A 112,563-nucleotide genomic window follows, 5' to 3' on the forward strand; every position below is an offset into this window, starting at 1 on the left:
AACACCCGGTCCCATCCCGAACCCGGAAGTTAAGCCCTTCAGCGCCGATGGTACTGCACGGGAGACTGTGTGGGAGAGTAGGACACCGCCGGACATATATTGGTCGAGGGCCGCCCCCGGTTCGTGGGGCGGCCCTCGATGCATGTCTTGGACCTGTCAAAATGGGATGCAGGTCCATGAGCCAACGAGAACAGTGACGGATCGTGATGAGCGCGGAAGAGGACGGCCGCAAGGACGAGCGCCGCGAGCGGCGGGGCGACGACGGGGGTCGCGGCAAGCCTTCCCAGCGTGATGGGAAGCCCCGCGGCGGACCTGGCGGACAGGGGCCCCGCAAGAGCGGCGGCCCGCGTGGAGGCGCGCCTAAGGGCGGTGCCCAGGGCTCGCGCGGCCGTGACCGTGATCGTGGAGAGTCCGGCCCGCGCGGCGGCTCGTGGAAGGGCCGACCCGGCGGCGGTCAGCGTGACGACCGTGGGAAGCCGGGGCGTCCTCCCTTCAAGCGTTCTGAGGACCGTCGTCCGGCCGGCGAGGAGGGCGGCCGGGACGAGTCCTCACGCGGACCGCGCTCCGGCGGCGGCCCCCGCGGCGAAGGCCGTTTCCAAGGACGCCCCAAGGACCGCCCGTTCCGCGGACAAGGCGGCGGTGGCGGACAGCAACGGCCTGGTGGATTCCGCAAGGACCGTGATGGGTTCCGCAAGGACCGTGATTCAGAGCGGCGGGGCGGACCTGGCGGTGAGCGTCGGTTCGACGACCGGCGTGGTCCGAAGCCCGGCGACCGTGACGACCGTCGGGGTTCTGGCCCGAAGCGCTCGTCCGGCGAGCGCGGCGGCTCACGTCCTTACGGCCAGCGCGACGATCGGGGCGCTCCGCGTCCCTATGGTCAGCGTGATGACCGTGGTGGTTCGCGTCCCTACGGTGGGCGGGACGACCGTGGTGGTTCGCGTCCGTATGGGCAGCGTGACGATCGGGGCGGTTCGCGTCCCTATGGTGAGCGTGACGATCGGCGGGGTCCGCGTCCTTCTGGTGAGCGCGATGACCGTGGTGGATCGCGGCCTCAAGGTGAGCGTGACGATCGGGGCGGTTCGCGTCCCTTTGGTCAGCGTGATGACCGTGGTGGTTCGCGTCCCTACGGTGGGCGTGACGATCGGGGTGGGTCGCGTTCGCAAGGTGGGCGTGATGACCGGGGCGGTTCGCGTTCTTACGGGGAGCGGGACGATCGGCGGGGTCCGCGTCCCTTCGGGGACCGTGGTGGCTCGCGGCCGGGTGGTCAGCGTGATGACCGGCGTGGCTCGCGGCCCGGGAAGCCCTTCGAGGACCGGCGCGGCGGCAAGCCGTTCGGCGATCGTGACCGTCCCCGTGGTCAAGGCGGACCACGCGACGACCGTCGTGGAGGCCGCCCGGGCAAGCCGTTCGGCGACCGTGACAGGGACCGTGGCGGTCCGCGTCGTGGCGGAGACCGCTCGTACGGTCCGCCGCGTGATCGCGGACCTCAGCCGGAACGGCGCGAGCGAGAGAACGAGACGCCGCAGCACGACGTTCCGCTGCTCCCTGACGATGTGACCGGTGAGGAGCTGGACGCCGACGCGCGTGCCGAGCTCCGCACGCTTCCGAAGGACCTGGCGAGCCGGGTCGCCCGGCGTCTCGTGATGGCGGGACGGCTGGCGGAGGAAGACCCCGAGGCCGCCTACAAGCACGCCCGGGAGGCACGCCGGCTGGCTTCGCGCGTCGGTCTGGTGCGTGAGGCCGCGGGCCTCGCCGCCTACCGCGCGGGGGAGTGGGCCGAGGCGCTCGCCGAGCTGCGGGCGGCGCGCCGCCTGAGCACGAGCGACGACTCGTACCTTCCGGTGATGGCCGACTGTGAACGTGGTCTGGGCCGTCCCGAGCGGGCACTCGACCTGGTCAAGTCGCCGGAGGCCAAGCGGCTCGACCCGATGGGCCGAGTCGAGCTTCGGATCGTGGAGTCCGGTGCGCGGCGTGACCTCGGGCAGGTCGAGGCCGCCGTGGTGACGTTGCAGATTCCCGAGCTCAAGGACCGGCGGCTCCGACCGTGGTCGGCCCGGCTCTTCTACGCGTACGCCGACGCCCTGGCCGAGGCCGGGCGCAAGGTGGAGGCGAGCGAGTGGTTCGCGCGCGCCGCCGCGGCGGACCGCGACGACGAGACCGATGCCGCCGAACGGTACGCCGAGCTGGAAGGCCTCGAGATCCTCGACACCGAGGACGGCGAGGACGAGGACGGCGCCGCGGCCATTGCCGACACGGCCGCAGAGACCGACGCTGACGGCGACTCCGGCGACGGCCGTGGCGTCGCGGTCGTCGCTTCTTCGGACGGCGTTGCTGAGGAGGCCGTCGCTCCCTCCAACGAGGTTGTCGAGGCTGCGGACACGCCCTCTGAGGGTGTCGCTGAGGAGGCGGACGCTTCCTCCGAGGACGTTCCTGAAGGAGCTGTCGCATCGTCCGCGAGCGATGTTGAAGGTGCTGCCGCTTCGTCCGCGGGCGATGTTGAAGGTGCTGCCGCTTCGTCCGCGGGCGATGCTGAAGGAGCTGCCGCTTCGTTCGACGGCGCTGACGAGGAGCTGGACGCCTCGTCCGGCGACGGCGCTGAGGAGGATGCCGCTACGTTCGGCGACGCTGCTGAGGAGGACGCTTCGTCCGACGATGGTGCGGCCGTTGCGGATGAGGTGACGTCGGAACGTTCGGACGAGCAGGGGGCGCCGGAGGGGCGGGTCGAGATCGGGGTGCTGGACGCGCCCGACCCGACCGCCATCGCGTTCCAGCCCGCTGAGGCGCCCCCCAGCGGCACGGCGGCCGCCAAGGACGAGGTTCGCGAGGACGAGGGACCCGGCGAGGAGGCTCCCGAGCACTCGGTGGTCTTCCTGGAGCCCAAGACGACCGATGACCCGGCCGGCCAGGAGCAGCGTCCCCCAGCCGAGTGATGACCCGACAACGCCTTGCCGCAGGTGGACCGGTGTCCCCTGCGGCAGGGGTTGACGCGTGGGTGCTCTTCACCGAATATTCGCAAGATCGTGCCAGTCGGGGGTCGCCGGAGTAATCCGGCGGTGATGGACTTCGCCGGTCGAGCGAAGCCTGTGAGGGAGCATCATGCCCATCGCCCTGAACCGACGTACGTTCCTGCGCACCACCGCGATCGCCGGTGGTACGACCGCCTTTTCGGGCGCGTTGTGGCAGCAGGCGTTCGCGGGCCCCGCGCAGCCCGGCCCCGGCCCGTACGGGCCGCTGCTCGCCGCCGACGGCAACGGCGTGCAGCTGCCCGCCGGTTTCACCAGCCGGGTGGTGGCGCGGTCGCTGCAGAGGGTCGAGGGAACGCGGTACACCTGGCACCCGGCGCCCGATGGCGGCGCGTGCTACCGCGACGGTGCCGGGTGGGTCTACGTGAGCAACTCCGAGGTGCCGGTCGTGGGCGGAGCGTCGGCGGTGAAGTTCGACGCCACCGGCAAGATCACCTCGGCGTACCGCATCCTCAACGGAACCACGCTCAACTGCGCGGGCGGCGCGACGCCCTGGAACACCTGGCTGTCGTGCGAGGAGCACGACTTCGGCCTGGTGTACGAGACCGACCCGTACGGTCAGAAGGCGGCCAAGGCGCACCCGGCGATGGGACGGTTCAAGCACGAGGCCGCCGCCTGCGACCCGGTGCGCAAGGTCGTCTACATGACCGAGGACGTCGGGAACGGGTGCTTCTACCGATTCCTGCCCACTACCTGGGGCGACCTGTCCAAGGGCACGCTTCAGGTGCTGATCGGCACCGGCCTGGGCGCGGTGCGCTGGGCGAACGTCCCCAACCCGCAGATGTGGCTGACTCCCACCCGTGACCAGGTGCAGGGCGCGATGCGCTTCTCGGGCGGCGAGGGCTGCTACTACGCGGGCGGCATCTGCTACTTCACCACCAAGGGCGACAATCGCGTGTGGGCGTACGACGCCAACGCCGAACGGCTCGACCTGGCGTACGACGACGACCTGGTCCCCGGCGGCGCCGCCCCGCTGCACGGCGTCGACAACATCACCGGCGCGGCCTCCGGCGACCTCTACATCGCCGAGGACGGCGACAACATGGAGATCAACCTCATCACGCCCGACGGTGTCGTGACGCCGTTCCTGCGCGTCGTCGGCCACGACGAGTCCGAGATCACCGGGCCCGCGTTCTCGCCCGACGGCTCCCGCCTGTACTTCTCGTCCCAGCGTGGCAAGAGCGGCTTCGTGGCGGGCACCGACGGCCACACGTTCGAGGTGACCGGCCCCTTCCGCCACTGACCGTCCGCGCCGGCCGTGGTCGACGCGCCCGGGTCACCTGTGACCCGGGCGCAGGCGCCAGGGGCGCGCCGACAACGTCCGCGCCTGTCACGTCCGCGCCTGTCACGTCCGCGCCTGTCACGTCCGCTTCCGAGCACGCCGACCGCGTCGGTCACATAGGTGGTGCTGGTCGCGTTCGTGTCAGGCGTGGCGGTCGAGGGCGTGCATGATCCCGGCGACGTTGCTCACCGCGCCGTTCAGGACCTCGTACTTCTCGATGGTCTCCGGGTCGGTGATCTCCTTGGTCATGCGGTAACGGTCCTGGGTGCGTTCCCGCACCATCGCCGCCGCATGGTCGAGGTCGAGTCCCTCGTCGCGGGCGTCCTTCACCGCGTCGACCCACACCCGCAGTTCCTCGGCCGACCGTTCGAGAACGTCGGTCACCTCGGACACCGGCCCGTAGTGCGCGAACAGCAGCCGTTCGGGCTGCAAGGCCTGGAACTTGGCCAGTGACCGCAGCGCCGTCTCCAGATCGAAGTCCGGAGGAGGCGTCGCGGGCCGCACGTCGGCGGTCTCCGGGATGTAGATGCCGGCGGCGTCGCCCACGTACAGGTCGCCCGTGAACGAGTCCATCAGGCCGACATGGTGCTTGGCGTGCCCGGGGGAGTAGTAGGACTCGAGCCGCCGCCCGCCCCCCAGGTCGATCGCGCCGGTCTCCTCCACGGCCCGGATCCGTGCCGCGTCGGTGGGCTTGAGTTCCCCGAAAAGCCGGTCGAGCGCGTCCCCGTACACCATCCGGGCGCTGCGCATCAGCCGTTCCGGGCCCACCAGGTGCCGTGCGCCCTTCTCGTGGACGACGACCTCGGCCTGCGGGTACATCTCGGCGATGTCCCCGACCCCGCCCGCGTGGTCGAGGTGGATGTGCGTCACGACCACGCTCGCCAGGTCCTGCGGGCCCACGCCCAGCTCGGTGAGCGCCCGCTGGACGACCGGTGCCGAACCCGCGGTCCCCGGCTCCACCAGACATGGCCGGTCGGACAGGATCAGGTAGCCGGCGGTGATGCCCGTGTACCCCGCCATCCGCGTGTCGATCTCGTAGACGTCACCGCCCAGCGGCGTGACCGTGGTCTCGGTGTCCATGGACAGATCATCGCCCCCCGGCGCCCCGGTTATCCACAGTTTCGGTCCGGGCTTCCGCTGCCGGGGTCCTGTCTTCCAGGATCGACTCCAGAGCGAAAGCATCTCTTCACCCTGAGGAGTCGACATGACCTGCCCGCATGTGAACGACGTCGTCCTGCTCGGCAGGCTGGCCGAGGACCCGCTGCGCCGCGACCTGCCCTCCGGACTGGTCGTCGCCTGGCGGTTGATCGTCGACCGGCCTCGATCCGAGCCCGGCCGGCGCCGCATGGTCGACACCCTCGCCTGCGCCAGCTGGGTGTCCGCCGTTGCCGACCAGAGCTCCACCTGGCGCCGCGGCGACCTCATCGAGGTCCGCGGCTCCCTCCGCCGCCGCTTCTGGAAGGGCGACGACCTCAGGATCGGCCGCTACGAGGTAGAGGTCTACGACGCCGCCCTCGTAGCCGTATCCCCAACCACCGAGCCCGAGGCCGCCGAGCCCGAGGCTGCCGTGTCCGAGGCCGCCGCGTCCGAGGCTGCCGTGTCCGCGTGCGGCGTGTCCGAGGTCGCCGTGTTCGAGGCCGCGGAGCCCGAAGGCGCTGTGGCCGAGGTCGCTGTGTCCGAGGCCGCGATGTCCGCGTCCGGCGTGTCCTCGGCCGCCGTGTCCGAGGCCGAGGTGTTCGAGGCTGACGTGTCTTCGGGTGGGGTGACTGCAACTGCCGCATCCCCAGATGCCGCGTCTGCGGATGCCGTGTGCCCCAAGGCTGGATCCCCTTAGCGCCGGGCTCCTCGGGGGTGGTTAGGGGTGAGGAGGCGGAGCACTAGGCCGGTGCGGGGTTTGGGGCCGAACGAGGTGGACTTGCGCGGGACGCGATCGCCGTCCGCCGCCACGGCCAGGACGTCCTCCACGCTGAGGGGGTTGAGGATGACGGCGGTGCCGCCGGTGCGGTGGGCTCGTTCGATCGCGGCGGCGGGGTCGTCGTGGACGACCTCGACGCTGCGCTCGTCCTCGGGGATCTTCCAGACGCCCTCGATCAGAAGGCGGTCGAGGATGGCGGTGTCGAGGCCGCGCCAGCGTTCGGAGTGGTCGGCAGGCATGGAGTCGGCCAGGCCGGTCGCGGTGAGCAGGTACAGGCTCTCGCCGCCACCGACGACGAACGCGGTGGCCTGCTCGGTGTGGCGCACGGAAGCCAGCGCGTCCAGGGCCGTGGGCAGGTCGGGCTGCTCGGTGACCTGGAAGATCCGCGCGGCGAGTGCGACCGCTTCGGCAGGAGGGAGATCTGGCAGCACACGGTGAATGGCGCCCAGATACGGGGGATAGCGGGTGGAGTCGACCAGGAGCGCCAGGCCGTGGTCCCACGGGCCAGGTCCGTCCCCGGCGGCGTGGTGCCGTGCCTGGAGGGCCCGGTACGTGGCGTAGCGGTGATGGCCGTCGGCGATCAGGGCCTGCCGGGGGCCCAGGTCGGCGGCGACGCGAGCATGGTGATCGGGGTCGCTGGTAAGCCACAGCCGGTGGGTCAGCCCGTCCCCGCCCTGAAACTCCACCAGGGGCGTCGTCGCGGCGATCTCATCGATGATCGTCGCCGCGTCGCCGCCGCCCTCGTAGATCAAGAAGATCGGCTCGGAATTGGCGTGGGTCGCGGCCATCAGCTCCAGGCGGTTGCGCACCGGACCGGGATAGACGTTCTCGTGGGGGAGGACCACGCCGCTGCTCTCGGCCCGCAGGCCCAGAGCGCCGATCAGGCCCCGCTGGACGGGGGTCTCGCCGGAGGCGGCCTCATAGACGTAGAGGGCCGGCTCGGGATCGGCGGCCAGGGCGCCGACGGTGAGCCAGCGGCGCAGCGTGTCGGCGCCCTCCGCGGCCGTCGGCGGCAGGATCAGCCGGACGATGTTGTGCCCGTCGCTGGCCAGCAGGCGGCCGAGGGCCTCTTCGTCGATCACGTCGTACGGCGGCGACGTGACGGCCGCCAGATCCCCCACGACCTCGGGCGCGAAGCGCACGCCGCAGAACGGCGCCAGCTCCAGCCCCGTCGCCGCGACCGGCTCGGCGGCCCCGAAGATCCACGCGCTGAAGGCCTCTGGGCCCAGCCCGGAAGGGAGATCGTCGTCCACTGTGGGCATGGTAACGATGGGCGGGGCGGCGCGGCCCGCCCGGGTACCGTCATGAGGGTCGAAGGAGAGGTCCACATGAGTGTTCAAGGGCCGGGACGATCGGAGGATTCCCCGGGCGAGGAACCAAGGCCCGCCGCTCCGGACGGCGGGGTGTACGAGTGGTACACGAGGGGCCTGGAGCTCCTCAGATCAGGCAGTCCCGCGGCCGCCGTGCAGCTGCTCACCCGGGCCGCCGCCGCCGAGCCGGCGTCCCGCAGCATTCGCGAGGCACTGGGCCGGGCGCAGTTCGGGGCCCGGCGCTTCGGTGAGGCGGCGGAGAGCTTCAGATCGATCGTGGAGGCCGATCCGGCCGAGGACTACGCCCTGTTCGGCCTCGGCCTCTCACTCAGCCGCATGGGCGAGTTCCAGGCCGCGGTCGAGCATCTGGCACTCGCCGCTGCGATGCGCCCGGACAACAAGGACTACTCCAACGCCCTCCGCCACGTCCGAGCCACCCTGGCCTCCCGCAGATGACCACTTCAGGCCACCCCGCCCACCCGGCGCGATCCGACCGCACCCCACGAACGGGCCGGAGCATGCGTTCGGACCGCGCCGGCCGGCGCGCCGCGGCCTGGTTGCCCGGTGCGGATGTCTGCGTGGTGCGGACGGTCTGTACGCCGCGTACGGGCCGGGGCATGCGTATGGACCGCGCCGGCCGCCGGCATGCCGCGGGCTGGTCGGCCGGTGCGGACGTCTGCGTGGTGCGAACCGGTTGTACGCAGCGTCTGGACTGGGGCATGCGTACGGGGCGTGCTTCGGCGGATGGACCGCGCGGCATGTACCGCGGGGATCGGCACGTACGGTGCGTACTCGCCGCGTCCCGGCGGCGTGGACGGGCTAGGTGTCTTGGGCGTACTGCGTCGGGGTGATCCCGGCGCACCTATCTGGAAGGGACTTCATGAAGAGCAGTGACCGGCCGCTGAGCGAGGCGTACGACGTGGCCTTGCTCGACCTCGACGGGGTCGTCTACGTGGGCCACCGTCCGGTGCCGGCCGCCGCCGAGTCCCTGGCGAAGGCGCGTGCCGCCGGGCAGCGGCTCGCGTTCGTGACCAACAACGCCTCCCGGACGCCCAACGCCGTCGCCGCGCTCCTCACCACCGTGGGCGTGCCGGCGTCGCCAGAGGACGTGGTGACCTCGTCGCAGGCCGCGGCCCGGCTCCTGTCCGAACGGCTGCCCGCCGGGTCCAAGGTCCTGGTCGTCGGCGGCATGGGGTTGCGCCAGGCCCTCTACGCCAGGGGCCTGCGTCCCGTCAGCACCGCGTCCGAACGCCCGGCCGCCGTCGTGCAGGGCTTCGACCCCAACCTCTCGTACGGGCTGATCGCCGAGGGCTCCAAGGCGGTCGCCGCGGGCGCGCTCTTCGTGGGCTCGAACGGCGATTTCACCATTCCCGGCGCCGACGGCGTGCCCAGGCCGGGCAACGGCTCCCTGCTCCAGGTGATCCGTACCGCGACGGGCGTCGCCCCCATCGTCACCGGCAAGCCCGAACGGCCTCTCCACCACGAGTCCATCATCCGTACCGGGGCCGAACGCCCCCTGGTCGTCGGCGACCGGCTCGACACCGACATCGAGGGCGCCCACAACGGCGGCGCCGACAGCCTGCTGGTCTTCACCGGGGTGACGGACCCGCTGGCGGCCCTCACCGCCGGGCCGAGCCACCGTCCCAGCTATCTGGCGGCCGACCTCGGCGGGCTCCTCGTTCCCCATCCGGAGGTACGGGAGGACGGCGGCGGTTACGCGTGCGTCGGCTGGACCGCCCGCTGGGACGGCGACCAGATCGTGCTCACCGGCGAGGGCGATCCTTACGACGGCCTGCGCGCCCTGGCGGCCGCCGCCTGGCGTGCCGACGCCCCTTCACCACCGGAGGCGGTGAAGGGCGCCTTGGAACGTCTCGGCCTCTAGAGCGGGCAGTGGCCGTGATGGGTCGGGCCGGTCGTGTAGAGGAGCCTCCGCGCCAGGACCTCCGAGCCGACGTTCCGGCCCATCGCCAGCCCGGACTGGTTGCTGAACTCGAAGTGCGCGCCGCCCACCACGCGCGACCGGCCCGCGTCGGCGGCCGCGTCGGAGAAGCCCGTGAACGTGCGTTCCATCGGCCGCCCGGTGGCCGGGTCGACGGGGGCCGAGTCGGTCACGTGCGTGAACCCGATCCGGTCGGCGCAGAAGAAGCCCGCGAGCACGGTGGCGGCGGTCGCGCTGAACGAGCTGTGCCCCGAGACGTACTCCGGCGTGCTGCCCGGCGAACCGGCCCGCGCCTTCCAGTTCGGGTCCTTCTCGGTGTGCGGGTTGCCGTCGGTGTCGGCCTGCTGGATCGCGGTCTCGGGCCGCCAGTGCCGATGAACGTACTTGGTCCGCACGGTCGGGATCGAGACGTCCGAGAGCGCCGCGCCGAGCAGGGCGAAGAGACGGGCCTTCGCCGCGAGCGGCACCGAGCGCCGCGCGGACACCTCAAGGGCGATCTTGAGCCATTCGCCCGGTGGCTGCGCCGAACCGGCCGGGAGCGACCAGTACTGGTAGAGGGCGACCTTGGCGGCGTCCGGGATCGCGGCGTCGCCGACCAGCTTGACCTCGGCGAACGCGGCGGCGTAGTCGAGGCCGGTGAGCGGAGCCGGGCCGGGCCCGACATAGGGCGCCGCGTCCGCGATGCCGAACGGGGTCATGGCGCGGTACTGCGTGCCCGACCAGGCCAGGGGGAAGATCCCCGGGCCGGTGCCGCCCGCCTGGCTCTCCACCGGGCGTGAGCCGTCCGTGGTGCGGAGCCGGACGACGTCCGCGCCGACCGTTCGTCCCCACGCGAGGCCCGCGGCGACCCGCGCGCCTCCGCCGAGCCGGGCGAGGTCGGCCTGGAGTTGCGCGTCGAAGCGGGCCGCCTGGTCGGGATAGAGGCGCACGAGCACGGCGTGGGCCGCCGCCGACGCTGCCGCGCGTTCGTCGGCGCGCTCCGGTGCCCCGGCGGGCGCCCTGAGCAGGTGCGCCCGCTTCCGCCGCGCGTGACGGCCCTCGATGCCGTTGACCGCGTCGTAGACGGCCGCGTTCACCATCGCGTACGAACGCGCCGCGTCGGCGTCGCTCGCCCGGACCAGACGCACCGACTCCAGCGCCAGCGAGTTCCAGCTCGCCACCGGATCGACCTCGACACCCCCACCCCCCGGCAGCGCGGCCCCATCTCCCGCCAGTAGAGCCCGGGCGCCCGCTTGCGCCGCTACGACAGCCGCCTCGGTGCCTGGCAGTGCGGGGGTAGGGGCCTGCGGTGCGGGAGCGGCGTCCGCGAGAAGGGGGACGGTCCGTTCTGGTGCGGGGCGGGCGTTCGCCGGCGCCGGGGAGGCGGTTGTGGCGAGTATGGCCAGCAGGGCCAGGGGCACGAGTCGCTTCATGGGTCACCTCATCTCGCCGCGCCGCGCGGCGCGCGGCAGGGCCGGTTCGATCTCGACCCGATCACCGGCCGGGCGGTCGCGCAATGACCTGGACCGGCATCGGCCTGGCCGAGATCGGCATCGTCGCGTCACCGCTCGTTCGTCCGGGAATCACCTGATGGCCGTACCCGTACCGGACCGTGTCCCGCACGACACGGAAGGGATGATCCATGACGAGATGGCGTCGCGCCGTAGTGGCGGCGGGGCTCGGGGGAGCGGTGGCCGTGAGCGCGGTCCAGCCCGCCGCCGCGGCCGGGCAGGGGCAGCGGCGGGCGTTCGACCTGCAGGCGCACCGCGGCGGGCTCGGGCTGGTGGCCGAGAGCACGCTCCCGGCGTTCGCCAACGCGCTCGAACTCGGGGTCAGCACGCTCGAGCTGGACGTGCAGATCACCGAGGACGGGCAGGCGGTCGTCACGCACGACCGGCGCGTCAACTCGCGCAAGTGCAAGGACACCGCGCCCGTCACGCCGGACGACCCGGAGTTCCCCTACGTGGGCAAGTACATCAACACGCTGACGCTGAAGCAGGTCCGCGCCATGGACTGCGGCTCGCAGACCCTGGCGGAGTTCCCGGGGCAGCGGGCGGCACCCGGCGCGAGGATGCCGCTGCTGCGCGAGGTGTTCGGCCTGATCCACCGCTACCGCGCGTACGGGGTCACGCTGAACGTGGAGACCAAGGTCGAGGCGGGCGCGCCGAGCGAGACCGCGCCGCGGGAGCAGTTCGTCCAGGTGACGGCACGGGAGGTCCGGCGGGCCGGGCTGCTGCGCCAGGTGACGATCCAGAGCTTCGACTGGGGCGCGCTGAAGCGGATGCGCCAGGTCGAGCGGCGGCTGCCGCTGGTGGCGCTCACCAACTACGACTTCTTGCAGGTCGGGCAGCCTGGCGCCTCGCCGTGGCTGGGCGGGATCGACATCGACGACTTCGGCGGCGACCCGCTGAAGGCGATCAAGTCGTTCGGCGTGACGGCGTTCTCGCCGGTGCACGGGTTCCCGCAGAACGGCACGGTCACCGATCCCGCCTACCGGCCGTACGTCACCAGGGCGATGGTCGACCAGGCGCACCGGATGGGCATCAAGGTGATCCCCTGGACGGTCGACGACACGGCCACCATGAGCAAGCTGATCGACGACGGCGTGGACGGCATCATCACCGACTACCCCGACCGGTTGCGCGCGCTGATGGCCGAACGCGGCTTCAAACTGCCGCGCCGCCATCACCGCTGACGGGCATCACCGTTCGAGGCCCTGCCGCCCCTCCGGGGTGGCAGGGCCTCTCGCCGTCAGAGCAGTTTGCGGAGCCGGAGGAGGTCGAAGATGCTCGCCTCGATCTTGAGCCGTCCGGCCGCCCAGGCCTTGGCGGGGTTGAGCGCGTCGTTGGCGAGCGCGACCAGGTCGTCGCTGCCCACGGTCAGGCGGACCTGAGCGGACCCGGGGTCGGCCGTCGGCTCGAACTTGTCCAGGCCGCCGGCGTGGAGCCGCGTCATGTACGCCACGTCCAGATCCGGGATCCGGCAGCTGATCGTGCGTTCGACGACATGCCGGGCGAGCTGGTCGGGGTCCACCTCGCCGAGCCGCTCCGCCACCCGGTCGAGGGCGATGCGGCAATCCTCCTCGTTCGCCATGGTCAGGCCGTTCCCCGTTCGGTCGACAACGATGTCGTGATGGGACGGTAGCGTTCTGACTGAGCCCGAAGCGACCCGCGGCACGCGGCCGGGGGTCTTCTTGGAGGTAAAACGTGATGTCTGGCGACGCCGCCGGGGACCAGGAGGCGGCGACCCCGCCCGCCCCCGGTGCTCCCGAGCCGGATCCGGCCGGTCCCGGGCCGGTGTGGAGCGTGCGCGTGAGCGCGGCCCCGCACCCGCAACCCCCGGGCACGGCCCAGCAGGGCCCGGCCGAGGCTCAGGAGGCGTCTGGCGCGCCTTCGCCGGCCCCGGCGGCTCCCGCCGGAGGGCAGGCGGCCCCGGCCCCCTACGTCGCGCCGCCGTTCCGGGCCGGGCCGCCGCCCGAGCCGACCGGCGACCCGCGCGTCGACGCCGCGCTCGCCCCGCTCGGCAGGCTGGGCGGTACGCAGGTCCCCGAGCACGTCGAGGTCTTCGAGGACGTCCACCAGCGCCTCCAGGAGCTCCTCGTCTCGGCCGACGACGACTCCGACGCCCCACCTCCACCAGCCCACCCCCGCTTCGGCCCGAGCGGTCCCGGCGCTCCCGCGCCCGGCCCGAACCCTGCCGCCCCGCGTCCTGGTGGCCCCGGGCCCGGTCCGGGCGGCTCCACGCCACGCCCAGGTGGCCCAGCACCCGCATCGGGCGGCCCCACGCCGCGCCCGGGCGGCCCCACGCCGCGCCCGGGTGGCCCCACGCCGCGCCCGGGTGGCCCGGTGCCCGGGCCTGGTGGTGCCGCTCAGCGCCCCGGTGGTCCGACGCCCGGTCAGGGTGGTGGGGTGCCTTGTCCTGACGTTCCTGGTGGGGTGGGTGGCGGTCGGCCGGGCGATGGTCGATGAGCCGACGGCGGTTGGACGCCGAGCTGGTGCGGCGGAAGCTGGCGCGGTCGCGGGAGCATGCGGGGCAGCTGATCGCGGACGGGCGGGTCAAGGTCGGCGGGCAGACGGCGGGCAAGGCGGCCACGCAGGTGGAGACCGGGGCGGCGATCGTGGTCGACACCGGCGACGCCGGGCCCGAGTACGTCTCGCGCGGCGGGCACAAGCTGGCCGGGGCGCTGGAGGCGTTCGCGGATCTGCGGCCCGAGGGGCGGGTGTGCCTGGACGCGGGCGCCTCGACCGGCGGGTTCACCGACGTGCTGTTGCGCGCCGGTGCGGCGAGGGTCTACGCGGTCGACGTGGGGTACGGGCAGATCGCCTGGTCGTTGCGGACCGATGAGCGGGTGACCGTGCTCGAACGTGTCAACGTCCGTGATCTCACCCCGGAGCAGCTCGGGCAGCCCGAGGCGGCGGCGCCGGACCTGGTGGTGGGCGACCTGTCGTTCATCTCGCTGAAGCTCGTGCTGGGGCCCGTCAAGGCGTGCGCCGCTCCCGGCGCCGACTACGCGCTCATGGTGAAACCGCAGTTCGAAGTGGGTAAGGAACGGGTCGGCGCGGGAGGTGTGGTGCGCGATCCCGAGTTGCGCGCGGAGGCGGTGCGGGACGTGGCCGCGCACGCGCGGACGCTCGGCCTGGGCGTGCGGGGCGTGACGGCCAGCCCGCTGCCCGGCCCGTCGGGCAACGTGGAGTACTTCCTGTGGCTGCGCGCCGACGCGCCGCCCCTGGACGAGGCCGGGTTGAAGAAGGCCATCACGGAGGGGCCCCAGTGAGCACAAGGTCGGTGCTGGTCGTCGCCCACACCGGGCGGCGTGAGGCGGTCCGCAGCGCGCAGCTGGTCATCGAGCGCCTCAGCGGGGCCGGCATCGGCGTGCGGGTGCTGGAGGGCGAGGCCGCCGACATCGGCTGCGCCGGCGTGGAGGTCATGCCGGGCACCCCGGCGGCGGCCGAGGGCGCCGAGGTGGTCATGGTGCTGGGCGGCGACGGCACGCTGCTGCGCGCCGCCGACCTGGCCAGGCCCGCGGGCACGCCGCTGCTCGGCGTCAACCTCGGGCACGTCGGGTTCCTGGCGGAGGCCGAGCGCGAGGACCTCACGGCCACCGTCGAACGGGTCGTCACGCGGCGTTACGACGTCGAGGAGCGCATGACCATCGACGTCATGGTGCGCCGCAACGGGACGGTCACCGGCACGACGTGGGCGCTCAACGAGGCGACCGTCGAGAAGGCCGAGCGCGAGCGCATGCTCGAGGTCGTCGCCGAGATCGACGGGCGGCCGCTGTCCAACTGGGGTTGCGACGGCGTGGTGTGCGCGACGCCGACGGGGTCGACCGCCTACGCGTTCTCGGCGGGCGGCCCGATCGTGTGGCCCGAGGTGGAGGCGATGCTGGTGGTCCCCATCAGCGCGCACGCGCTGTTCGCCCGGCCGATCGTCGTGTCGCCGCGTTCGACGCTGGCGATCGAGGTGCTGCCCGGCACGCCGCGCGCGGTGTTGTGGTGCGACGGCCGCCGCACGCTCGACCTGCCGCCGGGCGCGCGGGTCGAGGTGCGCCGGGGCGCCGATCCGGTACGGCTGGCCCGCCTGCACCTGACCCCGTTCACCGACCGGCTCGTCACCAAGTTCGGCCTGCCGGTGACCGGCTGGCGCGGCAGGGTCCGCCAGAACGCCGTATCGAACGAAGACACGCCACGCGTACCCGGCGGCGAGGTCACTCAGGGTGCGCCGGAGGGACGGGGCGAGGCCGGCCAGATGGCAGGGCCGGGTGCGTCCGGGCAGGTCAGCGGCGACGGAGCGGCCGGGGCGGTGGACGGCGCGGCGGCGGCGACGCCGGTGTGTGACGAAACCCCGCCCTCGGCGGGGGAGGCCGGACGTGGACAAGAGCGATAATCTCACCAGCGAAACCGCGAGACGGCGAGGCCCGGACACGGGTTCTGTTCACGAGGGGTTGACGCTGGTGCGTCCGATGGTCGATGAGGTGCGGATCCAGGGCCTCGGTGTGATCGACGAGGCCGTGCTGGACCTGTCGCCGGGGTTCAACGTCGTCACCGGCGAGACCGGCGCGGGCAAGACCATGGTGGTCACCAGCCTGGGCCTGATGTTCGGCGGCCGTGCCGACCCCCAGCGGGTCCGGCCGGGGGCCGAACGGGCCACCGTGGAGGGCCGGATCGTGATCGATCCGGGCGGCCGGGTGGTCGAACGGGTCGAGGAGGCCGGCGGCGAGCTCGACGAGGGCGCCCTGATCATCACCCGGTCGGTGTCCGCGGAGGGCCGCTCGCGCGCGTTCCTCGGCGGCCGGTCGGTGCCGGTCAGCCTGCTCATCAACCTCGCCGACGACCTGGTGGCCGTGCACGGCCAGTCCGACCAGCAGCGGCTGCTGCAGGCCGGGCGCCAGCGCGGCGCGCTCGACCGCTACGCGGGCGGCGCGCTGACCAAGCCGATGCGCGCCTACACCGCCGCCTACCAGCGGCACCGGCAGGTCACCGCGCTGCTGGAGGAGCTGACCACCCGGGCGCGCGAACGCGCCCAGGAGGCCGACATGCTCCGCTTCGGCCTGGAGGAGATCGAGAAGGCCGACCCCAAGCCGGGCGAGGACGTCGAGCTGGCCGCCGAGGAGGAGCGCCTGGGGCACGCCGACGCGCTGCGCAGCGCGTCGACCACGGCCCACGAGGCGCTGCTGGGCGACCCGGCGGCGGCGATCGAGGCGGCCAACGTGGTCGGCCTGCTCGGCTCGGCGCGCAACGCGCTCGACGCGGTGCGCGACCACGACCCGGCGCTCGCCGCGCTGGCCGACCGGCTCGCCGAGGCCGGATACCTGGTGTCGGACGCCGGCACCGAGCTCGCGTCCTACGCCGAGTCCGTCGAGGCCGACCCGGCGCGGCTGGCCGCCGTCCAGGAGCGGCGCGCCGAGCTGACCGGCCTGACCCGCAAGTACGGCGAGACCCTCGACGCGGTCCTGGAGTGGTCGGCCGCGTCCGCCGCGCGCCTCACCGAGCTGGAGGGCGACGACGAGCGCATCGAGGCGCTCCAGGCGGAGGAGGCCGAGCTCACCGAACGGCTCGCCGCCGAGGCCGCCGAGCTGACGGCGGTGCGCACCCGCGCCGCCGAACGTTTCTCCGCCGCCGTCACCGAGGAGCTCACCGCGCTGGCGATGCCGCACGCCCGCGTCGTGGTCTCGGTCACCCGGACGCCCGAGTACGGGCCGCACGGCGCCGACGAGGTCGAGGTGCGGCTCGCGCCCCACCCGGGCGCCACGCCGCTGCCGCTGCACAAGGGCGCCTCCGGCGGTGAGCTGTCGCGGGTGATGCTCGCCATCGAGGTGGTGTTCGCCGGCGCCGACCCCGTCCCGACGTTCGTCTTCGACGAGGTCGACGCGGGCGTCGGCGGCAAGGCGGCGGTCGAGATCGGCCGGCGGCTCGCCCGGCTGGCCCGCAACGCCCAGGTGATCGTCGTCACACATCTTCCGCAGGTGGCCGCGTTCGCCGACCAGCATCTGCTGGTGGAGAAGTCCAGCGACGGACTGGTCACCAGCAGCGGCGTGACCGCCCTCGACCGCGAGGGCAGGCTCCGCGAGCTGTCGCGCATGCTCGCCGGCCTGGAGGACTCCGAGCTGGGCCGCGCCCACGCCGAGGAGCTGCTGCAGCTGGCGGCCGAGGAGCACTGACCTGGAGGCCCACCGGGAGACGGGCCTGGCGGCGGTCGCGAAGCGCGCCAAAGCGACCGACAGTGCACGAACGAACACGCCCTGCCGTTCGTCGTTACAGGTGTCGTCTCCCGCGCTCTGGCAGGATGGCAACCGATGAACGACCCGTCTCCGACCACCGAGCGTCGCGCGCTGATCTCGCCGAGGCTCCAGCGCCGCGTGCGCGCCCTGGGCCGCGGCAAGGAGGACGGCCCGAACGGCGTCAACGCCGCGGCGCGGCTCGACCGGCGCACCAAGGACCTCACCAAGCGGCTGGAGCCCGGCGAGATCGCCGTGATCGACCACGTCGACATCGACCGGGTCAGCGCCGAGGCGCTGGTGTCCTGTCAGGTCGCCGCGGTGGTCAACGTCGCGCCCAGCATCTCCGGCCGCTATCCCAACCTGGGGCCGCAGATCCTGGTCGAGGCGGGCATCCCGCTCCTGGACGACGTCGGGCCGGAGATCTTCGCCAAGCTCAAGGAGGGCGACCTCGTCCGGATCGAGGACGAGACCGTCTACCGCGGCGACGAGGTCGTCGCCAAGGGCACCGTGCAGACGCCCGAGCGCGTCGAGGAGGCGCTGACCGAGGCCAAGGCGGGCCTGTCGCACCAGCTCGAGGCGTTCGTCGCCAACACGATGGAGTACGTCAAGCGCGAGCGCGACCTGCTCATCGACGGCGTCGGCGTGCCCGAGGTGACGACCCGCATCGACGGCCGGCACGTGCTGATCGTGGTGCGCGGTTACCACTACCGCGAGGACATCGCCGCGCTCCGCCCGTACATCCGCGAATACCGGCCGGTCCTGATCGGGGTCGACGGCGGCGCGGACGCGCTCATGGAGGCCGGCTACCGGCCCGACATGATCGTCGGGGACATGGACTCGGTCTCCGACGACGCGCTGACCTCGGGCGCCGAGATCGTCGTGCACGCGTACCGGGACGGCCGCGCGCCCGGCCTCAAGCGGGTGGAGGAGCTCGGCCGCGAGGCCGTCGTCTTCCCGGCGACCGCGACCAGCGAGGACATCGCCATGCTGCTCGCCGACGACAAGGGCGCCACGCTCATCGTCGCCGTCGGCACGCACGCCAACATGGTGGAGTTCCTCGACAAGGGCCGGGCCGGCATGGCGAGCACCTTCCTCACCCGGCTCCGGGTCGGCAGCAAGCTCGTCGACGCCAAGGGCGTGAGCCGCCTCTACCGCAGCCGCATCTCCACCTGGTCGCTGCTGTTCCTGGTGCTCGGCGCGTTCATCGCCATGACCACCGCCGTGATCATGTCGCCGGCCGGGGACGTGCTGCTCCCGCTGCTGGCCGACCGCTGGCACGCCTTCCTCTTCTGGCTGACCGGACTCTTCACGTGATCGATTTTCGATACCACCTCGTCTCCATCGTCGCGATCTTCCTCGCGCTGGCGCTCGGCATCATCCTGGGCTCCACCACGCTCTCCCAGTCGGTCGCCGACAGCCTGCGCAGCCAGGCCACGGCGGCCAAGGAGCGCGGCGACAGGCTGCGCGCCGAGAACACCACGCTGACCCAGCAGATCCGGGGCGAGGAACAGTTCGCCCAGGTCCTCGGCCCGCAGATCGTCACCGAGCGGCTGCGCGGCCAGTCGGTGGTCTTCGTCGAGACCCCCGGCGCGGCCAGCGAGGCGCTCGAGCAGGTCAGCGAGCTGGCCCAGCAGGCGGGAGCCACCGTCACCGGACGGGTGACGATCCAGAAGAAGTTCCTGAACGACGACCAGGAGCAGACCGTCGACATCCTCGCCGGGCAGCTCAAGCCGGAGGGCGTCACGTTCGCCTCCGACGCGAGCGCCTACGACAAGGCGGGCGCGGTGCTGGCCAGCGCGATCGTGACCAAGGACACGGCCAAGGCGGGCCGCGAGGACGCCTCCGGCGGCGCGGTCCTCGGCGGATTCAAGCAGGCGGGTTACGTGACCACCAGCGGGAAGCCCGGCCAGCATGCGACACTCGCCGTCGTGATGGCACCCTCGACCCCCTACACCGCGTCCGGCGGCGACACCGACAACAAGGCGCTGCTGTCGGTCACCACCGCGCTCGACGCCGCCGCCGGCGGCACCGTCCTCGGCGGGCCCAACACCGCGGCGCAGAAGGGCGGCCTGATCAGCGCCCTGCGCGGCTCGGACGTCGACAAGAACGTCTCGTCGGTCGACATGGCCGACAAGTCGTCCGGCCAGGTGGTCGTCATCCTGTCGCTCCAGGACGAGCTGGCGGGCAAGGCCGGCCAGTACGGGATCGGGCCCGACGCGAGCGGCTACCTGCCCTCGCCCGCGCCCGCCGCCGGAAAGGCCGGGTGACCCGCGATGCGGAGACTGCTCATCGGGACCGCGCTCGGCGCCGCCGCGGGCCGTGCCGCCTACGTCGCGCTGACGCGCCGCCCGCCCGGCCTCAACGGGCTGCCCGGCGACGAGGTGTGGGGCCGCACCAACCACCGCGGTGAGCCCGTCACCCTGCTGGAGGGCCCGGCGTTCGTCGCCGGCGCCGCCGCGGGCGGGCTGCTGACCCCGGGCCTCGGCGGCCGCATGCGCGCCGCCGCGCTGATCGCCGGCCTCGGTTCCGGCGTTCTCGGCGGGTACGACGACCTGGCCGGCACGACCTCCTCGCGCGGCTTCAAGGGGCACCTGACCGCGCTCGCCCGCGGCGAGGTCACCAGCGGAGCGGTCAAGATCCTCGGCATCGGCGCCACCGGCCTGGCGGCCGCCGCGATCGCCGGGTCCGGCGCGCCCACCCGTACCGGCCGCGCGTTCGACACGCTGCTCAACGGCGCGATCGTGGCGGGCTCGGCCAACCTGATGAACCTGTTCGACCTGCGCCCCGGACGCGCGATCAAGGTCGGGCTGATCACCGGTGCTCCGCTGGCGCTCACCTCGTCCGGCGCCGCCGTGGTCGCCGCGCCGCTGGGCGCCGCCGCCGCGCTGCTCCCCGAAGACCTGGGCGAGCGCGCGATGCTGGGCGACACCGGCTCCAACGCGCTGGGCGCCCTGCTCGGGCTGGCCGCCACCCGGCTCGGCCGCGGGCCGCGCCTGGCGGTGTTCGCCGGGCTCGTCGGTCTCAACGCGGCCAGCGAGTACGTCAGCTTCACCAAGGTGATCAAGCAGACGCCGGCGCTCGACTGGATCGACATGCTCGGCCGCCGCCCGGTCGCGGCCCCCGCTCCGGCGCCCGCGGAGAGCGCGGGCACGGACGTGACGGGCACGGACACCGCGGACACGGACACCGCGGACACGGACACCGCGGACACGGACACCGCGGGCCTGGACACCGCGGGCTCGGACGCCCATGAGGCGGTGCCCGAGCCCCGCTCGACCTCGACGCGCGCCGGAGACCCCACGGTCTGACGGTCCCGCCTTGTCACCTTCTCTCCGCCGTCTCACCCGCGGCCTCGCGGGCGCCGCGGTCGTCATCGGGGTCATCACGGTCCTGTCGCGGCTCGCGGGGTTCGGCCGCACCTACATCTTCTCGCAGACGGTCACCACGTCCTGCCTGAGCCAGGCGTACTTCACCGCCACGCAGTTCCCGGCCATCGTGTACGAGATCGTGGCGGGCGGCGCGCTGGCCAGCATGGTGGTGCCCGTTCTGGCCGGCCCGGCCGAACGCGGCGACAAGGAGGCGGTGCGCCGGATCAGCTCGGCGCTGCTGACGTGGATCGTCCTGCTGATGGTGCCGCTGTCGCTGCTCATGGCACTGCTGGCCGGTCCGATCATGAACCTGATGGTCGGCGGCGACCTGGGCGGCTGCTCGCGTTCGGGCATCGTCTCGGTCGGCACCGACATGCTCGTGATCATGGCGCCGCAGATGATCATGTACGGGCTGGCGGTGGTGTTGTACGGGGTGCTCCAGTCGCACCGCAGGTTCGTGGCGCCCGCGCTCGCGCCGCTGATGTCCAGCCTGGTGGTCATCGGCGCCTACCTGCTGTACGAGCCGCTCGGCCGCGGTTACGAGAACGACCTGGAGAACCTGCCGCTGGACGCCGAGCTGGTGCTGGCCATCGGCACCGCGATGGGCGGCGTGGCGATGGCGGTCACGGCCGGGTTCGCCGCCTGGCGGCTGCGGCTGGGCCTGCGGCCGACGCTGAGCTTCCCCGACGGGGTGGCACGGCGCGTGCGCCGGCTCGCCATCGCGGGCCTGGCCACGGTCGCCGCCCAGCAGCTCTCGGCGCTGCTGGTCGTCCGGCTCAGCTACGAGGGCGTCGGCGGCGCGCTGGCCAACTACCAGTACGCCTGGGCCATCTACCTGCTGCCCTGGGCGATCCTCGCGGTGCCCATCGCCACCAGCGCGTTCCCGATGTTGTCGGCGCGCGTCAGCGAGGGCGACACCGCGCGCTTCGACCGGATCACCGCCGCGACCACCCGCGCGGTCATCCTGGTGTCGTGCGCCGGCATCGCCGCCCTGGCCGCGGTCGCGCTGCCCATCGCGGTGTTGTTCAACCCCGGGCTGGAGCTCCAGCAGGAGGTGCTCACCCGGGCGGTCCTGGCGTTCGCGCCCGGCCTGCTGGGGTACGGGCTGGTCGCCCATCTCGGGCGGGTGCTGTTCGCGTGCCGCCGCGGCAAGATGGGGGCGCTCGCCGTCGTGGCGGGCTGGCTCGTGGTCATGGTGGCCGATCTGGTGCTGGTGTTCTCGGCCGAACGGGGCTGGATCGTCGCCGCGCTCGGCCTGGGCAACACCATCGGCATGACCGTGGCGGGGATACTGCTGCTGGCGACGCTGGTCCGGGCGCGCGGGAGGGCGGCCGTCGGCGGTGTGCCGCGGGCGCTGGCCGCCGGGCTCGCCGGCGCCGCCGCCGGAGGCGCGGCCGGTTACGCGACCGCCGCCGCGCTCGGCACCGGGGGACAGCTGATGAACGTGGGAGTCGCCGCGCTGGCGGGCGTGGTGGCGGCCCTGGTGTTCCTGGTGGTCGCGTTCATGATCGACGGCCGGGATCTGCGGGCCGTACTCAGCCGGAGGGTGACGCGCAATGTCTGACGCGGGGCGAAGGTCCGAGACGGAGCTGAACGGGATGCGGGTGGCCCTGGTGCTCGGCACCAGTGCCGGCGGGGTGGGGCGCCATGTGCGGTCCGTCGCCGCCGGGCTGGCCGAGGCGGGTGCCCGCGTCCTGGTCTGCGGGCCCGCGTCGACCGAGGAGCTGTTCGGCTTCGGCGGCTCGGGCGTGCGCTTCACCGAGGTCGACCTCGCCGACCGGCCGCGCCCGCTGAACGACGCGCGGGCGGTCCGCAGGCTCCGGACCCTGCTGCGCGACGCCGACGTCGTGCACGCCCACGGCCTGCGCGCCGGCGCCCTGGTGGTGACCGCGTGCGTCCGGGTGGCGCCGGGGCCGCTGCGGTTCGCCAAGGGCGGCCCGCCGGTGGTCGTGACGCTGCACAACGCGGTGATCGCGGGAGGACGGACGGCGGCGGTCTACGGCGCGCTCGAGCGGCTCGTCGCGCGCGGAGCGGACCGGGTGCTGGGCGTCTCGCCCGATCTGGAGGAGCGGATGCGCGAGCTGGGCGCCCGTTCGGTCGGCCACGCCCTCGTTCCCGCTCCGGCGCCCGGAGCGCAACCAGGACCCGCCGCGCGGGCCGACATCCGCGGCGAGCTGGGCGTGGGGGACCGGCCCCTGATCGTCACGGTGGGCCGGCTCGCCGCCCAGAAGGGCCTGCCGACGCTCCTGGACGCCGCCGAGGGCTGGGGCCGGCGCACCCCGCCGCCGCTGGTCGCGATCGTCGGCGACGGCCCGCTGGAGGACGAGCTCGGCGCCCGGATCGACCGCGAGGACCTGCCGGTGCGGCTGCTCGGCCGGCGTCCGGACGTCCCGGAGCTGCTCGCGGCGGCCGACGTCGCCGTCGTGCCGAGCGTGTGGGAGGGGCAGCCGCTCATCGTCCAGGAGATCCTGCGGGCGGGCCGGCCGCTCGTCGCCACCCGGGTCGGCGGGATCCCCATGATGGTCGGCGCCGCGCCCGCCGGGCCCGCCAAGCCCGGTGATCCGGTCCTGCACGGCCCGGAGAGCGACGCCGCGCTCCTGGTGCCGCCCGGCGACCCCGCGGCCCTGGAGCGGGCCGTCAGCCGCGTCCTGGACGATCCCGGCCTCGCCGTGCGGCTCGGTGCCGCGGGCGCCCAGCGGGCCACCTCGCTGCCCACCGAGGCCGATGCGGTCGACCAGCTGGCCGCCCTCTACCTGGAACTGCGCCCCCAGACCCGCTGAACGCCACGAAAGGCCCTTAGACGGACAAACCGTCGGGGGAGTTCGGGCTTTCCGTAAAAAGTCCCCGGAGTCGGGAACCAGGTGATCGCCGCGGGCGTTGGACCAGATCAGTGGAGGGGAGTATCCCTGCGCGGCGGTCTCGTCAGCACGGTCGATCCATATCGGCCCGGGGCCGTCGGTCCAGCCAGCCCGGGCGGGAGAGACCTCCGGCGCTCTGCCATGCCGCCGGAGGTGTCAATGAACGTATCGCCATGGGTGTGGGGCCTGACCCTGATCGGGATCCTCGCCGTCATCACGATCGACCTGTTCTTGATCAACAGGGACGAGAGCAAGGAGTTCACCACCCGCAGGGCGGCCTTCTGGTCGACGATCTACATCGGCCTGGCGGTGGTCTTCGGCCTCGGGGTGTGGGTGTTCTCCGGCGGCCGGTACGCGGCCGAGTTCTTCGGCGGGTTCGTCACCGAGAAGAGCCTCAGCGTCGACAACCTCTTCGTCTTCATGGTGATCCTGACCAGGTTCGCCGTGCCCAAGAACGCCCAGCACAAGGTGCTCATGGTCGGCATCGTGATCGCGCTGATCCTGCGGGGCGTCTTCATCGCCGTCGGCGCGGCGGCCATCTCCCAGTTCACCTGGGTCTTCTTCATCTTCGGCGGCATCCTGATCTGGACCGCCATCGGCCTGGTCCGCGGTGACGACGAGGACGAGGTCAAGGAGAACCGGATGTTGCGCCTGGCCAAGCGCTACATCCGCACCACCGACGACTACGAGGGCCACAAGGTCGTCACCAGGCGGAACGGCCGGCGGATGTTCACGCCGCTGCTCATCGTGATGATCGCCATCGGCTCCACCGACGTGCTCTTCGCGCTCGACTCGATCCCGGCGATCTTCGGCCTCACCACCGAGCCCTACCTGGTCTTCACCGCCAACGCGTTCGCCCTGATGGGCCTGGTCCAGCTGTACTTCCTGCTGGGCGGGCTGGCCGAGCGGCTGGTCTACCTCAGCCACGGCCTGGCGTTCATCCTCGGCTTCATCGGCGTCAAGCTGGTCTTCCACGCCATGCACGAGTACGGCGTCTCGTGGGCGCCGGAGATCCCGATCTGGCTCTCGCTGTCGGTCATCGGCGGCACCCTGGTGGCGGTCACCGTCGCCAGCCTCGCCTCGCCCAAGAGGCCCGCCAAGGCGGCCGCGCCGGGGCATGGCCCCGCCGGTGTCCAAGATGGCGCCCAGGGTGACGGAAGCGGCGCGGGGGACACCCCGGCCAAGCGTTCCGGAGAGCAGTCCCCGACACTGGAGTCAGATTCGGTGTGACGGTTCGGGGTGAGAGTAAGGTCACTGCCGCACGGAACCAGAATCCTGTTCTAGAATTCTCGTCAACAGCGTTCTGAGCGCAGTGCCGCAGAGCTCTGTCCCTGAACAAGCGGTCGTGGGAGAAGGTGACGAATGGCCATCGGGCTGACTGAGGAGCATGAGGCGCTCGCGGATTCGGTGCGCGGGTTCGCCGAGCGCAACATTCCGGCGACGGTCGTACGAGCCGCACTGGAGGCGGACGAGGAGACCAGGCCGGCGTTCTGGTCGGCCCTCGCGGAGCAGGGCCTGCTGGGCCTGCACCTGGACGAGGAGCAGGGCGGCCAGGGATACGGCCTGCTCGAGCTGGCCGTGGTCGTGGAGGAGCTGGGCAGGGCCGCCGCGCCCGGCCCGTTCCTGCCGACCGTGCTGGCGAGCGCCGTGGTGAACGGGTCCGGCAACGCCAAGGCGCGCGCCGGGCTGCTGCCGGCGCTCGCCGACGGGAGCACGACCGCCGCGGTCGCGCTCACCGGTGAGCTGACCGGCCGCCGCGACGGCGACGCGCTGGTCGTCGGCGGCACCGCCGCGACCGTGCTCGGCGCCGGCCTCGCCGACGTGATCCTGCTGCCGGTGGCGACCGACGACGGCGAGCGGTGGGTGGCAGTCGACGCCGCCGGCCTGACGATCACGCGGGTCGAGAGCCTCGACAAGGTGCGCCGCGTCGCGTCCGTCGAGGTGCCCGAGGTCTCCGTCGCCGCCGACCGGGTGCTCGACGGCGTCACCACCGAGCGGGTGCGCGACCTGGCCGCCGCGCTGTTCGGCGCCGAGGCGGCCGGGCTGTCCGGCTGGCTGGTGTCGACGGCGGCCGAGTACGCCAAGGTGCGCGAGCAGTTCGGCCGCCCGATCGGCCAGTTCCAGGGCGTCAAGCACAAGGCGGCCCGGATGCTGATCGCCTCCGAGCAGGCCCGCGCCGCCGCCTGGGACGCCGCGCGCGCCCTCGACGAGGGCACGGCCGAGGCCCACTTCGCCGCCGCCGTGGCCGCGGTCGTCGCGGCCGACGCGGGTGTGCAGACCGCGCGCGACGCCATCCAGATCCTCGGCGGCATCGGCTTCACCTGGGAGCACGACGCGCACGTCTACCTGCGCCGCGCGCTGACCCTGCGCGCCCTGCTGGGCGGCGCCAAGGGCTGGGCGGCCACGGTCGCCGAGCTGGCCCTGGCGGGCGACCGTCGCGAGGTCGAGCTGGAGCTGGACGACGACACCCAGCCGCTGCGCGAGCGCATTCGCGACCAGATCGCCGAGCTCGCCGCGATCGAGGACAAGACCGAGCGCAACCGCCGGATGGGCGACGACGGCTGGACCGTCCCGCACTTCCCCGAGCCGTGGGGCCGCGGCGCCGGCCCGATCGAGCAGATCCTCATCCAGCAGGAGCTGCGGGCCGCCAAGGTCAAGGCGCCCAACCTCGTGATCGGCGCCTGGCTGGTGCCGTCCCTGGTCCGCTACGGCAGCGAGGAGCAGAAGGAACGTTTCCTGCGCCCGACGCTGCGCGGCGAGATGGTGTGGTGCCAGCTGTTCAGCGAGCCCGGCGCGGGCTCCGACCTGGCCTCGCTGTCGATGAGGGCCGAACGGGTCGAGGGCGGCTGGAAGCTCACCGGCCAGAAGATCTGGACCTCGGTCGCGCAGTTCGCGCAGTGGGGCTTCTGCATCGCGCGCACCGACCCGGACGCCCCCAAGCACGAGGGCATCACCTACTTCCTGGTCGACATGAAGGCCGAGGGCGTCGACGTCCGGCCGCTCAAGGAGCTCACCGGCGAGGCCATCTTCAACGAGGTGTTCCTCGACGAGGTCTTCGTCCCGGACGAGTGCGTGGTCGGCGAGGTCAACAAGGGCTGGCAGGTCGCCCGCAACACGCTCAGCAACGAGCGCGTGTCGTTGTCGACCGGCGGCGGCATGGGCATGGGCGTGCCCGAGCTGCTCGACTTCTTCAAGGGCAAGGAGCTGGACGCGGTCGCCACCGCCGAGGTCGGCAGGCTCGTCGCCCAGGGGCAGTCGATCGACCTGCTGGGCCTGCGCACCACCCTCAAGCAGCTGAACGGCGTCGAGCCGGGCGCGGAGGCGAGCGTGCGCAAGCTGCTCGGCGTCCAGTTCAACCAGGACGTCGCCGACTACTGCTGGGCGGCGCAGGGCGCGGCGGCGACCACCGAGGTGCCGATGACCGAGAGCGGCATCGTCGCCCGCGCGATGTTGTTCAGCCGGGCCATGACGATCTACGGAGGCACCACCGAGGTGCAGCTCAACATCATCGGTGAGCGCCTGCTGGGCCTGCCCCGCGACCCGGAGCCCGGGAAGTAGGCACGCGTGACCCGTCCCCGGCGTGGCCGGGCGCGATCCGAGGCCGCCGCGCGGTGGCCCCGAGCCGTCGCACGACGGCCGGCGGCCGCCGCGGCGCGGCTAGCCGCGCCGGGGACGCAACGCGTGCGCGATGTTGATCGCGACGATCGCGGTGCACACGATGAGCAGTCCGGGGATGCCGGCGTTCACCACCGCGATGGCGGTCAGCGGGATGGCCGCCACCAGCGAGATGATCGCCAGCGCCAGGTCGGCGCCGGTGCCCGGAGCGCGCCGCACGGGCAGGGACGGCGCGTACGGGGCGCCGGGGGCCGGGGCCGGGCGCGTGCCCATCCGGGCGTCCAGCGTCTGCTCGATCCGGTCCACGACCGTCTCGAGGAAGGCGTCGTCGTAGTCGGGGCCGAGCTCGCGACGGGCGGCGAGCGCCGCGGTCAGGTCGTCGCGCGGCACGCGTGGAGTCGTCATCCTTCGGTTATAAGCCGCCGGTCTATACACGGGCCTCCCTCCAGGGAACGAAACGTCACGTACCCCCCAGGGATGAGGCATGTCAGGGCCGGCGGCGCCGGTAAACTGCCGAATCCTTCCCATACCCTCCCGGAGGTCCACGTGGGCGTGCGGACCAGATCGACCCTGTCCCCGGCCGTCGCGGCCGCCCTGGCCGCGCTCGCCCTCGCCGGATGCGGCGGCGGCGAATCCGGGCACGGGGGCCCGGCCGCGGCCGACAGCGCGCCCCCGACCACCCTGGCCCCGCTGCCCCGGGTCGCCCCCGCCGAGGTCAAGCCGCTGGTCGGCCGGTGGAACGGGACACACCAGGACTACTTCCAGTTCAAGGCCGACGGGTCCGGAGTCTGGATCAAGGACAGGCAGCGACTCTGGAGCGGCCAGGTGATCCCGGAGAGCAAGGTCAAGTTCCGGTTCTCGTGGGAGGGCGGCGACCCCAAGGGCGCCTCCTACTGGGGCGCCGAGGTCAGCGCCGACGGCACCAAGATGACGTTCGCCGGCACCAACCAGGTCTACACGAAAGCGAAGGCATGAGAGAGCCGGAGGGACGCGGCGTCGCCTGGACCGAAGAGCGAGGCACGAGTGATGAGGGAAGGCGGCGCCAGAAGGCGCCCCGGAGGCGAACGGACAACACTGCATGAGCCTGCATCCTGATGCGCTCTTCATCTCGCCGGCCGACGTCGAGCGGCAGCTGGCGCATGTCGGCTACCTGACCGACGAGTCGATCGCCACCACGGTCTTCCTGGCGCAGGCGCTCGGCAAGCCGCTGCTCGTCGAGGGCCCGGCCGGCGTGGGCAAGACCGAGCTCGCCAAGGCCGTGGCCAAGGCCAGCGACGCCGAGCTGATCCGGTTGCAGTGCTACGAGGGCCTGGACGAGGCGCGCGCGCTGTACGAGTGGAACTACAAGAAGCAGCTGCTGCGCATCCAGGCGGCCCCGACCGACCAGGCCTGGGACTCCACCCACGACGACATCTTCACCGACGAGTTCCTGCTCGAACGCCCGCTGCTGGCCGCCATCCGCCGCAGGGGCAGCACCGTGCTGCTCATCGACGAGACCGACAAGGCCGACGTCGAGGTGGAGGGGCTGCTGCTGGAGGTGCTGTCGGACTTCCAGGTGACCATCCCCGAGCTCGGCACGGTCGCGGCGGTCCGCCGTCCGTTCGTCGTGCTCACCTCGAACGCCGCGCGCGAGCTGTCGGAGGCGCTCAAGCGCCGCTGCCTCTACCTGCACCTGGACTACCCGAAGCCCGAACGCGAACGCGACATCGTGCTCGCCCAGGTGCCGGGCGTCGAGGCGGAGCTGGCCGAGCAGCTGGTCCGCACGGTCAACACGCTGCGCGCGCTGGAGATCAAGAAGGCGCCGTCGATCGCCGAGACCATCGACTGGGCGCGCACGCTGCTGGCCCTCGGCATGGACGAGCTGGACGAGTCCGCCGTGGCCCGCACGCTCGGCGTCGTGCTCAAGCACGCCTCCGACCAGGAGCGCGCCACCAAGGAACTCGGGCTCAAGGGCTGACGCGCATGGCCTCCCTCGTCGACCGGCACACCGCGTTCGTGGCGGCGCTGCGCCAGGCCGGGCTGCCGGTGTCGGTCGCCGAAGGGCTGGACGCGGTCCGCGCGATGCAGGTCATCGACCTGGTCGAGCGCGAGTCGCTGCGCGCCGCCTACGCGGCCACGCTGGTCAAGCGGCCCGCGCACCGCAGGACCTTCGACACGCTCTTCGACCTGTGGTTCCCGGCCGCGCTGGGTGACGGCGCGGCGGCGCCCGAACGGCATCTGCGCACGCGCGAGCCGGGGGAGCGCCGGGTGCCGCCCGCGCTCGACCCGGAGGTGCGGGCGCGGCGCGAGGAGCTGTTCGAGCTGCTGCTGTCGGGCGACGACCCCGGGTTGCGGCAGTTCGCCCGTACGGCGGTCGCCGAGTACGGGCAGACGCCCGGCCAGGAGTCGTGGTTCTCCTCCGGCGTGCTGCGCGCGATGTCGCCCGAGACGCTCATGGCGGGCCTGCTCAACGCCGTGCTGACCGGGCAGGAACGCGGCGGCATGGCCGAGCAGGTCGCGCGGCGCACGTTCCGCGACCGCATCGCGCGTTTCGAGGACCTGGTCGCCACCGAGGTGCGGCGCCGGATCGCCGAGGACACCGGCGTCGAGCGGACCGCCCGGCTGGCCGTCCGGCCGCCGCTGGAACGGCTGGACTTCGCCGCCGCGACCCGCACCGACCTGGCGGCGCTGCGCCGCGAGGTGTACCCGCTCGCCCGCCGCCTGGCCTCGCGGCTGACGCAGAAGCAGCGGCTCGGCCACCGGGGCCGCCTCGACTTCCGCCGGACCATGCGGGCCTCGCTGGCGACCGGGGGAGTGCCGCTCACCACCCACCACCGCCCGCGCCGCCCGCACAAGCCCGAGCTGGTCATCCTGTGCGACGCCAGCGACTCGGTCTCGGCGTTCGCGCACTTCACGCTGCTGCTGACGTTCGCGCTGCGGGAGCAGTTCAGCAAGGTCCGCGCGTTCGCGTTCATCGACGCCACCGACGAGATCACCAAGTACTTCGCCCCCGGCACCGACGTGGTCGACGCGATGACGCGGATGGCCAGGGAGGCGGACCTGGTCTGGATCACCGGCCGCAGCAACTACGGCCACGCCATCAAGGTCTTCGACGACAGGTACGCCGACGCGATCACCTCCAGGACGTCGCTGCTCGTCCTCGGCGACGCCCGCTCCAACTACGGCGAGCTGTCGCTGCCGATCCTGCGGCGCATGGCGGACGTGGCGCGGCACGCGTACTGGCTCAACCCCGAGCCGCGCAACCAGTGGGACACCGGCGACTCGGCGGCGTCCGCCTACGGCGAGCTCGTGCCGATGTACGAGTGCCGCAACCTCGCCCAGCTCGCCGCGTTCATCGAAGAGCTGGCCTGACCTCCCGCTCGCGGATGACCGCGGCCAGCGCGGCTCCGGCGAGGGCCAGGGCGGCCGAGACGAGCAGGGCCAGGTTGGTGCCGTGCGTGAGCGCCCGCGCGGTGTCGGCGGTGTGCGCGTGGACGCCGCTCGTCGCGATCGTCACCACGATCGCGACGCCGAACGAGGCGCCGATGTAGCGGGCCGTGCTGCCCGCGCCCGACCCCATGCTCGCCCGGTCCGCGGGAACGCTCTCGACCGCCAGCCGGGCGAGCATCGCGTTCGCCAGCCCGCTCCCGACGCCCGCCACGAAGAGGCCCGGCACGAGCCGCCACCAGTGCGCGTCCGGGCTGAGGCCGAGCATGGCGAGATCGCCGAGCGCGCTCAGCAGCAGGCCGGTCGCGAGCAGATGCCGGGACGAGAACCGGGCGGGCAGCCGGTGCGCCCGCAACGCGGCGACGAACGACGTCCCCGACCAGATCCCCAGCACCAGCGACGCGGTGAGCGGGGTCAGCCCGAGCGCCAGGTCCATGACCGTGGCCAGGTAGCTCATGATGCCGATCACCGCCAGGCCGGTCACCAGCGCGCCGACCGCCGACAGCAGGAAGAGCGGGCGGCGGAAGAGCGCGAGGTCGAGCATCGGCTCCCGGCCGCGTGCCTGCGCGAGCACGAACGCGGCCAGCAGCAGCGCCGAGACCGCGAACAGCACGACGACCGCGGGCCGGGTCCAGCCCGTCCGGCCCAGCGTGATCGCGCTGAGCAGGGCCGCGACGCCGGCCGTCATGGTCACCAGGCCCGCGAGGTCGAGACCGCGCCGCCGGTCGGCGCGCGACTCCTCCAGCCAGGCCGCGCCGGCCACGGCCAGCAGGGCAGACGCGGCGAGCGTCGCCCAGTACCAGAGCCGCCAGCCGCCCAGCTCGCCCAGCCCGGCCGCGATGATCGGGCCGAGCGCGATGCCGAGGCCCAGCATGGCGCCCCAGAGCCCGGTGGCGCGGGCGCGCTCGTGCCCGGTGGGGAACGAGTGGCCGATGATGCCGAGGCCGGTCGTCAGCAGGGCCGCGCTGGCGGCGCCCTGGACGACCCGTCCGGCGATGAACACGCCCGCGTTCGGCGCCGCCGCGCACGCCGCGCTCGACAGGGCCAGCAGCGCCGCTCCGATCACGAACAGCCGCCTGCGCCCGTGGTCGTCGGCCAGGCTCCCGGCGGCGAGCAGGGCGGCCGCCAGGCCCAGGCTGATCGAGCCCATCACCCAGATCTGCGCCGAGGCGCCGGCGTGCAGCCCGGCGAGCGTGTCGGTGAGGACCGCCAGCAGGGCGGAGTAGTTCATCAGAGCCAGCAGGGTGGCCGCGGCGGGCAGGACGAGCGCCGCGGCGTTCGTGCTCAGACCGGCACGAGGGGAGGCGAGGGTCACCACGATCCAGCTCCAAGTTCGGTGAACGAACCAACTGTCGATCGAGACGCTAACACAGGATGGTTCGTTGACCGAACCCGAGGCGGGGTAGTCTTGCGGGCATGGCTCTCGGCAAGGACTACACCTCCCAGGACTGCTCGCTGGCGCGCGCTCTGGAGGTCGTGGGGGAGCGCTGGACGCTCCTGATCGTCCGCGACGCGTTCTATGGCGTCCGCCGCTTCAGCGACTTCCGCGCCCATCTGGACGTGCCCAAGGCGGTGCTCTCGGACCGGCTGCAGAAGCTCGTCGACGCGGGCGTCCTCGACAAGGAGGGGCACGAGTACGTCATGACCCCCATGGGCGCGGACCTGTGGCCGGTCGTGCACACCCTCGGGCGCTGGGGCGAGCGGCTGCACGGCTCGCTCCCGTACCGCCTGTTCTTCCACACCTCCTGCGGCACCCGCATCGAGGCCGACGGACGCTGCCCCGCCTGCGGCGAGCTCGTCGCCCCCCGCGACATCGAGCTGCGGCCCGGGGCCGGTTCCGAGCGCCGCGACGACCCCGTCAGCAAGCGCCTCCGCGAGCCCCACCGCATGCTGGAGCCCCTCCGCCCCTGAGGGCGGGCCCTGTGGCCCGGGTGGTGCCGGGGGTGCTGGCGAGGGGCCAGCGTTCGCCTGTGATGTGCGGAACACGGCATATGTGCAGATAATCTGCTCGCTCATGGAGACCGATGAGGCGGAGAACGCGGCGGCGCTGCCGCGGCGCGGCCTCCTCGGGCCCCTGTGGCGGTTCATCGACGGCGCGCCCGGCGACTCCCGGGCCCAGGTGGTGCGGCGCGCCCGGCTGCTGGTGACGGTCTCCACCGGCCTGGCCAACCTGGTCGGCGCGCTGGTCGTGCTGCTGTTCACGGTGATCGTCCCCAACCCGGACGGGCCCGTGTCGGCCCGCCTCCAGCTGATCAACTTCGCGGTCTTCACCGCGTACGTGGTGCTGGCGGTGCCGGTCGGCCTGGTGCTCGGCGAACGGTTCTTCCGCCGGGCCCGGCGGCTGGTCGAGCTGGACCGGGCGCCCGACAAGCGCGAACGGCTCCTGCTGCTCTACGGGCCGCTGCGCCTGATGGCCCTGCACCTGACGTTGTGGGGGATCGGCACGGTCGGCTGGGTGGTGATCAACGCCCCGTTCGACGCGCTGCTGGCGGTCAAGCTGGGCCTGACCAGCCTGCTCGGCGGCCTGACCACCTGCACCGTCGTCTACCTGCTGACCGAGCGGCTGCTGCGCCGGGCGGTGACCACCGCGCTGCGCACCGGGATGCCGCAGCACACCGGCCTGCCGGGCGTGGTGGCCCGGTCGGTGCTGGCCTGGGCGCTGGGCACCGCGGTGCCCATCCTCGGCCTGATCACGCTGGCGGTCGGCTCGTTCCTGCTGGCCCGGGTGACCGTACGGGACTTCGCGCTGGCCGTGCTGGCCCTCGGCGGCATCGCCCTGATCGTCGGCCTGGGCGTGACCTACGGCGCGGCACGGGCCATCGCCGACCCGGTCGAGTCGGTGCGGCTCGGCCTCGCCCGGGTCGAGCGCGGCGACCTCGACGTGGAGGTGCCCGTCTACGACGCCAGCGAGGTCGGGCTGCTGCAGGCGGGGTTCAACCACATGGCGGCGGGGCTGCGCGAGCACGCCCGGCTCCAGGACCTGTTCGGCCGCCAGGTGGGGGAGGACGTCGCGCGGGTCGCCCTCGAACGCGGCATCGACCTCGGCGGCGAGCTGCGCGAGGTCGCGGTGATCTTCGTGGACATCATCGGCTCCACCCGGCTGGCCGCCGACCGGCCGCCCACCGAGGTGGTCAAGCTCCTCAACGACTTCTTCGCGGTCGTGGTCGAGGTGATCGGCGACCACGGCGGCTGGATCAACAAGTTCGAGGGGGACGCGGCGCTGGCGATCTTCGGGGCGCCGCTGGCGCTGGAGGGCTCGTCCACCAGGGCCCTGGCCGCCGCGCGCGAACTGGCAGGCCGGCTGCGCGACGAGGTGCCCGCGTTGGCGGCGGCCGTCGGCGTCTCGGCGGGCGAGGCGGTGGCCGGGCACATCGGGGCCGAGGAGCGGTTCGAGTACACCGTCATCGGCGACCCGGTGAACGAGGCGGCCCGGCTCACCGATCTCGCCAAGTCGACCGCGGACCGCGTGCTGGCGTCCGGCACGGTCGTGGAGTCCGCCGACCCCGGCGAGGCCGCGCGGTGGTGGATCGGCGAGGAGGTGACGTTGCGCGGCAGGACCGTGGCGACCCGCCTGGCCGAGCCTCGCAGGGAGCCCGCGGACGAATAAAGGTCCGCGGGTGCGGTTGGGGGCGGCTCGTGCGCCCCTGCCCGCTCCGTCCCCGCCCGCTCCGTCCCCGCCCGCTCCGGGTCAGCGGGTGTAGAGCGTGGCGCCGTGGAGCTCGGTGTAGAACGGCGACTTGGTGAAGCCGGGCCCGGTCTCCTCGCCGATGTAGACGTCGGCGTGGTGCTCGCCGCCCCACCCGGGCCGGAAGACGTCGGTGACCTTCCACTCCACCGAACGGAACCGCGCGCACGTGCTCGCGCTGATCCGGCGCCCGGCGTCGTTCGTTCCGCAGTCGGTGATCAGGAACGAGCGGCCCCGTTCGATCACGTCCCGGTCGGCCGCCGCGGTGCTCCACGGCCGCAGCGGCCTGCCCGACGAGTCGCGGGTGGTGTCGTCCAGCCACCAGCCGACGCTGGACGACCAGTTGAGGTACCGGCCCCGCTGCGGCCCCCTGGTCAGCCGGCCCGCACCTTCGATCTTGACCCGGTCGAGGAACTCGGAGGCGTACGACCCGAGCGGCTCCTTGCCCCACTTGCAATGGAACCTCAGGCAGCCGCGCACCGCCTTGGGCTTGCCGCCGTGGTACTGCTCGACCAGCGTGTAGTAGACGGTGACCCGCCAGCGTCTCGGTTTGCCGACGGGCTCGCTGCCCGGGCCGGGGAGCAGCGGGGTGCGCGCCGCCCGGGGGGCCTCGGCTGGCGCCGACGTCATCGGCGCGGAGGGCGTGTACGGCGTCGAGGGCGAGGTGGCGGCGGCCGGCGGGATGGCGACCGGCGGCCCTTCGGCGGAGGCGTCGGGGCCGTTGCCGCACCCGGCGGTGGCGGTGGTGGCGGCGAGTGCGCCGATGGCGAGCAGGGTCGGGAGTGGCCGTGCTCTGCCCCGCATCGTGCCTCCCGTCCCTTCGGCGGCCCCTCAGCACCGACTGTGGACTCTATCCCGCCGCCCCGTCCCAGGTGTCCGGTTCGGTGGTCTCCCTCGGCGTACCGGTCACTGCGTGAGCCGGCCGGTGCGATCCTCGCCGGCCCCGGTGCGGATCAGGGCTGACCCCGAGCGGAGGCCGAGCGGGCCGGCCGGGACGGGCTCGGGCCGGTCGGAACGGGCTCAGTGGCCGCGGGCGATCCATTCGTCCAGATGCGGCGCCTCGCCGCCGATCGTCGTGCTGTCGCCGTGGCCCGTGCGCACGACCGTCTCCGGCGGGAGCGTCAGCAGCCTTTCCCGGATCGAGTCGATGATCGTCGGGAAGTCGGAGTAGGACCGGCCGGTGGCGCCGGGCCCGCCCTGGAAGAGCGTGTCGCCGGAGAAGACCGTGCCCAGGTCCGGCGCGTACAGGCACACCGCCCCGGGGCTGTGGCCCGGGGTGTGCAGCACGGTCAGCTCGATCCCGGCGACGGACACGACCTGGCCGTCGGCCAGCCTGCCGTTCGGCTCGATGCCCGGATGCCTCTGCTTCCACAACATCAGGTCGTCGGGGTGCAGCAGGACCGGGGCGCCCGTCCTCGCGGAGAGCGCGGGCGCCGCGTCGACGTGGTCGTCGTGACCGTGCGTGGAGACGATCGCCAGCAGGGTGCGGTCGCCCACGGCGGCGGCGATCGCGTCCGCGTCGTGCGCGGCGTCGATGACGATCGCCTCGGTGTCGTCGCCGACGATCCAGACGTTGTTGTCGACGTCCCAGGTGCCCCCGTCCAGAGAGAACGTGCCGGAGGTGACCAGGTGGTCGATGCGGGCCGCCATCAGAGGACCACCACCGAACGCAGGACGTCGCCGTGGTGCATCTTGTCGAACGCGGCCTCGACGCCGTCCAGCGGGATCGTCTCGGACACGAACGCGTCCAGGTCGAGCCGGCCCTGGAGGTAGAGGTCGATCAGCAGCGGGAAGTCGCGGCTGGGCAGGCAGTCGCCGTACCAGGAGGACTTGAGCGAGCCGCCGCGCCCGAAGACGTCGAGCAGGGGCAGCTCCAGCTTCATCTCCGGGGTGGGCACGCCGACCAGGACGACCGTGCCGGCCAGGTCGCGGGCGTAGAAGGCCTGCTTGTAGGTCTCCGGCCGGCCCACCGCCTCGATGACGACGTCGGCGCCGTTGCCGCCGGTCAGCTCTTGGACGGCCTCGACCACGTCGGCGTCCTTGGCGTTGACGGTGTGCGTGGCGCCCAGGCCGGTGGCGGCGGCCAGCTTCCGCTCGTCCAGGTCGATCGCGATGATCTTCGCGGCGCCGGCGAGACGGGCGCCGAGCACCGCGGCCGAGCCCACGCCGCCGCAGCCGATGACGGCCACGCTGTCGCCGCGGCCGACGTCGCCGGTGTTGATCGCCGCGCCGATGCCCGCCATGACGCCGCAGCCCAGCAGTCCCGCGGCGGCGGGGGAGGCGGCCGGGTCGACCTTGGTGCACTGGCCGGCCGCGACGAGCGTCTTGTCGGCGAACGCGCCGATGCCGAGGGCGGGGGACAGCTCGGTGCCGTCCGCCAGCGTCATCTTCTGCTTGGCGTTGTGGGTGTTGAAGCAGTACCAGGGGCGTCCGCGCAGGCAGGCCCGGCACTGGCCGCAGACCGCGCGCCAGTTGAGGATGACGAAGTCGCCCGGCTCGACCTCGGTGACGCCGGCGCCGACCGACTCGACGATCCCGGCGGCCTCATGGCCCAGCAGGAACGGGAACTCGTCGTTGATGCCGCCCTCGCGGTAGTGCAGGTCGGTGTGACAGACCCCGCAGGCCTGGATCTGGACGACCGCCTCGCCCGGTCCCGGATCCGGGACCGTGATCGTCTCGATCCGCACCGGCTCGCCCTTGCCCGGCGCGATGACTCCACGTACCTGCTGCCCCATTTGCTGCCGCCTCTCGTCGGGTACACGCCCGGTCCCGACCCTACCGACCCGGACGTGTGGGAACGTTCCAGGGAGGGAAGATCACCGATCAGGCCCCCGATCCGATCGGGGGTGGCGCATGGACGGCGGCGGGCGGCGCTGGGCCGTGCTCGCGGTGTTGTCGGGCAGCCTGCTGATCATCGCGATGGACGCGACGATCCTGAACGTGGCGTTCCCCTCGCTCGTCGAGGACCTGCGCCCGAGCTCGGTCGAGCAGCTCTGGATCATCGACGCGTACGCGCTGGTGCTCTCCGGGCTGCTGATCACCGCGGGCGCGCTGGGCGACCGCTGGGGACGGCGCCGGCTGCTGGTCCTCGGCTTCGTGATCTTCGCGCTGGCCTCGCTGCTGGCCGTCGCGGCGCACGCGCCCTGGGTCGTGATCGTGGCCCGGGCGCTGCTCGGCGTCGGCGGCGCCGCGATCATGCCGGCCACGATCTCCATCCTGCGGGTGGTCTTCACCGACCCGCGCGAACGGGCCATCGCCTACAGCGTCTGGACGGCCGTCATCGGCGCCGGCATGGCCCTGGGCCCGCTGGTCGGCGGCCTGGTCGTGCAGATGTACTCCTGGGAGGCGGCCTTCCTGCTGAACGTGCCGGTCGCCGTCGTGTGCGTCGCGCTGACGCTCTGGCTGGTGCCCGAGTCGACCAGCCCGCGCGAGGGGCGCTGGGACTGGTGGGGCGTCGGCCAGTCCATGATCGGGATGTTCGCCCTGGCGGGCGGGATCAAGCTGGTCGGCGGGCATGACGTACCGCTGGGCCTGGGCCTGCTGCTGGTGGCGGCCGTCGCGCTGACCGTCTTCGTCCGGCGCCAGCTGCGGATCGCGAACCCGCTGCTCCAGGTGCGGATGTTCGGCAACCGGGTCTTCAGCGTCTCGGCGGTGTCGATCTTCCTGGGCATGATGGCGCTGGGCGCGGTGCTCTTCCTGCTCAGCCAGTGGTTCCAGTACGCGCAGGGCCTGTCGCCGTTCCAGGCCGGGCTGCGCCTGCTGCCCGCACCCGTCGCGCTGATCGTCGCGCCGCTGTTCACGCCGCGCCTGCTCGACCGGTTCCCGGTCGGCGCCGTGCTGGGGGCGGGCATGCTGCTGGCGGCCGTGGGCATGGCGGTGCCCTGGATCGCCGACGTGGCCGGGAACCTGCGCTACGTGGAGGTCGCGGTCGCGCTGGTCTGCCTCGGCGTCGGGTTCGGGATCGCCGCGACGGCCGCCTCGGTGTCGCTGCTGTCCTCGTCCCCGCAGGAGGAGGCGGGCGGGGCCGCCGCCGTCGAGGAGATCTCCTACGAGCTCGGCGGCGCGATGGGGGTCGCGGCGATCGGAAGCCTCGCCCACGTCCTCTACTACCGGGCGGTGCCCGCCCTGGGCCTGCCGGGCGGGCTCGACGCCAAGGTGCGCGACTCGATCGGCGAGGCGGCCGTCGTCGCCCACGAGATGGGCGGCGCGGCCGCCGCGCGGATCCTCGCGGTGTCCTCCCGGGCCTTCACCGAGTCGCTCGGCACGGCCTGCCTGGCGGCGGCCGTCCTGCTCGTCCTGTCGGGCCTGGTCGGCTGGCGCCTCATCCCGCGCGGCTTCCGCCCGACCGAGTCCGGGCACTGACCCCCGCGTTCGACACCCATCGGCCCTTCGCGAGTAACTCTGTTAGTTGTAGCATCGCGACCATGAACGTGTGGGTGCTGGGCGGCCATCAGACCGACTTCGCGCGCGACTGGGCGCGGGCGGGCCTGGAGTTCTCCGATCTCGTGGGGGAGGTGGTCGAGGGCACGCTGGCCGACGCGGGCGTGGGCCCCGAGGACGTCGAGGTCGTTCACGTGGGGAACGCCTTCGGGCAGCTCTTCACCGGGCAGGGACAGCTCGGGGGCATGCCCGCCACGGTGAACGAGGGGTTGTGGGGCGTCCCCTCGTCCCGGCACGAGGCGGCGTGCGCGTCGGGCGGGATCGCCGTTCTGGCGGCGATGGCCGACCTCGAGGCGGGGCGTTACGACTGCGCGCTGGTCGTGGGCGTGGAGCTGGAGAAGACGGTGCCCGGCGACGAGGCGGCGCGGCACCTGGGGGCGGCGGCGTGGATCGGGCACGAGGGGCAGGACGCCACGTTCATGTGGCCGTACATGTTCAACGAGCTGATCGGGGAGTACCAGCGGCGGTACGGGATCGACGACCGGCACCTCCAGGCGATCTCCGAGCTGAACATCCGCAACGCCAAGGCCAACGATGGACGTTGAGATCGTGGGCCGGGCCCTGTCGACCCTGCCGCAGGACGACGACCACCCGTACCGGACGGGCCCGTGGCGGCCGCAGACCACCGAGTGGCGGGCCGACGACCTGGAGGTCGTCGAGGGGGAGATCCCGGCCGACCTGGACGGGGTCTACCTGCGCAACACCGAGAACCCCGTGCACCCGGCGATCAGGCTCTACCACCCGTTCGACGGCGACGGCATGGTGCACGTCGTGGGCTTCCGCGACGGCAAGGCGTTCTACCGCAACCGGTTCGTGCGGACCGACGGGTTCCTGGCCGAGCAGGAGGCGGGGGAGCCGCTCTGGGCGGGCATCGCCGACCGGCCCGCGCTGTCCAAGCGGCAGGACGGGTGGGGCGCGCGGACGAGGATGAAGGACGCGTCCAGCACCGACATCGTCGTGCACAACGGCGCGGCGCTGAGCAGCTTCTGGCAGTGCGGCGACCTCTACCGGCTCGACCCGCTGACCCTGGAGACGACGGGCAAGGCGACCTGGGGCGGCGGCTTCCCGTCCGACTGGGGGGTGTCGGCGCATACCAAGACCGACGACCACACGGGCGAGCTGCTGTTCTTCAGCTACGCGACCGAGGCGCCCTACCTGCGGTACGGGGTGGTCGACGGAGACGACAGGCTGGCGCACTTCGTGGACGTGCCGCTGCCGGGCGCGCGGCTGCCGCACGACATGGCGTTCACCGACAACTACGCCATCCTCAACGACTTCCCGCTGTTCTGGGAGCCGGAACTGCTCGCCCAGGGCAAGTACGCCTCGCGCTTCCATCAGGACATGCCGAGCCGGTTCGGGGTGATCCCGCGGCGCGGCGACAGCTCGCAGATCCGCTGGTTCGAGGCCGACCCGACGTACGTGCTGCACTTCACCAACGCCTACGAGGACGGCGACGAGATCGTCCTCGACGGCTTCTACCAGGGCTGCCCGGAGCCTCCCGACCCCAAGGGGGAGGGCATCTACCAGCGCATGTTCCGGTTCCTGGCGCTGGAGCGCATGCAGACGCACCTGCACCGGTGGCGGCTCGACCTGGCGACGGGCCGGGTCAAGGAGGAACGGCTCAGCGAGAGTTTCACCGAGTTCGGGATGATCAACCCGGCGAACGGCGGGCGGCCGTACCGCTACACCTACGCGGCCACCCAGAAGCCCGGCTGGTTCCTGTTCGACGGGATCGTCAAGCACGACCTGGCCACCGGCGCGGAGGAGCGGTACGCGCTGCCCGAGGGCGTCTACGGCAGCGAGACGGCCATGGCCCCGAGGGCGGGAGGGGCCGGTGAGGACGACGGCTATCTGATTACATTGACGACGGACATGAACACCGATCGTTCCGAATGCCTGGTGTTCGACGCCGCGCGCCTCACGGACGGGCCGCTGGCCCGGGTCCGGCTCCCCGAACGTGTCTCCAGCGGCACCCACGCGGCGTGGGCGGCCGGCTCGGCGCTGCCGGGCTGGCGCGACCGCGACGCGCGGGAGGCCCCGGAGGCGATCGGGCTCTAGGCGCGGGAGAGGGAGACGGGCTTGGACGAGGTGACGCCGACCCGCCTGCGTGCGGGCGGCGAGAACGCCGTCGGCGTCACCATGGGCCTGATCGGGGACGAGTGGACGCTGCTCATCCTGCGCTACGCCCATCAGGGCGTGCGGCGGTACGCCGACTGGCGCGAGCGGCTGGCCATCTCCGACTCGGTGTTGTCGGCGAGGCTGTCCCTGCTCACCCGGACGGGCCTGCTGGCCCGCGACGCCTACCAGGCCCGGCCGACCCGGTACGAATACCGGCTGACCGCGCGCGGACGCGAGGTCTGGCCGATCCTGGTGGCGATCTGGGCGTGGGAGTACCGGTGGGTGGCCGGGCACGCCGGCCGCCTGCCCTGGATGCGGCACCGCGCCTGCGGCCGGCACATGGAGCCGCTCATGGCGTGCGCGGCCTGCGGGGAGGCCGTGCGGCCGCGCGACGTGCGCAGCGAGGTGGGTCCCAGCGGCGGCGAGGGCCGTTCGGTGCCGGCCGCCGCGACGCGCCGCCGCCCGGTGCCCGGCACCCCGGCCGGGGCCGGGTTGTTCCCCGAGACCATGGCGCTGATCGGCAACCGGTGGTCGGTGATGTTGCTGGGCGCCGCGTTCCTCGGCGCCCGGCGTTTCGGCGACTTCCAGCAGATGCTGGGGGCGCCGCCGACGATGGTGGCCGACCGGCTCCGCACGTTCGTCGAGCTCGGGGTGCTGTCCGCCGGGCCGAGCGCCGACCGGGCCGACTGGATCTCCTACCGGCTCACCGACAAGGGCCGCGCCTTCTTCCCGGTGGTCATGACGGCGATCGGCTGGGGCCAGCGCTGGTTCGACGCGCCCGACGGGCCGGCGCTGGTGTCGGTGCACCGCGGCTGCGGCGCCGCGTTCGAGCCGTGCCTGGTCTGCGACCACTGCGGCGGGACGTTGCGGGAGAACGACGTCGTCGTCGAGGACGTCTCGCTCTCAGGTACCACCGGCTAGATCACCGGTAGCAGCGGGCGGTTCACCAGGCCGGGCGATGCGGGTCCGATGCGCCGCCGAACAGGCTGGGGGCACATTGACACTCCCCGAAAGGGATTCGTTATGGCCCACCCCATGACCCGTTTCACCGCCGTGACCGCGGCCGTGGCCACCGGGGCGGCGCTGGCCGGCGGCTCCGCCGCCGCTGCCGTCCAGGCCGCCGCCCCCGCGGCCCCTGCCGCCCCCGGAACCGCCCCGATCGTCCAGGGCGAGCTGGTGTCCGCCGAATACCTGCGCGGCATGACGGCCCAGGGCACGCGCACCTGGCTGGCCGGCGACGGCTTCTCCGCCGGGTCCGTACGTTACGGAGTCGACACGTACCGGCTGGTCTACCGCACCGTCGACGACCGTGGCCGGCCGACCACGGCCAGTGGCCTGCTGGTGCTGCCGCGCAACGACGCCCGGCGCCTGCGGACCGTTTCGTTCACCCACGGCACCTCCAGTTACAAGCCGGAGGCGCCGTCCACCGACCCCGAGGTGTGGAGCCAGGGACCGGCGGTGACCTACGGCTCGGCCGGTTTCGCCGCGGTGGCGCCCGACTACCTGGGACTCGGCCTCGGACCCGGCATGCACCCGTGGAAGGACGTGCCGTCCGAGACGACCGCCGCTTTGGACCTGTTGCGGGCCGCCAAGCAGTTCGTCCCGCGGACGGGACGCGCGCTGGACCGCCAGGTGATGGCCACCGGGTTCTCGCAGGGCGCCTCGCCCGCGCTGGGCCTGGCGCGGGCCCTCCAGGAGGGGCGGGACCCGTGGTTCCGCATCAGGGCGGTCGCCCCGATCGCCGGAGGCTACGACTTCAGGGGCGCCCAGATCCCAACGATGATCGGCGACGAGGGCATCCCGCGGAGGTACCGCGACGAGCTGGAGAAGAAGGTGTCCGTCGCCTACGTCGCCTACCTCCTCACCTCCTGGAACCGGCAGCACGGGCTCTACGCGGCGCCCGGCGAGGTCTTCAAGGAGCGCTACGCCGGCCGCGTGGAGAAGTTCTTCGACGGCTCGACGCCCGGGCAGGAGATGCTCCAGGGGCTGCCGGGCTCGCTCGACGAACTGCTGACCGGGAAGGGGTTCGAGCTGCTGCGCAAGCCCGGCGGCTCGTTCGCGCGGGCGCTGACGGTGGACGGCGAGGTCTGCACGGCCTGGACGCCGCGCGTCCCGATCCGGCTCTACAAGATCAGCAAGGACGAGCAGGCCACGACCCTCAACACCGACCACTGCAAGGTCGCGCTCAGCGCGCGCGGCGTGGACGTGCCGGTGGTGGATCTCGGCGACCGCACGTACGGGGGCTCCCGGCACCTCGGCGCCAACCTGGCGGGCACCGCCCAGGCCGTCCGCTGGTTCGGCGGGCTCCGCTAGGCCTCGTCGAAGCGGATGGCCTTGAGCCGGTCGGCGGCGGCGCGGTCGAGAACCGTGACGCCGTCGGCCGGCGGGACCGCGCCGGTCCGGGCCTGCGCCATCAGCGGCCGCCACCGGCGCACGTGCCGCGCGAACACCGACGTCGTGACGACCCGGCCGCGGGCCACCTGGCCCGCCCGCGCGGTCCTGGCGTCCACGTCCAGCAGGATCAGGTGGACCTCGCCGCCGTGCCGCCGCGTCATGCGGGCGAAGCCGCGCAGGATGTGCGGCCAGGTGCCGCGGGTGTGGGCGACGACGGTGTGCCCCTGGCGGATCGCGCGGGCGATGCGCCACACGTGGGTGGTGTGCACCAGGGGGACACGGGCGCGCGCGGGAAGGGGGCCGAGGAAGCGGGCCCACCAGCTGCGGGCCTGCCGTGAGTCGATCACCCGCACGTCGCCGGAGATCACCGGCAGCGTCTCGTCGCCGCGCAGCCCGTACAGGCGGTCCAGCAGGGTGCTCTTGCCCGCGCCGGGGAGCCCGGCGACGAGCACCAGCGATCCGGCCGGATAGCGAAGCTCGGTGACCTGTGCGGAGGCGGCCATCTCGTTGAGTTCGCGGATTGTGTGTCTCCTGGTCTCGGTCCCCGAGAGTCGGCGGTGGTGTGACAAACGAACGCCCGTCACCAGTGGTTCCGGCGGGGGAATGCGTCACCGTACCGGAGATCACCCACACCGGCGCCGCGTCATGCGGAAAACTCACGTTCATGGTCACCGACGACGGCAGGGGAGGTCTCCGGCTGATCGCCGTGGACCGGTCATTCCGGCTGCTCTGGACGGCGCGCTCGGTCTCGTTCCTGGGCGACTCGCTCACCCTGGTCGCGCTGATGGTGTACGTGGCGGACACCACGGGCCAGGGCCTGGCGGTCGCGCTCCTGCTCCTCGTCGGCGACTTCGCGCCGTCCCTTCTCGGCCCGCTGACCGGCGTGGTCGCCGACCGGTTCGACCTCAAGCGGGTCATGATCGCCTGCGAGCTGGCCCAGGCGGCCCTCGTCGCGCTGATCGCGTTCGGCGTCACCGACGTCCCGCTCGCCGCCATCCTGGTCCTGGTCGCGCTGCGTTCGATCGCCGGGCAGATCTTCCAGCCCGCCTCCCGCGCCGTCGTGCCCGCGCTCGTCCGGGACCGCGACCTGGAGGGCGCCAACGCCGCGATCGGCTTCGGCACCAACGGCGGCGAGGCGCTCGGCCCCCTGCTCGCCGCCGTGCTCCTGCCCCTGATGGACGTCCGCGGCGTCCTCCTCATCGACGCCGCCACGTTCCTGCTGTCCGCCGTGCTGCTGCTCTTCCTGCCGGCGGCCCGCCCGGCCGAACGCGGCGAGCCGTCCACCGTCCTGGGCGACGCGGTCACAGGGCTCCGCTACATCGCCGGCACGCCCCTCATCCGCGCCGTGGGGCTCGGCTTCTTCGCGGTCGTGGCGTTCAACGGCATCGACGACGTCGCGCTGGTCTTCCTGGCCAAGGACACCCTGGACGGCGGCGACGCGGCGGTCGGGCTCCTGCTCGCCGCGGTCGGCCTCGGCCTCTTCGCCGGGTACGCCCTGCTCGCCCGCTCCCGCGTGCCGCTCGTGCCGCTGCTGATCGCGGGCTTCGCGATCAGCAGCGCCGGCAACCTGCTCACCGGCTTCGCCTGGGCCGTCGCCGCCGCGTTCGCGGTCCAGGCCACCCGCGGCATCGGCCTCGCCGCCATGGACGTGGCGACCAACACCCTGATCCAGCGGAACGTGCCCGCCGACCTGCTCGGGCGCGTCTTCGGCTCCCTCTACGGGGCCGTCGGCGTGGCGGCCGCCCTGTCGTACGTGTTCGGCGGCCTGCTGCTGGACGTCACCTCGCCGCGGACCGCGTTCGTCGTCGCCGGAGCCGGCGGCCTGCTGGTCACCGTCGCCACCGCCGTCGCGCTCCGCGGTGGTCAGGGCGGTGGCCAGGGCGGTGGCCAGGGCGGTGGTCAGGGCGGTGGTCGGCGCGGCGGTCAGCGTGACAAGGGCGGCGGATCCTGAACGCCCGGTCCGCCCGCACCGTCCGGGGCGGTGCCGTGCCGCGCGTCCGGTTCGAGCAGCCGGAGCAGCCCGAGCCAGCCGGAGAACGGCTCCGGGGCCGGTGCCGTGCCGTCGTCCCGGGTCACCTGACCGCGTACCCCGTCCGGTGTCTGCTCCAGTTCGACGATGTAGCGCACGTCGCCTCCTGATCTCGGTTGCGACGCTAGAAGACGACCGCGGCGAGCGCCTCTGGGACCGCCCCGGGGACATCCCTAGGGCGGACCCGTGCGGGCCAGCGCGGCGGCCAGCGCGGTCCGCGACGTGACACCGGTCTTCGCGTAGACATGGCCGAGGTGGTATTCGACGGTCTTGACGCTCAGCACGAGCTCGCGCGCGACCTGCCGGTTGGTCAGGCCGGTGGCGACCAGCCGGCTGACGGCCAGTTCCTGCGGCGTGAGGCGGGCCGGTTCGTCCCGGCCGCCCGCAGGCTGCCGGCCGCACGCGGCGAGTTCCTGGTCGCAGAGCCTCAGCAGGGGCCGCGCGCCGAGAGCGGCCAGCACGGACCGGGCGGCGCCGAGCTGCGCGGCGGCCTGGCCGCGCTTGCCGCACCGGCGCAGGAACCGCCCGTACGAGAGGCGCAGGCGCGCCTCCTCGAACGGCAGGTCGACCCGGGCGATCTGGCGGAGGCCTTCCTGGAAGGCGGATTCGGCGGGGCCCGGCTCACGGCGGGCGGCGTGCAGGTTGCCGCGGCAGCGCGCCGCCGCGGCCAGCGCGGAGTGGCGCCCGCAGGCGACCGCCCGGCCGGCGAAGGACTCCAGCAGCTCCTCGGCCTGCGCGTCGTCGCCGGCGGCGACCAGCGCGTCGATGAGGAGATCCTGCCAGGGCAGGATCCCGGGCTCGTACGGCGCGCGCGTCGGCTCCAGGTCCAGGAACGGGCGCAGCGCCGCGATGACGCCCTCGTGGTCGTTCCGCCCGGCGGCCAGGTGCGCGCTGGTGTAGGCCGCGTAGCCGAGGGCCGTCGCACTGCCCACCCGCCCGGCGTGGTCGACGGCGGCGTCCAGGTGGGCGCGCGCGTGGTCCCAGTCGCCCCGGCACGTCGGCACCAGGGCGGCCATCGCGTACGCCATCGGCGTCAGCCACGCCTGCGCGGTGCCGTCGGCGATGGACACGGCGGTCTCGCCGTGCACCAGCGCGTCGTCCCACCGGCCGAGCCGGAACTCGGCCTGCGCGAGCAGCCAGCCCGCCAGGCCGCGGAACTGCGCGGACCGTTCCCTGCCCGCGTCCCAGATGCCGAGGAGGTCGCGCCGCGCCCGTTCGAGATCGTCGGTCCAGAGCCGGACGGCGGCGTGCCCCAGGAGCGCGTCGAGCTCCCGGAAGGTCGCCACCGCCGGGTCGGGCAGCCCGTCCTGGTGGGCCAGCGCCGCCGGGACGGCGCCTGAGGAGGCCAGGCCGATGACGCGCAGGAAGTGGGTCAGGTCGCTTCCGGCGTGCTCGGGACGCGGATGGGCGGCGCGCTCGGCCCAGAGCGCGGTCTCGGCGCCCTTCCCCTCCAGCGCGCACAACCGGGCGAGCTGCTCGGCGATCCGCGCGGCCAGATGCGGGTCCCTGCCCTGGTCGCAGAGCTGCCAGGCCTCGCCGAGCAGCGCGGCGGCCTCTGGCAGCCGCCCGTCCACCGCGGCGATATGGCCATGGACGTAGTCGCATGTCGCGGGGGCCTCGGCCCGGGAGAGGGCGGCCGACAGCGACCGTGCCTCCTCGGTCTGCCCGGCGAGCATCAGGGCCTCGAACGCGTCGACGGTGCGGCGGGCACGCCCGCCCGGCGTCCCGGACAGGCCGGCGGAGAGCGTGAACAGCTCGCCCGCCACCGCCCACGATCCCCGCTTCGCGTGGCCGCGGGCGTGCCCGGCCAGCTCCTCCGACAGCGCGGTGTCCGGCCCGAGCGCGGCCCGGCTGCGGTGGCGCAGCGCCTCGAGGCCGTTCACGCTGAGGTCGGCCGCTTTGCGGTGCAGGAGGGCACGGCGGGCGGGACCGAGGTCGCGGTACACGGCGGCGCGGTCCAGCGGATGGCAGAAGGCGATGGCCAGGCCTGCGGTCGTGGGGCGTTCGCGCAGCAGCCCCCGGCTCGTCGCCTCCTCCAGCGGCCCCAGGGGGGCGGCGACGCCGGCGAGGCGGGCGGCCGAGTCGAGCGGGCAGCTCTGGCCGAGCACGCCGGCGGCCTCCACCAGCCGCTGGGCCTCCGGCGAGCAGCCGGCCAGCGACGCCAGCACGAGCATGGCGTAGGAACGTGGCGCGGGCAGCGGCGCGGAGAGGTCGCACAGCTCCTTCACCGGGACCTGCTCCAGCAGGGCGCGGGCGTGCAGCGGGTTGCCCGCCGTGTGCGAGCCGAGCCGCTGGGCGGCGCCCGCCGACAACTCCCGGTCGCAGAGCCGTCCGCTGAACTCGACGAGATCGCCGGCGTCCATCCCGGCGAGGGCGAGGCGCTGGACGTCCTGGGTCGCCAGCAGGCGGCGCAACCCCTCGTGCAGGTACGGGTCGGCGCCGTCCCGGGTGATGAGGACGGCCATCACCTGGTCGCGGCCCAGCCTGCGGAGGGCGAACACGCACGCGTTGAGCGACTCGGCGTCCACCCAGCGGGCGTCGTCGATCACCACGGCCACCGGGCCGTTCCGCTGCAACTCGCCCAGCAGGTCGAGGAACGCGCCGCCGAGCGTGAACGCGTCCACGGGCTCGCCGGGGTCCACGGAGCCGAGGAGTCCGAGCGGCGCCGCGAGCGCGCCGGGGACCGGCGTGCCGCCGACGAGCCGCCTGAGCACCTCGAACGACAGCGCCTGCTCGGTGTGCTCGCCCGCGGCCCACAACACGTGCTCCGGCGCGTCCTGGTCGAAGAACCGCCGGACCAGCGTCGTCTTGCCGATCCCGGCGGGGCCCTCGACGAGCACGATGCGCGGACGGCCCGAGCGGGCGTGCTCCGCGTGGGCCCGCAGCAAAGCGAGTTCGGCGGTTCTGCCGACGAACACGTCGTCGGTGCGGTCGTTGCGAGCCGGGACCGGCATGACGTACCCCGTCGGTGGGCGTGCGGCCACCGCGTTCATGGAGGAATTGGACGCCTCCGATTGAGGGCACTGTGACTCCGCGAACGGCCACGTGCAAGCCATTTTCCCCTGCACCGGGGCGTCCGGAAGAGGTCGGACGCGCATGTATTTCCAGGGGTTACCCCGGGCTCTGGGGCCGCCGTCCCTAGGCGGGTCCCTGTCGCGGAGCCGCCCACGACCGGCACAAGCTGTGAGTGGATTCGTGCTCAGAGTATTCGGGGAGGCCTCGTGAACAGGCCGATGATTCTGGCGATGACGGCGTTGCTGGCCGGTGCGGCGGTCACCGGCTGCGGGGGCGGAAAGGGCGGCGGGAACGGGGGCGACCCGCCGGTGACGACCTCGCCGCCGGTGACGGTCTCGCCGCCGCTCTCGCCCGGCCCGGCCGGCACCACGACCGAGCCGGCACCGCCGGGCACCTCCGCGACGCAGGACCAGGGCTCGCTGCCCGCGCGGCTGGTCGGCGACTGGAAGAGCGAGGGGGGCAACGCGCTGATCTTCTACCGCTTCCGGCGCGACGGCACCTTCTCCAACGCCTCCGTCCTCAACCAGCAGCGGGCGAGCGGGGTCTTCGAGTTCATCATCGACGTCAGCGGGACGGCCGAGACCGATGGCGGCACGCTCACGCTCCGGGTGACCTCCGGAACCCACACGCGCAAGGACCCGGACGCCCCCAGCGGCGATTACACCCGGCCGGCGCGCAGGGAGACCGAGACCTACGCGTGGTCGGTCTCCGGATCCGTCCTGACCATGCGGGACGACTCCAGCGGCAACACGATCACCTACGACCGCCAATGACCGGGCGATGGGCGGCACCGCTGCGGGACGGCGCCCGGTCGGCCGCCGGGCGAGTCCGCCGGATCACCCGGCGGGGCACTCCCGCAGGCCGAGCGAACCGGCGCCAGCTCGTGGTGACGGCGCTGATCGCGGCCGGGGTCGCGGCGAGCGCGTTCCTCACCGGGCAGGCGACCGGAGAGTGGCAGGACATGACGCGGCAGGAGACCAAGCGGTCGGCCGCCGCGGTCGAGGACATCACCTTCGTCTACGGCGCCGAGGCTCCGCAGGCGGTGCGCGTGGCACTCGCCGAGGCGCGCGCCGGGACGCTCGGCCTCGACGCGGCCCTGCGCGGGGACGACGGCGAGATCGAACGCATCGAGGCGGCGTCGGAACGGCAGTACGTCTGGCAGCTGCGCTACGCCGAGAAGGGGAGGGGCACGCTGCTCGACGGCGACGCCTACCGCCGTCCCGACGGCTCGTACGACCTGCCGCGGCGGCTCGCGGCGACCAGGGCGGCGCACCCCGACCTCGTCCGGCTCGACCCGGACGACGCGCTCGCCGCGGGTGATCGCAAGGCGCGGTGGGCGGCACTGTGCGCCTCGGCGGCCGTCCCGCTGCTCGCCTGCTACTTCCTGACGCAGCTCCTGGAGCGGCGCCGGAACGCCGGCGGCGGGGACGGCGAGCGGGAAGGCGGGGAAGGGGAGGGAGGACGGGACGGCGGCACGGACGAGGTGGAGCTGATCCCGCCCGTTCCGGCCCGGCGCGAACCGCGGCCGTGGCCGGGGCTGGTGACCGGCCTCGCCTTCGTCCTCTTCACCGTCCTCGTCGCGCCGCAGCTCTACTTCGGCAACAAGGAGCAGCGGTCCCAGGCGCTCGCGGCCCGCGCGGGCACCCGGCTGACCGCGGAGATCCGGGCGAGCGGCGCGCTCGACGCGTTCCGCCAGGAGAGCCTGCGGATCGTGCTGAACAACGACCTCAAGGCGCACACGCGCGAGTACGTCAACCTCGACACCGAGGACGCGGAACTGGCGGTCCAGCAGCGGGCACTGGCAGGGGCCGACCAGGCGAGCCGCCCCCAGTTCGAACGGATCACCACCGCGATGAGCAGGGCGCCGGCCGCCCAGGACGGCGTCGACCCGCTGACCCGGGAACTCATGGGCACCACGCCGGCGGACTGGAAGGCGGGCCTGGAACGCCAGGGCCGGGCGCTCGACGCCGCAGAGGCGGCCTCGCGGCGCAACAACCTCATGACCGGAGCGATCCTCTTCGCAGGTCTCGCGCTGAGCATCAGCGCGGTCGCCATGGTCCGGGCCCGCGCCGAGGCCCCGGGAGCCGCCGCGCTGACCGTGGGAGCGGGCGCCCTGGTGGCCGCCTCCGTGGTGACCGTCGTGCTCGCCGCGATCCCGTGAACGGCCCGTCATGAACGAGACCTCCGGGCAGGCGGTGTATCAGGCCCGGATCTGGCGGGCTCTATACGGACGGTGGCGCAACGCACAGGGAGTGGTGTCGAAGATGGATCCATCATGTCTCTACCGGCCGTTGACGGTGGACGATGTCGTGCGGGTGGCGGTCCATCCGGACCGGCGGCCCACCCACCAGGCCAAGGTGATCGCCTTCGCGTACCACCGGCTGGCCCACGACCTGGCCCGGCATCTGGGGCGCGACGTCAACAACTGGTACTGCTACGCGGTCTGGGCGTCCAAGGCGGTCGGCGAGAACCTCGACCTCACGCGCGAGTCGCTCTTCCTGAAGGACGTGGGGACGCGGTTGAACGTGCCGGACCGGCTGCGCAGGCCGTTCCGGCGGACGCTCCTGGCCCTGCTGGGGCCGAGCTACCAGCTCGCGCTCGCGCTGGCCAACCGTGCGATCTTCCTGGAGATGGGCAGCCTCGCCGCCGAGTTGTGGGGCGCGGGCGAGGACTACTCGATCCGCGTCCGCGAGGCCCGGCGGCCGGTGCGCCGCCCGGAGATCCTGTCGAGTCTCCTGGCGCCCGCGGAGGAGGACCTGCTCGACATCGTCGTGCGGCTCTACACCAAGGCCAGGAACACGGCCGATCCCGCCGGGCGGGCGGAGCTCGTGCTCGGCGCGAACGTCGCGCTGGTCGCCTACGAGCAGCAGCGGGCGCAGCGGCTGCTGGAACTGATCCTCAACCGGCCGCCCCGCTGGGTGCTCCAGGCGTCCTGGCGCTGGGTGTGGAGCGCGGTCACCCGGCGGCCGTTCCGCCGTCTGGCGATCTACACCGCGCCGCACGCGGACCAGCCCTGGCCGGTGCGCAAGGCCGAACGCCGGTGGGCCCGGTTCTACACGCACCGGCTGATGGTCATGCGGACGCCGCTCGGCAGGATCCAGCTCGGCAGGCCGCTTCCGCCGCCGGCGGGCGTGGACCCCGAGACGGCCTGGGCGCCGATCCGGGACCCCGAGGTGCGCGCGCTGGTCGAGCGGTTCCTGCCCGCGGACTTCGAGCGGGCCACCGCCGGTGTCGGCAACTGGCTGCGGTTCGAGGACCGGATGCGTTTCATCGTGGCGTACTTCCGGATGTACTCGGCCGTTCCGGGGCTCTTCGACCCGCCGTTCGGGCGGGCGGCGCTGGACGAGCTCGTGGACGAGATGAACGAGGGCCGGTCGCCCGAGCCGCTGCGGGAGTGGCGGCAGCGGGAGGACGAGCGGCGGCACGGCGGGCCCGCCCGGGGTGTGCGGGGACTGATCGTCCGGCAGCTGTACCGGTCCCCGTTCCACTCCGATCCCGACGCGGCGGAGCTGGCCGGCCTCGACCTCGAGGCGTACGCGCACCGGCGCCCCCTGCGGCCGGAGGCCGGCCCGGTCAGTCCAGGCACTCCAGCAGGTCCGGGGTGACGCCGCGCGCGGCGAGCAGGCCGCGCAGCCTGGCGAGGGTCCGCGCCCGGGAGGGACCGATGCTCCCGATCGGGCGGCCCAGGACCTTCGCCAGCTCGACGTAGCGGAGGTCGGGACGCCCCGTGAGCGCCGCGAGGAGCTCGCGCTGGCTCGCCGGGAGCTCCGCGGCCGCCTCGGCCAGGGCGAGGTGGAACCAGGTGCCGGTCAGCCGCCGGTCCACCGAGGCGGTCGCGGAGTCGGTGCCGGGACCGTCGATCGTGTCGAGGTCGTCGGTGCTGATCTCCCTCGATCGTTTCAGGAGTTTCATGGACTCCCGGACGGCGATCGTCGTCAGCCAGGCCCCCAGCCGCGTCTCCTGCTGCAGCCGGTGAAGGTTCTGCAGCGCGAGGAGCCAGGTCGTCTGGATGACGTCCTGGGCGTCGTCATGGCTGAGCCGGAAGTGCCTGATGCGCGAACGGAGCATGCCGCTGTAGTTCTGGACCAAACGCCGCCACGCGTCGTCATCGCCATTGCGGGCCGCCGAAACCAGAGCGGTCACTTCCCGTTCGCGACCTTCGGTCGGTGAGGTCGTCATGCGACCGACGATCCGCCGGGTCCGCGTGAGGCGCTGTCCGCGCGATTACCGGGCCGCTGTAATCCAGCGCACAGCTCTCGCGGATGGGGCCAGGACGTCGATTCGGGTTTAGAGTGCGCCTATGGAAAGGCGCGTGAACGGCGTGCCGGAGATCGTTCCTCCCGGGCCGGCGCGACCGATCGACGAAAAGCTGGCGGAGATCCCGCTGTTCGCCGCCCTCGGGCGGGACGGCCTCGAGACCGCGGTGGCGGCCGGGCTCGCGCGCCGCTACGGCGCCGGCCAGATCATCGTGCACCAGGGCGATCCGGGTGATCGCCTGTTCGCCGTGCTGGAGGGCCTGGTCAAGGTCGTCCTCACCACGGCGCAGGGCGACGTGGTCGTCCTCGACATGCTGGGGCCGGGGGAGACCTTCGGGGAGCTCTCGGTCCTGGACGGCGGGCCGCGCTCGGCCTCGGTGATCGTCGTGGAGACGGCGTGGCTCTTCTCGGTCTCCCGGCCGCAACTGCTGGCCCTGATGCGGGATCATCCCGCGCTCGCGGACGAGTTCCTGCGCGTTCTGGGCGCCCTGGTCAGGCGGCTGACCGAACGCGCCGCCGACATGGTCTCCCTCGACCTCGGCGGACGGCTGGCCAAGGCGCTCCTCCACCTCGCCGCCAAACACGGCGAGTCCGGCGGAAAGGTCATCGACCGGGCATTCACGCAGTCGGATCTCGCCGCGATGGTCGGCGCCTCACGGCCCGCGGTCAATCGTGCCCTGGCCGTCCTCGCCGCGCGCAATATAATTTCGATCAATGGCCGTACCATCGTCCTCAAGAATATCGCCGAGCTGCACCGGCGCAGTGTGCGCTGAATACCCGTTGTCCGCTTATGGCCGGAAGGGGCGACGGCATATAAAAATGAAGTCCGGCTCCCGGATAATTCGCTAAGGTAATTTCAGGGGCGAATACACGGGGTGACGCCATGCATGTTCATGAACGCGAATCCGATCACGGCGCGGGGACGCGCTGGACCGACGACGAATTCCGGCGGCTGCGCGGAATGGGCGACCCGGAGATGGACGGCCTGGTCGCCGCGCGACGCCGGGCCGACCCGAGCCTCCGCGCGCCGACGGCCCTGATGGGATCCCTGATGAAGGAGCTGGGCGCCGAGCCCGAGGGCGCGCTCGGCGGATTGGCCGCGGGCATCACGCCGCCCGCGTGGGGGCGCGACCGGCAGCGGATCGAACGCGGGCAGCGGATCTTCACCGACTACGGCCTCTACCAGGCGGCCGCGCTCTTCTTCGCCTGCCTCCCGCTGGCCTACGCGGCGCCCGCCGGCGCCAAGGTGCTGATCCACGCGTCCGACCTGGCCAACGGCCAGGTCAGCCGCAGGCTCGCCCAGACCGGACAGATGCTCATCGACCTCATGGGCATGCGCGAGCCCGCCGACGGCGAGCCGGCCTCGCTGGAGCCCGGCGGACGGGGGCTCAGGAGCGCGATCGGCCTGCGGCTCCTGCACTCCTGCGTCCGCGCGGTCGTCCTCGACCTGGAGGAGGAGCGGGCGTGGGACGCCGCGGCCTACGGGCCTCCGGTCAACCAGGAGCTCCTGCTCGCCACGCTGCTCGACTTCTCCCTCGTGACATGGGAGGTGATGGAGCGCATGGGCGTCCCGACCGGCGACGGCGACCGGGAGGCCAACCTCTACACCTGGAGCGTCTTCGGCCACCTCATGGGGGTGGAGTCGTGCCGGCACGGCCCGCTCACCCTGGCCGACGCCGACGTCGTCGGCGACCGCATGGGCCGGCTGTTCGAGTCCACCGAGGAGGGGCGCCGGCTGATGGCCGCGCTGCTGGAGGAGATGGAGGACTTCATGTTCCTGGGCTGCCGCAAGCTGCCCAGGAGCCTGATCCACTGGCTGTTCAGGGAAACGGACGCCGGTGTCGCGGAGGTGCCCCGTCTCCTCGGTGTGCCGCGTCCGGCCTGGTGGTCGGCGCCGCTCTTCGCCACCGCCGCCGCGGCGCAGCGCTTCTCCTGGCTGCCCGATCCGCTGCGGCCCGTCGTTCGCCGGCTGATCCGCAAGGCGGGGCGGGCCGTCGTGATCGCCTACGCCGACCGGCACGCCGGCGGCCCCGCCCCGTTCCAGATCCCCGCCGAGGTGGCGCGCGGCTGGCGGATCCGGCAGAGGCCCGCCGCGCGGCAGGTCCGCGACGTGCGCCGGCACCTGCGCGATGCCGCCCGCGCCCCGCTGCGCCCGCTGCGGCAGGCGGCCGGACGGCGAAAGGAGGAGGCTCTCCGCCATGGGTCCCCCCGTACCCGGAACGCTGACCACCGCCACTCTCCTGTTCACTGACCTCGTCGATTCGAGCAGCACCCGGGCCCTTCTGGGGGAGGAGCTCGCCGACGGCCACTTCGGCCGGATCTACCAGCTGCTGTCCCGGGTCACCGCCGCCGCCGGGGCCGTCTTCACCAAGAGCCTCGGCGACGGCCTGATGGCGGTGTTCGAGTCCGCGACGGCGGGCCTGGACGCGGTCACCGCGGTGCAGCGGGCGATCGCCGAGGAGAACGGCCGCGCATCGGTGCCGATCGCGGTCCGGGCCGCGCTGAGCGTCGGCGACGTGCGCTGGGACGAGCACGACGTCAGCGGCCTGCCCACCGTCGAGGCGGCGCGCCTGGTCGACCTGGCCGAGGGCGGGCAGGTGTTGTGCACCGAGCTGGTGCTGCGGCTCGCCCAGGGGCGGAGCGGGCACGAGTTCACCTTCGTCGGGCGGCTGCCCGCCAAGGGCCTGCCACGGCCGCTGCGCACCTACGAGGTGATGTGGCGCGACGTGGGCGGCGAGCGGCGGGCCCGGCCGCCCTCCTGGCTGGACAACGGCCATGTCCTGCCGTTCGTGGGCCGCGAGGGCGAGCTCGCCGCCCTGGCGGCCGACCTCACCGCGGCCGAGTCCGCCACCCGGGTGGTGATCCTCCAGGGCGAGCCCGGCGTCGGCAAGACGCGCCTGGCCTCGGTCATCGCCGGGCGCGCGGCCGACCGGCGTTTCACCCTGCTGGCCGGGCGCTGCACCGATCCGGCACGGCAGGCCTACGAGCCCATCGCCGCCGCGGTGGAACGCCTGGCCCGCGACGTCCCCGAACTCCTGGTGCGCGCCGGCGTCGACCAGCGGTGCGGGCAGCTGGTGCGGCTCGCGCCCTCGCTCGCCGCCCCGCCGCTGTCGCTGGCCGTGCCGGCCGCCACCGAGCCGGTGTCCGAACGTTTCCAGCTCGCCGCCGCGGCGCGCACCCTGCTCGAAAGGCTGGCGTCCGTCGGCCCGATCCTGCTGGTCATCGACGACCTGCAGTGGGCCACCGCCGAGTCGCTGACGATGTTGCGCACGCTCGTCTGGGAGTCCGAGGGGTTGCCGCTGCTGATCCTGGCCACGTCATGGCCGGTGCCGGCGGACGCGGCGGGCGCCGCCGCGGCCGAGCTCCACCGGCTGGAGGCCGAGAGCCGGGTCGTCCGGGTCGATCCGTTCGAGATCGGCGACGTCGGCGCGGCGCTGGACGCCGTCGGCGGCCCGTCCGGGCACGGCGTCCACGGCGACCCCGCACGGCTGCACACCATCACCGGCGGCAACGCGTTCCTGGTGAGCGAGGTGATCAGGGAGCTGATCCACGGACGCGACCTGGACCGGCTGACCGTGCCCGACTCGGTCACCCGGATGGTCGTCGCCCGGCTGGCGCAGCTGGGGCCCGACGCCCGGCATCTGGCCGGCCTGCTGGCGGTGGGGGAGCGGATGGGCCTGGCGGCGCTGCGGCTGGCGCTCGGCATGGACGAGATCTACTTCGTCGACACAGTGGAGGAGGTCATGGCCACCGGGCTGGTGACGATGACGGCCTCGGGCGAGTGCCTCTTCTCCCACGAGCTGACCAGGTCCGCCGCCTACCAGACGTTGTCCCGGCCGCGCGCGAGCCTGCTGCACGGCAAGGTCGCGGACGCGCTCCGCAGGTCCGACCCGATGGTCATGGAGACCCGCCCGTACGTCGTCGCGACGCATCTCCTGGCGACCGCGCGGCGCGGCCACGATCTCGAACGGGTCGGCGAGGCCGCCGACGCCGCCGAGCACGCGGCGCGCCAGGCGCTCGCCCGGCTCGCCCACCAGGAGGCGGTCACCTGGTGCCGCACCCGGCTCGACCTGCTCGACCGGGATCCGGCCACCACGCCGGAGCGGCGGGCCGAGGCGCTGGTGGAATGCGGGCGCGCCATGTGGCTGGCGGGCGACCCGGCCGCCCGCGAGACCCTCGCCCGCGCGGCCGCCCTCGCCGACGAACGCGGCCGCGCCGACCTGGTCGTGGCGGCCGCCCTGGCCGAGGATCGCGGGTTCTTCAGCATGACCGCCACGGTCGACGCGGGCCGTGTCCGGCTCCTGACGCGCGCCCGCGAGCTCGTCAACCGCGACGACCTGCGCACCCGGGCCCTGCTGACCGCCCAGCTGGCGGCCGAGCTCACCTGGGCGCCCGACGACGACCGCCGGTTCTCGCTCGCCGACGAGGCGCTGTCGCTGGCGCACGAGGCGGCCGACCCGGCGACGCTGGTGCGGGTCCTCGGCCTGCGGAGCCTGACCGTCATCCCGGCCGAGTCGCTGGAGCGGCGCGTCCAGGAGGGCACCGAGATGCTCGGCGCGGCGCGGCGCACCGGCGACGACCTCGCGCTCTTCCACGCGACGTTCCAGCACATCCCCGCGCTGCTGGAGACGGGCGACATGGACGAGGTGCGGGCGTCCCTGGAGGAGTCCGGGCGGCTGGCCCGGCGGCTGGCGCAACCCCATCTGGTCTGGCTGGTCGTCATGTGCCGGACGAGTCTCACCCTCTTCGGCGGCGACATCGACGGCGCCGAGCGGGGCTCGCTGGAGGCGCTGGAGCTGGGGTCCGCGCTCGGGCGGCGGCTGGAGGCGCTGGCGTTCCACTCCGAGCAGCTCTGCGAGATCCGCCGCCTCCAGGGGCGGCTCGGCGAGCTGCGCGGGCGGTTGCGGCGCGCCTCCGAGCACCCGCAGATCGACCCGGTGCACGCGGTGCTGAGGTTCCTGTGCGAGCTGGACGACACCGAGGCCGGGCCCGCGCTCGACCGGGTCCTGGCCGCGCAGCACGGGGTCCTCCCACCCCGTGACCTCGCACAGCGGCCGGCGCTCGACAACCTGGCGTACGCCGCGTCCCGGCTGGGCCGCGCGGAGCTGTTCGGGCCGCTGTACGAGGCGCTCACGCCGTTCGGCGAGTCGTTCGGCACCTCGGCGGTCGGGCATCACTGCGGGCACCACTACCTCGCCCATCTGGCGGCGGCCGGCGGCGACCACGGCACGGCGAACGATCATTTCGCGTCGGCCGCGGAGGTGCACGAGCGCTGCGGCGCGCCGTTGCTGATGGCCGAGTCGCTGCTCGACTGGGCGGACCTGGCCGAACGGGGCGGTGTGACCCGGCGCGGGGAGACCGCTCCGGATCCGGACGGGCTGCGGCGCCGCGCCGTGGAGCTGGTCGCGGGCAGGGGCGCGGTCCTGCTCGACGACCGGCTGGCGCGGCACGGCGCTCACTGAACGGCCGCTGCCGGTCCGGGGAAGCGGTACCTGGCGAGATGGTCCTCGAAGTCCCAGTCGGTGAGGAACTTCTCGGTGGCCCTGAAACCGTTGTCGTAGAGCTCGAGGAGGGAGACGCCGCGGCCCAGCGCGCCGAACGGGGGACCGTCGAGGAAGTCCCGGTAGTCCTCATCGTTCACGATCCGACCTTTCTTCCCCGGGATCCGTGCTGCCGTCACTGGATAGAGGGGAGGCGGCCCCGTTCAGATACATCCGCGCCCGGCGTATCAGTGGCCCGGGCCCGCGGCTCTTTACCTGTGACAGCGGCCGCCCGCCCGGCGGGCGAGACCGATGAGCGGTTCATAGGGGAGAGTGCTCATGCAGACGAACGATGTGCAGGTCACCAGGGTCTACACGACCAACAAGCTGGGAGCCGCGCAGGACAACACGCCGAACGAGCTCGGCGGCACCCGGCTGACCGAGTTCCAGCTGGTGCTCAACGCGGAGGCCGGTGACAACCTGGGGGACCTGAAGGCCGCCTACACCCTCATCATCAGCGCGGCCTCCATCTCCGGGGGCACCACGACGTTCGCGCGGCGCGTGCTTTCCGAGACCATCACCGCCGGGAAGTTCGGCTGGACCGACCTCGGCGCCAACGCCGGATACGCGAAGGCGGAGAACGTCCTGGTCCAGGCCGCCGACTTCCCGGCGGGCGACGCCTACCGGTTCACCGTCACGCTGCTGGCCGGCAACGGCATCGTCTCGACGCAGAACAGCAACGAGTTCGTGGTCATCTGATCGTCTCGGCGCACCGGCACGGGGTCTCGCCTTCCGCGGACCCCGTGCCTGTTCCGGAGAACGGGGCGGGTCTTTCGATGAAATGCGGCAGATGTGCCGGGGACGATTCCCCGGGCCACCCGGTGTGCGCGCGCTGCGAACAGTGGCGCCCGATCCAGCCGATCAGCGTCCAGGTCCCCGGGCCGGTCAACAACGATCACACGGTGCCGCCCGCGCGGATCGACGCCCCGGCGCGGCAGGTCACGTCGTCAGGACCGAGCCCCGCTCCGGTCGCGCGAGGCCGAAGGCCGCTCGCCCAGGACACGACGCGCTATCTCTGCGTCGCCATGCAGACCGATCGCCGGCTGGCGGCGGCCACGCTCGAGCAGGTGCTGGACGAGCCGCACAAGGCGGTCGCATCGTCCCCGGGAGTCGACCTGGCCACCGTGCTCAAGTACGCGCTGGCCGCGCGTGACCGGCAGCGGATCCGTGACCTTGTCCTGGCGTTGCTGCCGTTCTGGGCGGTGCTCGGCCTGCTGTCCGATCCGGCCGTGATGCCGATCATGCTGGCGCTGCTCGCGGCCGGCATCTTCATCGCGACGTGGGCGGTGCTCATCACCGAGACGCTGGTCACCTACTACCGGGTGATCTTCCCGTTGCTGCGGAGGGAGGCGTTCGATCCCGCGGACGCTCCCGAACCGCGGTCTCCCCACGACAGGGCCAGACTTGCCGAGATCGCGGCGAGCGACCGCGGCAACGTCGTCGTCTCCGCGTCCTACCGGCCCTTCCCCGGCTACGGAGGTGAACTCGAAACGTGGTCGGTGACGCTCAACATGGCCAAGGCCGAGGAGGGGGAGTCCGTCATCCCTTTCCAGGTGCACGAGCTGTACGACCATGTGGGCGACGCCATCGGCGGGCTGGGCCTGCCGGGCGTGTCCGTCGAGGACAGGCTCGTGGTCAATGGCCGGGATCTGCTGCGCGGGCTCGATCCGCAGGTGCGCCGGGCCGTCCTCCCCGACCCGCTGGGCACGCCGGTCCTCGACATCGACGACGCGCTGATGCGGCGACTGCGCGATGACCTCATCGGCCACGCCCGCCCGTACCTCACGGTCTTCGTGGCGGGCTGGAACGGTGAGCTGGTCGTCACGATCTTCCTGCGGCTCGCGCTCCTTCCGGGCCGGGACCTGCTGTTCGTCGAAGCCAGCTATCTGCTCCTGCCACCGTCCCGGGACCGCTACCGCAAGGTGGACGGGCTGCTGGGCCACCCGACGGGGAGGCAGCTGTCGAACATCGCCTGCGAGTCCTTCGTGCGTTCCTTCCTGGCGGTGCCGCAGGGGCTCGCCGCCACGCTGAGCCTGCTCCGCGGGCCGTGGAACGGCTGGACGAAGGCCAGGCGTGACCGGCGAGCCATCCTCTTCGACCGCACCTTCAACTACGGCACCGAGTTCAGTGTCCGCGAGCGGAGCAACGACAACTCCTACTTCCGCTACTTCCAGAAGCTCGACCAGGAGCTCTACGTCAAGACGGTCGAGCGCCGGATCTTCGACGCGATCACGGACTTCATGGAGCGGCACAACATCGACACCAGCGACTTCTCCCAGCGGCAGATGACGATTCTCAACAACGGCGTCTTCGTCACCGGCCAGGGCAGGGTCGACGCCCAGAACATCGCCGCGGGCAAGGGCTCGGCCGCGGGTGCGGCGGCCCGGCAGAACCAGCCACAACCACAAGCGAGGTGATCGATCTTGAACGAGAACAGCGGGATCAGCGTGAGCGGCTCGGGGAGCATCCGGTCGACGACGATCGCGGTGGGGGACCGCTCCACGGCCGTCACCAACCAGGGGGAACGGGCCGACGAGTTCGCCGGGCTGCGGCGTGAGCTTGCCGCGATCATCGTCGAGCTGCGCGGGATCGCTCCGGGCGATCCCGGTCTGGAGAAGGCCGTCTCCGCCGCCGAGGAACTGAACGAGGAGCTTCAGGCCGAGGAGCCGGACAAGAACAAGGTCCTCCAGCTTCTCGCCAGGCTCGGGGTGCGCGTCGAGAGCATCGGCAACATCGCCGCCGCGGTCGCCGCCGTCGACACCGGTTTCCGGGCCCTGCTCTGACGGGGCACCGGCGACACGGGCTCCCGGCATCCGCGGGGATGCCGGGAGCCCGCTCGCACGGCCGGGGGCCTCGATGGCCTCAGTGGCCGAAGCGGAACCAGTTGACGTTGACGAAGTCGGCGGGCTGGCCGCTGGTGAACGTCAGGTGGACGTCGTGCACGCCGGTCACGGCGGAGATGTTCGCCGGGACCGTGCGCCAGCTCTGCCAGCCGCCGGTGTCACCGACCGCGAAACTGCCGATCGGCGCGTTGGACCGCGAGTCGAGCCGCACCTCGACGAGGCCGCTGACCCCGCCCGCGCCGCTCGCGACCCGCGCGACGAACTGCCGCGCGGGCGACGAGCCGAAGTCGACCCCGCGGTAGAGCGCCCAGTCCCCGTTGGCGGCCCAGCCGAGGTTCTGGCCGCCGCCGCTGTCGGACGTCGTCTCGACGCCCAGCCCGGACTGGCCGTCGAACGACTCGGCCTGGATCGTGCCGTAGGCGTCGCGGGAACCCGGCGGGTCGGTCGGTCCGCCGCCCCCGCCGCTCTGCCACACCGCGACGTAGTCGACCAGCATCGGGCGGCCCGAAACGGTCGAGGCCGTCGGGGTCGTCTGACCGGCGACGCCGTCGGGGAACGCGCCGCCCATGGCCACGTTGAGCAGCAGGAAGTAGCCGCCGTGACCGGTCATGTCGCTCCAGGTCGTGGCGTCGAACTGGGACTGGTTCACGCCGTGGAACTGCTGCCCGTCCACGTACCACCGCAGCTGGTCGGGACTGACACCGCGGTCCCACTCGAACCGGTAGGTGTGCATCGCCGACTGGCAGGACGACCCCGGGCAGGCGCGGCCGGCGCCGAGCCCGGACGTCTCGTTGCAGGGTCCGCCGGGGTTGACGCCGCAGTGCAGGACGCCCCAGACGGAGTTGATCCCGTTGACGTTCTCCATGATGTCGAACTCGCCGATCGCCGGCCAGTTCCAGTAGTCGCCGCGGTAGGGGGCGCCGAGCGCCCAGAACGCGGGCCAGTAGCCGAGCGCCTGCGCGCCGGTGACGTTCGGCATCTGGATCCGGCCCTCGATCCGCAGGATCCGGCCGTCGGCGGGCTTGAAGTCGGCCCGGCGCGTCTCGAGCCGTGCGGACGTCCATTCGCCCGAGCCGGAGCGGATCGGGGTGATCCGCAGGTTGCCGCCGCCGTCGAGGCCCACGTTGGCCGCGTCGGAGGTGTAGCGCTGGATCTCGCCGGTGCCCCAGTTGCCGGGGCCGCCGGGATAACCGTGACCGATGTCGAACTGCCAGTTGGACGAGGACGGAGGTGATCCGGCCGGTCCGTCGAAGTCGTCGCTCCAGACCAGGCTCCAGCCGGCGGGCGGCGGGGGCACGGAGGCCTGGGCGGTGAGAGCGGCTGCCGGGATCGCGAGGGAGACGAGGACCGCGAGTGCGGCTCTCCGCCATGAACGGGGTGGACGGGGCATGACGGGGCCCTTCCGCAGGGGGAGCGGTGGATCATTGCGATAGGCGCCTGCGCGTCAATGTCATGCGGGGAAAAGCACGTGTCAAGGCGGCGAGAGAGCGCTCTCGTGCCTAGACCAGTCGCCGCCCGCCCGGCGCTGTCCTGCTGGAAGGTGGGCGTACCAGCACGATCAGGCCCGCGCCGGACTGGCCACATGCGGACGGGAAACCGTTCTCCTGCCGGTCCCGGCGCCCTTGACCCGCGTACGACGCGCGGCGGAGGCTCGGAGAGAGCGCTCTCACGAGGAGTCGGCATGAAACGACCCACGCTGGAGGCGGTGGCGGCGCGCGCCGGGGTGTCCAGGGCGACGGCCTCGCGCGTGGTCAACGGCTCGGAGACCGTGCACGCCAAGATCCGCGACGCCGTCCTGCGCGCCGTCGACGAGCTCGGCTACGTCCCCAACTCCTCCGCGCGCAGCCTGGTCACCCGCCGGACCGGCGCGATCGCCCTCGTCGTGTCCGAGCCGCCGTCCGCCGAGGACCCGCTCTTCTCCGTCATCGTCCGCGCGGTGGGCCGGGAGCTGGAGCACGCGGGCAAGCAGGTCGTCCTCATGCTCGCCTCCACGCCCGCCGGCTACGACCGGGTCGAACGGTACGTGGCGGGCGGGCACGTCGACGGGGTCATCCTGCTGTCGACGCACGGCGCCGACCCGCTGCCGGCCGCGCTCGCGCGCACGCACGTCCCGGTCATCGCGCACGGCCGCCCGGTCGCGACGGCCCGCCTGCCGTACTGCGACTGCGACAACGTCGGCGGTGCCCGCGCCGCGGCGCGGCATCTGCTGGAACGGGGGCGGCGGCGCGTCGCCAACATCGCAGGCCCGCCCGACATGCCGGCCGGCCGCGACCGGCTCGCCGGCTACCGCGAGGTCCTGTCGGCCGCCGACCGGCGCTCGCTGATCGCCATGGGCGACTTCACCCGGGAGTCGGGCGCCGCGGCGATGCGCCAGCTCCTCCTCGACGGCCCGGACCTGGACGCCGTCTTCGCGGCCACCGACCTCATGGCGATCGGCGCCCTGCACACCCTGCGCCGCGCGGGCCGCCGCGTCCCCGACGACGTCGCGGTCGTCGGCTTCGACGACATCGACGAGGCGCGTTACACCGACCCGCCCCTCACCACCGTCCGCACCCCGGTGGCGGCGGTCGCCCGGGCCATCGTCGCGCGCCTGCTGGTGCCCGAGCCGTTCGCCGAGCCCACGATCCTGCCGGCCGACCTGATCGTCCGGGACTCCTCCTAAGTAGTCTCACCCCATGCGAGCTGTGATGTACGAGGCGTTCGGCGCGCCCCTGGAGGTGCGCGACGCGCCCGACCCGGTCGCGCCGCCCGGCGGCGTGGTGATCAGGGTCGAGGCGACCGGGCTGTGCCGCAGCGACCGGCACGGCTGGCAGGGCCACGATCCCGACATCCGGGTCTTCCCGCACGTCCCGGGCCACGAGCTCGCGGGCACGCTGGCCGAGGTCGGCGCCGGCGTCACCGGCTGGAAGCCCGGCGCCCGGGTGGCCGTGCCGTTCGTGTGCGCCTGCGGCCGCTGCCGGTCCTGCCGGACCGGCGACCAGCAGGTCTGCGAGAACCAGACCCAGCCCGGCTTCACCCACTGGGGCTCGTTCGCCGAGTACGTCGTCGTCAACGACGCCGAGGTCAACCTCATCGCCCTGCCCGACGACCTGACCTACGCCGCCGCCGCGGGCCTGGGCTGCCGCTTCGCCACCGCCTTCCGCGCCGTGGTGACGCACGGGCGCCCGGGGCCGGGGGACTGGGTGGCGGTCCACGGCTGCGGCGGTGTCGGCCTCTCCGCCGTCATGACCGCCGCGGCCATGGGCGCCCAGGTCATCGCCGTGGACGTCGCACCGGCCGCGCTCGACCTGGCCTCCCGTTTCGGGGCGGCCGTCACGATCGACGCCTCCCGGACCGACGTCGTCGAGGCCGTCCACGAGGCCAGCGACGGCGGCGTCCAGGTCTCTCTGGACGCGCTGGGCAGCCCGGTGACCGCCCGCGACTCGATCGCCGGCCTCCGCCGCCGGGGCCGCCACGTCCAGGTCGGCCTCGTGCTCGAACCCGCCGAGCTCCCGCTGCACCTGGTCATCGGCCGCGAGCTGGAGATCCTGGGCAGCCACGGCATGGCCGCCCACGCCTACGCGCCCCTGATGGGGATGGTCCAGGCCGGAACGCTCGATCCCGAGGCACTGATCACCCGCACCATCACCCTCGACGAGGCGCCCGCCGCCCTGGAGGCCATGGACACCCCCGGCATCACCATGATCCACCCCCGCCCCTGAGGGGCGTCCTATGCTCGGGGGAACGACGAAGTGAGGAGTCTCGCGTGCCACGTGTGGCGGCTGCCGACCAGGTCGACCGTTCCGCTCTGCTGGAGTTCCTGCGGGAGAGGCACCGGGGGGTGCTGGTGACCGCCAGGTCCGACGGCCGCCCGCAGATGTCCCCGGTGACCTGCGGCCTCGACGCCGAGGGGCGGATCGTGGTGTCGACCTATCCGGAGCGGGCCAAGACGCGCAACGCGCGCCGCGACCCGGCGGTGTCGATCTGCGTGCTGTCCGACGACTGGGACGGGCCGTACGTGCAGGTCGACGGGCAGGCCGAGGTCCTGGACATGCCGGCGGCCCTGGACGGGCTCGTCGACTACTTCCGCGGCATCTCCGGCGAGCACCCGGACTGGGACGAGTACCGCGAGGCGATGGCCCGCCAGAACAAGTCCCTGATCCGCGTCACGATCGACCGCTGGGGCCCGATCGCCACCGGAGGTTTCCCGCCCGGCCTCGTCCAGTCCTGAAGATCGCGTGACCTTCGTCGGCTTGGAACGGTACATTCCGGGTCGCGCGATGATCATCTAGGGCGAGGGCCGCCCGCGATGGCGTCGCGGGAAGGAACCCAGATGGTCACCCCTGACTCCCGGGGACGCCGCAAGGCAGCGCTCGTGGCGTTCTCCGCGCTCCTGCTCCCGCTCCTGTTCGCCGTGGGATCAGCCCAGGCGGCACCCGAGGGGGCGCAGGCCCGCGGGCCGATCGTCATCGGGCACCGGGGCTCGGCCGGCTACCGCCCCGAGCACACCGCCGCCTCGTACGAGCTCGCCGTCCGGCTCGGCGCCGACTACATCGAGCCCGACCTGGTGCCCACCAAGGACGGGCAGCTGGTGTCGCGGCACGAGAACGAGATCGGCGGCACCACCGACGTGGCCGGCCGCCCGGAGTTCGCCGCCAGGAAGACCACCAAGACGATCGACGGCCGGTCGGTGACCGGATGGTTCACCGAGGACTTCACGCTCGCCGAGCTGAAGACCCTGCGCGCCGTCGAACGGCTCCCCGCCGTGCGGCAGCGCAACACGCTCTACGACGGCCGCTACCAGGTGCTGACGTTCCAGGAGATCATCGACCTGGCCGGGCGGCTGAGCCGGGAGCACGGCCGCCGTGTCGGCGTCTTCCCCGAGACCAAGCACCCGACCTACTTCCGGTCGATCGGGCTGCCGCTGGAGCCCGCGCTCATCGCCACGGTCAAGCGCAACGGCCTCGACCGCCCGGACGGCCGCGTCATCGTGCAGTCGTTCGAGCCGACCAGCCTGCACGCGCTCGGCAAGGCGCTGCGCGTTCCGGTCTGGCAGGCCATCGGCACCTCCGGCGCCCCGTACGACACCGTCGCCAACGGCACCGGCCCGACCTACGCCGACATGGTCAAGCCGGCCGGCCTGCGGGAGATCTCCCGCTACGCCGACTGGATCGGCCCGGACAAGTCGCTGGTGATCGCGCTCAGGGCGGACGGCTCGATGGGGGCGCCGACCGCGCTGGTGAACGACGCGCACGCGGCGCGCCTCAAGATCGGTCCCTACACCTTCCGCAACGAGAACCAGTTCCTGCCCACGGACCTGCGCAACGGCGCCGTGCCCACCGACTACGGCCGGGCGCTCGACGAGTACGGACGTTTCCTCGACGCCGGCGTCGACGCCATGGTCACCGACAACCCCGACACGGCCGTCATCGCCCGCACCGAGCACGCCGCCGGCTAGCCCGCCGGCCGCCAGGGCGCCTCCGGGTCTCCGGGGGCGCCCTTCGCCCGCACCCGATGAGACTATTACTTCCTCGTAGCGAGAATGATATTCTCGTCAGGTGTAAGCGAGGGTGCGCGGCGCAGTGTGCCCGGTGGATGGAGGTTCGGATGTTGCCCCCCGACGCAAAGATCATCTCTGTCGACGATCACGTGATCGAGCACAAGCGGGTCTGGCTCGACCGGCTCCCCGCCAAGTTCGCCGACGTCGCGCCGCGTGTCGAACCGCTGCCGGGGGGCGGCGAGAGCTGGGTCTACGAGAGCATGCGCAAGGGCAACTTCGCGCTCAACGCGGTGGCCGGCAAGCACCCGAGCGAGTTCGGCCGCGACCCCATGAGCTACGACGACATGCGGCCCGGCTGCTACGACATCGCCGAGCGCATCAAGGACATGGACGTCGAGGGCGTCTGGGCGCAGCTGTGCTTCCCGAACATGGGCGGCTTCGCGGGAGAGATCTTCTTCCAGGGCGAGGACAAGGAGCTCTCGGCGGCCTGCGTCCGGGCCCACAACGACTTCATCCTCGACGAGTGGTGCGCCTACGCGCCCGAGCGCCAGATCCCGCTGGTGATGGTCCCGTTCTGGGACATCGAGGCGGCCGTCAAGGAGGTCGAGCGGACCGCGGCCAAGGGCGCGCGGTCGGTCAGCCTCGTCGAGGCGCCGCACCGGTGGGGCCTGCCCTCGTTCCACACCGACCACTGGGACCCGCTGCTGCGGGTGTGCGAGGAGGCCGAACTGCCGATCTCGATGCACTTCGGGTCCGGCGGCGCACCCGGCGGCACCGCGCCGGACGGCGGCATGCTCATCACCATCGCGCTCTTCGGGATCAACTCGATGATGGCGATGGCCGACCTGATCTTCTCGCCCGTGTTCCACAAGTTCCCGACCCTCAAGTTCGTGCTGTCGGAGGGCGGCATCGGCTGGATGCCCTACCTGCTCGAACGTTCCGACTACTCCTGGAGCCGGCAGAAGTACTGGGCCGGGGGAGACCTGGACATACCGCCGTCCGAGCTGTTCCGCGACCGCATCTTCGGCTGCTTCATCTCCGACGGCACCGGCATCGAGGCACGGCACCGCATCGGCGTCGACCAGATCCTCTTCGAGTCCGACTACCCGCACTCGGACTGCCAGTGGCCGCACACCCGCAAGGTGCTGGGCGAGGCGCTCGCGGACGTCCCCGACGACGAGGCGCGCAAGATCGTCGAACTGAACGCCCGGCGCATCTTCCGGTTCGACGGCTGAGCCGGCATGCCCGGTGAAGAGGGCATGGAGACGGGCGTGGACGGCGGCGTGAACACGGCTTCCCTCGCCCGCTGGATGGACGCGCGGGGCATCGCCCCCGGCGAGCCGCTGGAGACGTCCCTCATCACCGGCGGCGCCTCCAACGAGATCCACGAGATCCGGCGCGGCGGCAGGCGCATGGTCCTGCGCAGGCCGCCGCGGCGGATCCCGCCCGGCCGCAACGAGACCATGCTGCGCGAGTTCCGCGTGCTCAGCGCGCTCAACGGCACCGACGTGCCGCATCCGGAGGCCATCGCCGCCTGCGACGACACCGACGTGATCGGCTGCTGCTTCTACCTGATGGACCACGTGGACGGCTGGTCGCCGCTGAACGACGGCGGCTGGCCCGAACCGTTCCGGAGCGATCTCTCCCTGCGCCCGGGGCTCGCCCACCAGCTCGTGGAGGGGATCGCCCGGCTGGCCTCGGTCGACTGGCGGGCGCGGGGCCTGGAAGGCTTCGGCCGGCCCGACGGTTTCCACGACCGGCAGGTCGACCGCTGGTCGTCGCACCTGGAGAAGTTCCGGTTCCGGGAGATCCCGGGCCTGGACGCGGCGGCGGCGTGGCTGCGCGGCCACCGGCCGAGCCGGTGGGAGCCGGGCATCATGCACGGCGACTACCAGTTCGCGAACGTGATGTTCCGGCACGGCGCCCCGGCCCGGCTGGCGGCGCTGGTGGACTTCGAGATGGCCACGATCGGGGATCCGCTGCTCGACCTGGCGTGGGTCCTCATGAACTGGCCGGACGCCGACGAGGACCGTTCGGTCACCGGGTACGTCGACTACGGCGGCATGCCGGACCGCGCGGACCTGGCCGCGCGTTACGCCGAGGTCAGCGGGCGTGACGTGGGCGAGCTCGACTACTACCTCATCCTCGCCAGGTTCAAGATGGCGGTCGTGCTCGAGGGCGGGTACGCCCGCCACGTCAACGGGCAGGCGGACAACCCGGCGATGGCGCACTTCGGCGACGTCGTCCTGAGGACGGCGGCCGCCGCGGCCGACCTGGCCGCGGCGACCCGGCTGTGATCAGGGGTTCGGCCGCTGCGGCGTGGTGCCCTGCTGGGGCTTCTCGACGGTCCCGTCCGGCTTGGTGAGCGTCTCGTCGTCGGCGGGCAGCGACGTCATGCCGTTGACCCGCCACGCGCCCTTCTCCTGGACGAGCTCCAGCAGGAGCTTGGTGCCGAGGACGCGGCGCACGCCCATGGTGCTCTTGACCTCGCTGTCCAGGATGACCAGGGTCTTGGCGCGCTGGCCGTCGAAGGCGTTGAGGTAGGTCTCGCGCACGGTGGCGGTGGCGTCGGCCTTGTACTTGGTGATGACCTCGGCGAGACCGTTGAACGCCGTCTCGTACTGGCGGCCGAAGTCTGCGGACGCCAGGGCGCGGATGTTCGCGCGCGCCCCGGGGAGGTCGGCGTGCCGGTACGCGAGCAGGGCGCGGGCGAACTCGGCGGAGCGGTCCCTGACCTGCTGCTCGGTACGGTCCCTGCCGGCCAGCCGCCCGGCCTCGCGCCACTGGATCACCGCCGTCGTCACGGCGGTGACGAAGACCAGGGCGGCCACGGCGGCGACCAGCCTCGGGGAGGCCGCGACGCGGACCCGCCGCTTGGGCGAATCGCCCCGCGCCGTCTCCGCATCCGCCGTCTTCCTATCCGCCTTCTTCGGACCCGCCTTCTTCGGACCCGCCTTTTTCGGGACGGCCTTTCTCGGGACGGCCTTTCTCGGGACGGCCTTCCTCTCCGTGCCGCCCGCCTCCTCGGCCGTCTCGCCGGGGGCTTCCACCTCGGCCGTCTCGCCGGGGGCCTCCGCCTCGGCCGCCTCGGCGGAGGTCTCCACCTCGGCCGCCTCGGCGGAGGTCTCCTCCGTGGCGTCGTGCTCCTCGTCGAGCTTGCCGGTGGTCTTCGCGGTCATGTTCAGCTCCTCCGCTTGGGCAGGGAACGCACTCTGCGGACGGTGTTGGCGGTGATGACGAGCAGGACCGCGGCGGCGGCCCCCACCGGGAGGAGGGGCAGCCAGCGGCCCGCCGGGCCGTGCCCGCCGGTCTGCCGGATCGGCTCGGCGGAGACGGTCTGGAAGACCTGGTCGGTCCTGTTCCGCCCCGGCTGGGACGGTGCGGGCGAGAGCGTGCCGGGGGTGCGGGGCGCGCCCGCGGCGGTGGTGGTGTCACGGCAGCGGTAGAGCGGCGGGATCTTGGCGTCCGGCGCGCGCCGCGGGTACTCCTCGGCGTTCGGGTACGGGCCCGCCACGCTGATGACGACCTTGAGCCGGATGAACGAGCCTTCCGGGCGGGTGGTGACGACGTCATCGACGACCTGGGGGAACCAGGTGGTCAGCCGGTCCAGGGAGTGCAGGTTGGCCGCGGAGTTGCGCTCGGTGAACACCGGCGCGGACGGCATGCCCAGGGCGGTGAGAACGCAGCGCATGCCGGGACGTGACTCGCTGAGCAGGGCGTTCGTCTGCTCCAGGAACCCCGGTGCGTCGTTGAGGAGCTTGTCGATGTCGCGGCGGGACTGGTTGAGCGTGGCGGTGAACGCCGCCAGGTCGTTGACCCCCGAAGCGATCTCCGCCCGCTTGTCCGAGACCGTGCCGGCGAGCGTCGTCAGCTGGACGGCCAGGGCGTCGAGCACCCCCGACTGCGCCGCCACCGTGGTGGTGACCTGGTCGAGGTCGGCGAGGGCGTCGCGGATGTCCTGGCCCCTGCCGTTGAGGCCGGCGGCCAGCTCGCGGGTGACGGTCCTGAGGTCGTCGGGGTCGGCCGCGCGCAACATGCGCCCGGCGCTGCCGAACAGCCGCTGGTACTCGACGGTGGCCTTGGTCCGCGCCAGCGGGATGACGTCGCCGTCGGCGAGCGCGGGCCGGGCGGGCGAGGCGGGCGGCGAGTTCAGCTCCACGTAGGGCTCGCCGACCGCCGATTTGCGGAGGACCTGGGCGGTCACGGAGCCGGGGACCTCGGTGCCCTCGTTCAGCTCGAGGGTGACCGCGACCTTGCCCGGGCGCAGCCGGACGGAGGCGACCTGCCCGATCGGCACGCCCAGGTAGTCGACCTCCAGGCCGGGGCGCAGGCCGGGGGAGGAGGCGAACTCGGCCTCGACCCGGATCGGCTCCTCGCCGAGGCGGAGCGGGAACAACGTCAGCGCCGCCCACGCCGTCATGACGACGGCGATGACGGCGAAGACGCCGAGGTTGAGCAGGATGCGCGGTTTCATCGCCACCCCTTACTTCGGCGCCAGCAGCCGCTTGAGCTGCCGGTCGAGGTCGGGGCGAGACGCCGGCTCCCTGGGCTCGGGCAGGAGCCCGGCGAGCCACACGTACGCCAGGGTCTGGCCCTCGTGGGTGATGCGCGGCGCGCTCATGAGCTTGGAGAGCATGTCGCGGGTCATCTTCTTCAGCTCGTCCTTGCCGCGCAACATCGCGCCGAGGACCTCGTCGAGCCGCAGCAGCATGGTCCGGAGCCGGGCGCCGTGCCGCTCCTTCACCGTGGCGTTGGCCGCGCCGGCGAGCTCGGTCAGCCCGGTCAGCGCCCGCTTCAGCTCGGCGCGGTCGCGGCCGACCCGGGCCGTCATCTCCTGAAGGTCGGCGGGCAGCCGGTCCAGGGCGCGGGTGTCGCGGGAGAGGGCCTTGCCGAGCCTGCCCATGCCGTCGATCACGTCGCGCAGGTCCTCGCCCGCGGCGGCGTAGTCGTCGGAGATCGCGGCGGACCGTTCGATGATCCGGCGGAGCAGCGGGCCCGAGCCGCCGAGCCCGGACGCCAGGCCGTCGACGGTCGCGTTGAGGTTCTCGCCGCCGAGCGCCGCCAGGACCGGCCCGACCCGTTCGGTGATGCTCTCCAGGTCGGGCTGGACGCCGGTCCGGGTGATCTCGGCGCCGTCGGCGAGCGCGGCCGCGGTGCGCGGCACGGCGCCGGCGGGCGGGGTCAGCCGGACGTAGTTCTCGCCGAGCAGGCTGGTCTTGGCGATCGTCGCGGCGGTCCCCGACGGCACCCGGGTGCCGTCGGTCAGCGACATGGTCACCCGCGCCCGGTAGCCGTGCAGCTTGACCGAGGTCACCGAGCCGACGCGGACGTCGTACATCTGGACGCCGTGCCCCGGGACGAGGTTCTGCACGTCGTCGAAGGCCGCGTACAGGGTCAGGTGCCCGGTGGGGGCGCCGAGCGTCTGCAGCGAGCAGCCCGCCGCGAGGACGGCGGCGAGCAGCACGGCCAGGAGTCGTCTCACCGGGGCCCCTTCCGCTCGATCGTCCTGGGGCACTTGCCGAGGGAGGAGTCGACGCAGGGCACCTTGCCCCAGCCCATCCGGGTGAAGAGCGGCTGCAGCCAGACGCGGAGCGTGGCGTTGAGCTGGGCGCGGACCACGTAGGTCTTGGTCTTGGGATCCCAGGACTTCACGATCAGGTCGGTGAACCTGGACAGGCCGGTCATCGCCTGCGCCATCGAGGCGCTGTTGGCCTTGAGCGTCATCACCAGCGACGAGGCCTCGGCGAGTGTGGAGGGCAACGTCTCGCGGTAGGCGGTGATGATGATCCGGCCCTTGTCGATCAGCGCGGTGAGCCCGACGAGGAGGTTCTTCAGCCGGGTGCGCTCGTCGGCGAGCTGGGAGCTGGTGGCGTTGAACGCGTCGATGAACGTGCGCAGGCCGTCGTCGTGCCGGTTGAGCGTCGCGGCCAGGTCGCGCAGCCCGGTCGCGGCGGAGACGATCTGCCGGTCCTGGGCGGCCAGGCCGTCGGCGAGGTCGGTGGTGGTCGCCAGCGCCTCGTTGACGCTCTGGCCGCGGCCGCCGAGCAGCTGCGCCCCGGTGTCGAGCAGCCCGCGCACCTTGGCGGGGTCGAGCGACTCCGCCAGTGTGGTGAACGAGCCGAGCACCTCGTCGATCTCGACCGGCGGGTCGGTGCGCTCGACCGGGATCACGGCGCCGGGCGCGGCCCGCTTCATGCCGGGCTTCCACGCCGGGTAGAGCACGACGCCGCGTTCGCCGATCGCGCTCTCGGCGGCGATGGTGGCGCGCGCGTCGGCCGGGACGGGCACCCGGGAGTCGACGTGCAGTTCGACCCGGACGTGCCGGCCCTCGATCCGCACGTCGGCCACGTCCCCGGCGTTCGCGCCCATGACCTTGACGCGCGACTTCTCGTACAGGGCCGGCGTCTTGGCGAAATGGACGACCATGCGGTACGAGCCGCCCCCGCCGAGGACCGAGCAGCCGCCGGCGGTGAACGCCAGGGCGGCGACCAGCGCCGCGGCGGTGAGGACGCGCCAGGGCCTCATCGTCGGCCTCCCATCTGGCCGGCCAGCGTGGCGAGGTCGTCGGGCGTCAGCGGCCCGAGCTGGCTGGCGACCGCGTCGGTGAACGGGCCGTAGGAGCCGGCGGAGGCGAAGGCGTTCAGGGAGGGGCCCAGCCACGCGAGCATGGTGTTCATGTCGTCCAGCTGCGGCTTCAGGGTGGTGACGGTGCCGCCGATGTCGTCCATCAGGCTGATCAGCCCGCGCTGCTGGGCGTCGATGAGCCGGGAGACGCGGGTGACGGTGTGGCTGCCGCTGCCCAGCAGGACCGACAGCTCGGCCTGCCGGTCGCGCAGCTCGTCCAGCAGCGCCTGGATGCCGCGGGCGAGCCGGACCAGCTGGGTGTCCTTGGTGCGTGCCAGCGTCAGCAGCCGTTCACCGCCGGCGACCAGCTCGCGCAGCCGCGGCCCGGAGTCGTGCAGCGTGTCGGCGAGCCTGGCGAGGTCGCTCAGCGCCTTGGTGAGGTCGGCCCGGGTCCGCGGCGAGATGCCGCCGACCTTGTCGATCACGTCGCCGATCATCTTGGTGTCGAGGTCGCGCAGCGTGCGGGCGCCCGAGGTGACGACGTCGTTGCTGGTGACGGGGAGCCGGGTGCGCTCCTGCGGGATCCGGCGCGCCGTGCCGGACAGGTCGGCCAGGTAGGGGCGCGCGACCGGGCCGGTGAGCCGCAGGTAGCGGCCGCCGAGGATGTTGGCGGTGGTGATCTCGGCACGCGTGCGCGGCCCGAGGTCCACCTCGCGGTCGACCTTCCAGGTGATGAGGACCGTGCCCTGGGAGAAGTCGGGCTCGACCGCCGTGACCTCGCCGACCTTGACGCCGGCCACCCTGACCTCGTTGCCCGAGTGCAGGCCGCCCGTTCCGGCGAAGACGCCGGTCAGGGTGTAGCGGTTCTGGAGCAGCCCCTGGCTCCCGGTGAGGAACACCCCGACCAGGGCCACCACGATGACCGTGAGGGACGCCAGCCCGAGGACGGCGGGGTCGCGGTCGCGGAACGACTTGAGCGCCATCAGCCGCCCCCGACGACGAACCGGTCGAGCGCCTGGGGCTCGGGCGGCTTGCCGAGCTTCGTGTCGTGCGGGCACGGACCCGGCGCGAGCGTCAGGCACGGCGCGGCGCCGGTGACGAACGTGCCCCGGTCGAACATGCGGTACATGTCGCGCAGCTTGGGCCCGGTGGTCTCCATGATCCCCTGGAGCGGTCCGAGGTTGCGGCGCGTCCCGGCCGTGACGGCGGCCAGCCTGCGGATCATCGTGTCGAGCTCGTCGGCGTTGTCCCCGGCGACCCGGTCGGTGGTGCGCAGCGTGGCCGCCAGCTCGCGGATCGCCCGGTCGACGAGCGCGTTGTTGTCGCCGAACGCCTTGGTCAGCGTCGCGAGGTCGTCGGTCGCGGTGGCGATCTGCCGGTCGCGGCGGGCCAGCACGGTGGTGACGGTGGCGAAGTCGTCCAGCATCGAGGTGAGCGTCTGGCGGCGCCCGGCGATGGTGGACGACAGGGCGTCGACGTTGGCGAGCAGCCGGGCGGCGTCGTCCTCGGTGCCGTCCAGGGCGGTGTGGACGGCGACCAGGATCTGGTTGACCTTGGCGGGCTCCAGCCCGCGGGTCAGCGGCTCCAGCCGGTTGACCAGGTCGCTCAGGTCGACGACCGAGCGGGTGCGGGCCACCCGGTCGCCGTCGCCGAGCATCGCCGCCTGGGTGCCGGGCACCAGGTAGACCACCCGCTGGCCGATGGCGTCGCGCCAGCGGATCGCGGCCTCGCTGTCGCGCGGCACGCGGTGCGCGGTGCTCACCTTCAGCGAGACCTCGGCCTTGCCGCCGCGCACCCGGATCGTGCCGACCTGCCCCACCGGCGCGCCCGCGATCTTCACCCGGTCGCCCTCGCGCAGCCCGCTGGCGTCGTTGAACACCGCCACCAGCCGGTAGGTGCCGCCGAACCCGAGCCGCGCGATCTGCGCGGTGATGAAGAAGGTGAGCGTCCCGGTCAGCGCGAGGAACGCCAGCACCTGGACGGCGGACGTCCGGCGCCCGCGCACCTGGACGTCCTGGAAACGGGAAGAAGCCATTCAGCGGCCTCCGGAGGGGGTCTGGGGACAGATGCCGATGAGGAGCCGGCACGGGTCGTCCGGGATGAGAACCTGGCCGGCGATCATCCGCTTGCCCTGCGGCGCCCGTGGCCAGGTGACGGCCGGGTAGACCCAGAGCAGGTCGTTGACGGCGCGGACGCCCGGACCGGCGAGGGCGAGCTGTTGGTGCAGGAAGCGGGCGGAGTTCTCGAACGAGCGGAAGGCCGCCCGCAGGTCGCCCTCGTGCGAGCCGAGGCCCTGCGACAGCAGGGACGTGACCTCCGTGACGCCGCGCGCGGTGCGCAGCCCGCGTCCCTGCCCGGAGGTGAGCGTCTCGAGCAGCCCGGCGGACGAGGTGGCGGTGGTGCTGAGGTTCGTCCCGACGCCGCGGGTGCGGGCGAGCCGGGCGAGGTCGGCGAGGAAGGTGCGGGCCCGGCCGCGGTGCCGGTACGCGACGTCCACCAGCGTGCCGGTGCCGCGCAGCAGCCCGGCCAGCTCGGCGCCCGACGATCCCAGGCCCTGCCCGAGGGCGTCGGCGATGACGGCGACGTCCTGCGGCTCGATCGCGGCGAGCAGCGCGTCGGCGTCGCCGAGCAGCGTGGTCAGGTCGAGGCTGTCGGAGGTGCGCGTGATGTGGGCGCCGTCGCGCAGGAACGGCCCGGTGGCCTCGTGCGGGCCGGGCACCAGGTTGAGGAACTTGGGGCCGAACACCGACTCCGGCTCCAGCGACGCGACCACGGTGTCGGGGACGCGCACGTGCTCGTCGATGCGCAGCCGCAACCGGGCGCCGCCGCCGGGGGAGAGCTCGATCCCGCTGATCCGGCCGACGGTCACGCCGCGCACCTTCACCGGGGAGGACGTGGTGAGGCTCTGGCCCGCGCCGCCGAAGTCGGCGGTCAGCCGCGTCCCCTCCGCCGCGAACGGCTTGGTGACCAGCAGGTGACCCGCGACCGCCAGCACGCCGGCCGTGCCCAGCGTGATCGCGACGCGGCGTCCCGTGCCCAGGTCCCGGCTCATCCGGCGAGCCTCACGGTGCCGCCCTGGCCCCAGAACACGTACGAGAGGATCAGGTTGAGGGTGACGATGGTGACGATCGACAGCCGGATCGCCCGCCCGGCGGCCCGCCCGACCCCCGCCGGCCCGCCCGTCGCGTGGTAGCCGTAGTAGCAGTGGATCGTGATGACGGCGAACGCGAACACCGCCACCTTGATCGCGCTGTAGACCAGGTCGCGGGGCGGCAGGTACAGGTAGAAGTAGTAGTCGTAGACGCCCGGCGCCAGATTGAAGAACGACGTGGAGATGAACCGGGTCGCGAAGAAGCTGGCGAACAGCGCGATCAGGTAGAGCGGCACCAGCGCGATCAGCGCGCCCACGACCCGGGTGCAGATCAGGTAGACGAAGGAGTTGACCCCCATCACCTCCAGGGCGTCGATCTCCTCGGAGATGCGCATCGCGCCGAGCTCGGCGGTGAACGAGGAGCCACACTGCGCGGCCAGTGCGATCGCCGCGATGATCGGCGTGGTCTCGCGGACGTTGATGAACGCGCCGATCAGCCCCATGAACGACTCGGCGCCGATGACCTCGAGCCCGGTGTAGGCCTGGAGCCCGACCTCGGTGCCCAGGAACAGCGACATGATGAAGATGACGAACACCATGCCGCCGCCGACCACGGTCGCGCCGACCCCGATGACGATGTCGCTGACCTGGTGCGCGACGGCCTTGCCGTACCGCAGCCGCAGCACGATGTCGCGCACCGAGTAGAACGCGACCCGGGCGACGAACACCGGCCACTCCGCCAGGTCCGCGGTGCGGCCCGTGGCCGCCGACGAGAGCCGGGTGAGCCGGGTCGACACGGCGCGGGGAACGCTGAGGTCCATCACGCCTCCGGCGGGAACGCGAGGAAGTAGATGGTCGTGATCACGTAGTTGAAGGCGAAGACGAGCATGAACGCCACGACCGTCGCCTGGTTGACGGCCCGGCCGACCCCGACCGGGCTCCGCGCGCAGTTCATGCCGGCGTGGCAGGCCACCAGCGCGGCGATCAGCCCGAACAGCCAGGCCTTGAGCAGGGTGACGACCAGGTCCGAGATCCGCAGCAGGCCGAGCGCGCCGTCGAAGTAGGCGCCCGGCGTGACGCCCTGGAGCAGCACGTTGAACACGAAGCCGCCGACGGCCCCGGACATGATGACCAGCGAGGCGAGCATGGTGGCGACCAGGCTGGCCGCCCACATGCGCGGGGTGACCAGCCGGTGGACCGGGTTGACGCCCATCACCTCCATGGCGTCCAGCTCGTCGCGGATGCGGCGGGCGCCCATGTCGGAGGTCATCGCGGAGCCGCCGGCACCGGCGATGATCAGTGCGGCCGCGATCGGCGCGACCTCGCGGACGAGGCCGACGATGACGGCGCCGCCGGTGGCGGACTGGGCGCCCAGCTGGCCGGCCAGGTCGCCGACCTGGAGCGCGACGGTCGCGCCGAGCGGCAGGGCGACGAGGATGACCGGGAGCGTGGTGACGCGGGCGAGGAACGCGCACTGGTCGACGAATTCCCAGAACCAGGTGCGCACGTCCCAGGTGCGCCGCATCGCCTCCAGCCCGATGGCGAACAACTCGCCGAGGGAGACCAGGGTGCGGTGGGGGCGGCGCAGGACGGGACGCGCGGTGCGGGGGCGGTCGCGGGCATGGCTGTGGGGCGGCACGTGGACGGCCATGGACGGGCTCTCCGGGGAGGAGCGGCAGGGGGTGGGGGAGCGGGGTACCGCCCGGGCCGGCGGCGCGTTGCCGGCCCGGGCGGAGTGACGCGGGCGCGGTGCTCAGCCGAGCGGGGTGTAGGACAGGTGGAGCGTGTTGAGCCCGCGCAGGATGTAGGTGGGCTCGTAGGTCAGACGGCGCTCGCCCGCCGGGCCGTGCTCGGCCTCGCTGAGCTCGAAGTCGCCGAGCCGGTCGAGCAGCCGCTCCAGGCTGACGCGCGCCTCGACGCGGGCGAGCGGCGCGCCGGGGCAGGAGTGCGCGCCACGCCCGAACGCGATGTGGTCGCGCACGTTGGTGCGGTCGAGGCGGAACTCCTCGGGGCACTCGAAACGTTCGGGGTCGCGGTTGACCGCGCCGGGCAGGACCATCACGGTGCTGCCCGCCGGGACGTCCACGCCGCCGAGCGTGGTCGACTTGCGGGCCAGCCTGAAGTCGCTCTTGACCGGGCTCTCCATCCGCAGCGTCTCCTCGATGAACGCCGGGATGCGGTCGCGGTCGTCGCGCAGCAGCCGTTGCAGCTCGGGGCGTTCGGCCAGGATGTGCAGGGCCGAGGTGAGCAGGCGCGCGGTGGTGTCCTGCCCGGCGGCGAACATGAACGTCGCGATCCGCACCACGTCGATGACCTCGGGCAGCGACCCGTCCGAGAACGTGGCGGAGGCCAGCGAGGTCAGGACGTCGCCGCGCGGCTCGCGCCGCCGCTCCTCGATGTAGGCGCCGAAGCGCTCCTCGAGGAACTCCAGCGGGTTGCCGGTGAACTCCTCGTCGAGCGGGCCGGGCCGCTGGGCGCCGAGGTGGACGCGGAACGCCTCGTGGTCGTCCTCGGGAACGCCGAGCAGGTCGGCGATGACCAGGAGCGCGAACGGCTTGGCGTACTCGGCCATGATCTCGACGCGGCCCTGGGCGTGGAACTCGTCGATCTGGCGGTCGGCGAGCCGCCACATGAACTCCTCGTTCTCCTTCAGCCGGCGCGGCGTGAAGAGCCGCTTCAGCAGCGCGCGGTGGGTGCCGTGCTGCGGCGGGTCGAAGGTGACCAGGTGCTCGAACATCGGGAACTGGTCGCGGTACTGCTCGATGAGCGCGCCGATGTCGTCGCCCTCGGGCTCGAACGGCAGGTCGACCATCGGCCCGACCACGCAGTTGGCCGACGAGAAGACGGCCGGGTCGCGATAGACCTCGACGGCGGCCTCGTAGCCCGTCACGGCCATGGCGCCGTGGTGCGGCTCGCGCTGCACCGGGCACCGGGCGCGGAGCGATTCGTAGTAGGGGTACGGGTCGGCGACGAGGGATTCGTCGGTGAAGAAGTCGACGTCTTCGAAGGCGCTCACGGGGCAGTCTCTCCTCGAAGGTCACCGCGCTGGGCATGTGCTCAGCATTGCTGGGCACATGCTTAGCATGGCCTCGATCGTGTGGTCAAGGTCACACGTGGGAGTCATGCGCCGGATGCGGCGCGCCCCGGGGGCCCGGCACGCCGGGTGTGCTGGGCGTATGCTCAGCTTCGCCGCGTTCCCCGCTACGATGACGATGAGAATCGCAGGCAGAGGAGGTGCGGGCGCATGGCGGCGGAGCGTCGGATGGGGTCCCCGGACGCCAAGAACCGCGCGGTGCTGCTGGACGCGGCCGAGCAGCTCATGCTGGAGGAGGGCTACGCCGCGGTGAGTTCGCGCCGCGTCGCCGGTCGCGCCGGGCTGAAGCCCCAGCTCGTCCACTACTACTTCCGCACGATGGACGAGCTGTTCCTGGAGGTCTTCCGGCGCCGCGCCGAGGAGGGCCTGCGCTACCACGCCGAGGTGCTGGCCTCCGACCGGCCGCTCCAGGCGTTGTGGGAGTTCAGCATCGACCCCCAGGGGACGGCGCTGACGATGGAGTTCATGTCGCTGGCCAACCACCGCAAGACGATCCGGACCGAGATCGCGCGCTACGCCGAGCAGTTCCGGGCCGAGCAGACCAGGGCGCTGGCCGGGATCCTCGAACGTGCGGGCATCTCGACCGAGGACATCCCGCCGGCCGTCGTCTCCGTGGTCATCACCAGCCTCGCCCGCGTCGTGGTGATGGAGAAGGCGATCGGCATGTCGGGCGGGCACGACGAGACCTTCGCCTTCGTCGAGAAGCGCCTGCGCGAGATCCAGGTCGGCCTGGCCGGGAGCCCGGCCGACGCCGACGGCGACGGCCTCAACGGGGACGCCGCCAACGGCGCCGGAGCCGCCACCGCCGACGCGGGGGCGGGCGATTAGGCGCTGCCGTTCGTGGCCGCGGCGGCCAGCGCGCGCAACCGGGGGAGCGGGCGTTTGAGCCCCCAGGCCACGACGGTCGACCCACCGTCACGGCCGGGCCAGCTCAGCACGGCGCCCTCCGCGAGCGATCCTTCGAGCACCTGCGGCTCGCCCTCCAGCGGCAGATCACCGATGATCTTGACGACCCCGCCCAGGATCTCGGTCCAGAAGTAGTCGTCGAACACCGCCGGCGCGTCGGGCACGCCGAGGATGCCGTGCGCCGCCACCCGTCCCTGCCGGACGGCGTTCGCCCAGAAAGGGCGGCGGACCGGGCCCCGGGGCGTGCGGACCGCGACGACGTCGCCCGCGGCGTGGACGCCGGGACGGCTCGTGCGCCCGGCCGCGTCGATCACCACGCCCGAGGTGACCTCCAGCCCGGAGCCCGCCAGCCAGCCGGTGTTGGCGACGTCGCCCGCGCAGGTCACCACGAGGTCGGCCGTGAGCGTCGTCCCGTCGCCGAACCGCACGCCGGTCACCGGATCGCCGAGCAGCGTCACTCCCCGCGGGTCGACGCGGACGTCCACGCCCGCGGCCCGTGCCCGCGCCAGCGTCACCTCCGACAGGTAGGGGCCGAGGAGCCGCCGCAGCGGCGGCTCCACGTCGACGACCGTCACGTCGACCCCGCGGCGGACGCACGCGCTCACCACCTCCATGCCGAGGAAGCCGGCGCCGACCACGACGGCGGACGTAGCGGTCCGCAGCAGCGTGCGGATGCGCCGCGCGTCGTCCAGCGTGCGCAGGACGAGCTCGCCGCGCTGCCCGGGTGCGGCGAGGCGGCGCGCGCTCGCGCCCGTCGCGATCACGGCGGTGTCGAACGTGCGCACCTCGCCCGAGGCCAGGCGGACGTGCCCGCGGTCGAGGTCGAGCCCGGTCGCCGCGTCGCGCACGACGGCGGCGCCGAGGTTCTCGACGCCGAGGGCGGACGCCTCCGCGGGCAGCTCCGGGTCGAGCACCTGTTTGGACAGCGGCGGCCGGTTGTACGCGGCGTGCCGCTCGTCGCCCACGATGGTCAGCGAGCCGCGGTGGCCGAGCCTGCGCAGCTCCCGCGCGGTGGTGACACCGGCCAGCGACTCGCCGACCACGACGATCGAGTGGTCCTCGTTCACGTCTGGAGGTGCAGGGCGATGACGGGGCACACGCTGACGGCGGCGCGTGCGGCGTCCTGGTGCTCGGCAGGGATGTCGGTGTCCTCGAAGTGGTGCGTGAGTTCGCCGTCGTCGTCGACGGTGAACACGGCCGGGGCGGCGTCCTCGCAGAGCCCGTGGCCTTCGCAGGCACCCCAGTCGACGTCGATTCGCATGAGACAGCTCCGTTCTCAGGTGCCGCGCCCCGATGTGCTGAGCGGTCGCCCAGCGTGCTGAGCACATGCTTAGCACGGCTCCGAGAAAACGGTCAAGATGTGGCCATCCGGCGCCGAATACACCATTCTCTGAAGTGAAGAATGTGGTTCTTGAATCGTGAGACGGAGGTGGCCATGAGCGGTACGCGCCCCCGGGTCGTCCAGTGGGCGACCGGGACGATCGGGAGCCGCGCGCTCCGGGCGGTGATCGAGCACCCCCGGCTGACCCTGGCCGGGGTCCACGTGCACGCGGAGTCCAAGGCGGGCCGCGACGCCGCCGAGCTGTGCGGGGTGGACGAGCCCACCGGCGTCCTGGCGACCACCGGCATCGAGGAGGTCCTGGCGCTCGACGCGGACTGCGTGCTCTACATGCCGCGGGCCTGCGACTTCGACGAGGTGTGCCGGCTGCTGGGCTCGGGCGCGAACGTCGTCACCACGCGCGGCGAGTTCCACCGGCCCGGCAGCCTCGACCCCGGGGTCCGCGAACGGGTCGAGCGGGCGTGCGAGCGCGGCGGCACCTCGATCCACAGCACCGGAAGCAGCCCCGGCTTCATCACCGAGGCGCTGCCGCTGACGCTGACGTCCATCCAGCGGCGGCTCGACGGGCTGACGATCGACGAGTTCGCCGACCTCTCGCGGCGCCCGTCACCCGAGCTGCTCTTCGACGTGATGGGCTTCGGCAGGCCCCCGGCCGAGCTGGACGAGCGGCGCCTGTCGCACGGGCGGACCAGCTTCGGCCCGTCCCTCCACGTGGTCGCCGAGGCGTTGTCGATGCCGCTCGACACGGTCGAGGCGGACGGCGAGGTCGCGACCGCCCGCCGCGAGACCCGCATCGCGGCGGGGGTGCTGGAGCCCGGCACCGTGGCCGCGCAGCGCATGACCGTGTCGGGCGTCCGCGACGGGCGGGCGGTGCTCCGCTTCCGCGCGACCTGGTACTGCACGGCCGACCTCGAGCCCGCGTGGGACGTCCGCGACACCGGCTGGCACGTCACCGTCGACGGCGACGCGCCCCTCGACGTCGACCTGCGCTTCCCGGTGCCGCTCGACCGGATGGCCGCCGTGTCGCCCGCCTACACCGCCAACCGCGCCGTGAACGCCGTGCCGTTCGTCTGCGCCGCGGCCCCGGGCATCCGCACCAGCGTCGACCTGCCCCAGATCGTCGCCGACCTCGGTTAGGGGCCCGCGTGCCGTTCGCCCTCGATCTCCCGGAGAAGCCGCTCGACGTGGGCGATCATCTCGGCGTGGCCGGTGGAGAGGCCGAACGCCTCCTCCATGAGCAGGAAGCGGGACACGCTGGACATGAGGAGGATGAGCGCCTCGGGGGAAGGGACGTCCGGCCGCGCGTGCCGCCCTTCCAGGATGGTCGACGCCGCTTCGAGGTGCATCTTGCGGAACCGCTGCGAGGACTGGGTGATCTCGCTCCGGATCGCCTTGCGGTGGTTGGCCAGCGCGACGAACTCCATGGTGAGCGCGGTGTGGGGGATGTCGTGGATCGTCTCCCACAACGCCCACAGCGGCTGCTCGGACGAAAGCGCCTCGGCCTGGCGCCGGAAAGTGCGATCAGCCCCTCGCCGGAAAGTCGCGATGAACAGATCGTCCATGGCGCCGAAATAGTAATAGACAAGTGCGGAATTGACACCTGCCCTTTCAGCGACCCGCCGTGAGCTCACCGCGGCATAACCCTCTTCCAGCATGATCTGCTGGGTGGCGTCGAGAATCGCGGTGCGCGTCTCGGAGTTCTCCGCGCCGGGTCCGCTCTCCGAAGCCATGGCCCCACCTCCGTCTTCGGATCGGCCGTCGCCCGTCCCCCGCCGCCCGCTCGTCCAGCCCCGCGCACGGCCGAGATCCGCTGCGGCCGAGTATATCGGCGGCCGAACGACCCGGGCCGGCGCACCCTCGCCGGGTGGCGTCGAGCGTGCCCCTCATCGCCCGGGGCGGCCCGCCGGAGGCCGTCCGGTCTTCGCGGCTGGGCCTTGACAGTGATTTTTGGATGTCGTACAAAGGCTACTAATCAGGTGATGAATAGCGAAGAGTGATCGTCGCTGGAACTGTTTCTTCCAGTGCCTGGTCCAGGGTGCGTCCCTGCTGGCCGCGGGTTTTTCGTGCTGCCATTCGGGCGTGGGCGCGTTCTCATTTTCTGGAGGTGTCGGTGACTCAGGGCGAGAGGGCGCTGGTGCGGCCGGACGGCTCGCCGCCGGTGCGCGGGCTCCACCCGTTGCGGGTGGCCAGGGTCGTGCGCGAGACCGCGGACGCCAGTTCGTTCGTCTTCGAGATCCCCGCCGAGCGCGCCGGCGACTACGCCTACCAGGCCGGCCAGTTCCTCACCTTCCGGGTCGAGCTGGAGGGCCAGCCGTGCTTCCGCTCCTACTCGATGTCGTCCTCGCCCGCGGTCGACGAGCAGCTGCAGATCACCGTCAAGCGCGTGTCCGGCGGCGTCATGTCGAACTGGATGAACGACGCCGTCGGGCCCGGTGACGAGATCGACGCGACCGCCCCGGCCGGCACGTTCACCCTGGAGGACGGCGCGGGCGACATCGTCGCCTTCGCCGGCGGCAGCGGGATCACGCCGGTGTTCTCCATCCTCAAGACGGCGCTGGCGACGACGCGCAGGCGGGTGCGCCTGCTCTACGCCAACCGGGACCGCGACTCGATCATCTTCGCCGCGGAACTGGGTGAGCTGGCCGGCCGGTACGGGGAGCGCCTGCTGGTGACGCATCACCACGACGCCGAGACGGGCGTCGTCCGCGAGGACGAGATCGGGAGCTTTCTCGGCGGGCCCGGCGGCCGGCTCGGCGGCGAGCCCGGTGGCGAGACCGAGTACTACATCTGCGGCCCCGGCCCCTTCATGGACGTCGTGGAGCGGTCACTGCTGACCGCGGGCACCGCGCCCGGCCGCATCCACGTCGAACGGTTCACCGTGCCGGAGCCGTCCGCGGGCCGGGAGGCCGCCGGGGAGCTCGCGGACGCGGCCGGTGACCAGACCGCGGAGCCCGTGCGGCTCACCGTCCAGCTCGGCCGCCAGAAGGCCACGGCCGATCACCGCCGCGGCACCACCATCCTGCAGACGGCGCGCTCCATGGGCATCCGCCCGCCCTCGTCCTGCGAGGGCGGGACCTGCGCGACGTGCATGGCGCAGGTCGTCGAGGGTTCCGCCGAGATGCGGCACAACGACGCGCTGACGCCCGAGGAGGTGGCCGACGGGTGGGTGCTGACCTGCCAGGCCGTGCCGACCAGCCCGTCCGTGCGGGTCGTCTACGAGTGAGGAGAGCAGATCCATGACGAACGTTGCGGGCGCTCCGCCGCGGACGGCGGGCGGGCCGGCATGACCAGGGTCGCGGTGGTGACGGGCGGCGCCTCGGGGATGGGGCTCTCCATCTGCCGGCACTTCGCCAGGCGCGGCGACCAGGTCGCCGTGCTCGACGTCAACGCCTCGGCGGCGCGGGGCGCCGCCGAGGAACTCCAGGAGCAGGGCGTCCGGGCCCTGGCCTGCCAGGCCGACGTCACCGAGCGCGGGGAGATCGACGAGGCGTTCCGCAAGATCCGCGCCGACCTCGGGCCGGTCGAGATCCTGGTCACCAGCGCCGGCCTGGTGGCCTTCGAACCCTTCACCGCCATCACGCCCGACTCCTGGCGCCGGGTCATCGACGTCAACCTGACCGGCACCTTCAACGCGGTCCAGGCCGCCATCCCCGACATGCTGGACGCGGGGTGGGGGCGCATCGTCACGATCTCCTCGTCCAGCGCCCAGCGGGGCTCGCCGGGGATGGCCCACTACACCGCGTCCAAGGGCGGCGTCATCGCCATGACCAAGGCGCTGGCGCGCGAGTACGCCCCGATGGGGATCACCGTCAACAACGTTCCGCCGTCGGGCATCGACACGCCGATGTCCCGCGCCTCCCAGGCGAAGGGCGACCTGCCCGGCAACGAGGTCATGGTGCAGCGCATCCCCGTCGGGCACCTGGGCACGGGCGACGACATCGCCGCCGCGTGCGCCTTCCTCTGCTCCGAGGAGGCCGGTTTCATCACCGGCCAGGTCCTCGGTGTGAACGGCGGCGCGGTCATATGAGAACGAACCTGCCCCCGACGCCGCGGCTGGCCCCGCTGGCGCCCGAAGACTGGGACGAGCGCACCCGCGCCATGCTGCGCGGGCACGTGAAGCGCATCGACCGGTACCTGTCGGACGCCCCCGGCGCGCCGCGGATGCCCAACGCGCTGGGCGTGCTGGGGCACCACGCGCAGCTCGCCGGCGCCTGGCTCAACTACAACGGCGTGCTCCTGGACGACCCCGCGCTGGCCCCGCGCCACCGCGAGCTGATGATCCTGCGCGTCGCGTGGCGGACCGGCTCCACCTACGAGTGGGTCCAGCACGCGCGGATCGCCGCCGGGCTGGGCATCACCCCGGCGGAGATCGACGCCCTCGCCGACGACGCCGACCGTGCCGGCGCCACCGGACGCCCCGGCTCGGGACGTGCCGGCCCGGGACGTGCCGACGAGGCCGTGCCCGGGGGCTGGACACCGCTCGAACGGCTGCTCCTCGACGCCACCGACCAGCTGATCGACGGCTGCCGGATCGGCGACGCCACCTGGACCGCGCTGCAGGAGCACCTGGACGCTCGCCAGCTGCTGGAGGCGACCTTCGTCGTCGGCTCGTACCTCTGCCTGGCGATGGTCTTCAACAGCGTCGCCCTGGAGCTGGACCCCGAGATGTATGCGGAGATGCCGTCCCGACTGCCCGAAAGGGAGGACTGACCATGGGCCGATGGCCGAAGCCGGCGGAAGGAAGCTGGACCGAGCACTACCCCGACATCGGGACAGCGCCGATCTCGTTCAACGATTCGATCTCTCCGGAGTTCTTTGAGCTGGAGCGGAAGGCGATCTTTGGTCGTGCCTGGTTGAACGTGGGGAGGGTGGAGCAGCTGCCGCGTTCGGGGAGTTATTTCACCAAGGAGATCCAGGCGGCCAGGACTTCGGTGGTGGTGGTGCGGGATGCCGGTGGTGAGGTGCGGGCGTTCCACAATGTCTGTCGTCATCGCGGTAACAAGCTGGTGTGGAACGACCTGCCGAAGGAGGAGACGTCGGGGTTCTGCCGGCAGTTCACCTGCAAGTATCACGGCTGGCGGTACGGCTTGGACGGGCGGTTGAACTTCGTCCAGCAGGAGGGCGAGTTCTTCGATCTGGACAAGAAGGACTTCGGGCTGGTCCCGGTGCACTGCGATGTGTGGGCGGGGTTCGTCTTCGTCAATCTGGCCAAGGAGCCCGAGCAGACCCTGCCCGAGTTCCTGGGCCCGATGATCACGAACCTGGACGGCTACCCGTTCGACAAGATGACCGAGTGGTACGAGTTCACCGCGGACAACCGGAGCAACTGGAAGATCTTCGCGGACGCGTTCCAGGAGTACTACCACGTCCCCGCCCTGCACCCGCAGCAGGTGCCGTCCGAGGTGCGCCGGCCCGGAGCGGGCTTCGAGTGCGCGCACTTCCAGCTCGACGGCCCCCATCGCATGACCAGTTCGGGCGGCGCGCGCAGATGGACGTTGCCGCCCGAGTACATGTACCCGATCGAGCGCGCCACCCGCAGCGGGCTGGTCGGTCCCTGGGAGTCGCCCGAGCTCGGTGAGATGCCGCCGGGGCTCAACCCGGGCCGCATCGACCCGTGGGGCATCGACAACTTCCAGATCTTCCCCAACCTGGAGATCCTCATCTACCGGGGCTGGTACCTGCTCTACCGCTACTGGCCCACCTCCTACAACACCCACCGTTTCGAGGGGATGCTCTGCTTCCAGCCCGCCGAGACCGTGCACGAGCGGGTGGAGCACGAGGTCGCGGCGGTGGTGTTCAAGGACTTCGCGCTCCAGGACGCCGGGATGCTCACCGGCACCCAGACCGCGCTGGAGTCGGGGATCCTCACCGCGGCGCCGCTCAACGACCAGGAGATCCTCGTCCGGCACTTCCACAAGGTCGTCGCCGACTGGGTCGACGACTACCGGCGCGAGCCCACGGAGGTGTGACGCCATGCCCGCCGCCCTGCCCCCCGACCTGCCCGCCGACGACCCGCGGACGGACGACCTGCTGCCCGCCGAGTTCGCCGAGTTCGAGCGTTTCGTCCGGACCTGGTCGCTCGAGACCGAGACCGAACGGTACGCGCGGCGCCTGGCCAGCTCGATGGCCGAGATGCAGGAGTTCTACGACGCCTTCTTCCCCCGGCTGGAAGAGGCGATCGCCTACTGCGACAAGTTCCCGCTCGACGACCTGCCCGAGGACGCCCTGCGGCTGCTCTGGCTCGTGTACTCGCTGGTGATGGTCGCCATGTCGATCGAGGTCTTCCAGCAGCCCAAGGCGACCGACGCCGCCGACGCCGAGCTCGAACGCGTGAAGGAGCCCGCCCCGTGACCGTGATCACCGTTGAGCGGCTCGGCCGCGGGGCCGGCGCCGAGATCCTCGGCGTCGACCGCGACCGGCTGATGACCGACGGCACCCTGCCCGGCGCGGTCATGGAGGCGCTGGAGGCGCACGGCGTGCTGGTGTTCCGGGACCTGGGCCTGGACCCCGAGACGCAGGTGGCGTTCTGCCGGAGACTCGGGGACGTCGACACCTCGCCCGGCCACCACCCGGTCGAGGGGATCTACCGGGTCAGCCTGGACACGTCCAAGAACTCCTCGGCCGGATACCTGCGCGCCACGTTCGACTGGCACATCGACGGCTGCACCCCGGCGGACGGCGCCTACCCGCAGAAGGCGACGATGCTCACCGCCCGCGCGGTGGCCGACAGCGGCGGCGAGACCGAGTTCGCCAGCACCTACGCCGCCTACGACGACCTCACCGACCGGGAGAGGGAACGGGTCGCCGCGCTGCGCGTCGTTCACTCGCTCGAAGCCTCGCAGCGCCTGGTGACGCCCGACCCCACGGCTGAGCAGCTGGCCGCCTGGCGCCGCCGCCCGGTCAAGGAGCACCCGCTCGTCTGGACGCACCGGTCGGGCCGCCGGTCGCTCGTGCTCGGCGCCTCCACCGACCACGTCGTGGGCATGCCGCCCGACGAGGGCCGCGCCCTGCTCGGCGACCTCCTCGGCCGGTGCACCGCGCCCGAACGTGTCTACCGGCACGAGTGGTCCGTCGGCGAGACGGTGATCTGGGACAACCGCGGCGTCATCCACCGCGCCGCCCCCTACGACCCGGCCTCGCCCCGCGAGATGCTCCGCACCACCGTGCTGGGCGACGAACCGATCCAGTAGCCCGGCGCCCCGACCCGGCCCCGGCCCTGATCCCGATCCGATCACCCGACCCCCATCACCCGTCCGAGGGAGGACGAGATGCCCCGTTGGCCCAAACCGCCCGAGGGTAGCTGGACCGAGCACTACCCCGAGCTGGGCACCGCGCCGATGTCGTACGACGATTCGATCTCTCCGGAGTTCTTTGAGCTGGAGCGGAAGGCGATCTTTGGTCGTGCCTGGTTGAACGTGGGGAGGGTGGAGCAGCTGCCGCGTTCGGGGAGTTATTTCACCAAGGAGATCCAGGCGGCCAGGACTTCGGTGGTGGTGGTGCGGGATGCCGGTGGTGAGGTGCGGGCGTTCCACAATGTCTGTCGTCATCGCGGTAACAAGCTGGTGTGGAACGACCTGCCGAAGGAGGAGACGTCGGGGTTCTGCCGGCAGTTCACCTGCAAGTATCACGGCTGGCGGTACGGCTTGGACGGGCGGTTGAACTTCGTCCAGCAGGAGGGCGAGTTCTTCGATCTGGACAAGAAGGACTTCGGGCTGGTCCCGGTGCACTGCGACGTGTGGGCGGGCTTCGTCTTCGTCAACCTGGCCAAGGAGCCCGAGCAGACCCTGCCCGAGTTCCTGGGCCCGATGATCACCAACCTGGACGGCTACCCGTTCGACAAGATGACCGAGCGCTGGTGCTACCGCTCCGAGGTCGGCGCCAACTGGAAGCTCTACATGGACGCGTTCCAGGAGTTCTACCACGCGGCCGTGCTGCACGGTTCGCAGGCGCCCGCCAAGTTCTCCGCCGCCGCCCAGCAGGCGGGATTCGAGGCGCCGCACTACCGCCTCGAGGGCCCGCACCGGCTGGTCAGCACCTCGGGCGTCGTGACGTGGGAACTGCCCAACGACATGCGCAAGCCGATGGAGGACATCACCCGCAGCGGCCTGTTCGGGCCGTGGGACGGGCCCGACCTCGGCATCGAGAAGATGCCCGTCGGCCTCAACCCCGCGGGCTGCGACCCCTGGGGGCTGGACTCCTTCCAGCTGTGGCCGAACTTCACGATCCTCATCTGGTCCGGCGGCTGGTACCTCACGTACCACTACTGGCCCACGACCTACAACACCCACGTCTTCGAGGGAAACCTGTACTTCATGCCGTCCCGGAACGCCCGCGAACGGCTCGCGCGCGAGATGGCCGCGGCCACGTTCAAGGAGTACGGCCTCCAGGACGCCAGCACGCTGGAGGCGACCCAGATGATGCTGGAGTCGCGCGCGGTGACCGAGTTCCCGCTCTGCGACCAGGAGATCCTCTGCCGCCACCTGCACAAGGTCGCGGCCGACTGGGTCGACGACCACCGACGAAGCCTCGCGGGAGGGTGAGCCCGATGACCACGCTGCTGCCCGGCGAGTTCGCCGAACTGGAGCCCTTCGCGCCGGGCTGGTGCCTGGCCACCGAGCCCGAACGGTACGCCAAGCGCCTGGCCAGCTCGATGGAGGAGATGCAGGCCTTCTACGACGCGATCACCAAGCGGGCCGAGGAGGCCATCGCCTACTGCGACCGGTTCCCGCTCGACGAGATGCCGGACGACGCGGTGAACGTGATGCGCCTCCTGTACTCGATGATCACCGTGTCGTTCCCGGTCGAGGTCTGGTCCCAGCAGTGGGTGCCCGACGCGGGCGCCGCCGCGCTGGACTGCGTCATCGAGCCGGGCCCGTGACGGACACGACCGTCCTGCGGGCGGCCCGCTGGGTCGACGTCGACGCCGGTCTCGTCCGTTCACCGGCGGTGATCGTGGTGGCGGGGGAGCAGGTCACCGCGGTGAACCCGGCCGAGCCTCCCGCCGCGGCGGCCGAGATCGACCTCGGCGACCTGACGTTGCTGCCGGGCCTCATGGACATGGAGATCAACCTGCTCATCGGCGGGCCGGAGAACCCGACCGGCCTGCCGAGCCCGCTGCACGGCGTGACCGACGACCCCGTCTACCGGACCCTGCGCGCCACGGTGAACGCCCGGACGACGCTGCTCGCCGGGTTCACCACCGTGCGCAACCTCGGGCTGATGGTGAAGACCGGCGGCTACCTGCTGGACGTCGACCTGGCCCGCGCCATCGACCAGGGCTGGGCCGCCGGGCCGCGCATCGTCGCGGCCGGGCACGCCATCACCCCGACCGGCGGTCACCTCGACCCGACCATGTTCCAGAGGCTCGCGCCGCACATCATGCCGCTCAGCGTCGAGGAGGGCATCGCCAACGGGGTCTCCGAGGTCCGCGCGGCCGTCCGCTACCAGATCAAGCACGGCGCCAGCGTCATCAAGATCTCCGCGTCCGGCGGGGTGATGTCGCACAGCACCGCCGCCGGCGCCCAGCAGTACTCCGACGAGGAACTCGCCGCCATCGTCGACGAGGCCCACCGGGCCGGCATCAGGGTCGCCGCGCACGCGCACGGCGACGCCGGGATCCGGGCGTGCGTCCGGGCCGGCGTCGACTGCATCGAGCACGGCTCGCTGGCCAGTGACGACACCATCCAGATGATGGTCGACCACGGCACGTTCCTCGTCCCCACCAGCTACCTGTCCGAAGGCCTGGACATCTCCAAGGCCCCGCCGGCGTTGCGGCGCAAGGCCGCCGAGGTGTTCCCGCGGGCCCGGCGCACCCTCGGCAAGGCCATCGCCGCCGGAGTGAGGATCGCCTGCGGCACCGACGCGCCCGCCATCCCGCACGGCGACAACGCCAAGGAGTTGTGGGCGCTCGTCGACCGCGGCATGACCCCGATCCAGGCGATCCGGGCGGCCACCGTGACCGCCGCCGAGCTCATCGGCGCCGACGACCGCGGCCGCCTGGCCCCGGGCCTGCTCGCCGACGTCATCGCCGTGCCCGGCGACCCCACCCGCGACATCACCCTCCTCCAGGACGTGCGGTTCGTCATGAAGGACGGCCGCGTCCACAAGACCCCCGCGCCCGCCGCCGAGCCCGCCGCCGAACCCGCTGTCACCGCCTGACCGCCTGACCACCGAGCACGGGAGCACACGCATGCCCAAGGGAATCCTGTACGTCGAGTCCCAGCCGAACTCGCCCGAGGAGGCCGAGGCCTTCCACACCTGGTACGAGGGCACCCACCTGAAGGAGGTGACGGCCATCGAGGGCGTGGTCTCCGCCCGGCGGTTCGCCGTCCTGGGCGACGACGGCCCGTTCATCGCGATCTACGAGCTCGACGCCGACGACCTCGCCGCCGTCCAGGCCAGGATCTCCGGGGCGTTCAAGGACGGGCGGATCTCGCCGCAGGTCGGCGTGCGCACCGATCCGCCGCCCAGGGTCATGTTCTGCCGCGAGACCGCGGTCTACGTCCCCTGACCCGCCGGCCATCGTCAGGAGCACCCGTGCGAGACCAGGAACACCTGTTCATCGGCGGCGCGTGGGCGCCGCCGAGCACCGGCGGGACGATCGAGGTGATCTCGCCGCACACCGAGAAGCCGATCGCCCGGGTCGCCGCGCCCGCCGAAGAGGACGCCGACCGGGCGGTCGCCGCCGCCCGGTCGGCCTTCGACGACGGGCCCTGGCCGCGCATGCCTCCCGCCGACCGCGTCGCCGCCGTCCGCGGGCTCGCCGATCTCTACGACGCCCGCCGCGAGGAGCTCGCCCAGCTGATCAGCGCGGAGATGGGCGCGCCGATCACCTTCGCGCGGTCCGCGCACGCCGCGCTGCCGGGCGTCATGATGCGGGCCTTCGCCGACCTCGCCGCCGCGCTGACGTGGGAGGAGGCCCGCCCCGGCGCCTTCGGCCGGGACGTCGTCGTGCGCAAGTCGCCCGTCGGCGTCGTCGCGGCGATCATTCCGTGGAACATGCCGGCCCTGCTCACGGTGATGAAGCTCGTTCCGGCCCTGCTCGCGGGTTGTCCCGTCGTCCTCAAGCCCTCGCCCGAGACGCCGCTGGACGCCTACCTGTTCGCCGGCCTCGTCGAGCAGGCCGGGCTGCCGCCGGGAGTGGTCAGCGTCCTGCCCGGCGACGGCCGGCTCGGCGCCCACCTGGTCGCCCATCCGGGCGTCGACCGGGTGTCCTTCACCGGCTCCACAGCCGTCGGCGCGCAGGTCGCCGCGGCCTGCGGCGCGAACCTGAAACGGGTGGGCCTGGAGCTCGGCGGCAAGTCCGCGGCCATCGTCCTGGACGACGCCGACCCCGCCACGGTCGCCGCCGGCGTCAAGGTCGCCGGCCTCATGAACAGCGGCCAGGCGTGCGTCGCCCAGACCCGCGTCCTGGTGCCGCGCGCCCGCCACGACGAGCACGTCGACGCCCTCACCGCGATGATGGAGGGCCTCGCCGTCGGCGACCCGGCCGACCCCGCCACCGACGTCGGCCCGCTCGTCAGCCGGCGCCAGCGGGAACGCGTCCTGGGCTACATCGACCTCGGCCGCAGCGAGGGTGCCCGCCTCACCACCGGCGGCACCGCCCTCCCCGAGGGCGTCGACCGCGGCTGGTACGTGCGGCCCACGCTGTTCGCCCACGCCGGCACCGCCATGCGCATCGCGCAGGAGGAGATCTTCGGCCCTGTCCTGACCGTCATCCCCTACGACGACGAGGACCACGCCGTCCGCCTCGCCGACGACACCCGCTACGGCCTGTCCGGCTCGGTCTGGACCCCCGACACCGACCGCGGCCTCGCCGTCGCCCGCCGCGTCCGCAGCGGCACCGTCGGCGTCAACCAGCCCTACACCATGGACCCCGCCGCGCCCTTCGGCGGCGTCAAGGACAGCGGCATCGGCCGGGAGCTCGGCCCCGAAGGCATCGAGGGCAACCTCGAGATCCAGTCCATCTCCGTCGCCGCGCCCTGACCCGGGTCAGGGGCGCTTGATCACCGACAGGTACATCTCGAGCATCGGCCGGTAGAGGTCGATGTCGTCGAGCCGGCTGCCCAGCACGACGGAGTCGCTGGTGGCGATGAGCACGTGCGCGAACGTCGACGCGGGGATCAGCAGCGTGCCGCCGATGCGGTCGATGCCCTCGTCGATGAACCTCGCCAGCGCCTCGGCGGCCTCCAGCCTCTTGGCCGCCACCCGTTCGCGGGCCTCGGGATTGCGGAGGAGGTACAGCGCGAACTCGTGGCTCAGCGCGGCGCGCTCGGCGCCGCGGTCATGGCTGAGCCGGCGCCACAGCTGCGCGACCTCGTCGAGCTCGCGCGCCCCCACCTCGGTCACCGCCGACACCACTTCGGCGAAGTTGTCGATGTAGCGGCGCCAGTGCCGGTCGCTGACGGCCAGGAAAAGGTCCTCTTTCGTGCCGAAGTGCTTGTAAATGGCGCCCTTGGTGAAACCCGCCGCGTAAGCGATGTCGTCGAGGGTCGCCTGCGCGAAGCCCTTTTCGGCGAAGACCTCCTCCGCGGCGTCCAGGAGCAGCGACCGGGTGTGATCGCGGCGCCGCTCCCTCGTCCAGCGTTCAACCATGTCGGCAATTATGCAGCACCGGTCTCCGCCCCCCGCCTCGTTCTCATCCCCGCCGCGGTCGCGGCGCGGAGAGCTGCCGCAGCGAGGACAGGAACAGCTCGTCCATGCGCGGGCTCAGATCGGAAAGGGCCGGGGCGCCGGCGTAGCCGGCGGACCCGAAGACCCGTTCCAGCGCGTCGCCCGTGGTGGCGGCGCCGATGGAAAGGCAGAGGCAGGCGACGCCGTCCGCGCGGAGTTCTTCGAGGGCCTTGAAAACGTCGGCTTCGGCGTAACGGCCTTCGTAGCCGTCGTCATAGGGAAACCCGTCCGAAAGGACGAGCAGCAGCCGATGCGGCGTGCCGGCCTCGGATTTGAGGATCTCGCCCGCGCCGCGGATGCCGGCGCCGAGGCGCGTGTAGCCGGACGGCTGGAGCCGGTTGAGGCGGGCCCGCCCGAGCGCGTCGAACCGCTGCCCGAACGTCTTGACCGCCGGCAGATGCACGGCGTGCCGGCCCTGCGACCGGAACGCGTAGACGGCCACGCGGTCGCCGAGCTCTTCGAGGGTGGCGGCCAGCGTCGCGGCGGCCCGCCGCTGGTGGTCGTGGACGGCGAGGCCGTCCGGGTCGGCGTCGGTGGCCGATCCGGAGGCGTCGAGCAGGATGAGGACGCCGAGGTTGCGGGCGAGGTTCCGCCGGTCGAGGTAGATGTTCTCGGGCGGCGAGTGGCCCGAGCGCACGTCCACGAACAGGTCGATGAGCGCCTCGATGTCGATCTCGTCGCCGTCGGGACGGCCGCGCAGCACCCTGGGGCCGAGGCCGACCCTCGACAGGCGCCGCCGGAGCACGTCGTCGTGCGGGACGCCGGCGGCGGTAACGTCGGCGGCGGCGGTCAGCGGGAAGTCGATGACCCGGCACCACTCGGGCCGGTACCGGCCGTGGTGCACGTCCCACTCGGGGTGGAGCGCGCCGCCCACGCCGATGGCGGCGCCGGGCCTGCCGTCGTCGGTGAAACGGATGGGGGTGGGGAGCAGCCGCGCGTGTTCGCCGACCCGGTAGGTCCGGCGCACGGAGCGGACCCGCGCCTCCGTGCCGGCGGCGCCGTCCCCCGAGGTCGCCCGCGAGCCGCCGAGCAGCTTGCGGAAGTAGTCCGCGAGCGTCCGCGAGGTGAACAGCGGATTCTCGAACAGCTTGAGGATGCTGCTCGGCCCGGACCCTTCCTGGTCGCCGTCGTCCTCGGCCTCGGGCAGGTCGATGGGGTCGAACTCCAGCCGCAGCTCCTTGTCGGTGGCCCGAGCGCCCGGACCGGCGGGGGGCGCCATCAGCCGGGAGGGCCTGATGGCGCCGAACCAGTCCGGCGGGTCGGTGACCTTCGCCCGGCCCCTGGCCAGGCCAAGCGACTCGCCGGCGGTCGTGCTCCTCGGCTCCCCGTCCGGGCGGAGCGCGGCCGCGAGGGGCAACCGCACGGCGAGCTCGGCGAGCACCCGGTGGCCTTCGAGCGCCAGGTAGCGGCGCGCCACCGAGGGCCGTGCCCAGAGGGCCCTGGTCCAGCGCCGGTCCAGGCTCCCCGCACCGAGCAGGGCGCTCTGGACCAGCGTCTCGCGGCGTTGCCGGTCGGCGGAACCGCCGGCCGACACGAAGACGACCCGGCCGTTCGTGTGAGCGGGCTCGCCGTCCGGCGCCTCGGCGACGTCGAGGGACGTGCCCGCGACCAGCGTGGCGAGGAGCCGGAACCGGCCGGGGTCGGATGCGGTCATGTCCGGGGGAGGACGGCGTCGGCGAGCTCGCCCAGGGCGCGGACGACGTCCGGATCGTCGGAGAGGACCTGGACGACGGCCGACTGGACGGCCGTGCGCAGGGCCAGCCCCTGCGCGACGAGCGCGCCGGCGAGGATCAGCATCCGCGTGGAGGACACCTCGCGCAGCGGCGAGCCGTCCAGGTTCCGGATGGCGTTCCCGAGCCCGACCAGGGCCTCCGCCGTTCCGGCGTCGACCCCGGCCTCGTGCGCGACCACCTGCGTCTCGATCTCGGCGGGCGGGAAGCCGAGCTCGATGGCGACGAACCGCTGCCGGGTCGACTCCTTGATGTTCTTCAGGACGCTCTGGTAGCCGGGGTTGTAGGAGATCACCAGCTGGAATCCGGGCGCCGCCCGCAACGTCGTGCCGAGCCGGTCGAGGGCCAGCTCGCGGCGGTGGTCGGCGAGCGGATGGATGACCACGACGGTGTCCTGGCGCGCCTCCACCACCTCGTCCAGGTAGCAGATGGCGCCCTCGCGCACGGCCCGGGTCAGCGGCCCGTCCACCCAGACCGTCTCCCCGCCCTTGAGCAGGAACCGGCCGACCAGGTCCGCCGACGTCATGTCCTCGTGACCCGCGACCGTGATCAGGTCGCGGCCGAGCTCGTGCGCCATGGCCTCCACGAAGCGGGTCTTGCCGCATCCGGTCGGGCCCTTCAGCAGTACCGGCAGGCCTCCGCCCGCAGCCGCGCGGAAGACCTCCGTCTCGTCGCCGACCGCCCGGTAGAACGGACCCTCCGCGGCGGAGGGGGCAGGGTGGACGGTCGTGGTCCGATCGGTCAGCATCAGCGGCCCTTCTCGAACGGGACGATCGTCGGCAGGTCCCGGCCGTCCGGCGGGACGACCTCGCCGTCCGGCCCGATGGTGGCCGAGCCGGGGCCGGGAATCGGCAGGGCGGGGTCGGGGCACAGCCGGCCCGTCCCGTCGCCGCAGATGCCGCTCATGAAGTACGAGCGCTTCTGGATGTCCTCGGGCCAGGGGTCGGCGTTCATGGCGAACCACTGGACGGGCACGTTGTAGAAGACGAAGAAGAGCGCGCTGGACGCCGCGAAGATCGCCAGGAAGCGGGTGACCTGGAGCTTCACGAAACCGCCCTGGACGCGCTCCAGCCCGCGCTCCACGACGGTGCGGCCGCGGTCGTCGGTGAAGTAGCGCAGCGCGCACAGGCCGGCCTGGACGCCGCCCCACATGAGCCCTTCGTAGATCGGCCACTGGTAGTAGTGGCCGGCGTTGATCGACAGGGACTGGATCGCGCCGGGGTAGGTGAACAGCCCCATCGGCATGAGGAACAGGCCCTCCATGACGAAGTCGAAGAAGAACGTCCAGACCGCCACGACCGCGATCAGGCCGAGGTTGCTGATCCCGGGCCAGCGCGCCTTGACCTTCCGCATGACCCAGCAGCCGAGGATCGTGCACAGGAGGACCCCGTAGGAGTAGCCCGGCGCGTTCATCAGCAGCGGTTCCGCCATCATCGCGCCGGGTTCCCCGAACGACCGCCAGCCCGGGATGTCCTGGGTCCAGGAGCCCATGTTCCAGAGCCAGCTGTTGTAGGTGCACCAGGTGTTGAAGTAGTTCAGCAGCGGGTCCTGGAAGAACAGCAGGCCGAAGGACACCAGGAGCATCCCGTCGAGCGTGATCCGCCGTTCCCGCCGCCAGGGCCTGATGATGAAGTAGTAGATCCCGATCGGGAGGCCCAGCATGGTCACGGCGGTCCACGTGACGAGGACGACCTTCATCAGCGTCGGTGGATCGCTGGGCCCGGTGGGCACCCGTTCGAAGTGCGGCCCGGTGGCCCAGCGGATCCACACGTAGAGCTGGAGGATCAGGATCGCGCCGCCGACGACGGCCCAGATCCGGACGGGCTTGCCCGGGGGGCGGGCCTGGTCTTCCAGCGAGGCGGTGTCGAGCGTTTCGGTGACGACGGGCGCTTTGGCCTTGTCCGGTTCCGGCTGTCCGCTCACGGCACGGTCTCCTTCTGAGTCGTCCCCGTTCAGAATCCAGCTAGATACAAAGATACTCTTCGGTATCTGAGAGGGAAAGCGGTATCCAGGGCCCTTTCTCAACGAGAGGCGACGCCTGAGAAGGAGACCTGGGAGTGCCGGCGGCCGCCCGGTCAGGCCATTACTTGATCATGGCCCCGGCGTCGATCGGCAGCGGAACGCCGGTGATGTAGCGGCTCTCCTCCGACACCAGGAAGAGCACCGCGTTGCTGATGTCCTCCGGCTCGACCCACGGGACCGGGAGCGCCTGCATCATCTGCGAGATCGGCGCCATGTCCGCCTGGGTCGGCTCCTCCAGGTCCGGCCGGAACATGCGATAGGTCATGTCGTTCATCAGCATCGGGGTGTTGACCTGCGTGGGGTGGATGGAGTTGACCCGGATGTTGTGCTGGGCCAGCTCCACCGCCATGCTGCGCATCAGCCCGACCACGCCGTGCTTGGCGGCGACGTAGTTGGCGATGTTCGGGTGGGCCTTCAGGCCGCCGACCGAGCTGGTCAGCACGATCGAGCCGCCGCGCCCGCCCTCGATGACGTGCGGGATCGAGGCCTTGCCGGTGAGCCAGACCCCGGTCAGGTTGACGTCGATCGAGTCGCGCCACAGGTTCTCGTCCATCTTCTCCACGGCGTCGCCGTCGGCGGCGAGGCCGGCGTTGGCGATGACGATGTCGAGGCGGCCGAACCGGGACACCCCGTCGTCGACCGCGGCCTTGAGCGACTCGTAGTCGCGCACGTCGGCCTGCGCGGCGACGATGCGGCGGCCCGTGGCCTCGACCAGGGCGACGGTCTCGTCGAGGTCGTCGGGGGTGGACATCGGGATGGGCACGCTGTCGAGCTGCTTGCAGATGTCGATGGCGATGATGTCCGCGCCCTCCTGCGCCAGCCGCACCGCGTGGGAGCGGCCCTGGCCCCGGGCCGCACCGGTGATGAAGGCGACCTTGCCCTCGACTCGTCCTGGCATCGCGTTACCTCTTTCCTGAAGGGTGGGTGCGTGCGGCGGCGCGGACGGCCGCGATGATCCCCTGGTAACCGGTGCAGCGGCACAGGTTCCCGGAGAGTCCGGTCCTGATCTCGTCGTCGGTGGGGTCGGGGTTGTCCCGCAGGAACGCGGTGACCGAGGTGATGAGGCCGGGCGTGCAGAAGCCGCACTGGAGCCCGTGGTGATCGCGGAAGGCGGCCTGGATCGGGGACAGGTCGCCGCCCGGTTCCGCGATGCCCTCGACGGTGGTGATCCGCGTGCCGTCGGCCTGCACGGCGAACATCAGGCAGGCCCGGACGGCCTCACCGTCCACGAGGATCGTGCACGCGCCGCACACTCCGTGCTCGCAGCCCAGGTGCGTGCCGGTGAGCCCGCACCGTTCGCGCAGGAAGTCGGCGAGCGTGAGCCGGGGCGCCACGGTCGCGCGCCACGCCCGGTCGTTCACCGTCAGCCGGATCTCGATGTCAGGCATGTGCGGCCTCCTGGACGGCGCGGTGCCAGGCGCGCGCCACGACGGCGGCGCCGATGTGCCTGCGGTAACCGGCGGACGCGTGCAGGTCGGCGGGAACCGACTCCAGCTCCGCCATCGCCGTGCGGCCGACGTCCTCGGGCGTGACGTCGCCACTGGGGGAGCCCGTCGCCGCGGCCTCGGCGGCCGTGGCGCGCAGCGGCGTCGAGCCGAGGCCGAACAGGCCGATCCCGCACCGCGAGACGCACGATCCGGCGTCCAGCTCGACGGCGACGGCGGCGCCCGCGACGGCGAAGTCGCCCGAACGCCGGGTGAACTCCTCGATCGCGAAGCCGCACCGGCCGCTCCACACGGGGAAGACCGCGCCGGTGAGGAGCTCGTCCGGCTCCAGGTCGGTGCTGTAGACGCCGGTGGAGAACTCGGTGGCGGGCACGGTCCGCGCGCCGCGCGGCGACAACGTCTCGAACCGCGCGTCCAGCGCCACCGCCACCGCCGGGTACTCCGCGGCGGCGTCGGCGTGGGCGAGCGAGCCGCCCAGCGTGCCGCGGTTGCGGATCTGGAAGTGCCCGATCAGGGGGGTGGCGCGGGCCAGCAGCGGGACCGCGCGGGCCACGGCGGCCGAACGTTCGATCGTGCGCTGCGTCGTGGTGGCGCCGATCCACACCGAGTCGCCGCGTTCCTCGATGCCGCGCAGACCCTCCGCCCGGCCCAGGTCGACCAGGTGCTCGGGGAGGGCCAGCCGCAGGGCGAGCATCGGCATCAGGCTCTGCCCGCCCGCGATGGGCCGGGCCTCGTCGCCGAGCTCGGCCAGCAGCGCGACGGCCTCGTCGGCGTCGCCGGGCGCGTGGTAGTCGAACGCCGCCGGCTTCACCGGGGCACCGCCGTCCGGGCGCCGCCGTCGACGAGCGCGACGATCGCCTCCGGCGTCAGCGGCAGCCGCGTGATCTCCACCCCGAACGGCGCGAGCGCGTCGGCGACCGCGTTCGCCACGGCGGGCGGCGTCCCGATCGCGCCGCCCTCGCCGACGCCCTTGTAACCGCCGGGCCCGGGCGCGAGCGTCTCGATGTGCCCGTACTCGATGTCGGGCACCTCGGAGGCGGTGGGCAGCAGGTAGTCCATGAACGTCGAGGTGATGGGATTGCCGTCCGCGTCGTAGGCGAGGTGCTCGTACAGGACCCCGCCGATGCCCTGGACGGTGCCGCCCGCGATCTGGCCCTCCACCACGCTCGGGTTGATCATCGGGCCGCAGTCCTCGCTGACGATGTGGCGCAGCAACGTCACCCGCCCCGTCACGACGTCCACCTCGCAGGTGCACACGTGCGTCGCGTTCGCCCAGATGATCGGGCTCTCCGCGCGGTACCTGCCGCTGGCCTCCAGCCCGGGAGGCACGCCCGGCGGCAGCTGCTCGGGGTGGAAGTAGGCGATCTCGGCCAGCTCCGACACCGCGACGCCGACCGACGGGACCCCGCGCACGCGGGCCTGGCCGCCGCCCAGCTCGATGTCCTCGACGGCCGCCTCCAGCCGGTGGGCGGCGATCGCCACGAGCCGCTCGCGCAGCACCGACGCCGTCTCGGCCACGGCGCCCGCCGTCATCGAGCCCGACCGGCTGCCGCCCGAGCCGCCGCCGAACGGGGTGATCGCCGTGTCGCCCTGGATGGTGCTGACGTCGGCGATGTCCACGCCGAGCGCGTCGGCGGTCAGCTGGACGACGGTGGTCTCGATGCTGTTGCCGCTGGAGCCGCCCGAGACGTACACGTTGACCGTGCCGGACGGCTCGATGCGGATCGTCGCGCCCTCGGTCCCGTACAACGGCATCGCGGCGGTGGTCGGCTCGACGTACGTGCACGTCCCCACGCCGAGGTGGCGCCCCTCCTCGCGCGCGGCCCGCTGCTCGTCGCGGAAGGCGTCGTAGTCCAGCATCTTGAGCGCCTGCTCGAACGTCTCCAGCGGGGTGACGTCGCTGTAGGGCATGCCGGTGGGGTTGACGTACGGGAGCTCGTCACGCCGGAGCAGGTTGCGGCGGCGCAGCTCCACCGGGTCCATCCCCATCCGGCGCGCGGCGGTGTCCAGGAGCAGCTCGCGGGCCACCGACTCGAACTGCCACGGCCCCCGGTAGGCGGCGCGGCCGACGGTGTTGGAGAAGACCGAGGTCGTGGAGAACGTCCCCGCCGGAACGCGGTAGGGCCCGGGGAACAACATGCCGACCGCGGCGGCCGTGCCCACCGGCCAGGGCACCGGGTAGGCGCCGACGTCCTGCACGTGGTCGATCGCCGCGGCGAGGAGCGCTCCGTCGGCGTCGAAGGCGAGCCGCGCCTCGCCGTGCTCGTGCCGCGACATCCCGGCCGCCTGGAGGTTCTCGCGGCGGTCCTCGATCCACTTGAGAGCGCCCGGCAGCTTCGGCGCGGCGAGCATCACGCACATGTCCTCGCGCTGCGGAACGACCTTCTGCCCGAAACCGCCGCCGGTGTCGCGCATGACGACCCGGACCCGGTGCTCGGGCAGCCCCAGCAGGCGGGCGCAGAACAGCCGCACCTCGTGCGGCGACTGGGTGGCCGCCCAGATCGTCAGCTCGCCGGCCGACCACTCCGCCACGATCCCGCGCGTCTCCATGGGCACCGGCGCGTACGCCTGCTGGTAGACGGTCTCGTGCACCACCCACGCCGCCTCCTCGAAGACGGGCGCGAGGTCGGCCAGGGGAGCGCCACCGAGATCGCCCGCGACGTTGCGCGGATAGGCGGCGTGCACCAGCTCGTCCGACTCCCGCGCGGTGACGTAGTCGACGACCGGCGGCAGCGGCTCGTAGTCGACCGCGACCAGCTCGGCGGCGTCCTCGGCGACGTAACGGTCCGCGGCCACCACCAGGGCCACCGGGTCGCCGACGAACCGCACCTCGCCCTCGGCGAGCGGCGGCCGCGGGGTGTCGGGGACGTCGCGGCCGATGAGGGTGTACCACTGCTCGTGCACGCCGGGGTTGAGGTCGTCCGCGACGAAGATCGCGTGAACGCCCTCGACGGCCAGCGCCCCGGACAGGTCGATGCCCGCGATCCGCGCGCGGGCCAGCGGGCTGCGGACGAAGCAGCCGTGGAACATGCCGGGCCGCACCACGTCGTCCACGAAGGTGCCGTGACCCGTCAGCAGCCGCGGGTCCTCCACCCGCGCGACGCGGGTGCCGGCGTATCGGGCGGCGGCCGTTCTCAGTCCGTCCACGGGGGCCTCCCCGGACCATCCGAACCCATGCTGGGCGCCTGCTCAGCAATGCTGAGCACATGCTTAGCACGCGTTCCAGAGGGTGGTCAAGGTCACACCGGGGAGGTCCCCGCCGGGCTCGGTCAGGCGGAGGAGGCGTCCTCCAGCGGGGGAGTGCCGTGGGTGTGGAACGACTCGATCGTCTGGAGGCCCCAGGCCTGCCCCTTGGCACGTTCGGCCTCGGTCCAGGTCACGGTCTTCCAGTCGGGGGCCAGGACGAGGCGCGCGCACGGGTTGCACAGCTCGACGCGGTTGCCTCCGGGTTCGTACACGTAGAGGAAGAACGTCTGCTGGATCGCGTGCTTGTGCGGGCCGGTCTCGATGAAGACGCCCTTGTCCAGGAAGATGTCGGCGGCGCGGAGGATGTCCTCGCGGGTGTCGGTGGCGAACGCGATGTGGTGCAGGCGGCCGCGGCTGCCCGTCCGGTCGCGGGTGTAGACCAGGTCGTAGGACTTGTTGGTGAACGTCGTCCAGCCGCCCGCGATCGTGCCGTCGTCCAGCCTGATCCGCTCGGTGACGTGCCCGCCCAGGACGCCGGTGACGAAGTCGACGTTCGGCTCCACCTCGGCGCCGAGGAAGTTGACGTGGTCGAGGCGGCGGACGCAGACGCCCCGGGCGGGATAGGCCTGGGCCTGGTTCTTCAGCGACGGCGCCAGCTCCGGCGGCGCCTGGTACCACTCGCTCTCCCAGTAGATCTCCAGCTCGTGCCCGTCGGGGTCGGTGAAGACGTAGGTGGGGCCGATGCCCGGGTCGCCGTCCCGCCAGCCGACGCCGAGCCCGGCCCGCTCGACCGATGCGACCAGCCGGTCGAGCGCCTCCTGGCCCGACGTGCGCAGGCCGGTGCGGCGGATGCCGGAGGTGCGGTGCGCGGTGAGCTTGAGCGTGTGGTGCTCGTAGTCGTCCCACGTGCGCAGGTAGACCGAGTCGCCGTCGGTGCCGTTCTCGGTCAGCCCCATGACCTCGGTGAAGAACCACAGGCTCTCCTCGGGGCGCGGGGTGAGCAGCTCGACGTGGCCGACGTGCGCGATCTCATGGGCGAGGGCCATCGGGGCCTCCTTGCGGGTCTGCGGGACGGGGAACACCGGCGGGACGGGGGAACACCGTGCCGTCGAAGAGCTTGCGGGCCGTGCGGACGACGCCGGCCGTGCGGATCGAGGTGCCGTCGAACTCGACCCGGACGTCCAGCCGCCCGGCGGGATGCTCGACGCCCATCGCCTCGCCCGGCGGGGGGAGCCGGGCGAGGTCGTGGCCGACCGCGCCGTCCATGAGCACGGCGGTGGCGACGCTGACCGCGCCGAGCACGCCGATCGAGGCGTGGACGCGCAGCGGGATGAACGTCCGGGTGCAGATCAGGCCGCCGTCGCGCGGCGGGGCGACGAGCGTGGTCTTCGGCACCGAGGCGCCGGCGACGTCGCCGAGGCCCATGAGCGCGCCGGCCTGGAGGCGGAGCGACTGGACACGTTCGCGCAGCCGCTCGTCGGCGGCGAGGCCGGGCACGGACTCGTAGCCGGTGACGCCCAGGTCGCCCGCGGCGGCGACCACGACCGGCATCCCGTTGTCGACGCAGGTGACCTCGACGCCGTCGACGACGTCGCGGACGTTGCCGGTCGGCAGGAGCGCGCCGGTGGCCGAGCCCGCGGTGTCCTCGAAGGCCAGGTCGACCGGGGCGGCGGTGCCGGGCACGCCGGAGATCGCGGTGGCCCCGCCGTAGCCGGCGGCGCGGCCGGGCGTGGGGAAGGTCGCGGTCGCGACGCCGCCGGAGTTGACCATGCGGATGCGCACGCTCGTGCGGTCGCGGCCCGCGCGCACCAGGCCGCGCTCGACGGCGAACGGCCCGACGCCGGCGAGCAGGTTGCCGCAGTTCTGCCGGTCGGAGACCGTCGGTTCGTCCACGCCGAGCTGGAGGAACAGGTAGTCGACGTCGACGCCGGGACGTTCCGAGGGGGAGACCACCGCGACCTTGCTGGTGAGCGGATGGGCGCCGCCGATACCGTCGATCTGCCGGGGGTCGGGCGTGCCCATGATCCGCAGCAGCAGGTCGTCACGTTCGGCCGGGTCGTCGGGCAGGTCCGGGGCGAGGAAGTAGGCGCCCTTCGAGGTGCCGCCCCGCATCAGCATGCAGGGCACGCCGCCGTCGGGCGTCCGGCCGTTCACGGCTCGTCGCGTTCGTCGTAGGGGACGTACTCGATGCCCATGCCGGGCAGCCGCTCGCGCAGGCCGTACCGGTCCAGCCCGAGCTCGCCCGCACGGAACGCCGCGCGCGTCGCCTCCTCCTTGGCGGCGCGCGCCCCGGCCGCCTCGACCGCAGCCGCGAGCCCGGTGCGGGGAACGCACAGGACGCCGTCGTCGTCGGCGAGGATCGCGTCGCCCGGCCGGACGACCTGCCCGCCGATGGTCACCGGGACGTTCACCGCGCCGGGCGTGGCCTTCACCGTGCCCTGCGCGCTGACGGCGGCGGACCACACGGGGAAGCCCATCGCGCCCAGCTCGGCGACGTCCCGGACGCCCGCGTCGATCACCAGGCCGCGCACGCCGCGGTGCTGGAGCGCGGTGGCGAACAGCTCGCCGAACATCCCGTCGGTCGACGGCGAGGTGGTCGCGACGACCAGCAGGTCGCCGGGCCGGCACTGCTCGACCGCGACATGGATCATCAGGTTGTCGCCCGGCCAGGACAGGACCGTCACCGCCGTGCCGGCGACCCGGTGGCCGAGGTGGACGGGACGGAGCCGAGGGCCGAGGTAGCCGGTCCGGCCCATCGCCTCGTGGACGGTGGCGACCCCGTGCCTTGCCAGGGCGTCGACCTGCCGGGCGTCCGCGCGGGGCGGGCCCGTCACGACCACCGTCCTCATGACAGGACCCCGGTGGTCTGCGGGTAGAGCCGGACGTACGCCTCGGCCATCGTGGCGTGCGCGAGGCCGAGGTTGGGGCCCGCGTTGCGCTTGAGCTGGACGCCGCGCCGCCTGGCCAGGTCGGTGTAGTAGTCCCACATGTGCCGCTGCGCGGGCAGGCGCTCCATCGCCCGCCGCTTACGTTCGAAGACCGGCGTGATGTCGAGCAGGACGTTCGGCTTGAAGTCGCACTGCTCGGGCTGGTGCGGCTCGAAGAAGAACACCGGGGGAGCGCCGAGCGGCTCGCCCGGCGCGTCGTAGCCGGCGGCCTGCGCCAGGACCCGCGCCTGCAAAGCCATGCGGGCCGCGGCGGGGTGGTCGCCGTTGTACGGGTCGGCGAGCGGGTGGGTCAGCACGACGGCCGGCGCGACGTCGCGGTACACGCGGACGAGCCGGTCGACCAGCTCGGGCGACTCGATCAGCGGGTAGTCGCCGGCGTCCAGGAACTCGATCTCCGCGCCCAGCTCGGCGGCCGCCGCCTCGGCCTCGGCGCGGCGGAGCAGCTTGATCTCGTCGAGGTCCCGGCCCTCGCGCCAGGCGCGGGCGGACTCGCCGCGTTCCCCGAAGCTCAGGCACACCACCTTCGCCGGATCGCCGCGCTCGGTGGCGAGCGCGATCGCGCCGGCCGCGCGCCAGACGAAGTCGCCGGCGTGCGCGCTGACGACCAGCAGCGGACCTGCGGTGGACCCGGTCTCCGTACTCATCGAACCCCTTTCATCCACTTTCACCACCGAACCTCCCCGTGGTCCTGGCATGGTGCAAGGCCTCAAGCAAAATTGTCAACAATCTTGGCGACGATTCTGTCCGCAGAAATTGTTGACAATCGTGTCGGTGGATTCCTGGCATCGCCACCCACCGGCGGGACGACCGGCGCAGTTCCCCTTCTCACCCCTCCGACCGACGTCCTGGAGAGCACCGTGATCAGACTCCGCGCGGCCCTGGCCGCCGCCTCCTCCTCCGCCGTCCTGCTCCTCGCCGCGTGCGGGGGAGGGCAGGGCTCCTCGGACGCGTCCGGCGACGGCCCCACCTCGGTGAAGGTCAGCGTCATCCCGATCGTCGACGTGGCCCCGATCTACCTCGGGAACCGGCAGGGCTTCTTCGCCGAGCAGGGGCTGAAGCTGGAACTGGTGACCGCCCAGGGCGGCGCCGCGATCGTGCCCGCCGTCGTCAGCGGCCAGGTCGACTTCGGCTTCAGCAACTTCACGTCGCTGATCCTCGCCCGCTCCAAGGGCCTGCCGCTCAAGGTCGTCGCGCCCGGAGCGGGCTCGACCGGGGTCGGCGGCAAGGACTTCGGCGGCGTGGTCGTCAAGGCGGGCAGCCCGCTGAAGTCGGCCGGGGACCTCGCCGGCAAGCGTGTCGCGGTCAACACCCTCAACAACATCAACGACACCACGGTGCGCGCCTCGATCCGCGCCGCCGGAGGGGACGGCAAGGCCGTCAAGTTCACCGAGCTGGCGTTCCCGGACATGCTCGCCGCGCTGGACAAGGGCAACGTCGACGCCGTCCAGGTCGTCGAGCCGTTCCTCACCACGGCGCTGAAGAACGGCGGGCGGCTGGTCGCGTCCAACTACGTCGACACCGCTCCCGGCCTGACCATCGCGGGCTACTTCACCTCGCAGCAGACCGCCGGCGCCAAGCCCGACCTGGTGAAGCGGTTCGCGGCGGCGATGCAGAAGTCGCTGAAGTACTCCGGCGACCATCCCGACGAGGTCCGGAAGGTGCTGGGCACGTACACCAAGATCGACCCGGCGCTGACCGGCTCGCTCACCCTGCCGACCTACCCCGCGCAGGTCAACGCGGCGTCGCTGAAGACCCTGGCGGACCTCGCCGTGCAGGACGGGCTCATCAAGACGGCACCCGACACCAAGGACCTGCTTCCGTGACGGCGGCGTCGCCGGCGAGCGTCACCGGCTCCGGCCGGGGCGCCGCCGGCCCCGGTCCCGGCGGCGGCGCCGGGCGGCGGCCGGTGCCCGGCTGGGCGCTCGGCCTCACCGGCCTCGCCGCGCTGATGGCGGTCGTGGAGCTGGCGCCCCGGGCGGGGCTGGTCCAGGAACGTTTCCTGCCGCCGTTCAGCAGGATGCTCTCGGCGCTCGCCGACCAGGCGGGGACGCCGGAGTTCTGGCGGGCCCTGCTGGAGACGCTGCGGGGCTGGGCGCTCGGCCTGGCCATCGCGATGGCCGCGGGCGTGCTGCTGGGCATCGTGATCGGCGCCGTGCCGCCGCTGCGCGCCGTGACGACCTCGACGATCGAGTTCCTGCGCCCGATCCCCTCGGTGGCGCTGATCCCGCTGGCCGTGCTGCTGTACGGCACCCAGCTGCGCGCGACGCTCCTGCTGGTCGTCTACGCCTCGTTCTGGCAGGTGCTCGTGCAGGTCCTGTACGGCGTGCGGGACGTGGACCCGGTCGCCCGCGAGACCGCGCGCTCGTACCGCTTCGGCCCGCTGGCGCAGGTGCGCACGGTGGTCTGGCCGACGGCATTGCCGTACGTGATGACCGGGTTCCGGCTCGGCGCGTCCGTCGCGCTGATCCTGGAGATCACCGGCGAGCTCGTCATCGGCTCGCCGGGGCTCGGCCGGCAGATCGCCGTCGCGCAGACCTCCGGCGCGGTCGCGGCCATGTACGCGCTGGTCATCGTGGTCGGCCTGATCGGCGTCACGGTCAACGTCATCGCCCGCGCCACCGAACGCCGGGTGTTGCGGTGGCATCCCTCGATCCGCGGGGAGGCGATCGCGTGAACGTCCTGAACCTCGTGCGGCGGACCCTGCTGCTGGTGACGCCGCCCGCGCTGCTGGTCGCCGCGTGGTGGGCGGCGACCGCCGGGAGCACCGACTTCTTCTGGCCGCCGCTGAGCTCGATCCTGGGCACGTTCGGCGAGACCTGGTTCGAGGGCCGGTTCACCTCCGACGTGCTGCCCAGCCTGGGCAGGCTCGGCGCCGGCTACCTGCTGGCGCTGGTGCTCGGCGTGGGCCTCGGCGTCGCGATCGGCTCCGTGCGGGTGCTCCGCGCGCTGCTGGAGCCGGTCCTGGAGTTCTTCCGGGCCATCCCGCCGCCGGTCCTGGTGCCCATCCTGATGTTGTTCGCCGGCATCGGCACCGGGATGAAGGTGCTGGTGATCGCCTCCGGCTGCGTCTGGCCGATCCTGCTCAACACGGTGGAGGGCGTGCGCGCGCTGGACGAGGTGCTCCGCGACACCGCCCGCGCCTACCGGATGGGGCCCCGGTCGCGGCTCGTCCACCTGGTGCTGCGGGGCGCGAGCCCGCAGATCGCCGCCGGTGCGCGGCAGGCGCTGTCCATCGGGATCATCCTGATGGTGATCAGCGAGATGTTCGCCGCGAGCAACGGCCTGGGCTTCACCATCATCCAGTTCCAGCGCGGCTTCTCCATCCCCCAGATGTGGAGCGGGATCCTCCTGCTCGGGCTGATCGGCATCGTCCTGTCGGCCGCCTTCCAGGTCGTCGAGGCCCGGATGCTCAGCTGGTACACCGGCCTGCGACGTTCACGGCGAGAGGGTTGACATGACCACCGAACAGATCCCCTCCGCGGGCGCGTCCACCGCGCTGCTGGACGTCCGCGGGCTGAAGAAGGTCTACGCGGGCGGTGGCGGCCGTAGCGTCGAGGCCGTCCGCGACCTGACCTTCAGCGTCGGGAAGGGCGAGTTCGTCTGCATCGTCGGGCCGTCCGGCGCGGGCAAGACGACCCTGCTCAAGTGCGTCGCCGGTCTTCTGGGCTCCACCTCCGGCGAGGTGGTCCTCGAAGGGGAGCGGGTGACCGAGCCGCCCCGCGGCATGGCCGTCGTCTTCCAGGAGTACGGCCGCAGCCTGTTCCCGTGGATGACCGTCTGGCAGAACGTCGAACGGCCGCTGAAGGAGAAGAAGGTCCCCAAGCCCGAGCGGCGGCGGCTCGTGAGCGAGGCCCTGGAGGCCGTGGGACTCTCCGAGGTCCACGGCGCCCACCCCTGGCAGCTGTCGGGAGGCATGCAGCAGCGCGTGGCGATCGCTCGCGCGGTCGCCTACGAGCCGCACATCCTGCTGATGGACGAGCCGTTCGCCGCCGTCGACGCCCAGACCCGCGCCGACCTGGAGGACCTGGTCCGCTCCCTGTGGAAACGCCTCGGCGTCACGGTCCTGTTCGTCACGCACGACATCGACGAGTCGGTCTACCTGGGCGAGCGCGTCATCGTCCTGTCGAACACGCCGACGGTCGTCCTGGAGGAGGTCGCCATCGACCTGCCGGGCGAGCGCGACCAGCTCGGCACCCGGTCCGAGCCGCGCTTCGGCGAGCTGCGCGCCCGGATCTACACGCTCGTCCAGCGCGCCAAGGAAGGCGGCCGCGCGGTGGAACGGTGAACGAAACGGGCCGGGATTGCTGGCAGAGTTGGGGCGGGCGGACGCCCAGCCGTACGGGTGAGCACAGCGAGGAAGCATGCCAGCGCACGATCAGACCACGGAGACACGTGAGGACTCGGAGCGGCCGGACGTCGCGGCCGCGATCCGCGAGGCGATCGCCCGCGGCGACTTCGCGCCCAACCAGCGCCTGGTCGAGGCGGACCTGTCCGAGCTCTTCGGCGCCAGCCGCAGCGGCGTCCGCGCCGCCCTGTTCGAGCTGACCAACGAGGGCCTGGTCGAACGTGTCCAGAACCGCGGCGCCCGCGTCCGCGCGGTCACCCTGGACGAGGCGATCGAGATCTCCGAGGTCCGCATGGTCGTCGAGGGGCTGTGCGCGGCCAAGGCCGCCGAACGTGTCTCCGACGAGGAGATCGCCGAGCTGCGCGCGCTGGGCGCCGCCATGCGCGCCGCGGTCGGCGACGGTCACGTCCTGGAGTACTCCGAGCTCAACAAGGTGCTGCACCGGCGGATCGTCGAGATCAGCGGCCAGGACACCGCCGGCGAGGTGCTCCAGCGGCTGCGCGCGCAGAACGTCCGCCACCAGTTCCGGCTCGCGCTGGTGCCCGGCCGCCCGAACGTGTCCCTCGCCGAGCACCTGGCCATCATCGACGCGATCTGCGATCACGCCCCCGAGGCCGCCGAACGCGCCGCGCGCCGCCACCTCGTCAGCGTCATCGAGGCCCTCAAGGCCGTCTGACGCGGCGAGGCTCCGGAAAGCCGCCCGGTGTTGACGAGCGCGTCCAGCATGTGGAAATCTCCTACTCATCCACGAGAATGGCATTCTCGTCGAGAGGAGCGGGCGACGGTGGACGACTTCGAGTCGGTGGACTTCTTCCGGGGCGACGAGCTGGTGGCCGATCCGTATCCGTACTTCGACGCCCTGCGCGCGCGATGCCCCGTGCAGCGCGAGGGGCATCACGGCGTGATGATGGTGACCGGGTACGACGAGGCGGTCGAGGTGTTCCACGACTCCGGGACGTTCTCGTCGTGCAACTCGGTGACCGGCCCGTTTCCCGGGTTCCCCGTCCCGCTCGAAGGCGACGACGTGTCCGGGCTGATCGAGGAGCACCGCGACAAGCTCCCCATGAGCGACCAGCTGCCCACGCTCGACCCGCCCACGCACACCGACCACCGCGCGCTCATGATGCGCCTCATCACGCCGAAACGGCTGCGCGAGAACGAGGCGGAGATGGGCCGGATCGCCGACCTCCTGCTCGACGATTTCCTCGCCCCCGGCGAGGGCGAGCTCATCAGCGGCTTCGCCGGCCCGTTCACGCTCCTCATCATCGCAGACCTGCTCGGCGTCCCCGACGAGGACCGCGAGGAGTTCATGCGCAGGCTCCAGCGGCGGCCGCAGAGCGCCGGCGTCGGTGCCACCAAGGACACGATGGCCCACAGCCCGCTGGAATACCTGTACGCGCGCTTCACCGCCTACATCGAGGACCGCCGCCGCGAGCCCCGCGACGACGTCCTGACCGGCCTGGCCCTCGCGACCTTCCCCGACGGCTCGATCCCCGACGTCATGGACGTGGCGCGGGTCGCCTCCAACGTGTTCTCCGCCGGCCAGGAGACCACCGTCCGGCTCCTCAGCAACGGCCTGCGGATCATGGCGGAGGACCCCGAGGTCCAGCGGCTCCTGCGCGAGGACCGGGACCTGGTCCCCAACTTCATCGAGGAGACCCTGCGCCTGGAGAGCCCGATCAAGGGCGACTTCCGGCTGTCGCGCACCCCGACCACGGTCGGCGGCGTCAAGGTCCCCGCGGGCACGACGATGATGGTCCTCAACGGCGCGGCCAACCGCGACCCCCGCCATTTCGACGACCCCGGCACGTTCGACGTCGCCCGCCGCAACGCCCGCCACCACCTGGCGTTCGGCCGCGGGATCCACACCTGCCCGGGCGCGCCGCTGGCCCGCGCCGAGGCCCGCACCTGCATCGAGCGGCTGCTCGACCGCACCACCGACATCCGCCTCTCCGAGCGCGCCCACGGCCCGGCCGGCGACCGCAGCTTCAGCTACCTGCCGACCTACATCCTGCGCGGCCTGACCGAACTCCACCTGGAGTTCGACCTCGCCGACGGGGCCGCCTCGTGAGAGCGGCCGTCGACGAGGACCGCTGCCGGGGCCACGGCGTCTGCCTCACGATCTGCCCCGAGGTCTTCGACCTGACCGACGACGGCTACGCCGAGGCGATCGTCCCCCAGGTCCCGCCCGAGTTGGAGGACGCCGTCCTGAAGGCCGTCCGCAGCTGCCCCGAACGCGCCATCAGCGCGGACTGACCCACGAGCGACGGACGGCTCCCGGACGCATCCGGGAGCCGTCCGCTGTGAACGGCTTCGCTAGTCCTGGTTCATCAGGGTCAGGGCGGCCTCGGCGGCGGCGATCGCGGCGCCCTCAGGGGCGCCGGCGGCGCCGGTGAGGGCCTTGGTGAGGCGGACGTCCTTCCGCAGGAGCCGGCCCGCGTGGGCGGCGATGAGGTCGATCGTGCCGCCGGCGGCACCGATGCGTTCCAGCGCGAAACTGGCGCCGCTGCCGCGGGTGAGCACCTGGGCCAGGGTGCCGGGGTCGACGTCCAGTGCCCTGCCCAGGGCGAGGGCGTCGACGGCGGTCGCGAGGTTGGCGGTGAACAGGACGTTGTTGAGCAGCTTGGCGACCTGCCCGGCGCCGACGGGACCGAGGTGGAGGATCGGGTCGGCGTAGGCGGCGAAGACCGGGCGGCAGCGGTCGACGGTGCCCTCGTCGCCGCCCGCCATGACCAGGAGCCGCCCCTCGGCCGCCGCGGGGCCGCCGCCGCTGACCGGGGCGTCGACCAGGGTGACGTCCTGGGCTGCGGCCCGCTCGGCGAGGCGGCGGCAGGTGTCGGGGTGGACGGTGCTGTGGACGGCGATCACGCCGCCCGCCGGGAGCCCGGCCAGGACGCCGCCGTCGCCCGTGAGGACCTCGGTCACGTCGTCGTCGTCGACCACGCAGACGCAGACCAGGTCGCTCTCCGCGGCGAGGTCGGCGGGTG

Annotated in this window: 103 protein-coding genes, 1 rRNA gene and 1 pseudogene (1 of these 105 only partly in view); 64 read left to right on the plus strand and 41 right to left on the minus strand. The window is 72.7% G+C overall.

Going from position 1 to position 112,563, the window contains the following annotated elements:
• The 4 genes from rrf to ABZ810_RS23195 all read left to right on the plus strand — a co-directional run.
• Window positions 1-94: ribosomal RNA gene (gene rrf / locus ABZ810_RS23180) — 5S ribosomal RNA — on the plus strand; the annotation flags it as partial.
• Between the two features lie 791 nt (window positions 95-885).
• Complete coding sequence (locus ABZ810_RS23185; RefSeq protein ID WP_358406291.1) at window positions 886-1,557, plus strand: hypothetical protein; 672 nt, start codon at window positions 886-888, stop codon at window positions 1,555-1,557.
• The gene (locus tag ABZ810_RS23190) at window positions 1,554-2,930 is read left to right on the plus strand and encodes a hypothetical protein (RefSeq protein ID WP_358406294.1); all 1,377 of its coding nucleotides are present in this window, start codon (window positions 1,554-1,556) and stop codon (window positions 2,928-2,930) included. Before ABZ810_RS23185 ends, ABZ810_RS23190 begins: the two co-directional genes overlap by 4 nt.
• Before the next feature lie 166 nt (window positions 2,931-3,096).
• Window positions 3,097-4,266, plus strand: coding sequence for an alkaline phosphatase PhoX (locus ABZ810_RS23195; RefSeq protein ID WP_358406296.1), 1,170 nt, complete (start codon window positions 3,097-3,099; stop codon window positions 4,264-4,266).
• 180 nt (window positions 4,267-4,446) lie between these two features.
• Here ABZ810_RS23195 and ABZ810_RS23200 read toward each other — a convergent pair whose 3' ends face one another.
• Window positions 4,447-5,385 (minus strand): MBL fold metallo-hydrolase, encoded by a 939-nt coding sequence (locus ABZ810_RS23200; RefSeq protein ID WP_358406297.1) that lies wholly within the window; start codon window positions 5,383-5,385, stop codon window positions 4,447-4,449.
• A gap of 124 nt (window positions 5,386-5,509) precedes the next feature.
• Here ABZ810_RS23200 and ABZ810_RS23205 point away from each other — a divergent pair, with 124 nt between their 5' ends.
• Window positions 5,510-6,139 (plus strand): single-stranded DNA-binding protein, encoded by a 630-nt coding sequence (locus tag ABZ810_RS23205; protein WP_358406298.1) that lies wholly within the window; start codon window positions 5,510-5,512, stop codon window positions 6,137-6,139.
• Here ABZ810_RS23205 and ABZ810_RS23210 read toward each other — a convergent pair.
• Complete coding sequence (locus ABZ810_RS23210; protein WP_358406301.1) at window positions 6,136-7,482, minus strand: DUF1015 domain-containing protein; 1,347 nt, start codon at window positions 7,480-7,482, stop codon at window positions 6,136-6,138. The two genes, ABZ810_RS23205 and ABZ810_RS23210, sit on opposite strands and share 4 nt — an antisense overlap.
• A 66-nt stretch (window positions 7,483-7,548) precedes the next feature.
• Between ABZ810_RS23210 and ABZ810_RS23215 the strand changes: the two genes are divergently transcribed.
• Complete coding sequence (locus ABZ810_RS23215; protein ID WP_358406302.1) at window positions 7,549-7,986, plus strand: tetratricopeptide repeat protein; 438 nt, start codon at window positions 7,549-7,551, stop codon at window positions 7,984-7,986.
• A gap of 424 nt (window positions 7,987-8,410) precedes the next feature.
• On the plus strand, window positions 8,411-9,412 hold the full coding sequence (locus ABZ810_RS23220; RefSeq protein WP_358406303.1) for an HAD-IIA family hydrolase: 1,002 nt from the start codon (window positions 8,411-8,413) through the stop codon (window positions 9,410-9,412).
• Here the strand turns inward: ABZ810_RS23220 and ABZ810_RS23225 are convergent.
• Window positions 9,409-10,629, minus strand: coding sequence for a vanadium-dependent haloperoxidase (locus tag ABZ810_RS23225; protein ID WP_358406305.1), 1,221 nt, complete (start codon window positions 10,627-10,629; stop codon window positions 9,409-9,411). The genes ABZ810_RS23220 and ABZ810_RS23225 overlap by 4 nt on opposite strands.
• 461 nt (window positions 10,630-11,090) lie before the next feature.
• On the opposite strand from ABZ810_RS23225, the gene ABZ810_RS23230 reads away from it, so the two are divergent.
• Window positions 11,091-12,143 carry a glycerophosphodiester phosphodiesterase family protein gene (locus ABZ810_RS23230; RefSeq protein WP_358406306.1) on the plus strand — a complete coding sequence of 351 codons (1,053 nt, stop codon included), beginning with the start codon at window positions 11,091-11,093 and terminating at the stop codon, window positions 12,141-12,143.
• A gap of 56 nt (window positions 12,144-12,199) precedes the next feature.
• Here the strand turns inward: ABZ810_RS23230 and ABZ810_RS23235 are convergent, their stop codons facing one another.
• Window positions 12,200-12,541 carry an SCP2 sterol-binding domain-containing protein gene (locus ABZ810_RS23235; protein ID WP_358406308.1) on the minus strand — a complete coding sequence of 114 codons (342 nt, stop codon included), beginning with the start codon at window positions 12,539-12,541 and terminating at the stop codon, window positions 12,200-12,202.
• 871 nt (window positions 12,542-13,412) lie between these two features.
• Between ABZ810_RS23235 and ABZ810_RS23240 the strand changes: the two genes are divergently transcribed.
• The 10 genes and pseudogenes from ABZ810_RS23240 (at window position 13,413) to ABZ810_RS23285 (ending at window position 26,952) form a co-directional block, all read left to right on the plus strand.
• Window positions 13,413-14,222 (plus strand): TlyA family RNA methyltransferase, encoded by an 810-nt coding sequence (locus tag ABZ810_RS23240; RefSeq protein WP_358406309.1) that lies wholly within the window; start codon window positions 13,413-13,415, stop codon window positions 14,220-14,222.
• Window positions 14,219-15,103: pseudogene (locus ABZ810_RS23245) on the plus strand (NAD kinase); the annotation flags it as partial. The gene ABZ810_RS23240 and the pseudogene ABZ810_RS23245, both read left to right, overlap by 4 nt.
• Window positions 15,104-15,410: 307 nt before the next feature.
• Window positions 15,411-17,108: a DNA repair protein RecN gene (gene recN, locus ABZ810_RS23250; RefSeq protein ID WP_358406310.1), complete on the plus strand. Its 1,698-nt coding sequence runs from the start codon at window positions 15,411-15,413 to the stop codon at window positions 17,106-17,108.
• A gap of 135 nt (window positions 17,109-17,243) precedes the next feature.
• A complete protein-coding gene (gene steA / locus ABZ810_RS23255; RefSeq protein ID WP_358406312.1) occupies window positions 17,244-18,482 on the plus strand; it encodes a putative cytokinetic ring protein SteA in 1,239 nt (412 codons plus the stop codon).
• Entirely contained in the window at window positions 18,479-19,435 is a 957-nt protein-coding gene (locus tag ABZ810_RS23260) for a copper transporter (RefSeq protein WP_358406313.1), read from the plus strand. Before steA ends, ABZ810_RS23260 begins: the two co-directional genes overlap by 4 nt.
• Window positions 19,436-19,441: 6 nt before the next feature.
• On the plus strand, window positions 19,442-20,476 hold the full coding sequence (locus ABZ810_RS23265; RefSeq protein ID WP_358406315.1) for a hypothetical protein: 1,035 nt from the start codon (window positions 19,442-19,444) through the stop codon (window positions 20,474-20,476).
• A 10-nt stretch (window positions 20,477-20,486) separates the two neighbouring features.
• The gene (locus tag ABZ810_RS23270; RefSeq protein WP_358406316.1) at window positions 20,487-22,100 is read left to right on the plus strand and encodes a lipid II flippase MurJ; all 1,614 of its coding nucleotides are present in this window, start codon (window positions 20,487-20,489) and stop codon (window positions 22,098-22,100) included.
• On the plus strand, window positions 22,093-23,316 hold the full coding sequence (locus tag ABZ810_RS23275) for a glycosyltransferase family 4 protein (protein WP_358406318.1): 1,224 nt from the start codon (window positions 22,093-22,095) through the stop codon (window positions 23,314-23,316). Before ABZ810_RS23270 ends, ABZ810_RS23275 begins: the two co-directional genes overlap by 8 nt.
• Before the next feature lie 237 nt (window positions 23,317-23,553).
• The gene (locus ABZ810_RS23280) at window positions 23,554-24,624 is read left to right on the plus strand and encodes a TerC family protein (RefSeq protein ID WP_358406320.1); all 1,071 of its coding nucleotides are present in this window, start codon (window positions 23,554-23,556) and stop codon (window positions 24,622-24,624) included.
• A gap of 132 nt (window positions 24,625-24,756) precedes the next feature.
• The gene (locus ABZ810_RS23285; protein ID WP_358406322.1) at window positions 24,757-26,952 is read left to right on the plus strand and encodes an acyl-CoA dehydrogenase; all 2,196 of its coding nucleotides are present in this window, start codon (window positions 24,757-24,759) and stop codon (window positions 26,950-26,952) included.
• A gap of 99 nt (window positions 26,953-27,051) precedes the next feature.
• On the opposite strand, the gene ABZ810_RS23290 is transcribed toward ABZ810_RS23285, so the two are convergent.
• Entirely contained in the window at window positions 27,052-27,414 is a 363-nt protein-coding gene (locus ABZ810_RS23290; protein ID WP_358406325.1) for a hypothetical protein, read from the minus strand.
• 147 nt (window positions 27,415-27,561) lie between these two features.
• Here ABZ810_RS23290 and ABZ810_RS23295 point away from each other — a divergent pair, with 147 nt between their 5' ends.
• The 3 genes from ABZ810_RS23295 to ABZ810_RS23305 all read left to right on the plus strand — a co-directional run bounded on the left by ABZ810_RS23295 (window position 27,562) and on the right by ABZ810_RS23305 (window position 30,360).
• The gene (locus ABZ810_RS23295; RefSeq protein WP_358406327.1) at window positions 27,562-27,984 is read left to right on the plus strand and encodes a hypothetical protein; all 423 of its coding nucleotides are present in this window, start codon (window positions 27,562-27,564) and stop codon (window positions 27,982-27,984) included.
• A gap of 103 nt (window positions 27,985-28,087) precedes the next feature.
• Entirely contained in the window at window positions 28,088-28,966 is an 879-nt protein-coding gene (locus tag ABZ810_RS23300) for a MoxR family ATPase (protein ID WP_358406330.1), read from the plus strand.
• 5 nt (window positions 28,967-28,971) lie between these two features.
• The gene (locus ABZ810_RS23305) at window positions 28,972-30,360 is read left to right on the plus strand and encodes a VWA domain-containing protein (protein ID WP_358406333.1); all 1,389 of its coding nucleotides are present in this window, start codon (window positions 28,972-28,974) and stop codon (window positions 30,358-30,360) included.
• Here ABZ810_RS23305 and ABZ810_RS23310 read toward each other — a convergent pair.
• Window positions 30,341-31,753 carry an MFS transporter gene (locus ABZ810_RS23310; RefSeq protein WP_358406334.1) on the minus strand — a complete coding sequence of 471 codons (1,413 nt, stop codon included), beginning with the start codon at window positions 31,751-31,753 and terminating at the stop codon, window positions 30,341-30,343. The two genes, ABZ810_RS23305 and ABZ810_RS23310, sit on opposite strands and share 20 nt — an antisense overlap.
• A gap of 98 nt (window positions 31,754-31,851) precedes the next feature.
• On the opposite strand from ABZ810_RS23310, the gene ABZ810_RS23315 reads away from it, so the two are divergent.
• The gene (locus tag ABZ810_RS23315) at window positions 31,852-32,346 is read left to right on the plus strand and encodes a helix-turn-helix domain-containing protein (RefSeq protein ID WP_358406336.1); all 495 of its coding nucleotides are present in this window, start codon (window positions 31,852-31,854) and stop codon (window positions 32,344-32,346) included.
• A 103-nt stretch (window positions 32,347-32,449) separates the two neighbouring features.
• Window positions 32,450-34,042, plus strand: a complete 1,593-nt coding sequence (locus tag ABZ810_RS23320) for an adenylate/guanylate cyclase domain-containing protein (protein ID WP_358406338.1) — start codon at window positions 32,450-32,452, stop codon at window positions 34,040-34,042.
• Between the two features lie 81 nt (window positions 34,043-34,123).
• Here the strand turns inward: ABZ810_RS23320 and ABZ810_RS23325 are convergent, their stop codons facing one another.
• The 3 genes from ABZ810_RS23325 to ABZ810_RS23335 all read right to left on the minus strand — a co-directional run bounded on the left by ABZ810_RS23325 (window position 34,124) and on the right by ABZ810_RS23335 (window position 36,855).
• On the minus strand, window positions 34,124-34,924 hold the full coding sequence (locus tag ABZ810_RS23325) for a hypothetical protein (protein WP_358406341.1): 801 nt from the start codon (window positions 34,922-34,924) through the stop codon (window positions 34,124-34,126).
• Between the two features lie 216 nt (window positions 34,925-35,140).
• Window positions 35,141-35,773 (minus strand): MBL fold metallo-hydrolase, encoded by a 633-nt coding sequence (locus ABZ810_RS23330; RefSeq protein WP_358407047.1) that lies wholly within the window; start codon window positions 35,771-35,773, stop codon window positions 35,141-35,143.
• The gene (locus ABZ810_RS23335) at window positions 35,770-36,855 is read right to left on the minus strand and encodes an S-(hydroxymethyl)mycothiol dehydrogenase (RefSeq protein WP_358406342.1); all 1,086 of its coding nucleotides are present in this window, start codon (window positions 36,853-36,855) and stop codon (window positions 35,770-35,772) included. Before ABZ810_RS23335 ends, ABZ810_RS23330 begins: the two co-directional genes overlap by 4 nt.
• Before the next feature lie 118 nt (window positions 36,856-36,973).
• Between ABZ810_RS23335 and ABZ810_RS23340 the strand changes: the two genes are divergently transcribed.
• From ABZ810_RS23340 to ABZ810_RS23360, 5 genes are all read left to right on the plus strand, one after another.
• Window positions 36,974-38,482, plus strand: a complete 1,509-nt coding sequence (locus ABZ810_RS23340) for an MFS transporter (RefSeq protein WP_358406344.1) — start codon at window positions 36,974-36,976, stop codon at window positions 38,480-38,482.
• Window positions 38,483-38,544: 62 nt separating this feature from the next.
• Entirely contained in the window at window positions 38,545-39,105 is a 561-nt protein-coding gene (locus tag ABZ810_RS23345) for a hypothetical protein (RefSeq protein ID WP_358406346.1), read from the plus strand.
• Window positions 39,095-40,618, plus strand: coding sequence for a carotenoid oxygenase family protein (locus ABZ810_RS23350; protein ID WP_358406348.1), 1,524 nt, complete (start codon window positions 39,095-39,097; stop codon window positions 40,616-40,618). The genes ABZ810_RS23345 and ABZ810_RS23350 overlap by 11 nt, the downstream gene beginning before the upstream one ends.
• Window positions 40,619-40,648: 30 nt before the next feature.
• Window positions 40,649-41,599, plus strand: coding sequence for a helix-turn-helix domain-containing protein (locus tag ABZ810_RS23355; protein WP_358407050.1), 951 nt, complete (start codon window positions 40,649-40,651; stop codon window positions 41,597-41,599).
• Between the two features lie 114 nt (window positions 41,600-41,713).
• Complete coding sequence (locus ABZ810_RS23360; RefSeq protein ID WP_358406350.1) at window positions 41,714-42,991, plus strand: hypothetical protein; 1,278 nt, start codon at window positions 41,714-41,716, stop codon at window positions 42,989-42,991.
• On the opposite strand, the gene ABZ810_RS23365 is transcribed toward ABZ810_RS23360, so the two are convergent.
• The gene (locus tag ABZ810_RS23365) at window positions 42,988-43,575 is read right to left on the minus strand and encodes an AAA family ATPase (RefSeq protein ID WP_358406352.1); all 588 of its coding nucleotides are present in this window, start codon (window positions 43,573-43,575) and stop codon (window positions 42,988-42,990) included. The genes ABZ810_RS23360 and ABZ810_RS23365 overlap by 4 nt on opposite strands.
• 161 nt (window positions 43,576-43,736) lie before the next feature.
• On the opposite strand from ABZ810_RS23365, the gene ABZ810_RS23370 reads away from it, so the two are divergent.
• Window positions 43,737-45,023, plus strand: coding sequence for an MFS transporter (locus ABZ810_RS23370; RefSeq protein WP_358406354.1), 1,287 nt, complete (start codon window positions 43,737-43,739; stop codon window positions 45,021-45,023).
• Here the strand turns inward: ABZ810_RS23370 and ABZ810_RS23375 are convergent.
• The gene (locus ABZ810_RS23375; RefSeq protein ID WP_358406356.1) at window positions 44,996-45,199 is read right to left on the minus strand and encodes a hypothetical protein; all 204 of its coding nucleotides are present in this window, start codon (window positions 45,197-45,199) and stop codon (window positions 44,996-44,998) included. The two genes, ABZ810_RS23370 and ABZ810_RS23375, sit on opposite strands and share 28 nt — an antisense overlap.
• 75 nt (window positions 45,200-45,274) lie before the next feature.
• The gene (locus ABZ810_RS23380; protein ID WP_358406357.1) at window positions 45,275-48,094 is read right to left on the minus strand and encodes an AAA family ATPase; all 2,820 of its coding nucleotides are present in this window, start codon (window positions 48,092-48,094) and stop codon (window positions 45,275-45,277) included.
• Window positions 48,095-48,346: 252 nt separating this feature from the next.
• On the opposite strand from ABZ810_RS23380, the gene ABZ810_RS23385 reads away from it, so the two are divergent.
• The 3 genes from ABZ810_RS23385 to ABZ810_RS23395 all read left to right on the plus strand — a co-directional run bounded on the left by ABZ810_RS23385 (window position 48,347) and on the right by ABZ810_RS23395 (window position 51,721).
• Entirely contained in the window at window positions 48,347-48,889 is a 543-nt protein-coding gene (locus ABZ810_RS23385; RefSeq protein WP_358406360.1) for a hypothetical protein, read from the plus strand.
• Window positions 48,886-50,277 carry a hypothetical protein gene (locus ABZ810_RS23390; protein WP_358406361.1) on the plus strand — a complete coding sequence of 464 codons (1,392 nt, stop codon included), beginning with the start codon at window positions 48,886-48,888 and terminating at the stop codon, window positions 50,275-50,277. Before ABZ810_RS23385 ends, ABZ810_RS23390 begins: the two co-directional genes overlap by 4 nt.
• Window positions 50,278-50,380: 103 nt before the next feature.
• Entirely contained in the window at window positions 50,381-51,721 is a 1,341-nt protein-coding gene (locus ABZ810_RS23395; RefSeq protein WP_358406363.1) for a hypothetical protein, read from the plus strand.
• Here ABZ810_RS23395 and ABZ810_RS23400 read toward each other — a convergent pair.
• Window positions 51,690-52,259: a sigma-70 family RNA polymerase sigma factor gene (locus ABZ810_RS23400; protein ID WP_358406364.1), complete on the minus strand. Its 570-nt coding sequence runs from the start codon at window positions 52,257-52,259 to the stop codon at window positions 51,690-51,692. The two genes, ABZ810_RS23395 and ABZ810_RS23400, sit on opposite strands and share 32 nt — an antisense overlap.
• A 157-nt stretch (window positions 52,260-52,416) precedes the next feature.
• Between ABZ810_RS23400 and ABZ810_RS23405 the strand changes: the two genes are divergently transcribed.
• The 3 genes from ABZ810_RS23405 to ABZ810_RS23415 all read left to right on the plus strand — a co-directional run bounded on the left by ABZ810_RS23405 (window position 52,417) and on the right by ABZ810_RS23415 (window position 57,834).
• Window positions 52,417-53,145, plus strand: coding sequence for a Crp/Fnr family transcriptional regulator (locus tag ABZ810_RS23405; RefSeq protein ID WP_358406367.1), 729 nt, complete (start codon window positions 52,417-52,419; stop codon window positions 53,143-53,145).
• A 110-nt stretch (window positions 53,146-53,255) separates the two neighbouring features.
• Window positions 53,256-54,623, plus strand: coding sequence for an oxygenase MpaB family protein (locus tag ABZ810_RS23410; protein ID WP_358406370.1), 1,368 nt, complete (start codon window positions 53,256-53,258; stop codon window positions 54,621-54,623).
• Window positions 54,571-57,834 carry an AAA family ATPase gene (locus tag ABZ810_RS23415; RefSeq protein ID WP_358406371.1) on the plus strand — a complete coding sequence of 1,088 codons (3,264 nt, stop codon included), beginning with the start codon at window positions 54,571-54,573 and terminating at the stop codon, window positions 57,832-57,834. The genes ABZ810_RS23410 and ABZ810_RS23415 overlap by 53 nt, the downstream gene beginning before the upstream one ends.
• On the opposite strand, the gene ABZ810_RS23420 is transcribed toward ABZ810_RS23415, so the two are convergent.
• Entirely contained in the window at window positions 57,828-58,013 is a 186-nt protein-coding gene (locus ABZ810_RS23420) for a hypothetical protein (protein ID WP_358406372.1), read from the minus strand. The two genes, ABZ810_RS23415 and ABZ810_RS23420, sit on opposite strands and share 7 nt — an antisense overlap.
• Window positions 58,014-58,191: 178 nt before the next feature.
• Between ABZ810_RS23420 and ABZ810_RS23425 the strand changes: the two genes are divergently transcribed.
• The 3 genes from ABZ810_RS23425 (at window position 58,192) to ABZ810_RS23435 (ending at window position 60,695) form a co-directional block, all read left to right on the plus strand.
• Window positions 58,192-58,611: a hypothetical protein gene (locus tag ABZ810_RS23425; RefSeq protein WP_358406374.1), complete on the plus strand. Its 420-nt coding sequence runs from the start codon at window positions 58,192-58,194 to the stop codon at window positions 58,609-58,611.
• Window positions 58,612-58,937: 326 nt separating this feature from the next.
• Window positions 58,938-60,329 (plus strand): hypothetical protein, encoded by a 1,392-nt coding sequence (locus ABZ810_RS23430; RefSeq protein ID WP_358406376.1) that lies wholly within the window; start codon window positions 58,938-58,940, stop codon window positions 60,327-60,329.
• Between the two features lie 6 nt (window positions 60,330-60,335).
• Complete coding sequence (locus ABZ810_RS23435) at window positions 60,336-60,695, plus strand: hypothetical protein (protein WP_358406378.1); 360 nt, start codon at window positions 60,336-60,338, stop codon at window positions 60,693-60,695.
• Window positions 60,696-60,774: 79 nt separating this feature from the next.
• On the opposite strand, the gene ABZ810_RS23440 is transcribed toward ABZ810_RS23435, so the two are convergent.
• Entirely contained in the window at window positions 60,775-62,145 is a 1,371-nt protein-coding gene (locus ABZ810_RS23440; RefSeq protein ID WP_358406380.1) for a glycoside hydrolase family 16 protein, read from the minus strand.
• 291 nt (window positions 62,146-62,436) lie between these two features.
• On the opposite strand from ABZ810_RS23440, the gene ABZ810_RS23445 reads away from it, so the two are divergent.
• The 6 genes from ABZ810_RS23445 (at window position 62,437) to ABZ810_RS23470 (ending at window position 68,531) form a co-directional block, all read left to right on the plus strand.
• Window positions 62,437-63,417 carry a LacI family DNA-binding transcriptional regulator gene (locus tag ABZ810_RS23445; protein WP_358406383.1) on the plus strand — a complete coding sequence of 327 codons (981 nt, stop codon included), beginning with the start codon at window positions 62,437-62,439 and terminating at the stop codon, window positions 63,415-63,417.
• Window positions 63,418-63,430: 13 nt separating this feature from the next.
• Entirely contained in the window at window positions 63,431-64,456 is a 1,026-nt protein-coding gene (locus ABZ810_RS23450) for a zinc-dependent alcohol dehydrogenase family protein (protein WP_358406385.1), read from the plus strand.
• Between the two features lie 44 nt (window positions 64,457-64,500).
• Window positions 64,501-64,965 (plus strand): PPOX class F420-dependent oxidoreductase, encoded by a 465-nt coding sequence (locus ABZ810_RS23455; protein WP_358406386.1) that lies wholly within the window; start codon window positions 64,501-64,503, stop codon window positions 64,963-64,965.
• A 102-nt stretch (window positions 64,966-65,067) separates the two neighbouring features.
• Window positions 65,068-66,192: a glycerophosphodiester phosphodiesterase gene (locus tag ABZ810_RS23460; protein WP_358406389.1), complete on the plus strand. Its 1,125-nt coding sequence runs from the start codon at window positions 65,068-65,070 to the stop codon at window positions 66,190-66,192.
• A 149-nt stretch (window positions 66,193-66,341) separates the two neighbouring features.
• The gene (locus ABZ810_RS23465) at window positions 66,342-67,469 is read left to right on the plus strand and encodes an amidohydrolase family protein (protein ID WP_358406390.1); all 1,128 of its coding nucleotides are present in this window, start codon (window positions 66,342-66,344) and stop codon (window positions 67,467-67,469) included.
• 6 nt (window positions 67,470-67,475) lie between these two features.
• Window positions 67,476-68,531, plus strand: coding sequence for a phosphotransferase family protein (locus ABZ810_RS23470; RefSeq protein WP_358406393.1), 1,056 nt, complete (start codon window positions 67,476-67,478; stop codon window positions 68,529-68,531).
• Here ABZ810_RS23470 and ABZ810_RS23475 read toward each other — a convergent pair whose 3' ends face one another.
• The 10 genes from ABZ810_RS23475 to ABZ810_RS23520 form a co-directional block, all read right to left on the minus strand.
• Window positions 68,532-69,413, minus strand: coding sequence for a hypothetical protein (locus tag ABZ810_RS23475; RefSeq protein ID WP_358406395.1), 882 nt, complete (start codon window positions 69,411-69,413; stop codon window positions 68,532-68,534).
• A gap of 2 nt (window positions 69,414-69,415) precedes the next feature.
• Window positions 69,416-70,708, minus strand: coding sequence for an MCE family protein (locus ABZ810_RS23480; RefSeq protein WP_358406396.1), 1,293 nt, complete (start codon window positions 70,706-70,708; stop codon window positions 69,416-69,418).
• 9 nt (window positions 70,709-70,717) lie between these two features.
• Window positions 70,718-71,716 (minus strand): MCE family protein, encoded by a 999-nt coding sequence (locus tag ABZ810_RS23485; protein WP_358406398.1) that lies wholly within the window; start codon window positions 71,714-71,716, stop codon window positions 70,718-70,720.
• Window positions 71,713-72,759 (minus strand): MCE family protein, encoded by a 1,047-nt coding sequence (locus ABZ810_RS23490; protein ID WP_358406401.1) that lies wholly within the window; start codon window positions 72,757-72,759, stop codon window positions 71,713-71,715. Before ABZ810_RS23490 ends, ABZ810_RS23485 begins: the two co-directional genes overlap by 4 nt.
• Window positions 72,756-73,781, minus strand: a complete 1,026-nt coding sequence (locus ABZ810_RS23495) for an MlaD family protein (RefSeq protein WP_358406403.1) — start codon at window positions 73,779-73,781, stop codon at window positions 72,756-72,758. The genes ABZ810_RS23490 and ABZ810_RS23495 overlap by 4 nt, the downstream gene beginning before the upstream one ends.
• Entirely contained in the window at window positions 73,781-74,833 is a 1,053-nt protein-coding gene (locus ABZ810_RS23500; RefSeq protein WP_358406405.1) for an MCE family protein, read from the minus strand. Before ABZ810_RS23500 ends, ABZ810_RS23495 begins: the two co-directional genes overlap by 1 nt.
• Window positions 74,834-75,850 (minus strand): MlaD family protein, encoded by a 1,017-nt coding sequence (locus ABZ810_RS23505; protein WP_358406406.1) that lies wholly within the window; start codon window positions 75,848-75,850, stop codon window positions 74,834-74,836.
• Entirely contained in the window at window positions 75,847-76,710 is an 864-nt protein-coding gene (locus ABZ810_RS23510) for an ABC transporter permease (RefSeq protein ID WP_358406407.1), read from the minus strand. Before ABZ810_RS23510 ends, ABZ810_RS23505 begins: the two co-directional genes overlap by 4 nt.
• Complete coding sequence (locus tag ABZ810_RS23515) at window positions 76,710-77,414, minus strand: ABC transporter permease (RefSeq protein ID WP_358407052.1); 705 nt, start codon at window positions 77,412-77,414, stop codon at window positions 76,710-76,712. Before ABZ810_RS23515 ends, ABZ810_RS23510 begins: the two co-directional genes overlap by 1 nt.
• 228 nt (window positions 77,415-77,642) lie before the next feature.
• Complete coding sequence (locus ABZ810_RS23520; RefSeq protein WP_358406408.1) at window positions 77,643-78,905, minus strand: cytochrome P450; 1,263 nt, start codon at window positions 78,903-78,905, stop codon at window positions 77,643-77,645.
• Between the two features lie 228 nt (window positions 78,906-79,133).
• Here ABZ810_RS23520 and ABZ810_RS23525 point away from each other — a divergent pair, with 228 nt between their 5' ends.
• Window positions 79,134-79,811: a helix-turn-helix domain-containing protein gene (locus ABZ810_RS23525; protein ID WP_358406410.1), complete on the plus strand. Its 678-nt coding sequence runs from the start codon at window positions 79,134-79,136 to the stop codon at window positions 79,809-79,811.
• Here ABZ810_RS23525 and ABZ810_RS23530 read toward each other — a convergent pair.
• Window positions 79,808-80,956: an FAD-dependent oxidoreductase gene (locus ABZ810_RS23530; protein ID WP_358406411.1), complete on the minus strand. Its 1,149-nt coding sequence runs from the start codon at window positions 80,954-80,956 to the stop codon at window positions 79,808-79,810. The two genes, ABZ810_RS23525 and ABZ810_RS23530, sit on opposite strands and share 4 nt — an antisense overlap.
• Window positions 80,953-81,150: a ferredoxin gene (locus ABZ810_RS23535; RefSeq protein WP_358406412.1), complete on the minus strand. Its 198-nt coding sequence runs from the start codon at window positions 81,148-81,150 to the stop codon at window positions 80,953-80,955. The genes ABZ810_RS23530 and ABZ810_RS23535 overlap by 4 nt, the downstream gene beginning before the upstream one ends.
• Window positions 81,151-81,324: 174 nt before the next feature.
• Between ABZ810_RS23535 and ABZ810_RS23540 the strand changes: the two genes are divergently transcribed.
• The gene (locus ABZ810_RS23540; protein WP_358406413.1) at window positions 81,325-82,365 is read left to right on the plus strand and encodes a hypothetical protein; all 1,041 of its coding nucleotides are present in this window, start codon (window positions 81,325-81,327) and stop codon (window positions 82,363-82,365) included.
• Here the strand turns inward: ABZ810_RS23540 and ABZ810_RS23545 are convergent.
• Entirely contained in the window at window positions 82,362-82,958 is a 597-nt protein-coding gene (locus tag ABZ810_RS23545) for a TetR/AcrR family transcriptional regulator (protein ID WP_358406415.1), read from the minus strand. The genes ABZ810_RS23540 and ABZ810_RS23545 overlap by 4 nt on opposite strands.
• 380 nt (window positions 82,959-83,338) lie before the next feature.
• Between ABZ810_RS23545 and ABZ810_RS23550 the strand changes: the two genes are divergently transcribed.
• The 11 genes from ABZ810_RS23550 to ABZ810_RS23600 all read left to right on the plus strand — a co-directional run bounded on the left by ABZ810_RS23550 (window position 83,339) and on the right by ABZ810_RS23600 (window position 93,213).
• A complete protein-coding gene (locus ABZ810_RS23550) occupies window positions 83,339-84,451 on the plus strand; it encodes a ferredoxin--NADP reductase (protein ID WP_358406417.1) in 1,113 nt (370 codons plus the stop codon).
• A gap of 60 nt (window positions 84,452-84,511) precedes the next feature.
• Window positions 84,512-85,255: an SDR family NAD(P)-dependent oxidoreductase gene (locus ABZ810_RS23555; RefSeq protein WP_358406419.1), complete on the plus strand. Its 744-nt coding sequence runs from the start codon at window positions 84,512-84,514 to the stop codon at window positions 85,253-85,255.
• On the plus strand, window positions 85,252-85,938 hold the full coding sequence (locus ABZ810_RS23560) for a carboxymuconolactone decarboxylase family protein (RefSeq protein WP_358406420.1): 687 nt from the start codon (window positions 85,252-85,254) through the stop codon (window positions 85,936-85,938). The genes ABZ810_RS23555 and ABZ810_RS23560 overlap by 4 nt, the downstream gene beginning before the upstream one ends.
• A 2-nt stretch (window positions 85,939-85,940) precedes the next feature.
• Window positions 85,941-87,197 (plus strand): aromatic ring-hydroxylating dioxygenase subunit alpha, encoded by a 1,257-nt coding sequence (locus ABZ810_RS23565; protein WP_358406421.1) that lies wholly within the window; start codon window positions 85,941-85,943, stop codon window positions 87,195-87,197.
• Between the two features lie 4 nt (window positions 87,198-87,201).
• Window positions 87,202-87,579: a hypothetical protein gene (locus ABZ810_RS23570; protein WP_358406422.1), complete on the plus strand. Its 378-nt coding sequence runs from the start codon at window positions 87,202-87,204 to the stop codon at window positions 87,577-87,579.
• Complete coding sequence (locus ABZ810_RS23575) at window positions 87,576-88,418, plus strand: TauD/TfdA family dioxygenase (RefSeq protein WP_358406424.1); 843 nt, start codon at window positions 87,576-87,578, stop codon at window positions 88,416-88,418. Before ABZ810_RS23570 ends, ABZ810_RS23575 begins: the two co-directional genes overlap by 4 nt.
• Before the next feature lie 78 nt (window positions 88,419-88,496).
• On the plus strand, window positions 88,497-89,768 hold the full coding sequence (locus tag ABZ810_RS23580; RefSeq protein WP_358406426.1) for an aromatic ring-hydroxylating dioxygenase subunit alpha: 1,272 nt from the start codon (window positions 88,497-88,499) through the stop codon (window positions 89,766-89,768).
• Between the two features lie 5 nt (window positions 89,769-89,773).
• Window positions 89,774-90,106 carry a hypothetical protein gene (locus tag ABZ810_RS23585; RefSeq protein ID WP_358406428.1) on the plus strand — a complete coding sequence of 111 codons (333 nt, stop codon included), beginning with the start codon at window positions 89,774-89,776 and terminating at the stop codon, window positions 90,104-90,106.
• Window positions 90,103-91,386, plus strand: a complete 1,284-nt coding sequence (locus ABZ810_RS23590) for an amidohydrolase family protein (protein ID WP_358406430.1) — start codon at window positions 90,103-90,105, stop codon at window positions 91,384-91,386. Before ABZ810_RS23585 ends, ABZ810_RS23590 begins: the two co-directional genes overlap by 4 nt.
• A 31-nt stretch (window positions 91,387-91,417) precedes the next feature.
• Window positions 91,418-91,738, plus strand: a complete 321-nt coding sequence (locus ABZ810_RS23595) for a hypothetical protein (protein ID WP_358406431.1) — start codon at window positions 91,418-91,420, stop codon at window positions 91,736-91,738.
• 26 nt (window positions 91,739-91,764) lie between these two features.
• Window positions 91,765-93,213: an aldehyde dehydrogenase gene (locus tag ABZ810_RS23600; protein WP_358406434.1), complete on the plus strand. Its 1,449-nt coding sequence runs from the start codon at window positions 91,765-91,767 to the stop codon at window positions 93,211-93,213.
• A 6-nt stretch (window positions 93,214-93,219) separates the two neighbouring features.
• Here the strand turns inward: ABZ810_RS23600 and ABZ810_RS23605 are convergent, their stop codons facing one another.
• The 12 genes from ABZ810_RS23605 to ABZ810_RS23660 all read right to left on the minus strand — a co-directional run bounded on the left by ABZ810_RS23605 (window position 93,220) and on the right by ABZ810_RS23660 (window position 105,875).
• Entirely contained in the window at window positions 93,220-93,822 is a 603-nt protein-coding gene (locus ABZ810_RS23605; protein WP_358406436.1) for a helix-turn-helix domain-containing protein, read from the minus strand.
• A gap of 43 nt (window positions 93,823-93,865) precedes the next feature.
• On the minus strand, window positions 93,866-95,554 hold the full coding sequence (locus tag ABZ810_RS23610) for a VWA domain-containing protein (protein WP_358406438.1): 1,689 nt from the start codon (window positions 95,552-95,554) through the stop codon (window positions 93,866-93,868).
• Window positions 95,551-96,378 carry a CbbQ/NirQ/NorQ/GpvN family protein gene (locus ABZ810_RS23615; RefSeq protein ID WP_358406440.1) on the minus strand — a complete coding sequence of 276 codons (828 nt, stop codon included), beginning with the start codon at window positions 96,376-96,378 and terminating at the stop codon, window positions 95,551-95,553. The genes ABZ810_RS23610 and ABZ810_RS23615 overlap by 4 nt, the downstream gene beginning before the upstream one ends.
• A complete protein-coding gene (locus tag ABZ810_RS23620; protein ID WP_358406443.1) occupies window positions 96,378-97,553 on the minus strand; it encodes a spirocyclase AveC family protein in 1,176 nt (391 codons plus the stop codon). The genes ABZ810_RS23615 and ABZ810_RS23620 overlap by 1 nt, the downstream gene beginning before the upstream one ends.
• Window positions 97,554-97,713: 160 nt before the next feature.
• Window positions 97,714-98,550 carry a mycofactocin-coupled SDR family oxidoreductase gene (locus ABZ810_RS23625; RefSeq protein WP_358406445.1) on the minus strand — a complete coding sequence of 279 codons (837 nt, stop codon included), beginning with the start codon at window positions 98,548-98,550 and terminating at the stop codon, window positions 97,714-97,716.
• A gap of 4 nt (window positions 98,551-98,554) precedes the next feature.
• Entirely contained in the window at window positions 98,555-99,040 is a 486-nt protein-coding gene (locus tag ABZ810_RS23630) for a (2Fe-2S)-binding protein (RefSeq protein WP_358406448.1), read from the minus strand.
• Entirely contained in the window at window positions 99,033-99,908 is an 876-nt protein-coding gene (locus tag ABZ810_RS23635) for an FAD binding domain-containing protein (protein ID WP_358406449.1), read from the minus strand. Before ABZ810_RS23635 ends, ABZ810_RS23630 begins: the two co-directional genes overlap by 8 nt.
• Complete coding sequence (locus ABZ810_RS23640) at window positions 99,905-102,244, minus strand: xanthine dehydrogenase family protein molybdopterin-binding subunit (RefSeq protein WP_358406452.1); 2,340 nt, start codon at window positions 102,242-102,244, stop codon at window positions 99,905-99,907. Before ABZ810_RS23640 ends, ABZ810_RS23635 begins: the two co-directional genes overlap by 4 nt.
• Before the next feature lie 122 nt (window positions 102,245-102,366).
• Window positions 102,367-103,329 (minus strand): catechol 2,3-dioxygenase, encoded by a 963-nt coding sequence (locus tag ABZ810_RS23645; protein ID WP_358406455.1) that lies wholly within the window; start codon window positions 103,327-103,329, stop codon window positions 102,367-102,369.
• A complete protein-coding gene (locus ABZ810_RS23650) occupies window positions 103,313-104,437 on the minus strand; it encodes a 4-oxalomesaconate tautomerase (protein ID WP_358406456.1) in 1,125 nt (374 codons plus the stop codon). Before ABZ810_RS23650 ends, ABZ810_RS23645 begins: the two co-directional genes overlap by 17 nt.
• Window positions 104,434-105,132: a 4-carboxy-4-hydroxy-2-oxoadipate aldolase/oxaloacetate decarboxylase gene (locus ABZ810_RS23655; RefSeq protein WP_358406458.1), complete on the minus strand. Its 699-nt coding sequence runs from the start codon at window positions 105,130-105,132 to the stop codon at window positions 104,434-104,436. The genes ABZ810_RS23650 and ABZ810_RS23655 overlap by 4 nt, the downstream gene beginning before the upstream one ends.
• Entirely contained in the window at window positions 105,129-105,875 is a 747-nt protein-coding gene (locus tag ABZ810_RS23660; protein WP_358406460.1) for a PIG-L deacetylase family protein, read from the minus strand. The genes ABZ810_RS23655 and ABZ810_RS23660 overlap by 4 nt, the downstream gene beginning before the upstream one ends.
• A gap of 213 nt (window positions 105,876-106,088) precedes the next feature.
• Between ABZ810_RS23660 and ABZ810_RS23665 the strand changes: the two genes are divergently transcribed.
• The 7 genes from ABZ810_RS23665 (at window position 106,089) to ABZ810_RS23695 (ending at window position 111,832) form a co-directional block, all read left to right on the plus strand.
• Window positions 106,089-107,054, plus strand: a complete 966-nt coding sequence (locus ABZ810_RS23665) for an ABC transporter substrate-binding protein (RefSeq protein ID WP_358406462.1) — start codon at window positions 106,089-106,091, stop codon at window positions 107,052-107,054.
• An 83-nt stretch (window positions 107,055-107,137) separates the two neighbouring features.
• Window positions 107,138-107,905, plus strand: a complete 768-nt coding sequence (locus ABZ810_RS23670; protein ID WP_358407055.1) for an ABC transporter permease — start codon at window positions 107,138-107,140, stop codon at window positions 107,903-107,905.
• Entirely contained in the window at window positions 107,902-108,684 is a 783-nt protein-coding gene (locus tag ABZ810_RS23675) for an ABC transporter permease subunit (protein WP_358406464.1), read from the plus strand. Before ABZ810_RS23670 ends, ABZ810_RS23675 begins: the two co-directional genes overlap by 4 nt.
• 1 nt (window position 108,685) lies before the next feature.
• Entirely contained in the window at window positions 108,686-109,516 is an 831-nt protein-coding gene (locus tag ABZ810_RS23680) for an ABC transporter ATP-binding protein (protein WP_358406465.1), read from the plus strand.
• Window positions 109,517-109,592: 76 nt separating this feature from the next.
• The gene (locus ABZ810_RS23685; RefSeq protein WP_358406467.1) at window positions 109,593-110,252 is read left to right on the plus strand and encodes a GntR family transcriptional regulator; all 660 of its coding nucleotides are present in this window, start codon (window positions 109,593-109,595) and stop codon (window positions 110,250-110,252) included.
• 108 nt (window positions 110,253-110,360) lie between these two features.
• Complete coding sequence (locus tag ABZ810_RS23690; RefSeq protein WP_358406469.1) at window positions 110,361-111,647, plus strand: cytochrome P450; 1,287 nt, start codon at window positions 110,361-110,363, stop codon at window positions 111,645-111,647.
• Window positions 111,644-111,832: a ferredoxin gene (locus tag ABZ810_RS23695; protein WP_358406471.1), complete on the plus strand. Its 189-nt coding sequence runs from the start codon at window positions 111,644-111,646 to the stop codon at window positions 111,830-111,832. The genes ABZ810_RS23690 and ABZ810_RS23695 overlap by 4 nt, the downstream gene beginning before the upstream one ends.
• A gap of 60 nt (window positions 111,833-111,892) precedes the next feature.
• On the opposite strand, the gene ABZ810_RS23700 is transcribed toward ABZ810_RS23695, so the two are convergent.
• On the minus strand, window positions 111,893-112,563 hold the 3' portion of the coding sequence (locus ABZ810_RS23700; protein WP_358406473.1) for an NAD(P)-dependent oxidoreductase. The gene runs 160 nt beyond the window's last position; the window shows 671 of its 831 coding nt (coding positions 161-831); the start codon falls outside the window, past its right edge; its stop codon occupies window positions 111,893-111,895.

The sequence above is a fragment of the Spirillospora sp. NPDC047279 genome, assembly GCF_040643285.1.
Taxonomy (GTDB): domain Bacteria; phylum Actinomycetota; class Actinomycetes; order Streptosporangiales; family Streptosporangiaceae; genus Spirillospora.

Coding starts and splice junctions, on each gene's coding strand:
- ABZ810_RS23580 (WP_358406426.1), top strand. CDS start 88,497: ATGCCCCGTTGGCCCAAACCGCCCGAGGGTAGCTGGACCGAGCACTAC.
- ABZ810_RS23365 (WP_358406352.1), bottom strand. CDS start 43,575: ATGGCCGCCTCCGCACAGGTCACCGAGCTTCGCTATCCGGCCGGATCG.
- ABZ810_RS23440 (WP_358406380.1), bottom strand. CDS start 62,145: ATGCCCCGTCCACCCCGTTCATGGCGGAGAGCCGCACTCGCGGTCCTC.
- ABZ810_RS23570 (WP_358406422.1), top strand. CDS start 87,202: ATGCCCGCCGCCCTGCCCCCCGACCTGCCCGCCGACGACCCGCGGACG.
- ABZ810_RS23320 (WP_358406338.1), top strand. CDS start 32,450: ATGGAGACCGATGAGGCGGAGAACGCGGCGGCGCTGCCGCGGCGCGGC.
- ABZ810_RS23415 (WP_358406371.1), top strand. CDS start 54,571: ATGGGTCCCCCCGTACCCGGAACGCTGACCACCGCCACTCTCCTGTTC.
- ABZ810_RS23655 (WP_358406458.1), bottom strand. CDS start 105,132: ATGAGGACGGTGGTCGTGACGGGCCCGCCCCGCGCGGACGCCCGGCAG.
- ABZ810_RS23540 (WP_358406413.1), top strand. CDS start 81,325: ATGAGCGGTACGCGCCCCCGGGTCGTCCAGTGGGCGACCGGGACGATC.
- ABZ810_RS23205 (WP_358406298.1), top strand. CDS start 5,510: ATGACCTGCCCGCATGTGAACGACGTCGTCCTGCTCGGCAGGCTGGCC.
- ABZ810_RS23565 (WP_358406421.1), top strand. CDS start 85,941: ATGGGCCGATGGCCGAAGCCGGCGGAAGGAAGCTGGACCGAGCACTAC.
- ABZ810_RS23515 (WP_358407052.1), bottom strand. CDS start 77,414: ATGCGGCGCACCTGGGACGTGCGCACCTGGTTCTGGGAATTCGTCGAC.
- ABZ810_RS23380 (WP_358406357.1), bottom strand. CDS start 48,094: ATGAACGCGGTGGCCGCACGCCCACCGACGGGGTACGTCATGCCGGTC.
- ABZ810_RS23200 (WP_358406297.1), bottom strand. CDS start 5,385: ATGGACACCGAGACCACGGTCACGCCGCTGGGCGGTGACGTCTACGAG.
- ABZ810_RS23625 (WP_358406445.1), bottom strand. CDS start 98,550: ATGCCAGGACGAGTCGAGGGCAAGGTCGCCTTCATCACCGGTGCGGCC.
- ABZ810_RS23345 (WP_358406346.1), top strand. CDS start 38,545: ATGAACGTGTGGGTGCTGGGCGGCCATCAGACCGACTTCGCGCGCGAC.
- ABZ810_RS23525 (WP_358406410.1), top strand. CDS start 79,134: ATGGCGGCGGAGCGTCGGATGGGGTCCCCGGACGCCAAGAACCGCGCG.
- ABZ810_RS23645 (WP_358406455.1), bottom strand. CDS start 103,329: ATGGCCCTCGCCCATGAGATCGCGCACGTCGGCCACGTCGAGCTGCTC.
- ABZ810_RS23475 (WP_358406395.1), bottom strand. CDS start 69,413: ATGACCGCGAAGACCACCGGCAAGCTCGACGAGGAGCACGACGCCACG.
- ABZ810_RS23500 (WP_358406405.1), bottom strand. CDS start 74,833: ATGGCTTCTTCCCGTTTCCAGGACGTCCAGGTGCGCGGGCGCCGGACG.
- ABZ810_RS23465 (WP_358406390.1), top strand. CDS start 66,342: ATGTTGCCCCCCGACGCAAAGATCATCTCTGTCGACGATCACGTGATC.
- ABZ810_RS23390 (WP_358406361.1), top strand. CDS start 48,886: ATGACCGGGCGATGGGCGGCACCGCTGCGGGACGGCGCCCGGTCGGCC.
- ABZ810_RS23185 (WP_358406291.1), top strand. CDS start 886: ATGACCGTGGTGGTTCGCGTCCCTACGGTGGGCGGGACGACCGTGGTG.
- ABZ810_RS23285 (WP_358406322.1), top strand. CDS start 24,757: ATGGCCATCGGGCTGACTGAGGAGCATGAGGCGCTCGCGGATTCGGTG.
- ABZ810_RS23445 (WP_358406383.1), top strand. CDS start 62,437: ATGAAACGACCCACGCTGGAGGCGGTGGCGGCGCGCGCCGGGGTGTCC.
- ABZ810_RS23610 (WP_358406438.1), bottom strand. CDS start 95,554: ATGACCGCATCCGACCCCGGCCGGTTCCGGCTCCTCGCCACGCTGGTC.
- ABZ810_RS23265 (WP_358406315.1), top strand. CDS start 19,442: ATGCGGAGACTGCTCATCGGGACCGCGCTCGGCGCCGCCGCGGGCCGT.
- ABZ810_RS23220 (WP_358406303.1), top strand. CDS start 8,411: ATGAAGAGCAGTGACCGGCCGCTGAGCGAGGCGTACGACGTGGCCTTG.
- ABZ810_RS23350 (WP_358406348.1), top strand. CDS start 39,095: ATGGACGTTGAGATCGTGGGCCGGGCCCTGTCGACCCTGCCGCAGGAC.
- ABZ810_RS23490 (WP_358406401.1), bottom strand. CDS start 72,759: ATGAGGCCCTGGCGCGTCCTCACCGCCGCGGCGCTGGTCGCCGCCCTG.
- ABZ810_RS23425 (WP_358406374.1), top strand. CDS start 58,192: ATGCAGACGAACGATGTGCAGGTCACCAGGGTCTACACGACCAACAAG.
- ABZ810_RS23385 (WP_358406360.1), top strand. CDS start 48,347: ATGACGGCGTTGCTGGCCGGTGCGGCGGTCACCGGCTGCGGGGGCGGA.
- ABZ810_RS23405 (WP_358406367.1), top strand. CDS start 52,417: ATGGAAAGGCGCGTGAACGGCGTGCCGGAGATCGTTCCTCCCGGGCCG.
- ABZ810_RS23480 (WP_358406396.1), bottom strand. CDS start 70,708: ATGAAACCGCGCATCCTGCTCAACCTCGGCGTCTTCGCCGTCATCGCC.
- ABZ810_RS23215 (WP_358406302.1), top strand. CDS start 7,549: ATGAGTGTTCAAGGGCCGGGACGATCGGAGGATTCCCCGGGCGAGGAA.
- ABZ810_RS23560 (WP_358406420.1), top strand. CDS start 85,252: ATGAGAACGAACCTGCCCCCGACGCCGCGGCTGGCCCCGCTGGCGCCC.
- ABZ810_RS23460 (WP_358406389.1), top strand. CDS start 65,068: ATGGTCACCCCTGACTCCCGGGGACGCCGCAAGGCAGCGCTCGTGGCG.
- ABZ810_RS23585 (WP_358406428.1), top strand. CDS start 89,774: ATGACCACGCTGCTGCCCGGCGAGTTCGCCGAACTGGAGCCCTTCGCG.
- ABZ810_RS23545 (WP_358406415.1), bottom strand. CDS start 82,958: ATGGCTTCGGAGAGCGGACCCGGCGCGGAGAACTCCGAGACGCGCACC.
- ABZ810_RS23235 (WP_358406308.1), bottom strand. CDS start 12,541: ATGGCGAACGAGGAGGATTGCCGCATCGCCCTCGACCGGGTGGCGGAG.
- ABZ810_RS23495 (WP_358406403.1), bottom strand. CDS start 73,781: ATGGCGCTCAAGTCGTTCCGCGACCGCGACCCCGCCGTCCTCGGGCTG.
- ABZ810_RS23685 (WP_358406467.1), top strand. CDS start 109,593: ATGCCAGCGCACGATCAGACCACGGAGACACGTGAGGACTCGGAGCGG.
- ABZ810_RS23325 (WP_358406341.1), bottom strand. CDS start 34,924: ATGCGGGGCAGAGCACGGCCACTCCCGACCCTGCTCGCCATCGGCGCA.
- ABZ810_RS23305 (WP_358406333.1), top strand. CDS start 28,972: ATGGCCTCCCTCGTCGACCGGCACACCGCGTTCGTGGCGGCGCTGCGC.
- ABZ810_RS23195 (WP_358406296.1), top strand. CDS start 3,097: ATGCCCATCGCCCTGAACCGACGTACGTTCCTGCGCACCACCGCGATC.
- ABZ810_RS23430 (WP_358406376.1), top strand. CDS start 58,938: ATGCAGACCGATCGCCGGCTGGCGGCGGCCACGCTCGAGCAGGTGCTG.
- ABZ810_RS23370 (WP_358406354.1), top strand. CDS start 43,737: ATGGTCACCGACGACGGCAGGGGAGGTCTCCGGCTGATCGCCGTGGAC.
- ABZ810_RS23595 (WP_358406431.1), top strand. CDS start 91,418: ATGCCCAAGGGAATCCTGTACGTCGAGTCCCAGCCGAACTCGCCCGAG.
- recN (WP_358406310.1), top strand. CDS start 15,411: ATGGTCGATGAGGTGCGGATCCAGGGCCTCGGTGTGATCGACGAGGCC.
- ABZ810_RS23535 (WP_358406412.1), bottom strand. CDS start 81,150: ATGCGAATCGACGTCGACTGGGGTGCCTGCGAAGGCCACGGGCTCTGC.
- ABZ810_RS23210 (WP_358406301.1), bottom strand. CDS start 7,482: ATGCCCACAGTGGACGACGATCTCCCTTCCGGGCTGGGCCCAGAGGCC.
- ABZ810_RS23615 (WP_358406440.1), bottom strand. CDS start 96,378: ATGCTGACCGATCGGACCACGACCGTCCACCCTGCCCCCTCCGCCGCG.
- ABZ810_RS23335 (WP_358406342.1), bottom strand. CDS start 36,855: ATGGGGCAGCAGGTACGTGGAGTCATCGCGCCGGGCAAGGGCGAGCCG.
- ABZ810_RS23605 (WP_358406436.1), bottom strand. CDS start 93,822: ATGGTTGAACGCTGGACGAGGGAGCGGCGCCGCGATCACACCCGGTCG.
- ABZ810_RS23395 (WP_358406363.1), top strand. CDS start 50,381: ATGGATCCATCATGTCTCTACCGGCCGTTGACGGTGGACGATGTCGTG.
- ABZ810_RS23510 (WP_358406407.1), bottom strand. CDS start 76,710: ATGGACCTCAGCGTTCCCCGCGCCGTGTCGACCCGGCTCACCCGGCTC.
- ABZ810_RS23680 (WP_358406465.1), top strand. CDS start 108,686: ATGACCACCGAACAGATCCCCTCCGCGGGCGCGTCCACCGCGCTGCTG.
- steA (WP_358406312.1), top strand. CDS start 17,244: ATGAACGACCCGTCTCCGACCACCGAGCGTCGCGCGCTGATCTCGCCG.
- ABZ810_RS23240 (WP_358406309.1), top strand. CDS start 13,413: ATGAGCCGACGGCGGTTGGACGCCGAGCTGGTGCGGCGGAAGCTGGCG.
- ABZ810_RS23660 (WP_358406460.1), bottom strand. CDS start 105,875: ATGAGTACGGAGACCGGGTCCACCGCAGGTCCGCTGCTGGTCGTCAGC.
- ABZ810_RS23470 (WP_358406393.1), top strand. CDS start 67,476: ATGCCCGGTGAAGAGGGCATGGAGACGGGCGTGGACGGCGGCGTGAAC.
- ABZ810_RS23275 (WP_358406318.1), top strand. CDS start 22,093: ATGTCTGACGCGGGGCGAAGGTCCGAGACGGAGCTGAACGGGATGCGG.
- ABZ810_RS23315 (WP_358406336.1), top strand. CDS start 31,852: ATGGCTCTCGGCAAGGACTACACCTCCCAGGACTGCTCGCTGGCGCGC.
- ABZ810_RS23555 (WP_358406419.1), top strand. CDS start 84,512: ATGACCAGGGTCGCGGTGGTGACGGGCGGCGCCTCGGGGATGGGGCTC.
- ABZ810_RS23505 (WP_358406406.1), bottom strand. CDS start 75,850: ATGAGCCGGGACCTGGGCACGGGACGCCGCGTCGCGATCACGCTGGGC.
- ABZ810_RS23280 (WP_358406320.1), top strand. CDS start 23,554: ATGAACGTATCGCCATGGGTGTGGGGCCTGACCCTGATCGGGATCCTC.
- ABZ810_RS23360 (WP_358406350.1), top strand. CDS start 41,714: ATGACCCGTTTCACCGCCGTGACCGCGGCCGTGGCCACCGGGGCGGCG.
- ABZ810_RS23340 (WP_358406344.1), top strand. CDS start 36,974: ATGGACGGCGGCGGGCGGCGCTGGGCCGTGCTCGCGGTGTTGTCGGGC.
- ABZ810_RS23410 (WP_358406370.1), top strand. CDS start 53,256: ATGCATGTTCATGAACGCGAATCCGATCACGGCGCGGGGACGCGCTGG.
- ABZ810_RS23630 (WP_358406448.1), bottom strand. CDS start 99,040: ATGCCTGACATCGAGATCCGGCTGACGGTGAACGACCGGGCGTGGCGC.
- ABZ810_RS23450 (WP_358406385.1), top strand. CDS start 63,431: ATGCGAGCTGTGATGTACGAGGCGTTCGGCGCGCCCCTGGAGGTGCGC.
- ABZ810_RS23290 (WP_358406325.1), bottom strand. CDS start 27,414: ATGACGACTCCACGCGTGCCGCGCGACGACCTGACCGCGGCGCTCGCC.
- ABZ810_RS23300 (WP_358406330.1), top strand. CDS start 28,088: ATGAGCCTGCATCCTGATGCGCTCTTCATCTCGCCGGCCGACGTCGAG.
- ABZ810_RS23230 (WP_358406306.1), top strand. CDS start 11,091: ATGACGAGATGGCGTCGCGCCGTAGTGGCGGCGGGGCTCGGGGGAGCG.